The sequence below is a fragment of the Roseovarius sp. BRH_c41 genome (assembly GCF_000961715.1).
Lineage (GTDB): Bacteria > Pseudomonadota > Alphaproteobacteria > Rhodobacterales > Rhodobacteraceae > Roseovarius.
Window position 1 is genome coordinate 1 of the sequence record NZ_LADY01000019.1, and the last position, 115,343, is coordinate 115,343.

Sequence of the window (115,343 nt, forward strand, 5' to 3'; positions counted from 1 at the left end):
GCCGCTGCCGCCGCCCCGGCCCAAGCGCCGCGTGCCCCCGCCCCAGCCGAAGATGTGGCCCGCGAAGAGCGCGTCAAGATGACCCGCCTGCGCCAGACCATCGCCCGCCGCCTGAAGGACAGCCAGAACACCGCCGCCATGCTCACCACCTATAATGAGGTGGACATGACCGAGGTGATGGCGCTGCGCAACCAGTACAAGGACGAGTTCTACAAGAAGCACGGCGTCCGCCTTGGCTTCATGTCCTTCTTTACCAAGGCCTGCGTGCATGCCCTGAAAGAAGTGCCCGAGGTCAATGCCGAGATTGACGGCACCGACATCATCTACAAGAACTTCGTGCATATGGGTGTCGCGGCCGGCACGCCCACCGGCCTTGTCGTGCCGGTGATCCGTGACGTGGATGCCATGGGCTTTGCCGCCATCGAAAAGGCCATCGCCGAAAAAGGCGCGCGCGCCCGTGATAGCAAGCTCAGCATGGCGGAAATGCAGGGCGGCACCTTCACCATCTCGAATGGCGGTGTCTATGGCTCGCTGATGTCCTCGCCCATCCTCAACCCGCCGCAATCGGGTATTCTGGGCATGCACAAAATCCAGGATCGTCCCATGGCGATCAACGGTCAGGTGGTGATCCGCCCGATGATGTATCTGGCGCTCAGCTACGATCACCGGATTGTGGATGGCAAGGGTGCTGTCACATTCCTCGTGCGCGTCAAAGAGGCGCTCGAAGACCCGCGCCGCTTGCTGATGGATCTCTGAACCGGTGCGCCCTGAGGGCGCACCCTACCCCCCGTAGGGTGCGCATTCATTGCGCACCTCATGGCAAGAGGCTCTGAATGACACCCGAACTCACAGCCCTCACTCTCGCCGCGCTCCTGCAAGCGGTGCAATTCGTACTCTACGCCATCCCGGCCAATCTCGAGCTTGGGCCGGGCTATACCATGTCCGCGCGGGACCGCGAATCTTCCCGCCAACTCTCGCCCAAAACCGCCCGGCTTGGCCGTGCGCTTTCCAATCATTTCGAGGGGCTGATCCTCTTTACGATTGCGGTCGTGGTCGTCACGCTCGGTGCGCAATCGAGCCCGCTTACCGCCGCTTGCGCCTATACCTATCTCGCCGCGCGGGTTGCCTATATCCCGGCCTATTATTTTGGCCTGCGCCCCTGGCGCTCACTCATTTGGGCGGTGGGGTTTGGGGCCACACTCCTGATGCTGCTGGCGGGTCTCGTATGATGTTTCATCTGGCTCAAAATACCTCGGGGGAGGCGCGGACAGCGCGACGGGGGCAGCGCCCCCTCTCTGCCCCGCCCGCACCGACGCAATACCGATAGAATACCGACGCGGCCCCGCCGCGAGAAACGAAAGGATCTGACCCATGGCCTCTTACGACGTAATCATCATCGGCGCCGGCCCCGGCGGCTATGTCTGCGCTATCCGCTGCGCGCAACTGGGGCTGAAAACCGCCGTCGTCGAGGGGCGCGCCACCTTGGGCGGCACCTGTCTCAACGTGGGCTGTATCCCCTCCAAGGCGCTCTTGCATGCGAGCCACATGCTGCACGAGGCAGAGCATAATTTTGCCGCCATGGGCCTCAAGGGCAAAAGCCCTTCGGTCGATTGGAAACAGATGCTGGCCTATAAGGATGACGTGATCGGCCAGAACACCAAGGGCATCGAATTCCTGTTCAAAAAGAACAAGGTGGACTGGATCAAGGGCTGGGGCTCGATTCCGCAAGCGGGCCAAGTCAAGGTCGGCGACGACATCCACGAGACCAAGCACATCGTCATCGCCTCCGGCTCTGTGCCCGCGTCCCTGCCCGGTGTCGAGGTGGATGAAAAGATCGTCGTCACCTCCACCGGCGCGCTGGAACTGGGCAAGATCCCCAAATCGCTGGTGGTGATCGGGGCCGGAGTCATTGGCCTTGAGATGGGCTCGGTCTATGGCCGTCTGGGGGCCGAGGTGACGGTGGTCGAATATCTCGACGCCATCACCCCCGGCATGGATGGCGAGGTACAAAAAACCTTCCAGAGAATTCTGAAGAAACAAGGGCTTAACTTCATCATGGGTGCCGCCGTGCAATCCGTCGAGACGCTCAAAACCAAGGCCAAAGTCAACTACAAACTGCGCAAGGACGACAGTGAGCATCAGCTTGATGCCGATACCGTGCTGCTCGCCACCGGGCGCAAACCCTATACCGAGGGCCTAGGTCTGGCTGATTTGGGCGTTGAGATAACCAAGCGCGGGCAGATCGCCACGGACGCCCATTGGCAGACCTCGGTCAAGGGCATTTACGCCATAGGCGACGCCATCGAAGGCCCGATGTTGGCCCACAAGGCCGAGGACGAGGGCATGGCCGTGGCCGAGGTGTTGGCGGGCAAGCATGGGCATGTGAATTACGGCGTCATCCCTGGCGTGATCTACACTCACCCCGAGGTCGCCAATGTCGGCGAAACCGAAGAAAGCCTGAAAGAGCAAGGGCGTGCCTATAAGGTTGGCAAATTCTCCTTTATGGGCAATGGCCGCGCCAAGGCGGTTTTTGCCGGTGATGGTTTTGTGAAAATCCTCGCCGACAAGGAAACAGACCGCATCCTTGGGGCGCATATCATCGGGCCGGCGGCGGGCGATCTCATCCACGAGATTTGCGTGGCGATGGAGTTTGGTGCCTCGGCGCAGGATCTGGCCATGACCTGCCACGCGCATCCCACCTATTCCGAGGCGGTGCGCGAGGCGGCGCTTGCTTGTGGTGACGGGGCAATCCACGCGTAAAGGGCCGAGATACGTTGCGCCGCATGCGCCTCCATTGGCAAGCTGTGGTTCTCCGATGAAGGCGGGCCGTCTCGCGTTTATCGTTATCGCTGGGTTTCTCGCGGGGTTGGGCGGCCATATAGCCGTTGATCGTCTGACCTTTGACCGGGCGGACCGCATCGCCGATGTCTTTCAGGCGCTTTGTCTCGGTGCCAATGACACTGACTCTGGCGCTCTCGGACTGCATCCACGCCTAGGCTATGCTGGGGAGTGGGTGGATACACGGTCGCGTACCTTGATAGTCCACAATGGGAGCGGGTGCTCGGTTAATGCCTTTGACGCGCATAACCTGTCGTCGTCCGAGGTCGGTGCCCTTGTTACGCGCATTGAGCGGGTCGTCGCACGGGACTTTCCCGCGCTGACGCTTGAACCCGACACAAACCCGGATGATGCAACTTTGGAACGGTTTTGGATGAGCGGCGACTTCAGAGCGCCGGATAGATGGGGTATCATACTCTAAGCGTTTCTACCGACCTCACCCGACGGATCAACCATGTTGAGATATGCGCCCCCGCTACGCGATGCCAAGGTAGTGGAATGAAAATGCCATACTCACCCCTCGTATCGGTGATCATCCCGGCCTTTCGGGCGGGCAGCACAATGCCCGCCTCCGTCACGGGTGAGGGACAGGGATATGACGGCCTGCCCGATCCAGGGCTCACCTCAAAGCATGACATGGCCCCAATCCGTTACGACGCGCCACGCGGCCCAAAGTCTCATTCCGCGGGCGATATCGTTCTTTTCGGCTTTTTCGGCTTGCATAGACGCCGGATTACGTTCCGAAACGGTACCAGATAAAGCTTTGCGCAGCTGTTCAATTCCTCTGGATTCATGCCGGCCACCCCGAAGCGCACATCCCGGTTATCCTCAGGCAGTTCATAGGTATTGAAGATCACGTCCCAAACCGGGAACATGAAAGCGAAGTTCTTGTCGATGTGATCCGGATGACAACTGTGATGCACATGGTGGTGCGCCGGAGAGGGAAATACCTTCGACCAGATGCCGGGCCAGCGCAGCCAGATATGCGAGTGCCGCAGGTTGTAACCCATGACGTTGAACAGAAACATCAGAAACGGTACGCCAAGCACCGACGGCATGCTCGGCAGATATCCCAGAAGCTGAGCAGCGGCCCCCATGAAAATGCCGTTCCAGGCCCCTAGACTGACTAGATAGACAAGGTTGTCGATGGGATGCTCACGAAAATTCGACATCGGATGCATCACTTCGGAGCTGTGATGGACCTTGTGAAACTCCCACAGGATCGGACTCTTGTGCTGAAGATAGTGGATCGTATAGGCGATGAGATCGGACAGGACGAAAAACCCGACCATATAGCCAAAAGCAATGATGTAGGCCCCCGGCCCGGATCGGAGATCACCAATGCGCGCCGTCTCGGCAAGGTTCTCCCCGCCGGTCACCAACGCATAGGCCCATGCGGAACTTCCCGCCATGACGCCGAACAGCAGGAAATGACCAATGAGCTTGTGAAAGAAGAAGTACCGCACGTCCAGCCAAGCTGACGGGTGCGACCAGACGCGCTTGGGCACGAGAAAGCTCACGAAAGACGAGACATCCTCCGCGTCATCATGCCTGCGCCAAGCGTGGGCCTTGTAGACGACATAGGCAAAGCCGATCGCAGTCAGGAGATAGAGCGCGAAGAGCCGTTCACCCGGCGACCAGAAGAAAGCCAGAAAATGAAGCAGATAGTTTACGTATAGCGCCAAAAGATCCGTCAGATATCCCATATACCTCAACCCTGCATTCCGATGTCATGAGGGACCGTCGCAGCAGGATGCGCGTTTTATGTGAACAAATTGTGGAAATCTGCGGGCTGCGCTCTGCTCAGACGGCATCCAGATCAAACCCTGCCTCACGCATCAGCGCGTTTGAAGCGCCTTCAATCTCATGCTCGAGCTGTTCCATGAAAACATTTCGGTCCAGGCCCGTTTCGATTGGTGCCAAAAACTCCACGACCGCCAGCCCCGGTTTGCGATAGATCCCCCGCTTGGGCCAGAACACGCCGACATTGGTGGCGGCAGGCACGCAGGGCACCCCCATTTGTTCATAAAGGACACCGGTTCCTATCTTGTAGGGCACCTTGGTTCCGGGGGCGACACGGGTGCCTTGGGCATAGATGATCAACTGCCCGGGGGTTTGCGCGCCGCGCGCCACGTCCTCGACCATTTTCTTGATAGCCGCCCCACGCTTGCCGCGATCAACTGGAACACACCCGATCCGCATTCCATAGAGACCGATCACCGGGGTCCACAAAATTTCGCGCTTCATGATGAAACGCCCGGTCGGCAATTCGCTGAAAATCAGCAGAATATCGAGAAAGGATTGGTGCTTGGCAGCGATCAGAACCTGCCCGTCGGGTGGCGTGCCGCGCACCTCGGTCCGCAGCCCCACCATCCAGCAGGCCGTCCAGCGCACCCAATGGCAATAGGCCTTGCACCCGGCCAGAGCCCCTTTTCGGCTGAAAATCGCGGCGGGCATGTAGAGTAACCCAAAGACAGGCAGCATCAGATACATCTGCGCGATAAAGACAAGAGAGCGCAGCCATTGAACGGCATATCTCATGGTAGTTCCTTCAAGCTGCGGTGTGCTGCAAGGCGCGTTGCCGCGAACGCGACTCCCGCCGCCAGTGGCGGAATGATCAGCGGCCAGATCCAGTGCCATCCTTGGAAACCAAGACCGGTAAGAAAACCGCCTTCAATCTGTGCCCGAGGCAAAAGCAAAATTGCACCGCATCCCAGAACCACTCCGACGCAGGCGCCTCCAAGTGCTCGCAACGTAAATCGTCGCACGAAAGCCCGCGCGATATAGACATCCTGTGCGCCCACCAGCCGCAGCACACTGATCACTTGCGAATTGGCCGCTAATGCGGCGTTTGCGGCTAGGGTGATCATCGCTCCAACGGCCCCGCCAATAAGGATCATCGAGATCCAGCCCAAAAGCCTGAGCCGGCTGGCAGCGCGCACCAGAGGTTGCCGCCAACGCGTATGATCATCCAACATGGCGCCAGGCACTTCTGCGCTGAGGCGTAGACGCAGGCCGTCAGCATCAAATCCGTCCCCAGTCTCGATCACCTCGATCAACCTCGGAATCGGCAAATCCTCAATCGGCAAATCAGGACCAAACCACGGTGCCAACAGAGCCGCTTGTTCTTCGTCAGTCAGGGCGCGAGCCCGCTCCACACCAACGGTCGTCTCGAGCAAACGTAGAGCGGCTGCCGTCTGCGCGTCCATCTGACCTTCAGGAGCAGAGATGCGCACCGTAGCCGTGCGCGCCAATTCATTTCCCCAGCGATCCGCCAAACGGCCTGTCGCCAATGACAACGCCAATGCGAAGACCGCGAGAAATGCCATCACCGCCGCGCTAAAGAGCGTAAGCCAAGCCGTGAACCCGGTGGGCGGCACCACTCTGTCAGATTGACGATCTGTTAGCAGGAATGCGGTCACTTGCGAAAAATCAAGCTTCACAGATCCGCTCCTGCGAGTTGCAACTTGCGCGATGCGATCCGCAGGACCCGTGCCTGCACATGTGTCTTGGCAGCACGGATGAGGGCCAGATCATGGGTCGCAATGAGGATTGTCTTTCCCATCCGGTTCAGTTCGATCAACAGGCGCAAGAGGCGCTGCGACATTTCCCAGTCAACATTGCCCGTAGGCTCGTCTGCCAGTACCACATCCGGTGACATGATCACCGCACGAGCCAAGGCTGCGCGCTGTCGCTCGCCGCCCGAGAGCTCAGGTGGCAGAGCATTCGCCCGCTCCTTGAGACCGACCCAGCCGGTCAACTCGCGCAGATTGGCATCCTCAGCCAAAAGATCGCGCCCCGACACAGCCAAGGGCAAAGCGATGTTTTCTGACACGGTGAGATGATCGAGAAACTGGCAATCCTGATGCACCACGCCGATCCGCCGCCGCACCATGGCGATATCGTCGCGCTCCATCTCGCGACGTTCCTGACCAAACAAACGTACCTGCCCTGCTGTTGGAACCAAGGCCCCATAACATAATTTGAGCAGTGTCGTCTTGCCCGATCCCGACGGCCCCGTCAGGAAATGAAATGATCCGGGGCTGAGCGACAGCGACACGTCCGCCAGCAACTCGCCACCCCCATAGCTATAGGCCACGTTCTCCAGCTCAATCACCGCTGCCCCCTTGTCACTCTCAGCCCCTAAATGCCCCAGAGGCCACACATGTGCAATGATCCTGCACGTGATTCGCTTTGTCCTTTTCCGAAAGCCCAGAACGGCCTATGGTGACGCGCAATGATAGGGGCCGGACAACGGCAGCAAGAAGCAGGTGGCAGAATGAGGCTGATTTGCCCAAATTGCGGAGCACAGTATGAGGTGCCCGACGAGGTGATCCCGACGAGCGGTCGAGATGTGCAATGTTCCAATTGCGGCGACACCTGGTTTCAGCATCATCGGTCGCACACGCCAGTTGCATCCAGTGCTGACGACTTGGGCCCCTCGCCCCTAGAAGAGGATGTGGCTCCGACTGCCCCGCTGTCCGAGAAACTAGATGAAGACGAGCATCCAGACGACTATTATGACGAAGACGATATTTCGCGGGATGAACCAGACTCAGGTGGCGCGCATCCCGTGCGGCGCGGCGTGGATCCTGCGGTCGCCGATATCCTGCGACAGGAGGCCGAGCGCGAGCGACAGGTCAGATCATCGGCAGGTGGGATCGAGACACAGCCTGACCTAGGCTTGTCAGATCCCGAAATTTCCGAAGACGAGCGTACACGACAAGCACGCGCCCGAATGGAACGTTTGCGCGGAGCTTCAGGTGCCTCGCCCTCACCCGAGATCGAGAAACAGGATACACATGCGAGCATTGACCCGTCCTCACGCCGCAATCTGCTGCCAGATATCGAAGAGATAAATTCGTCTCTCACCTCCTCGGGGGACAGATCTGATGCGCCTATGATGCCGATCCCCGACGAGATTGAACTACCAGTCCGAAGCGGTGGGTTTCGTAGCGGCTTTCGCCTTGCGATCATAACATTCGCGCTTGCGGCTTTGGTGTATGTGTTTGCTCCGCGTCTTGCCACCACACTCCCCTCCATGGAGGCCCCTCTTGCGCAATATGTGGATGCGGTGAACATGGCGCGACTGTGGGTGGCATCGGCGGTCAACGCAACGTCCGGTTGGCTCTCCGACATGTCAGCGCCGTCCGGCTAGGACAATCACTTCTCCAGTCGCGACACGCTGGTTCAGGGTCTTGACCTCGACCCTCAGTCGGCGCATGTCCCCTGCATGCACCCCAGAGGAGTTCTGCCATGAGCCTCAATCGTTCGATCAAGATCGCCCCCTCCATCCTCTCGGCGGATTTCGCCAACTTCGGGGCCGAGATCCGCGCCATCGAAGCCGAGGGCTGCGATTGGGTTCATGTCGATGTGATGGACGGGCATTTCGTGCCCAACCTAACCTTTGGCCCGCCGCTCTGCGCCGCCATCCGCCCGCATATCAAGACGGTGATGGACGTGCATCTGATGATCTCCCCGGTCGATCCCTATATCGACGCCTTCGCGCAGGCCGGGGCCGATATCCTGACCGCGCATCTTGAGGCGGGGCCGCATATCCACCGCACCTTGCAGGCCATTCGTGGTGCGGGGTGCAAGGCGGGTCTGGCGCTCAATCCCGGCACAGGGATCGACGCGGTTGACCATCTGCTCGACATGGTGGATCTCATCTGCGTGATGACGGTGAACCCCGGCTTTGGCGGGCAGAAGTTCATTCACAGCCAGATCGACAAGGTCAAGCGGCTGCGCGCTATGATCGGCGACCGGCCCATCCATATTGAAATCGACGGCGGCATCACCACGGAAACCGCCCCGCTGATGGCGGCGGCCGGGGCGGATGTGCTGGTGGCGGGATCTGCGGTCTTCAAGGGCGGCAGTGTCGACAATCCCGCCGTCTACGGCGAGAATATCCGCGCGATCCGTCGCGCAGCAGAGGCGGCAACCGGTGCCATGGCATGAGCCGTGCGGTCGTTTTCGACCTTGACGGCACATTGATCGACAGCGCGCCGGACATCCACGCCGCCGCCAACCGATTGATGGTGCAGAATGGGTTTGATCCCTTCGCACCCGAAGAAACACGAAGCTTCATAGGCAGCGGGGTGCCGCATTTCATCAGCTGCTGCCTGACGGCGCGTGGGCGGGCGGGGGATGGCGCGTTGCGCGCCCGCCTGATCGAGGACTTCATCGCCGATTATGAAACCGCCGTGACCTTGACCACGGTCTATCCGGGTGTGATGGGCGCGCTCGACGGGCTGGCCGGGGCCGATCTGGCGCTTGGTCTCTGCACCAACAAGCCCGAGGGTCCGGCCCATTCGATCCTCGCACATCTGGGGCTGGCCGGGTATTTCCCGGTGATCATCGGCGGCGACAGCCTGACCTTGCGGAAACCTGACCCGGCGCCGCTTCAGGCCACGGCCGCAGCGCTTGGTGCGCGGGATGTGGTTTTTGTCGGCGACAGCGAGGTCGATGCCGAAACGGCGGCGCGGGCGGGCGTGCCCTTTGTTCTCTACACGGAGGGCTATCGCAAGGGACCGATCGAGCAGATCGCCCATGACCGGGCCTTTTCCGATTTCGCCGACCTGCAGGAGCTGATCACTGACCTCTTGTCCTGAGGGGACTTGCACGGGCATACTAGTCCCATGCGAACCCGTTTGACCACGGCCCTAGGCCTGACCCATCCCATTCTCTGCGCGCCGATGGCCTTTGCTGCCGGGGGGCGGCTGGCGGCGGCTGTGACCCATGCGGGGGGGCTGGGCCTGATTGGCGGGGGCTACGGAAATGCCGACTGGCTGGACGGGGCCTTTACCGAGGCCGGGAATGCGCGAGTGGGCTGCGGTTTCATCACCTGGAAAATGGCTGAAAACCCTGCGGTTCTGGATCAGGTTCTGGCGCGCGAACCGGCGGCGCTCTGCCTTTCATTTGGCGATCCGACCCCGTTTGCGCCAAGGATTGCCGACGCCGGCGTGCCGCTCATCTGTCAGGTTCAGACCCTGCGTGATGCGCAGCGCGCTACGGAGTGCGGCGCGCAGATCATCGTGGCGCAGGGGTCCGAGGCGGGTGGCCATGGCGAGCGGCGCGGCACGATCACGCTGGTGCCCGAGGTGGCAGATTGGCTTGCTGGTCGCGCGCCCGAGGTGCTCTTGCTTGCGGCAGGGGGCATTGCTGATGGGCGGGGATTGGCCGCCGCTCTCATGCTGGGGGCTGATGGCGTGCTCATCGGCTCGCGCCTCTGGGCTTCGGCTGAGGCGCAGGTATCCGAGGCCATGACCGAGGCGGCGATTTCGGCGACCGGGGATCAGACGATCCGCTCGACGGTGATGGATGCGGCGCGCAATCTACGTTGGCCCGCGCGGTATACGGCGCGCGTGCTGCGCAATGCGGTGACGGATCGTTGGCATGACGATCCCGATGGTTTGCGCGAGAATATTGCTGCCCGGGCCGATTGGGCAGAGGGCTGGACCACAGGTGACCCCGAGAGCGCCAACACGTTTGTTGGCGAAGCGACGGGGTTGATCCATGACCGCCCGCCGGTCGCCGACATCATCACGCGCATGGTCGAAGAGGCAGAGGCGTTGCTCCGGCGCGCGCCGGGCTGGGCCTGATGGCGTTGGTTGACCGCCTGCACGCTGAAATATTGGCGCGGCGCGACGATCTGATCGCGCTCACGCAGGACCTGATCCGCATTCCCACGCTAAATCCCCCCGGCGAGAATTACCGCGAGATTTGCGACTATCTCGACCGCCGCCTGCGTGCGGCAGGGTTCGCGACAGAGCTGATCCGCGCCCAAGGCGCGCCGGGCGACAGCGGCCGGCATCCGCGCTGGAATATCGTGGCGCGGCGCGAAGGTGCGCGCCCCGGCCCTTGCGTGCATTTCAACAGCCATATCGACGTGGTCGAGGTGGGTCACGGGTGGAGCGTCGACCCCTTTGGCGGGATCGTGATCGACGGCAAAATCTATGGGCGTGGTGCCTGCGACATGAAGGGGGGGCTCGCGGCGAGTATCATCGCGGCAGAGGCGTTCATCGCCACCTGTCCCGATTACGCCGGAGCGATCGAGATCAGCGGCACGGCGGACGAGGAATCAGGCGGCTTTGGCGGCGTGGCCTATCTGGCAGAGCGCGGCTATTTCAGCCCCGGACGGGTGGATCACGTCATCATCCCCGAACCTTTGGGCAAGGATCGCATTTGCCTCGGGCATCGCGGCGTCTGGTGGGCCGAGATCGAGACCCACGGCGAGATTGCGCATGGTTCCATGCCCTTTCTGGGCGATTGCGCGGTGCGTCATATGGGGGCGGTGATCGCGCGGATGGAAGAGCATCTCTTCCCGGCATTAGCCGCGCGGCGCACCGAGATGCCTGTGGTTCCGGAAGGCGCGCGGCACTCCACGCTCAACATCAATTCCATTCATGGCGGCGAGCGAGAACAGGCGGCCGATTATACCGGCCTGCCCTCGCCCTGCGTGCCGGATCGCTGCCGGATGGTGATTGACCGGCGGTTTCTGATCGAAGAAAACATTGATGCGGTCGAGACAGAAATCCGCAACCTGCTGGAAACCCTGCGCACCGGCAGACAGGGGTTCGACTACACGATCCGCGAATTGCACCGCGTCCTGCCCACCATGACCGACCGCGATGCGCCGGTGGTGGGGGCGGTGGCGCGGGCAGTGGCTCAGGTGTTTGGCCATGCCGCGGATTACGTGGTCAGCCCCGGCACCTATGACCAGAAACATATCGACCGGATCGGACGGCTGAAGAATTGCATCGCCTATGGTCCCGGCATCCTCGATCTGGCGCATAAGCCGGATGAATATGTGGGAATCGAGGATATGGATCAGTCCGCGCTGGTGATGGCGCTTGCGCTTGTGGAGCTGCTGGGGCCGTGAATTCAATGTTCTGCAAATACTCAACACGTGCGCAGGCCGCAGGCACAGGAATTTGAGTATTTATGGAATGATGAAGCCGCTCAGCTGCCGATTGCAATATTGTCGATCAGGCGCACCCCCGCGAGCCAAGCGGCGGCGAAGAGCCTGGCGGGGCGTGTGGGGGCCGCTAAGGCCGACAGATCGTCTTGGGCCCGCAGGTCCAGATAATCGACCCCGGTAAAACCCGCTCGGTCCAGCCGCGCTATTGCCTCGGCCTGTAACCCGTCAAACTCCGACCCCGCGCGCAGCCCTTCGACGATCTGCTCCATCACCTCATGCAGCACGGGCGCCGTGGTGCGGGCGCGGTCCGACAAAAGCAGGTTGCGCGAGGCCATGGCCAGACCGTCAATCTCGCGGATCGTCGGGCAGCCATGTACGGTGATTGGAATATCCAGATCCGCCGCCATCCGGCGCACGACCATCAGTTGCTGATAGTCCTTTTCGCCAAAAAAGGCGTCGGTGGCCGCTGTCTGGGTAAAGAGCTTGGTCACGACCGTGGCCATTCCGTCAAAATGTCCGGGGCGATAGACGCCCTCCATCACATCGGTGAGACCGGCCACCGAAACCGTGGTGGCGAAATGCGCCGGATACATCTGATCGCCCGCCGGCACCCAGAGGGCATCCACCGCGAAGCGCTCCAGCTTGCGTGCGTCCTCGGTCTCAGTCCTTGGGTAGTTCTTGAGGTCTTCGGGATTGTTGAACTGCTTGGGATTGACAAAGATGGTCACCAGCACCCGGTCGCAGCGCGCCTTGGCCGCCGCCACCAACGACAGATGCCCGTCATGCAGCGCGCCCATGGTGGGCACCACGCCAATCGTCTCGCCCGCAAGAATCCAAGGCCGGGTGGCCGCACGCAATGCGCCAACGTCGCGCAGAATGGGCGCGCTCATCCGCGAGGAGCCTTGTCGGCAAAGGTATGTTCGGGCGCGGGGAATGTCCGTGCGCGCACCTCGGCGGCATAGGCCGCGATGGCGGCCTCGCCCTCTGCGCCCAAACTTGCATAGCGCTTGACGAATTTCGGTTTGAACGCGGTGAAAAGCCCCAGCATGTCATCGACCACGAGGATTTGCCCGTCACAGCCCACCGAGGCGCCGATGCCGATGGTCGGAATGGGGATTTCGGCGGTGATGCGGTCGGCGAGCGTGGCTGTGACCTTTTCCAGCACCACCGAAAAAGCCCCCGCCGCGCTGACGGCGCGGGCATCGGCCAAGAGCGTCTCGGCGGCATCGCCGCGCCCCTGAACCTTATACCCGCCAAGCGTGTTGATGGATTGCGGCGTGAGGCCAATATGCGCCATCACCGGCACGCCGCGCGCCACGAGAAAGGCGATGGTGTCGGCCATGTGCCGCCCACCCTCAAGCTTGACCGCCGCAGCACCCGTCTCTCGCAGGATACGAGCCGCGTTGCGAAAGGCCTGCTCCGGGCTTTCCTCGTAAGAGCCGAAGGGCATGTCGATCACCAGCATGGCGTGGCTGAGGCCGCGCGCGACCGCCTGACCGTGCAGGATCATTATCTCCATCGTCACACCGAGGGTCGAGGGCAGGCCGTGCACCACCATTCCCACGCTGTCGCCCACCAGCACGAAATCGCAATGGTGGTCCATCATGCGCGCCATTGGCGTCGTATAGGCCGTCAGGCTGACGATTGGCGCGCCGCCTTTCATAGCACGGATGTCATCCGGCAGAGGGGCAGTCTTGTTGGCAGTGGCGCTCATAGGCTTAATTCCGGTCATTTCTGCATTGCGGCGCACGCTACCAATCCTTGTCAGAGAAATCCACACCTCTGTTTTCGTATGCGATCCGGCGCGACGTCGCTTTCGTGCGGCGTTGCGTCGGATGGGCAGCGCGCGGATTGGCAGGATTGATAAACATCCGCGCAACTCAAGTCACCCGAAGGGAGTCGCACGTCATGAAAACCCAGGTCAAAGCCCTCGTCGTCGGCGGTGGGGCCGTTGGCACCTCGATTGCCTATCATCTGGCCAAGGCCGGGTGGGAGGATGTCATGCTGCTGGAGCGCGACGAGCTGACCTCTGGTTCGACGTGGCATGCGGCCGGACTGCTGCCTCTCTTCAACATGTCGTTTGCGACCACGCATATTCACAAGTATTCGGTCGATTTCTACAAGACGCTGGAGGCCGAGACCGGGCTCAATGCTGGCTTTGCCGTCGTGGGCAACCTGCGCATGGCGCAGACAGACGAGCGGATGGATGAGTATAGGCTATATGCTTCAACTGCCGAGACCTGCGGCGTTCCCTACGAATGGCTGACACCTGATGAGATCAAGGCGCGGTGGCCGCTGATCAATACCTCTGACCTCAAGGGCGCGCTCTATCACAACACCGACGGCTATATTAACCCCGCCGATGTGACGCAGGCGATGGCCAAGGGCGCGCGCCAGCGGGGCGTGATGATCGAGCGCAAGTGGCAGGCGGATGCGTTTCATTGGACGGGCAGCGCGTGGGAAGTGACCTGCACCAAGATGGTGGAAAAGGGTGGCAATCTGGTGCCGTCGGACGAGCAGATCGTCATCACGGCCGAGCATGTCGTGACCGCAAGCGGCAACCATGCGCAGACCACCGCCAAGAAGCTGGGCATCAAGATCCCGGCAATCCCCGTTGAGCATCAGTTTGTCGTGATGGATCAGGACCCGGCATTGGTCGAATTCCGCAAGAATGGCGGCAAGGAGCATCCTGTGGTGCGCGATGCCGATGCGCAGAGCTATGTGCGCGAAGAGCGCGGCGGCTGGATTCTTGGTGTTTATGAGAAAAACGCCCCCGCCTGTTTTGAGTATGGCGTGCCGGACAGTTTCCGCGCCGACCTGTTCCCGCTAGCACTGGAGCGGATCGAAGAGCAGTATATGGCGATGATCCACCGCATCCCGTCCTGTGAGGAATCGGGGCTCAAGGATGATTTCAACGGCCCGATCTGCTATACGCCCGATGGTAACCCGCTGGTCGGTCCCGCACCGGGGCTGCGCAACATGTGGCTGGCCGAGGGCTTCAGCTTTGGCATCACCGCCGCAGGCGGCACCGGCTATTACCTCGCGCAGTTGATGGTCAATGGCGAGGCCGAGATCGACATGGCGAGCCTTGATCCCAAGCGCTATTCGTCGAACTGGATGACGACCGAGTTTGCCGCGCGCAAGAACGAAGAGTGCTACGATCACGTCTATATCCTGCACCACCCGGATGAAGAGCGCCCGGCCTGTCGCCCGCTGCGCACCGCGCCCGCTTATGACCGGCAAAAGAAGCGCGGCGCGCAATTCGGTTTCGTCAATGGCTGGGAACGTCCCAACTATTACGGGCCTCTCGATGCGCCCGAAAACTTTGACCACGATGCCCGCAGTTTTCGGCGCGGCGGCTGGTGGCAATATGCGGTGGAAGAGGCGCGCGCGATCCGTGAGGGCGTGGGCCTGATCGACGCCACCGCGTTTTCCAAACATATGGTCAAGGGGCCGGGGGCGACCGCCTTCCTTGATTGGTTCACCTGCAACAAACTGCCCAAGGTGGGCCGCATCAACCTGACCTATGCGCTGACTGAGCATGGCACGACGCGTACGGAATACACCATCGTGCGCCTCAAGGAGCATGAATATTACCTCGTCTCTGCCGGGGCTTGGACGGAATACGATGCCGATTACCTGCGCAAATCCGCCGAGGATATGGCGGCAGAATTCGGCTATGTCGAAATTCAGGACGTCACGACGCAATGGGGGGTCTTTGCCATCGCCGGGCCGAAATCGCGCGCGGTGCTCACTGAGGTGATCAAAGATGCCGATCCGGCAACTGCGCTCAGCAACAAGCGTTTCCCGTGGCTCTCGGCGCAGCGAATCGAATTGGGCATGTGCCCGGTCAATGCCATCCGCGTCGCCTATACCGGCGAGTTGGGTTGGGAATTGCATCACCCGATCGAGATGCAGGCCTACCTCTTCGACCTGCTGGAAAAGGCAGGTGAGAGGCACGGAATGAAGCTGGTGGGGGCCCGCGCGCAGAACTGGCTGCGGCAGGAAAAGAGCTATCGCGCCTTTGGCAACGAACTGGGCCGCGACGCCACCCCGCTCGAGGCCGATCTGCCGCGCTTTGTCGATCTGGACAAGGAGTTCCGTGGCAAGGCCCGGATGGTCGAAACCGGCGTGCGCGTGAAGTGCTGCACGCTTCTGATCGACGGGCCGAGCGATGCCGATCCCTGGGGTCGTGAAGTGCTCTATACGCCCGAGGGCGAGCGCGTGGGTCGCCTGACCTCGGGCGGTTATTCTGTGGCCTTCGGGAAATCCATCGGCATGGGCTATGTCAAACCTGAACAGGCGGTTGAGGGCACCAAACTCAAGGTCAAGATGCTCGATCAGCTCTGGGATGCGGTCGTGACCTGCGACAGCCCCTATGACCCGAAGAACGAGACGATCCGCAAGGACAGCTAAGAAAACAAAGGGGGTGCCATCCGGTGCCCCCTATTTCCAATGAGCGCCAAGCCATCTTTGCCAATCTGCGGCCGTTCCGGCAAAGACGTTGATGTCCACACCGCCCTCGACCCCCGGCACAACTCCGCTTCCCGTATATTGCCAAAAGGTCCAGCGCTTTCCGGGATAAACCTTGTCCGGTGTTTGCGCGACTGAACGCAGCCAGAATTCGACACCCTCGAGCTGTCCGATACCCGTCTCACGGTAGAATTCCGGCGTGGTGTAGATGATCGGGCGCTGTCCGAAATGACGCTCCACGATATCCAGGAATATCCGCGCCTGACGCCGCACCTCTGCCCCCGGTGGGCGCACCACGCAGGTCGGCGAAAACGGGTTCCATTCCATGTCAAGCACGGGGGGCAATGCGCGGCCCCGGCGCGGCACATTCTGGATGAACCACTGCGCCTGCACCTCAGGCGGCGTGCAGAAATAATAAAAATGATAGGCTCCGCGCGGAATGCCCTCACGTGCGGCCAACTGCCAGTTACGGTCGAATTGCGCATCCTTGAGATCGCCGCCCTCGGTAGCCTTGATAAAGGCAAAGGCCACCCCGGCCAGAAATACACGCGGCCAATCAATCTCGTTCTGAAAGCGCGCCACGTCGATGCCATGCACAGGAAACGCGGAGGGGCCGCGCGGGCCGAAATCGACCGGCGCATAATCGCCGAACCGCTCGGTTGCAAACGCTGGCAAGGATAGCAGCATCAACACGACTAACGCACGGAACATCGCAATACCTGTTTCTGGCAGCATTCCGATCAGCCTACCGCAAACGGGCCGCCAAGGGCAGCCCGTTCAATCCCAGATGCCCGGTTTAGCGCATAAATTTCCCAAGGATATCGTCCAAGGGCGAACCATCCCCATCTTCATCAAACATTTTCAACAGGTTGGACATATCCGGGCCGCCCGCCTCGCCCTTGGAGGAACCGCCCAACAAGCCGCCGATCATGCCCATGAGGCCCCCACTGGAGGCTTGCCCGCCGCCCGAAAAGGCCTGCATCAACCCGTCAATCTGACTGTCGGGCATCTGCTTTTGCAAGCCGCCCTGTGCCATCGCAGCGAGTGCCGGAAGAAATTGGCTGACCTTTGTCATGTCCACTCCGGCACGTTGCGCCGCCTCTTGCGCCAAGCCTTCGGCCTCTTGCCGCCCGCCCATCAGCTGTTCGAGAAAGGCCATGCCCTGTGCCTGACCTTGCGGGCTTGCTGCGGCCTCAGCGTCCTCGAACATCGGCGCCTGATCCTCGCCGCGCAGGGCATCAAGGACATTCTCAATGCCGCCTTGCTGCGCGCGCTGCTTGGCGGCTGATCCGATGGCTGGGGCCAACATCTGCGTCAACTGGTTCGCCGTGCTTTGATCAAGACCAAGTTGCGCCGCGAGTTGCCCAAGGCCCTGACCGCCCTGCGCCTGCTGTAGTAGTTTCATGATAGACATCGCTCAAACTCCCTGCACTGACTAAACCTGACATTCAGCCAAACATGATTCCTCATCATGACAAAGGGGAAGATTTGGCCGTCTCACTCTCTCATGGTCAGTTTTCCGCCAGTTCATCGAAACAGGCGAGCGCCTTGGCGGCATACATCATCGCAGGACCACCACCCATCTGGATCGACATGGACAGGACGTCGCCCACCTCTTCGCGGGTGGCACCCGTGCGAATGAGCGCCTCCATATGCAGGGCAATACAGGGTTCGCATTTGGTGGCAACTGCGATGCCGAGGGCCACGAATTCCTTGACCTTGAAGTCAAGCGTGCCGCCTTCCTTGACGGCCTTGCCCAACCCGCCAAAGGCGCGGGCCGTGTCGGGAATGAGCGCATTGAGCGCGCGCAATTCTTGCCGGGTGGTGTCGATCTTGTCTGGCCAACTCATTGGCTTGCCTTCCATGCTGGTTTCTGTCCCGGCAGAGACCATGCCGCATCGCCCGTGGCCTTGATTCAGATCAGGCGGGGCGTTCGGAGATCAAGAGGACATTGTTGGCAGGCATCGCGCGGGTGTCGATCAGGATCAATCCCGCCGTGCGCAGCCAGGTCTGGACATCCTCCAGATCCTTGTAGCCGATGGCGAGGTCCTGCGCGATGAGGCTCGCGTGAAATCGGGCGTCGCCCTCGGATGTGGCCTGTCCAGACCGCAGGAACGGTCCGTAGAGGGCAAACCGCCCGCCAGGCGCAAGGGCAAAAGCCACCTCTTGCACCAGTGTTTGCGCCTCTGGTGTCGTGATGAGATGCAACAAGTTTATGAGCACGATCAGGGCGCGGCCACCCTGCCCCGCGCCCCAACCCGGTTTGATCGCATTGAGCGCGATGGAGGCGCGCAGATTGGGTAAGCCAGCGTCCGTCACCCATGCGTCTATGCTTGCACGCCGCTCTGGATCAACCTCGGTCGGTTGCCAGTCGAGACCGGGCATTGCCTGAGCAAAGCCCACGGCATGCTGCCCCGTTCCGCTGGCAATCTCAAGCGCACGACCTGTCAGAGGGGCTATCTCGGCCAGTGCTTGGGTGATTGCTGCTGCGTTACGTTCTGCCGATGGCGCGTGCAACTTGGCCCCGTCGCCGGGATGCGTAACCGAGGCCGTGGGAGGTAAGGTTCGGCGCTCCATCCGCTTAGGCCTCTTCGGTCCGGTCGGTGGCGGGGGGCGGTGCGGGGCTGAGGGCGGCAATACGCGCATAGAGTGCCGCGTCCATCTCGAAATCGAGGGCGGCCAGCGACGGCGCAATCTGGGCGGCAGAGCGGCCGGAAATGATCGGCACTGGGTGAGCCGGGTGCTGCGCCGCCCAAGCCACCGCGAGGGTCGCGGACTCCGTGCCCAACTCTTGCGCAATCTGGCCAAGGGCAAGGGTCGCCTCTTGCATCCAGCCCTGCCCATAGCGGATGGCGTAGCGTTCATTGCCCGTAAGCCGCCCAGTTTCGCCCCGCGCGTATTTACCGGTCAGCAACCCGCCGGCGAGTGGCGAATAGCCCGCCACCACCATCCCCTCGGAGGCGGCCATCGGCAGGATTTCAACCTCGGCCTGCCGTTTCACGAGACTATACATCGGTTGCAGGATCGAGATCGTGAGGTCGAAGCGCGCGGCGATGCAGGCAGCCTTCATCACCTGCCAAGCTGAGAAATTCGACAGGCCGACATGGTCTATCTGACCACGCGCGCGCAACTCGGCAAAGGTTTCCAGCGTTTCCTCCAGCGGTGTATCGGGATCAAAGCGGTGCAGGTAGAGGATCTCGACCTTGTCCATACCAAGACGTTGGCGGGAGATATCGAACTGCGCGAGGATGTTTTCGCGCCCCGCCCCGCCGGAATAGCCGACCTTGGTGGCGATGATCAGCCGGTCGCGATGCGGTACCGCGAACCGACCCAAGAGAGTTTCCGCGGCCCCATCCGTATAAAGATGGGCAGTATCGAAATGCGTGATGCCTGCGTCAAGGCAAACGTCAAACATGGCCCGCGATGCGGCCTCGTCCGCGGCATCGCCGAATTGCATCGTACCAAAGGCAAAGTGGCTGGCCGGGGTTCCATCGGGGGAGGTGATGTGTGTTTTCATACGGCAGAGATTGCCACGCAGATGCGGCAAAGAAAAGCTGTCACCTTGCATGTTGAAGAGTGGGGCCTTAGGCGGGTAAGGATGACTGATATCGCCGCAAGGAGCGCCACCGCATGAAAATGCATGAAACCTTCATCAAGCCGATGCACCCTGAGGGGCGCAAGTTCGTGGCGATCTTTGCGCTCGTCACTCTCGGGCTTTTCATGATCTGGGATGTTCTGGGCTGGATCGGCGCGGGCCTCACCGTCTGGTGCTACTATTTCTTTCGCGACCCCGAGCGCGTGACTCCAGAACGCCCCGGCTTGATCATCAGCCCAGCCGATGGGATTGTGTCCCTGATTGAACCGGCAGTGCCACCCACCGAGTTGGGACTACCTGCCACTCCTCTGACCCGTGTAAGCGTGTTCATGAGCGTCTTCAACTGCCACATCAACCGCGCGCCCGTCGCTGGCAGGGTCAGCGCTGTCGCGTATCGCCCCGGCAAGTTCTTCAACGCCTCGCTCGACAAGGCGAGCGCGGATAACGAACGCAACGGCGTGGTAATCGAGATGGCGGATGGACGGCTCTTGCCTGTGGTACAAATCGCAGGTCTCGTGGCCCGGCGGATTGTCTGTTTCGTAAAGCCCGGCACGCATCTTGGACGCGGGGAACGCTTCGGTCTGATCCGCTTTGGCTCACGTCTTGATGTCTATCTGCCCGAAGGCGTGTCTCCAAGTGTGCGCGTAGGTCAGACCATGGTCGCCGGCGAAACCGTGATCGCGGAGTTGGACAAATGACCCCAGAGCCGGAGCCGAAGGCACGCAAAGAGGTCACTCTGGCGCAACTCCTGCCGAACATGTTGACCGTTGCTGCGATCTGTGCGGGCGTCACGGCTATCCGGTTAGGTGTGCAGGGCGATTATGTGCGCGCGGTGCAGCTTTTGCTTATCGCTGGTGTGCTTGACGGTCTTGATGGTCGTCTCGCACGGCTCTTGCGGAGTTCGAGCGCCATGGGCGCAGAACTCGATTCGTTGGCGGATTTCGTCAATTTCGGCGTCGCCGCGCCGCTGGTGATTTATTATTGGGGTCTACAGGACACTCGTCAAGCGGGCTGGATTGCAGTGCTCTTCTTTGCAGTCTGCTGCGTGATGCGATTGGCGCGGTTTAACGTAAGCTCTAGGGAAGAGGGTGCCAAAGGCGGCTCCGGAGCCTATTTTCAAGGCTTGCCTTCCCCCGCAGGCGCGCTCCTGGCGATGCTGCCGATGTTTGTGACCTTTGCGGTTCCGGGACTACCACACCCTCCGGCTTTAATCGTTGGAATTTACATGGCCGGGGTCGGCCTCTTGATGATCTCGCCAGTACCGGTGTGGTCATTCAAACGGACCAAGATTTCGCGGGAGAATGTTAAATTCTTCCTTCTTGCCTTTGCTTGCGTGGCTGCCGCTCTCGTAATCTTCACTTGGGCTGCGTTGATCGTAATGTGTCTGGCCTATGTCGCAGTCGTAATCTGGGCGGCATTGGTCTGGTATCCCGGTGAAGGCTCTGACTGAAGAATTTGGAAAGGTTAGCAATGGATCTTGACGCGGTACGAAATTCCTACGCCCGATGGGCACCGGTTTATGACGCGACTTTCGGTCGGATAACCCATGCGGGACGTCGTGCCGCAGTGCGCCACATCAATGACCGTGGCGGTCATGTGCTTGAAGTCGGTGTTGGCACTGGTCTTTCCTTAGAGGCTTATGACCGTGCGGTGCGGGTGACTGGCATAGATTACAGCGAGGAAATGTTGCGCAAGGCGCGTGCGCGGGTGGCACGGCATGACCTTAACCATGTGGGCTCTCTGCATCAAATGGATGCGCGAACTCTGGATTTTGCGGACAACACCTTTGACATGGTGGCAGCGATGCATGTGCTTTCGGTCGTGCCTGAGCCTGAGGCAGTCATGTCAGAGATCGCGCGCGTGTTGCGCCCCGGTGGTCAGGTGATCATAACCAACCATTTCAAGCATGAACGCGGCGTGTGGGCAGGTTTGGCACGGGCGGCAGCGCCGCTCGAAAATCTGCTTGGGTGGCATTCGGATTTCGAGATCGAGAGCGTGTTGCAAGATCCGCGCCTTCGCGTGATCGAGCGCCGAGAGTTGCCACCAATGAGCATGATGACGCTCTTGGTCCTAGAGAAACGTTTAAACTGACGCCATACACAGGAAATAGAAGCCCCGCCTAGGCTGGCGGGGCCATGATGTTTTGGGTTTCAGCCACTCAGTTGGGGATCTCGCCAGTCAGCCCTTCGACGTAGAAATCCATGCCGAGCAGTGTGCCATCATCTGCCACAGCACCCTCTGCCAGCCAGACACTGCCATCTTGCTTGTTGAGCGGGCCGCTGAAGGGGTGATAGCTGCCGTCGGCCATGGCAGCCTTGAGCGCCAGCGCCTCTTCCTTCACCTCAGCGGGCACCGCATCGGAAATCTCACCAATGCCGACCATACCCGGCCCGATGCCGTCCCATGTCTGCGTGCTCTCCCAGGTGCCATCCATCACCGCCTGCGTGCGGGCGATGTAATAGGGCGCCCAGTTGTCGATGATCGACGACACGCGCGGGAACGGGGCGTATTCGCTCATGTCCGAGGCCTGCCCGAAGGTCACGACATTGCCCGCCTTTTCGGCGGCGGCCTGTGGGGCGGTGGAATCGGTGTGTTGCAGGATCACATCGGCGCCCTGCTCGATCAGCGCAGTGGCGGCGTCGGCCTCTTTGGCGGGATCAAACCATGTGTAGGCCCAGATGATCTTGAACTCGACATCCGGGTTGACCTTTTTCGCATGGATATAGGCCGAGTTGATACCGCGAATGACCTCGGGGATGGGGTAAGAGGCGATATAGCCCACGATGTTCGACTTGGTCATCTTGCCCGCGATATGGCCCTGCACCGCGCGCCCCTCGTAGAAACGGGCGGAATAGGTCGAGACATTGGGCAGCGTCTTGTAGCCGGTGGCATGCTCGAATTTCACATCCGGGAATTTCTCGGCCACCGCCAGCGTCGGCTCCATAAAGCCAAAGGAGGTGGTAAAGATCAGGTCCGCGCCCTGCAACGCCATCTGCGTGATCGCACGCTCGGCATCGGCACCCTCGGGCACGCTCTCTTGATAGACAGTTTCGACGGCATCGCCGAAATGCGCCTCGACGGCGAGGCGGCCCTTGTCATGCTCATAGGTCCAGCCGCCATCACCGATGGGGCCCACGTAGATAAAGCCGACTTTGGTCTTGTCCTGCGCCACGGCGGCGCTTGCCAGACCAAGCGCCAAGGCGGCAGAGGTCAGTAGATGCGTGAGTTTCATTCGGGGTCTCCCTGTTGTGATTTTTTGGTGTGATCTTTTGGTGTGATCTTATTGCGAGGCGTGAAAGATGCGGCCCAATGAGGCGGGCGCGCGGGATTTGTCTGCCGACATGATGACCAGCACGAGGATGGTGATCAAGTAGGGCGACATGGAAAGATATTCGACCGGAATGGCAAGGCCCGCAGCCTGCAGATTGAGTTGCAGCACTGAAACCCCGCCAAAAAGCCAGGCCCCCAGTAGAACCCGTCCGGCCTTCCAAGAGGCAAAGACCACCAGCGCCAGTGCGATCCAGCCCGCACCAGAGGTCATGCCTTCAGTCCATTGCGGCACACGAACAAGGCTCAGGTAGGCACCCCCAAGCCCGGCGCAAGCCCCGCCAAACAGGATCGCCAGAATACGGATGCGCACCACCTTGTAGCCAAGCGCGTGGGCGGCCTCATGGTTCTCGCCCACCGCGCGCAGGATCAGCCCGGCGCGCGTGTATTTCAAGAGCGCCCAGACCAGAGCCACAAGGGCCAGGGCAAAATAGACCATCAGGTCATGGGAAAAGAGCACCCTGCCGACCAAGGGCAGATCGCTCAGGATGGGCAGGTCGAGCCGCGCGGTTGGTGGTGGCTTTATCCCGACATAGCCTTGCCCAAGCAGGGACGAGAGGCCAAGGCCAAAGAGTGTCAGCGCAAGGCCACTCGCCACCTGATTGGCCAAAGCAAATTGCGTCAAAAGCGCGAAGAGAAGCGCCAGCACGGCCCCCCCTGCGGCGGCTGCGATAAATCCGACAAGCGGCGAGCCTGTATTCACCGCCATTGCAAAACCGCAGATGGCGCCCGTGATCATCATCCCCTCAACCCCAAGGTTGAGCACGCCTGCCCGCTCGACCACCAACTCACCCAAGGCCGCGAGCAGGATCGGGGTAGAAGCGACCATGAGCGAAGCCAGAAGCAGCACCGGATCAATAGAAGACAAGATCATCATGCCACCTCCGGTCGTGAGAGCCGGACGCGAAAATTGGTCAGCACGTCCACCGCCAACAGGAAAAACAGCAGCATCCCTTGAAAGAGTTGGATGGCGGCGGCGGGCAGGCCCATGTTGGATTGCGCCAACTCGCCGCCGATATAGGTCAAGGCCAACAGGGTGCCGGCCAAGAGAATACCTAAAGGGTGCAACCGACCCAGAAAGGCCACGATGATCGCAGTGAACCCATACCCAACGTTGAAATCAATGCTCACTTGACCAGCAGGTCCAGATACCTCGAACATTCCCGCCAATCCTGCCAAAGCGCCCGACGTGCCCAAACAGAACAGGATCAGCCGTGCAGAGCGCACACCCGCGAAACGGGCCGCCTTGGGAGCCTGACCCGCAAGCCGAATATGATAGCCCAAGATGTGACGACTGAGCAGGACATAGGCCAGTATCACCGCGATCATCGCAGCAACAACCCCCCAATGCATGCCTGTGCCGGTGATCAGTTCTGCATTATGGGCGCTCTCATACTGCCGTAAATTGCGTGACCCGGGGAACCCGCGTCCCTCAGGGTTCTTCATCAACCCGAGCGCCATCGCGGCCAGCAATTGCTCTGCTACATAGACCAGCATCAACGAGACAAGGATTTCATTGGTGCCAAATTTCAGCTTGAGAAGGGCCGGAATTGTCCCCCAAACCCAGCCCCCGATCGCGCCCGCGAGCACCATCAGTGGAAAGATTACCCAACTCTCTGTCGGATAGAACGCCAGCCCAACGCCCGCACCTGCGAGTGCGCCTACGATATATTGCCCCTCGGCTCCGATATTCCAAATGCCCGCGCGAAATCCGAGACTGAGGCCAATGGCGATGAGCACCAACGGAGCGCCTTTGATCAGAAGCTGTGGGCGGTAATAGAATGCAAACTCGCCAAAGAGCGGCTGCCAAAAAATTGTTGAGATTGCTTCAACCGGATCTTGCCCCAAAGCTGCAAAGAGCGCACCACCGGCAAGCATGGTGATCACCACCGCCAATATCGGCGTGACCCAGGTCCAGAGCCGCGAGGGCTGCGGGCGCTTTTCGAGCTTCAGCATGTGATCCCTGCTGTGCGTTCGGGCTCACGCAGGTTGAAGAAAGAGGACAAGTCTTGCCCTTTCATCGTTCTGTATACACTCAAATTTGACGGATCACACATGCGCCACCTCCATGCCATGTGCGCCACCCATCATCAATCCGACCGCCTCGACACTGAGGCCATGCGTGGACTGTATCTCGGACAGTCGTCCTTCATTCAATGCGCCGAACCGGTCAGAGATTTCCATCAGTTCATCAAGGTCCTGACTGATGCAAATCACGGCTGCGCCACCCGCCGCGAGATCCAGCAGCGCCTGACGGATCGCCGCTGCCGCTGCCGCATCAACCCCCCATGTCGGCTGGTTGACGACCAGAACCTCAGGTCGCTGCAAGACTTCTCTGCCGATAACGAACTTTTGCAAGTTTCCCCCGGACAAAGCCCGCGCAGCAGTGCTTGGTCCCGGTGTGCGGACGTCAAACGCCGAAATGATCCGCCGGGTAAAGGCCTCTGCCGCGCCCCATCTGAGAAAGCCGCGATGCATCAGATGCTCACGGGCAGCTGCCGTTAGGATCGCGTTTTCCGTCAGGCTCATATCAGGGGCCGCCGCGTGGCCCAGTCGTTCCTCTGGCGCGGTCAAAAGGCCAAGGACACGGCGCGCCGCCGGCCCCATTTGCCCGATGGGTTCCCCCCACAATCGGACTGCCCCCGCCGCGACCGGCATTTCACCCGAGAGCGCGGCAAGTAATTCATCCTGTCCATTGCCCGCGACACCACCAATTCCAAGTACCTCCCCGGCGCGGACTGCAAAGGTAACAGCTCTGAGGGACGTGCCAAACTGTCCCGTCGCTGCAACCGACAGGTCAGCCACTTCCAACGCGACGGCCCCCATCTCGCGATCGGTTCGAGCCGGAGCCGCAAAGGCTGAACCCACCATCATTTCCGCCATCGCGCGCGCGGGGGTGTCGCGCGGCACACAGGTCCCCACATTGCGCCCCTGACGCAGGATCGTGGCATGATCGCACAGGGCGCGGATCTCTTCCAGTTTATGCGAGATGTAAAGGATGGCCACACCTTCAGCCGTCAGCTTGCGCAGTGTTTGAAACAAGATACCGACCTCTTGCGGAGTGAGAACCGACGTGGGTTCATCCATGATCAACAGGCGCGGACTCTGCAAAAGACAGCGAATAATCTCCACGCGTTGCCGTTCCCCCGCCGAGAGATCCCCCACGATCCGATGTGGATCAAGTGGCAGGCCATAGGTCTCGGATACGTCCCGAATCCTAGCCGCCAGATCGCGAAGGGGCGGAGGGTTTTCCATCCCAAGTGCAACATTCTCGGCAACGTTCATGGCCTCGAAGAGCGAGAAATGCTGGAACACCATGGCCACGCCCGATGTTCGCGCGCGGTGAGGATCAGGCGGCGCATAGGGCGCGCCACGCAAGGTCATCACTCCGCTGTCGGGCTTTACAAGGCCATAGATCATCTTGACCAAGGTCGATTTACCCGCGCCATTTTCGCCCAAGAGCGCATGCACCTCGCCCTCGCGGATGACAAAGGACACGGCGTCATTCGCGACAACCCCCGGATAGGCCTTGGTCAAGCCCGAGACGATCAGCAAATCGCCTGTCACGCGGTTCTCCTTCGGTCTTGGGCCTTGGTATCCGGCTCTTTCAGTAGCGCAGCCGCAACGCCAAGCGCAATGGCCTGTGGATGTTTGCCTAAACGGGGATCACCAATCGGACAGGAAATGCGAGAAATCTGGGCATCCGAGTGCCCGAGCGCTGCCAATCTCTGCTGAAACCGCGCCCATTTGCTCGCCGAGCCAATCAATCCCACGCTCCCAAATGATCGCAACAAAAGACGATGGCAAAGTTCCAGATCAAGCGCATGATCATGGGTTACAACGACATGAGCTGCATCATCGGGGGCAATGGTGATGGCCGCAAACGGATCGGCGCAGGGCGTGATCCGCGCAGACAGATCACAGAGCAGAGAAGGTCGCGATTCAGCCAGCATTATCGCCAAGCTCGGCACCGGGGCCAGAATCCCAGCCAAGGCGCGTCCGATATGCCCTGCGCCATGGATCACCACCGGGCGCATCGGCAACAGGCGCTCGATCGGCCAGCCTGCCCCCTGCACATAACCGCCCTCGGTCTGCCCGATGTCGAGCGCAGGATTGAGCGAGGCGCCGCAATCATGCAGGATGTCGGCGCGCAGGATGCGGTTCTCACCACTCAGCCCGTCCACCACCAACTCGGTCACGGCGGCACCAAAGGCGAAATAGTAGAATGGCCGCCCTTCGCCCTTGATCCGATCCCATGCGAGATCGGGCGTCTTGTAGGACCCGGCCGCGGACAGGCTGATGCGCTGCTCGTAGCAGAACTTGGCGGCGGCGGCGAAACTCATTCGTTGCGTGCCAATCTGCACCATGCCCCCGGCGAACTGCACCGCGTCTGGCGGAACGCCGTGATGCCGTGCCAGACACTCAGCCATCCGCTGCCGGATCGTATCGCACGCCGCCTTGACCGCCATGCCGTTGAGATCGCTGCCGGAACTTGCCGCCTTGGCCGAGGTGTTGGGCACTTGGGCGGTATCCGTCGCGGTGATCTTGATTGCAACCAACGACAGGCCAAAGTCTGCGGCCGCCATCAGTGCCACCTTTTGAAACAACCCCTGCCCCATCTCGGTCCCACCATGGTTGAGATTGACCGAGCCATCCTGATAGACATGCACCAAAACCCCTGCCTGATTAAGATGGCTGAGCGTAAAGGAACTTCCGAACTTGACCGGCGTGAGCGCCAGCCCCTTCTTCAACACCGGGTTGTGGGCGTTCCACGCGGCCACCGCTACCCGCCGCGCGCAATAGGCAGAGGTGTCCACGAGCCGCTCGGTCATCTCGTGCAGGATGAGATCCGCAACCTCCTGCCCATAGGGCGTGACTTGCGGGTTCATCTGACCCGAAATGCCTTCGGGCGCGCGCGCAGCGCGGGGGGCAGCCAGCCCCCCTCCCGCGCTTGCGGCATAGGAGTTGCGTTGCCGCACCGCCAGCGGGTCAAGCCCGAGCGCATGGGCCACATGATCCATCACCCGCTCGATGCCCAGCATGCCCTGTGGCCCGCCAAAGCCGCGAAAGCCGCGAAAGCCGCGAAACGCGGTGGCAGAGGCCGTGTTGGTGCGCAACCGATGGCTTTCGATCCGCACGGCAGGCAGTGATAGGCGTTGTCGGCATGCAGCATGGCCCGGTCGGCCACCGGCAGCGACAGATCCTGCGACCAGCCGCAGCGGGCGTAGTGGACGAATTCCACCCCGGTCAGCCGCCCGAGGGCCTCTGCCACCTTGTGTTGCACCTCGATCACGCCGTCGATCCCGTGAGGGGCCTCCACGATGGCCGCAGTGGCATCCCCTCTTTGCCAGATGCGCGGACCGTCTTCGAAGCGGCTATTGGCGGCCAGTGCGGCGTCGATGGTCAGGATCGGCGTCGCCTCTGCATAGCGGATATTACCCCGGCGCGCGGCCAATTGGCTGGTGGCGACGACCAGAAAGAGCAGCTGGCCGTGATAGTGCACGTCACCAGTGCACAAGAGTGGTTCGTCTTGGGCCGAAGGCGAGCAATCGGCCCCCTGCAGCAGGTCTGTGGCGGTCAACACGACGTTCACCGTGCAGGCGCCGCAATCGCCCTCGTTGCAGCCTTCCTTGGTGCCGGTGAGGCCCCGCGTCTCGCGCAGCAAGTCGAGCAGGGTTGTCGTCGCGGCCACATCCCGCAGCGCCACGGTCTCTCCGTTGAGAAGAAACGTGAGGTTCATGAGCCGGTGCCTGCCGCGTTACCGATCCCTGCCCCATGCTGCCTGACCTTCGATGCGGCGTAGAAGGCGGCGGGCTTGCTATGTCTTTTCTCGATGAAAGCGGGGGGCGGATGGTTTGGCAAGTCTTTTGTTCAACCGCACCCGGCGCTAGGGTGACGACATGAGCACCAGTCCCCGATTCATTCACCTCCGCGTGCATACCGAATACTCCTTGCTCGAAGGGGCGATACGGCTGAAAAAGCTGCCAAGCCTCTGTGCAGCGGCAGGCATGCCCGCCGTTGCCGTCACCGACACCAACAACATGTTTGCCGCACTGGAGTTTTCAGTCAGCGCGCAAGGGGCAGGCGTGCAGCCGATCATGGGCTGTCAGATCGATCTGGACTACATAGCGCTCGCGCCTGGTGAACGCACAAAGCCACCAGCGCCTCTGGTCCTGCTTGGGCAGAACGAGCGCGGCTATGAGAACCTGATGAAGCTCAACTCGTGCCTCTACCTGCGCGGCGACGGCAGTCTGCCGCATGTGACGCTGAGCGAATTGGAGCGCCATGCCGAAGGTGTGATCTGCCTGAGCGGCGGACCAGATGGTCCGGTGGGGCGTCTCTTGCAGGCTGGCCAGCGTCCAGGGGCGGAGGCGCTGATGCAGCGTTTGATGCGGGCGTTCGGCGACCGGCTCTATGTCGAGTTGCAGCGTCACCCCAGCGACGGCGGTGCGCCGGAGGCTGAGCGTTTGACAGAGCGGGGGCACATAGAGATGGCCTATGCGATGGGTCTGCCGCTTGTCGCTACCAACGATGTCTATTTCCCAAAATCGGACATGTATGAGGCGCATGATGCGATGCTTTGCGTGGCTGATGGCGCCTATGTCGATCAAAGCGCGCCGCGCCGTCGCTTGACCCCACAGCACTACTTCAAAAGCCAGGACGAAATGGCCGCCCTCTTTGCCGACCTGCCAGAAGCGTTGGAGAATTCTGTCGAGATTGCCAAGCGCTGCGCCTTTGGTTGCTATAAGCGTGATCCAATTCTGCCAAAGTTCGCCGATGACGAGGTCGAGGAATTGCGTCGGCAGGCGCGCGCCGGACTCCAGTCACGCTTGGCCGTAATCCCCCATGCCGCCCCAGTTGAGGAATATGAGAAACGGCTCGAATTCGAGCTTGGCATCATCGAGGGCATGGGCTTTCCCGGCTATTTCCTGATCGTGGCCGATTTCATCAAATGGGCCAAGGATCACGATATTCCAGTCGGTCCGGGTCGTGGCTCGGGCGCGGGCAGTCTGGTGGCCTATGCGCTGACCATCACCGACCTTGATCCGCTGCGTTACAGCCTGCTCTTTGAGCGGTTCCTGAATCCGGAGCGGGTTAGCATGCCCGACTTTGACATCGACTTTTGCATGGATCGCCGCGAGGAGGTGATCCAATACGTGCAGGAAAAATATGGTCGTGACCGGGTGGGCCAGATCATCACCTTTGGGGCCCTCTTGTCCAAGGCTGCCGTGCGCGACATCGGCCGCGTGTTGCAAATGCCCTATGGGCAGGTGGACCGCCTGTCCAAGATGATCCCGGTCGAAGGCGTCAAACCGGTGAGCATCGAAAAGGCCTTGGCCGACGAGCCGCGTCTGCGCGAAGAGGCCAAGAACGAAGAGGTTGTTGACCGCCTCCTGACCTATGCCCAACAGGTTGAGGGGCTGTTGCGCAATGCCTCAACACATGCCGCAGGTGTTGTGATTGGCGACCGGCCACTCGATGAACTGGTGCCGATCTATCAAGACCCGCGTTCGGACATGCCTGCCACGCAATTCAACATGAAATGGGTGGAGCAGGCGGGGCTGGTCAAATTCGATTTTCTTGGCCTCAAGACCCTGACCGTGATCCAGAACGCGGTCGACATGATCCGCAAGACGGGCCGTCCTCTGAATGTAGCGGCGGATGGAACCGAGTTATACCAGCCTCCCAAGGGGTTTGAATTCGACATCGGTGCAATCCCGCTTGATGACGAAAAATCCTACCGGCTATATGCCAGTGCCAAGACGGTTGCGGTGTTCCAGGTGGAATCCAGCGGCATGATGGATGCGCTCAAGCGCATGAAGCCGACCTGCATCGAGGATATCGTGGCCCTTGTGGCGCTCTACCGCCCCGGTCCGATGGAGAATATCCCGACCTATTGCGAGGTAAAGAATGGCCTCAAAGAGCTCGAATCGATCCACCCGTCGATTGACTATATCCTAGAGGAAACCCAAGGCATCATCGTCTATCAGGAACAGGTGATGCAGATCGCGCAGGTGATGGCGGGCTATTCCCTTGGCGGTGCTGACCTTTTGCGCCGCGCCATGGGCAAGAAGATCGCCGAAGAGATGGCCAAGGAGCGCCCGAAATTCGAAAAGGGCGCGATGGAGAACGGGGTCAACAAGAAAAAGGCCAGTGAAGTCTTTGACTTGCTTGAGAAGTTCGCCAACTACGGGTTCAACAAATCCCACGCGGCGGCCTATGCGGTGGTCAGCTATCAGACTGCCTGGCTCAAGGCCAATCACCCGGTCGAGTTCATGGCCGGTGTGATGAATTGCGATATCCACCTGACCGACAAGCTGGCGGTATATTTTCAAGAGGTGAAAAAGGGGCTGGGTCTGGATTGGGCCGGGCCCTGCGTCAACCACTCCGAGGCCACGTTCGACGTGCGGGATGGCGTGCTGCACTACGCGCTTGGCGCGCTCAAGAATGTGGGTGTTGAGGCGATGAAGCTGATCACGGCAGGACGGAGCGACCGGTCCTTTGCTACGCTCTACGATGTGGCGCAGCGGGTCGATCTCAAGCGGGTGGGCAAGCGCCCGCTCGAAATGCTGGCGCGCGCCGGGGCGTTTGATTCGCTCGACCGCAACCGCCGCCGCGTGTTCGAGAGTATCGAGGCGCTGATGAGCTATTCAGCGGCGATCCACGAGCAGAAGAATTCCAATCAGGTCTCGCTCTTTGGCGAGGCGGGAGATGATCTACCCGAGCCGCGCCTTGCGCCCGTTGACGATTGGCTGCCCGCCGAACGACTGACCGAGGAATTCAAGGCCGTGGGCTTTTACCTCTCGGGGCATCCGCTTGACGACTACATGACTGTGCTGCGGCGGCAGGACGTCAAGACACTGGACGAGGTGACAGCGCAGGCCGAACGCGGTCCGGCACTGGTCAAGATGGCCGGCGTTGTCGCCGGGCGACAAGAGCGGAAATCGGCGCGCGGCAACCGATTTGCCTTTGCGCAGCTCAGCGATACCACCGGCAGCTTCGAGGTGACGATATTCTCGGATACGCTTGAGAAGTGCCGCGAGTTTCTCGAGACGGGCGCACAGGTGGTAATCACCGCCGAGGCCACGATGGAAGCCGATCAGTTGAAACTTCTCTGTCGTGCCGTACAACCGATTGATGGGATGGTGGCAGGGGCTGGCGCGGTGGGCCTGCGGATTTTCGTGGATCAGCCGGGGGCGATTGGTTCGGTCGCTGCGGTGTTGCAGGGGGCCAGCCAATCCGCGCGCGGGGCGCGCCCCGGTCCGATCCATTTCTGCCTGATGGGGGCAGGCCTGCCCGGTGAGGTCGAGATCGACAGCGGCGCGGAATATCCGGTGACGCCGCAGATCAAGGGGGCAATCAAGACCCTGACCGGCGTGGTGATGGTGGAAGAAATCTAATAATGCGGCGGGCGCTCGTCGCCTAGGATCACGCCGCCGTCGCTCTCGCCCTGCCTCGCCGCTTCGCGTGCGAGCAGCATTTCGACCCGCAGGCGCAGGCAGTCAATCTCGCGGTCTTGGCGTGCGATGACATCCGACAGGTCATCGACCGTGCGGATCAGGTGGGCCAGTTTTTCTTCGATATCGGTCATGGCATGGCATTACGCGCGGATGCGCTCACGGTCAATCGCGCAGCCGCCTTGCCCCGGCGCGGCCCTTGGGCTAGACCGCGCCACGACAGATGCCGCAAGGACGCATGCCATGGCCAAGCCCAAAAAAGAGCCCCGCCCCAAGGCCGAAACGCCCAAGGGTTTTCGCGATTATTTCGGCGCCGAGGTCACGACGCGCGCCGCGATGCTGAATGCGATTGCCGGCGTCTATCATCGGTATGGGTTTGATGCCCTGGAATCGAGTGCTGTGGAGACAGTCGAAGCCTTGGGCAAGTTCCTGCCCGATGTGGATCGACCCAATGAGGGGGTCTTTGCCTGGCAGGACGAGGACGAGAAATGGCTGGCGCTGCGCTATGATCTGACCGCGCCATTGGCCCGCGTTTATGCTCAGCACCGCAACGATCTGCCGACGCCTTATCGGCGCTATGCGATGGGGCCGGTCTGGCGCAATGAAAAGCCGGGACCGGGCCGGTTTCGTCAGTTTTATCAATGCGATGCGGATACGGTGGGGACAGCGTCGATGGCGGCGGATGCCGAGATCTGCGCGATGCTGGCCGATGCGCTGGAAGAGGTGGGGATCGAGCGCGGCGACTATGTGGTGCGGGTGAATAACCGCAAAGTGCTGAATGGGGTTCTGGAGGCGACGGGCGTCACTGAACCTGACCAACAGGCCGCCGTCCTGCGCACCATCGACAAGTTCGACAAGGTGGGCGAAAGCGGCGTGCGCGAGTTGTTGGGCAAGGGGCGGCTGGATGCGTCTGGGGCCTATATTGATGGTGTGGGCTTGTCGGATGACCACGCGGCACCCGTGCTGGCTTTTCTGACATCGAAGGGCTGCGATGCCCCTGAAACCTTGTCTAACCTGCGCGCAGCGGTGGGCGGCTCGGAGATTGGCACTCAGGGCGTCAACGAGCTCGAAGAAATCGCCACGCTGCTGGAGGCCCAAGGCTACGGCCCCGACCGGATCGTGATCGACCCCTCTGTCGTGCGCGGCCTTGGCTATTATACCGGCCCGGTGTTCGAGGCGGAGTTAACGTTTGAAATCGTTGATGAAAAAGGTCGTCCCCGCCAGTTTGGCTCAGTCGCCGGTGGCGGGCGGTATGACGATCTCGTCGCGCGCTTTACCGGGCAGCAGGTGCCGGCCGTCGGTGTTTCCATCGGCGTTGACCGTCTGCTTGCCGCGCTGCATGCCAAGGGCAAGATCGGTGGCGCGGAGCGTGGTCCGGTGGTTGTGACCGTGATGGACCGAGACCGGATGGCAGATTATCAGGCCATGGTCGGCGCGTTGCGTCAGGCGGGTATTCGCGCCGAGGTCTACCTCGGCAACCCCAAGAATTTCGGCAATCAGATGAAATATGCTGACCGGCGCGGCGCTCCGGTGGCCGTTATTGCCGGGGGTGATGAATTCGAGAAAGGCGTGGTGCAGATCAAGGACCTGATCCTTGGGGCGCAGATTGCCGAAAATGCGACGGTTGAGGAATGGAAAGAACGGCCCAGCCAATATGAAGTGCCTCGCGCGCAACTCGTTGAAAAGGTGCGTGAAATTCTGGCGGAGCGCGGGTGATGCCGGAGCGTGCCGCGATCCGGGCCGAGGCCGCGCGTCTGCGTGCTCTGTTTGAGGCGGCAGGTGCATTGCCTGTCGAAACCTCTGTCCTGCAACCCGCAGAGGTGCTGTTGGACCTCTACGGCGAGGATATCCGCGCGCGGGCCTATGTGACCTCGGACGCGCTGCGGGGGGAGCAGATGCTGCGCCCCGACTTCACCGTGCCTGTGGTGCAGATGCATATGGAGCATGGGGCGGAACCTGCGCGCTATACCTATTCCGGCGAGGTTTTTCGGCGTCAGGAAGAGGACGCTCAACGGGCCAATGAGTATATCCAAGTCGGCTATGAAATCTTTGAGCGCAATGCGCCAGAAGCGGCGGACACAGAGGTTTTCTCTATGTTTTTCAACATCCTGCGTCCACTTGGTTTGCGCGCGGCGACGGGGGATATCGGGATATTGATGGCTGCTGTAGAAGGGCTGCGCACCACGGATCGGCGCAAGGCGGCCCTGAGGCGGCACATCTGGCGACCACGACGGTTTCGAGCCTTGATGGATCGGTTCTCGGGGCGGGCTGTGGTGCCCGAACCACGCACCGCGCTCTTGGCGGCGGCAGAGCCAATGGCCGGGATCGAACCCCTGATCGGGCTGCGAGGGCCGGATGAAATAGCAAACCGAATCAATGCGTTACGCGAGGATGCGACGGCGGGGCCGATCTCTGCCTCTGAAGTGCAGTTGTTGGATGCCATTCTTGCGGTGCGCGAAACCAGCGACAACGCGCTAGAGCGGCTGCGCGACATTGCGGTGGACATGCCCGCGATCCAAGGGGCTGTAGACCGTCTGGGGCGACGTCTGGAGGCGATGACAGAGCGCGGAATCGACATCACGAAACTGGATTTCGAGGCCAGTTATGGACGCACGCAGATGGAATACTATGACGGCTTTGTCTTTGGTTTCTATGCAGAAAATCGGCCTGACCTGCCCCCTATCGCCACTGGCGGACGCTATGATGCGCTAACCCGGCAGTTGGGTCGGGGCCGCGAGATTCCGGCAGTGGGTGGGGTGATCCGTCCGGGGTTGGTTCTGAACCTTGGGGGTGCGGCATGACCCTGAAACTCGGAGTGCCGTCCAAGGGGCGGTTGATGGAAAAAACCTTTGACTGGTTCGCCAGACACGGCATCACGCTGGGGCGGTCCGGATCGGATCGTGAATATGCGGGATTTGTTCAAGGCATTGATAATGTTGAGTTAATCCTTTTGTCCGCAGGGGAGATTCCACGCGAACTGGCCGCCGGACGTATTCATTTGGGCGTTACGGGAACGGACCTGATCCGGGAAAAGCTGGGACAATGGCAAAATCAGGTGGCGGAACTGGCGGAACTGGGGTTTGGGCAGGCCGATCTGGTGCTTGCTGTGCCGCGGTGTTGGGTGGATGTGAGCCACTTGGACGACCTTGATGCAGCCGCCGCCGCGTTCCGGCTAAAGCACGGATTTCGTTTGAGAATTGCCACGAAATATCATCGTTTGGTGCGGGATTTCCTGCGTGAAAACGGGGTGGCGGATTATCAGCTGGTGGACAGTCAGGGCGCCACCGAGGGCACGGTCAAGAATGAGACCGCCGAGGCGATTGCGGATATCACATCGACCGGTGACACGCTGCGGGCTAACCATTTGAAAATATTGGAAGATGGCCTGATCTTGAAATCACAGGCGACACTCTTCAAGTCTCGGGTGGCCCCGATGGAGGCCACCGACCGGCACACGCTGAAGGCGTTGAAACAGCGGCTCGATCTGGACTGAAGTTTAATGGCAACGTACGTTTGTGCGGTCTCACCGTACGGTCGTGCGGGACGAGAAAGGGCGACCCAATGGGTCGCCCTCTACCTTTGGTGTCGGACCGGGCTCAGAAGCGGAAAGACGCCCGCGCCTGAACAGTGGTCGCATCAACATCTGCACCCGACGTGCCGAAATCGTCGAACTGGTGATAGAGCACCTCACCACCGAGCGAGACGTTTTCGGTGACCATGTGCTCGTAGCCTGCGCCGACGAAATAGCCGTCATCATCACCGAACGTATCGGTGTCCGCCCAAGCGTAGCCGCCGGTCCCGTAGAGCAGACCGTTGCCGATCTTGTAACCGGCGCGCGCCTTGGCACGGAAGACTTCTTCGAGCGACGCTGCGCCGCCGAGGTCGATGTCGGCGAAGTCATAGTCGAGGCCTGCGCCGACCACCCAGTTGTTACCGAAGTCATAATCGTAACCGGCGATCACACCACCAATCAGACCGTCGCCTTCGACGCCGGCTGCGCTGGTGTCAACATCACCGTAGCCAATCTGGCCACCACCGTAGAAACCGGTCCAGTTTGGGCTGGTCGGGGCCGGGGGCGCAACGGGGGTCGCGATTACGGGCTCGGCGACGGGCTCTTGCACGTTGCCAGCGAAGGCCGGGGCAGCCAGCAGGGTGGTTGCGGTCATGAGCGCTGTGGTTGTTTTCAGCATCTTGGTTTCCTTTCGATCAGTTTATGTCGGCCGAGCCGAGGGAGGAGAGGCGGCCCGGAGACAAACGGTTGCTTCCGTCTCGAAACATATCGGTTCTCTTGCCTTGCCGGACAAGGATACCACCGCGTCAACCGGCTCATACGCCTGCAAGTGGCAAGGAAATGCTGATAATAAAGAGTTTTCGGCGGATTTTTGCAGGGCAATGTGTTGAAAACGCAACCCTCTGTTGAATACCTCTACAGCGCCCCTTGAAGGGATGTAGGCGGACGCGCTGGAGGACGCGCCCGCCCGATTGACCGCGCGACCCTGCCGATCAGAAGCGGAAAGTGGCGCGGACCTGTATCGTGGTGGCCTCGACATCGATGCCGGTCGAGTTGAAGTTGTCGAACTCGTGATAGAGCACTTCGCCGCCCACGGAAAACTGACTGGAGACGAGGTATTCGTAGCCCGCACCGATGAACCAGCCATCATCGCGTCCGGCGGTGTCTGTATCGGCGTTGGCCCAACCGGCCGCGCCATAGAGCAGGCCGTTGCCGATCTTGGGACCACCGCGCAGTTTGACGCGAAAGATTTCCTCGATCGAGGTGCCGGGACCCGCGTTGATGTCGGCGAAGTCGTAATCCAGCGCCCCTCCGAGCACCCAACGACCGAAATCATGGTCATAGCCAAAGGTGACACCGCCGATGAAATCCTCGTCGTTGCTGGAGATGTCGCTATCGACAACACCCACGCCAAGCTGACCGCCGATGTAAAAGCCGGTCCAATTGGCGGAACTGCTGAGCGTCGGGCGGCTCTGGGTCGAGAGGCTGGCGGTGGGCGTATCATTTGGGGCGTCAAAGGTGATGAGAACGGGCTGTTGAAACGCCGTTGGCGGGGTTTCGGCCGTGGCGGGCGCAGCAACGGCAAGGGTAGTTGTGGCGAGAAGCGGCAGGAGAGGACGCATCAAACTGATCCTTTCAGACGAGATTCTCTGATGGGTTCAGGATCAACGGTCCGGGGTGCGTCTGCAACGAACGATGCCGTCGCGGGGGATCAAGAGCGGGTGAAAGCGACGTGTGCGGCGATGGCGCGTCGGCTGGGGGCTATCGTCCAACGTCCTGCGCAGCGCGGTTGCGGATTGTTTGGCGCAATCACGCAGCGAAGACGTCTGACACCGTGTTCTGAGATTGCCTTAGACGGGCAGGCTGTTCAACGCGAGAAACACCAGCGCCGAAATCAATGCCGCAGCAGGAACCGTGATCACCCAAGCCGCGATAATCGTCATGAAATGCGATCTGCGCACCAGTTTGCGCCGCCGCCGCTCTTCGGGCGCGATGCGCAACTCGGGTTGAGTCGTGATCTTGTTATTGCGCAAGCGGCGTTCCGCATCCCATTCACGAAAGAAGCCGACGCCGAACACCCCACCGACCGCGATATGGGTCGAAGAGACCGGCAGGCCAAGCCAACTTGCGACAATGACAGTGACTGCGGCCGACAGGGCCACACAATAGGCGCGCATCGGGTTCAGTTTGGTGATCTGCGACCCGACCATGCGAATGAGTTTGGGGCCGAAGAGGAAGAGACCAAAGGAGATTCCGAACGCGCCAACAATCATCACCCAAAGCGGGATCGACACCTTTGCCGAGATGGTGCCAAACTCGGCGGCATGGACAATGGCCGCCAGCGGGCCCACGGCATTCGCGACGTCATTGGCTCCATGCGCAAAGCTCAGAAGAGCTGCTGAAATGACCAATGGCACGCCGAAGAGCCGCTTGAGGGATTTGTTGCGATTTTCCAGCCCCTGTGACTGCCGTTTGATCAACGGGATGGTCACGATCCATGCGATCACACCCAGCACCAGACCGACCGTAGCCGCGGTGCCAAGGTCGATCTTGACGACCCGGCTCAGCCCTTTCAGCGCCAGATAGGTTGAGAATGCCCCGACCATGATCCCGATCAGGATCGGCACCCAGAAACGCGCGGCGGCAATCTTGTCGTCTCGGTAAATGACCCGCGATTTGATCAGCGCAAGGAAAAGCGCCGCAATCACACCGCCAAGCACCGGCGAAATCACCCAAGACGCCGCAATCGCGCTCATCGTGGTCCAGTTCACGGCGGACAATCCGGCGGCGGCAATCCCGGAGCCCATCACCCCACCGACCACGGAATGCGTGGTCGAGACAGGTGCGCCGATCCATGTGGCAAGGTTGATCCAAAGAGCCGCTGAAATCAGCGCCGCCATCATCGCCCAGATAAAGACCTGTGCATCGGCGACGGTCATAGGGTCGATGATGCCACTGGAAATGGTCGAGACCACATCGCCGCCCGCGAGCAGTGCGCCGAGAGTTTCGAAAATCGCCGCAATCGTAATCGCCCCACCAAGGGTCAGCGCGTTGGCACCCACTGCGGGGCCCATATTGTTGGCCACGTCATTGGCCCCGATGTTCAGCGCCATATAGGCCCCGAAGACCGCCGCCGCGATCACCACAAAGTTGATCGGAAACGCGCCAAAGAAGACCGCTGCCGCGAGGCCTGTTACAACGATGAAGGCCAGCGCGATGCCGGGTGCCACCATCGGACGGGCGACATATTGCGTTGCTGTTTCCAGATGCGAGAACCGCTGGAGATCCCGGTCGAGGGTTTCAAGATGGTTGGCGTCGTTTTGCGTCTCGCTCACAGCTTGCCCCTCGGTGAATGGCTCGGAGCGGGCATAGGGAACCTCGCCCTCGGCATCAACCGATTTCGTCACAAAACTGAAACAAAATCGTTACAAATCACGCAGGATTTGCTGCAATTGCGGCTCTTGCACCATCTGTGCGGCTTCGCTGGGGCTGACCCATTTGCGGCGGCGTTCGGCGACTTCGGGATAGTCCTCTTGCATCTGGGTCACCTCGATCGCGAAAACCAGAGTTTCCACAGGCACGGGCAGTCCTGTGGAGAGTTCCTTTTCATAGCAATAGATCCCCACGGCCTCGCTCGTCACGCGGCCGGACCGAACGCCCGCCTCTTCCCATGCCTCTTGCAAGGCCGCACCGGGCGCATCCTTACCGTCGATTGGCCATCCTTTGGGGATAATCCAGCGGCCCGTGCCGCGCGATGTGATCAGCAACACCTCTTTGTGCCCATCGTGCTCACGATAGCAGAGTGCCGCGACCTGAAGCCGACGCGGCCGCCTGAACAGGGGTCGAACGAAGTCGATCAATGCTCTATGCATCGGTCTTGTCATGGAGACACTCTCTAACCCTGCCCGGATATTCTTGTTTATTCAGTTAGTTATACAGACTTTTTGAGTGAATTGCAAATGACACGTGTCAGCGCCGCCTGCGTTGAGCCCGGTTGAGACGGGGGTGCGAAACGGTGCGCTGATCATCCGGAGCATTTGCTGTGGCCACAACTGCCACAGGTCATGCAACCTTCAATCATGCGCATGTCGTATTGGCCGCAGGCGGGGCAAGCGGGGCCTTTGCGGGCTCCGTCGATGCCAACGATCTGCGCCTGAGGGTCTTGTTTCAGGCCCATGCCTTCGCCCTCAAGGAATCCGATCTGCACCAAATGTTGCTCCAGCACACCACCGATGGCGGCCAGAATGCTGGGCACGTATTTGCCCTGCATCCATGCGCCACCACGGGGATCGAACACAGCCTTCAGTTCCTCCACCACAAAGGACACATCGCCGCCGCGCCGGAATACCGCTGAGATCATCCGTGTCAGCGCAACGGTCCAGGCGTAATGCTCCATGTTCTTCGAGTTGATGAAGACCTCGAAGGGTCGCCGATGACCGTTCAGCACGATGTCATTGACGGTGACGTAGATCGCATGGTTGCTGTCGGGCCATTTCAATTTGTAAGTGGCCCCTTCCAATTCCTTGGGCCGGTCGAGCGGTTCGGACATATAGACCACCTCGCCGCCGGTGACGGGGATATCGCCGCGCGTCTCGCCGGGCACCTTGTCGGACGTCTCTGATACGCTCAGCACCGATCCTGTCACATCGTTGGGCCGGTAGGTGGTACAGCCCTTGCAGCCCAGATCCCAAGCCTGAAGATACACATTCTTGAACGCCTCAAAGGAAATATCCTCGGGGCAGTTGATGGTTTTGGAGATGCTGCTGTCCACCCATTTCTGCGCCGCCGCCTGCATCTTGACGTGATCCTCGGGCGGCAGGGTCTGGGCGTTGACAAAATAGCTGGGCAAAGGGGCATGGCCCATCCGGTCGCGCCACATCTGCACGGCGTAATCGACCACCTCTTCCTCGGTGCGGCTGCCATCCTTTTGCAGCACCTTGCGGGTGTAGCTATAGGCAAAGACCGGCTCGATCCCGGAACTGACATTGCCGGCATAGAGGCTGATGGTCCCGGTGGGCGCGATGCTGGTCAGCAAAGCGTTGCGAATGCCGTGCGCGGCCACGGCGGCGCGCACATCCTCGTCCATTGCCTGCATTGTGCCGGAGGCCAGATAGGCGTCGCGGTCAAAAAGCGGAAACGCGCCTTTTTCGCGGGCCAGATCGACGGAGGCCAGATAGGCCGCCCGCGCGATGGCATGGAGCCACGCCTCGGTCTGCTGCACAGCCTCGTCCGATCCATAGCGCAGCCCGACCATCAGGAGCGCATCGGCAAGGCCAGTCACGCCCAACCCAATTCGCCGCTTGGCCTGCGCCTCGGCGGCCTGCGCGGGCAAGGGAAAGCCGCTGACATCCACGACATTATCCATCATGCGCACGGCCACGCGCACGAGATCGTCCAACGCCGCCGCATCCACCCGCGCGCCAGTTGCAAACGGTTCGACCACCAGCCGCGCAAGATTGATCGAGCCCAAGAGGCACGCGCCATAGGGCGGCAGGGGCTGTTCGCCGCAATTGTGAACATAGACCCCATTGGCGTCGAAGGCATTGACGCCCGGCACCTGCACATCAAACACTTCGGCCATGCCGTCATCCACGACATCCGCGACCACGGCGCTGAACCTCTCGCGATTCAGCGCCCGTTTGTAGCCGCTCAGGGCCACGGCCAGCCGCCGCGCCTTGGCCACATCCGTAAAGCCGATGCGCTCCTGATAGGTGGCCAGGTTTTCGCCGCTGATCACCAGCTCATGCTGCGCCTTCGTCTCAAAATGCGCTTGCCCGCCCTTGCCATCCGGCAAAAACGCCCGACCCGCTTCGCGACGGTTTTCATAGATCACCGCGTTCATGCCCAGCCGGGCCAGCATCCGTTGCGCGGCCTGCAGCAAGGCCAGATCGCTTTGCGCCAGACGGACCGACACGCCCTTTTCCTGCGCCCCCTGAACCGAGCCATCGGCATCGAACAAACCGCGCAGCACGGCAGCCCCAAAACCGGCAGTCTCCGCGCCTTCAATCTCGGGGGTGATTGTCTTGCGCCCGCGCGTCAGCCCGTATTCCGCCGCCAGTGCGGTCAGCGCCGCCGTACCGATCCGGTACTCGCCGCGCCCTTCAACCTTTTGCCAACCGGCAAAGTCGGCGCGGTGCGGCAAATCCCGAAGCAGCGCCTCGACCCTGTCCATGACCGAATGGCCAAGCGGTTGCGCGCCGATACATTCCTCCTGCGGCCAGACCGAGATCAGCGTTTTATCATCGCGGATCACCCCGTCTCCGATCAGCAGGCCCAGCAGATAGCCGCGTTCATCCTCGGGGCGGGTCTGCATCATGGCGGTGCGGTGATCGTGCAACACGACCTCGTCGCCCGGGCGCAGATCACCGGCAGGCACCCATTCCACCTCCTGCCGCCAGCGGGTTTTCCCAACCACTTTGCGCACAAGATGGTCAGCCGTGAGCCGCAGGTGACGCCCGCAAGCCGTGCTCAGCCGCTTGACCGGCTTTAGTCCAGTGCAGAAGAACCCATGTTCGCCGCTGTCATAGGCTATGCCATTCACCACAGCCCGGAACGGTCGGTCAAGCAATGCACTGACTTGCCGCGCGCCTTCATCGGTCATGACCCAAGTCTCGGCGGTCACGCACGGATTGGTCGCCGCGATGGTCTCGCAATAGCTCAGGTTGTTGGCGGCGTTGATGCGGTCGATGAAGATCACGCCCGGTTCGGCATAATCATAGGTAGCCTGCATGATCCGGTTCCAGAGATCACGCGCCTGCACGGTGTGATAGACGCGGCCCCCGAAGACCAGATCCCATGGGCCATCCGCCTTGACCGCCTCCATGAAGGCATCGGTGATCAAGACCGACAGGTTGAACATCCGCAGGCGCGCCGGATCGGATTTCGCGGCGATAAAGGCCTCGATGTCGGGATGGTCACAGCGCATCGTGGCCATCATCGCGCCCCGGCGGCTGCCTGCCGACATGATCGTGCGACACATTGCGTCCCACACATCCATAAAGCTGAGCGGCCCGCTTGCATCCGCCGACACGCCCTTGACCTCGGCCCCTTTGGGCCGGATCGTGCTGAAATCATAGCCGATGCCGCCGCCCTGCTGCATGGTGAGTGCCGCTTCGCGCAGGTTGTCGAAAATGCCGCCCATGTCGTCGGGGACCGTGCCCATGACGAAACAGTTGAACAACGTCACTTTGCGCGCGGTTCCGGCACCGGCGGTGATCCGACCTGCGGGCAGGAATTTGAAATCTTCGAGAGCGTGGAAGAACCGATCTTCCCAGACCTGCGGCTCTGCCTCGAGCACGGCCAGCGCGCGGGCAATCCGTCGCCAGCTGTCCTCGACACTGGCATCGCCACCGTCTTCGGTCTTGAAACGATATTTCATGTTCCAGATCTGTTCGGCAATCGGGGCGGCAAATCGGCTCACGGGTCTCTCCAAATTCAGGCAGAGAACCACAATAGCTTGAAGCTGCCTGCATTTCCACTACCCTATCTGCTCGAAATGGAGATTCTTTGCCATGGCCCTGCATCTGATCAAACTGAGCGTTGGCACCACCTCGGTCGAGGATCTGGAGGACTGGCACAAAGATCCCCGCGCCAAGGGGCCGGATGGCCTGCCACGCCATGTCACCCGCATGTGGCCGAAGCGCGAGGCTGAATTGCTGAGCGGCGGCTCGATCTACTGGGTCATTCAGGGGCTGGTGCAATGCCGTCAGCCGATCCTGCGGCTGGATGAGGTGACGGGCAGCGACGGAATCCGCCGCTGCGCCATCGTGCTCGAACCGGCGCTCATCCGCACCGCCACCGCGCAGAAACGCCCCTTTCAGGGCTGGCGCTATCTGCCGGGACCGGATGCGCCGCCCGATCTTGGAACCGCGCGGGCCACGGATGACAAACTGCCCCCTGCCCTCTCTGCCGCGCTGGCGGATATCGGTGTGTTGTGACGGCCGCGAGTCCGCGGCCAACCATTGCCGCAAGGCGCGCGGTCGGGGGGGATGGTGACGCTGCAATCCGTCCCGAAACGAGTGATCCGCGCAACATTCCGCCAAAGAAGACCATCAGAGAAATCGCACGTCCACACGCCCGAGTCCCGTTCGGCAACGTCGTCTGAGCCGAGACATTGAAGGGTGTCATTGCATCAAGCCAGATCAGGACCGCCAAGCGGCACCTCGACGATCTGGCGTCGCCCTTGCTGTTTGACGAGATTGAGCGTCCCGAGTGCCCCGACGATCTTGATCCGGCGTTCTGCTGCTCTTGCGTGGCCGGGCGCACATGAGAGACATGGGTGTTTTGTCTAGGGGGCGTGACGCGCGACCTGCGCGCGGGCATAGAGATCGTTTCGAACACTGGCGAAACCCTCTACGGGTTCGCCGCCTCTGGCAGCGCTCTCGTCAACCTGCGGCGATTTCTGGTCGAAGACGGGCTTGGGTCCGGGCAAGTTGAACACGTCCCGCCGGATTGGACCCTGCCGCCACTCGAACCTATGCGCAACGATCCCCCCTGTGAGATGGTGCCGCCTTCACCGATTTTCGACGGCTACGGTCGCGAGTGGAAGGGCTTTGATTTTCATATCAAACGCAAGAGTTGACCTCTGAGACAGACGATCCCTGTTGGGTCGGGATTGGAGGGTCATGTCTTTTCAGGAAAGAGCCATCCCGTGACCGGCACCACGGCGCGGTTCACGATTGGGATCAGCACCAATCCGGTTGCCAGACCGACAACACCGTCGAGCCCAGCGGTCACAGCCCAGGTCACGAATCCTTGGGCAGAGCCAATAGCCTCAGAAGCGGCCATTGCGATGTGCTTGATCTGCTCATAGGGCAGATGCCAGCCTAGGTCATGCACCCCGTGGACGATGATACTGCCACCGACCCAGAGCATCGCAACCGTGCCGATTGTCGCGATCACCACCATCACCGCGGGCATTGATTTGACAATTCCGCGCCCCAAGGACCGAGTCAGGGCAAACCGGCCTTTGGCCGTGAGCAGAATGCCAAGATCATCGGCCTTGACCAGTAAGGCCACCGCCCCATAGACCAGTGCCGTGATCCCGATGGCCACCGCCGCCAATGCGGCGGCCTGTATCCACAATGTGTCGATCTCGATCTGAGACAACGAGATTGTCATAATTTCGGCTGACAGGATGAAATCGGTCTTGATGGCCCCTTTGACCCGCTGCTCTTCCAAATGTGCGGCCTCAAGTGTCGTTGCTTCTTGGGGACCGTGATCCTTGTGCGGGACGATCAGATGCCAAACCTTTTCCGCCCCCTCAAAACAGAGATAGGCACCGCCGATCATCAAGAGCGGTGTCAAAAGCCACGGCAGGAAGGCGTCCAAGAGCAAGGCCACGGGCAGCAGGATCACCAATTTGTTGAAAAAGGACGCCCGCGCGATCTTCCACACGATGGGCAGTTCGCGCGCGGCGGGTAGCCCTGTCACATATTTCGGCGTTACGGCCGCGTCATCAATAACGACGCCTGCGGCCTTTGTTCCGGCTTTGCTGGCTTGCGCGGCGACATCATCAAGCTGCGACGCCGCAAGCTTTGCGATGGCCGCAACGTCGTCGAACAGGGCCAGTAATCCGCTCATGCCAGTTCCTGCCCTTTTCCGCCGCAAAGATAGCCAATATTTTCCGAGGAAAATGACTGCAATTCAAGGGTGTCAAAGTTTTCCGACCAGATCAAGCCGTTTGGAAGATCAAAGCTGGTCGCGCTGTGCGGCGGCGGCCAAGCTCATGGGTTTCGTTCAAGTTCCGGGTTGAGCAGATCCTTGAGTTTGACCCGCTGGATCTTGCCGGAGGGCCCTTTGGGCAACTCGTCGAGAAAATAGATGCGGTCCGGGCATTTGAACGCACCAAGTCTGTCCTTGCACAGTTGCATCAGATCATCCGATGTCAGGGCAGATCCGGGAGTGACCGCAACCGCCGCCTCGACCCGTTCACCGTACTGCGGACAGGGGCGGGAGAAGGCCGCGGCCTCGACCACGTCAGGGTGGGCGTAGAGCACCTCGTCAATCTCGCGGGGGGCGATGTTTTCGCCGCCCTTGATGATCAGCTCCTTGAGCCGGCCGGTGACATAGAAATACCCCTCGGCGTCCTTGCACCCGAGATCACCGGTGCGCAGCCAGCCATCAGGGGTGAAGCTGTCGCGCGTGGCCTCGGGATTGCGCAGGTATTCCAGCATCACATTCGGGCCTTTGACGATAATCTCACCCTCTTGGCCCGGAGGCAATGGGCGCATGTCTGGCCCCGCCACTTGGGCCTGATTGCCATAGGCGATCCCCGGCGAGCCGATCTTGCGGGCGGCGGGCGGCAAGGGGTTTGAGAGGATTTGCGCCGATGTCTCGGTCAGGCCCATGGTTTCGATGATGGGCACATCGAACCGCGCCTCAAAGGCCGTGTGCACCTCGACCGGCAAAGGCGATGAGGCGGAGCGGCCAAACCGCAGGCGCGCGCGGGTCTCGGGATCGGGCGCGGTGTCGCCATGCAAGAGGTGCGAGATGATGGTGGGCACGACCGAGAACCACGTTGCGCGCGTCTCGGCGGCCTGAGCCCAGAACCGGCTGGCAGAAAACCGCCCACACATCGCCAGTTGCCCCCCTGATACGAGCGATCCCATGACGGACACACAAAGCCCGTTGATATGATAGACCGGCAGAACGCAGAGCCCGGTATCCTTGGCCGAGAGGTCGTGGGCGATGGTCGTGGTCCATCCCCCGGCCAAGAGGCTTGATTGCGTATGCACAACCCCCTTGGGTCGCCCCGTGGTGCCCGAGGTATACATCAGGAGCGCATGGTCACCGGGTGCGACCGGATGCAGGCCGTTGCAGGGCATCTGTTCGGTCATGTCGAGTGCGGTGATGGTGTCGCGGGACGTGACCCGTTGGAACATCGCGTGCTGCGCGGGATGCACCAAAGCCACCCGCGCGCCGGAATGCTCGAGCGCATAGCCAATCGCCTCGGCTCCGGCGACAAGGTTGATCATGGTGGCGCGAAATCCGCCGTAGAGGGCACCGTAGAGCGCCTCGATCGCCGCCTGCCCGTTGGGTTGCAGGATCGCCACGCTCTCGCCATGTAGGGCGCCTTTGGCGGTCAACAGCGCCGCAATCGACTGGGCGCGGGCGCGCAATTCGGGCCAGTCGATTGCCGTGCTCTCATCGGGAAAGGACATGGCCGGGCCACCGGCCTCGGCGCGGGCGTCGATCCAGTCGCGCAGCGTGCCCTCGGGCGGCGTGTCGCGCCGCAGCCTCATTGTCCGGCCACCTGCCAGTAGTCGCCGAAAATCTCGTCGAGCGTCGGCTCTCTGGGCGAGATTTCCCGCACGATCTTGGTGGTTTGCAGGAAATGCCGCCAGTTGAGGTTGTCGTCGATGGAATTGCCGCCCCAGCTGCCGCACCCCATCGACAGCGAAAAGGGCAAGCCGTTGTTGAACGCGCCCCCCGTGGCAAAGCAATGCGCCTGATTGACGATCACCCGGCAGGTTGGCAAGGCGGCACCCAGATGGCGGGCGCGGGCATCTTGGGTGCTGTGCAGACCAACGGAATGACCGGCCCCTTGATGGGTGAGGATGCGCGCAACAATATGGGTTGCCTCCGCGAAATCAGAGGCCCGATAGAGGGCCAGCACGAGGCTCAGTTTTTCGCCTGAGAGCGGATGCTCTGGACCGATGCCACGCGTTTCCACCGCGACAAAGCGCGTGCCTTGCGACACGCGTCCCGTGAGGCCAAGGGCGTTGATCATGCGGTCGGCATCCTGGGCGATCACCGCGCGGCTGAGATGGCCGTCGGGCCAAAGACGCGCCACGATGTCCGCCGAGTCCGCCTCGGGAACCAGTGCGCCGCCCTCGCGGGCCAGTGCCGCGACAAAGGCGTCATAAATCGCATCCACCACCACGACGGCATTCTCAGATGAGCAAGAGGTCGCGTTATCGAAGGTCTTGGACGCCGCGATCTTGGCTGCGGTGGCGGTCAGATCGGCGGTTTCATCGACGATCACGGTGACATTGCCTGCGCCCACGCCAATCGCGGGGGTGCCGCAGGTATAGGCGCGGCGCACATTGTCCTGACTGCCAGTGACGACGACCAGATCGGACAATTCCAGCATGCGTTGAGTCTTGGCCTTGGACCCGGGCGCGGGCACCATCTGGACCAGATCGGGATCAGCGCCGATTTTGGCGAATTCGGAATGGATATGTTCGAGCAAGCGCGCGCAGGTCGGCACCCCTTTGGGTGAGGGTGAGAGCACGATGGCATTGCCGCATTTGAGGGCGTTGATGATGTTGTTCGCAGGTGTCGCGCCGGGGTTGGTCGAGGGCACCACAGCGCCAATCACCCCGATGGGGCGCGCGATTTCGGTGATGCCGGTGGCAGGATCATCGCGGATCACGCCAAAGGTTCTGGCCCCAGCAATATCGCGCATGAGGCCAAGGGTCTTGCGGTGGTTCTTGGTGATCTTGTCTGGCACATTGCCAATGCCGGTCGTAGCCACCGACAGTTCCGCCAAGGCGCGGTTGCGTGCAGGTTCCATGATCGCCCAAGCCACGGCCTGCGCCGCCCGGTCATAGCGCTCTTGCGACCCGCCTGCCTCATAGGCGCGTTGAGCAGCCTTCGCGCGGGCCATGATCTGTTCGACAGCGGCGAGTTCGTCGGATGCAGTCATCATCTGTTCCTCTGGAGTTTATGCAGGGCGGGCGGGCCGCCCTGCATGGTGGATCCGCGTATTGGGATCAAAGGCCAGACAAGAGTTTATCGAGGGTTTCTTGGCGAGCGGCCCACATCTCGATCACCTCGTCACGGGTCATGATCTTCATCGGCGACCCGCCTGCCTCCATCTGCTTGGCTACGCCGGGATCGGCGAACATGGTCGGCACAACCTGGGCCAGCTTGTCGATGACCTCTTGCGGCGTGCCTTTGGGCACCATGATGCCGCGATAGTTCACGCTCGAATTGTCGATGTCATAGCCCGCCTCTTGCAAGGTGGGAACATCGGGCAGGAAGGTGCTGCGCTCGGTGTCGAAGACGCCAAGGATCTTGACGTTGCCTGCGTTGGCCGCGCGATACGCGTCCGAGAGATTGTTGACACCGCCCATCACCTCGCCGGCTATGACGGCCTTCATGGCACCCGCACCACCGGAATTATTGGGGATATAGGCCAGTTTGACCTCGGCGGCTGCTTCGAGTTGCAGGGCTGCGATGTGGTGGCCTACGAAGAGGCCAGCCCCGGAGAAGGTCAGCTTGCCGGGGTTCTCCTTGGCCCAAGCCACCACATCCTGCATCGAGTTGAAGTCGCTGTCCGCGCCCACGATGAAAACTGCCGGGTCCGCCCCCCAATTGGCAATCGGTTCAAAACTGTCCGCGCCATAATCGACGCCGCCCTCAATCGACTGGGCAATGAAATGCGGGATGTTATAGACGCCAAGGGCATAACCATCCGCCTCGGCCTGTGTTGCCAGCCAGTTCCAGCCGACACGCCCGCCTGCGCCGGGCTTGTTGATGATGGCAATGGGCTGACCAAGCATATCCTCATTGCCTGCAGTCATGGTGACGATCCGAGCCTGAAAATCAGTGGCGCCGCCTGCGCCATAGCTGACCATCATCATCACGGGGCGGTCCGGGTAATCTTGTGCCACAGCGGGGGCTGCCGCGAGCATAAGGGCCGTTGCCAGCCCTCTGAGTATTTTGGTCATGGTCTTCTCCTCCCTTGGTTCTTGATTATCCGGATCGCTCCGGCGGACTTAGAAAAACAGGCCGCGTGGCGTGAACACGCTGAGCAGCTTGGCAAAGAGCAGATACATCACGAGGATGAATCCGACCGTGATCATGATCCGGCGAAGCCAGCTTTTGGCCGCGTCATGGGGGGCCGGGTCATAGAGGCTGAGCAGCGCGAAAAAGGCGAGTGCGCTGCCGCTATAGAACCCGAGCACCTCTGCCGCCCAAAAGATGTAGATCACCGCCACGATCAGCCCCGGCAGGATGTTGAGAAACATCGTGCGGCCAATTCCGGTTCCGGCCCGCGACAGGCCCAGGAGCGCCCGGCCAAAGGTCCAGAGCGCCAGCACGACAAAGACGCTGGAAATCAGCCTTGGAAACAGGAAGGCCTGTGCCGGTTGCTGCGTAAAGCTGACATAGCAGACCCAGAGGCCAAGTGCGGCGATGGCCCCGGACGGGATGACATGCTGCCATTGTCTCATGCCTGTGCCTCCTCGGCCTGATCGGCGCGGTCCTGACGCCGCTGGCGGATTTCCATCCAGGCCGAATAGGCGACCGAGGCGATCACGATCCCGATCAGCGCGATGTTCAGCGTGCCGCCAAAGAAATAGCTGAACCGGCCATCGGTGGCGTCGGCGATCATCGCGCCTTGGGTAAAATTGGCCTCGGCAATCGGTCCGAGGATGAGACCGAGCACGAGCGGTGCGGCGGTAAAACCGAACCGTTCCAGAAAGAACATGCCGATGCCCAAGGTGGCCATCACATAGACATCGCCCATCGAGTTCTGAACCGAGTAAGAGCCGAAGACCGCCAGCCCCAGCACCACCGCCGCCATGACAGATTGCGGCACCTGCGCCACCCGCGCGGCCAGACCCGCCACATAGAGGCCAAAGATGCACATCAAAATCTGTCCGATCAGCATCGAGTTGATGAAGGTCCAGGCCACGTCCGGGTGATTGTCAAAAAGATCGGTGCCCGGAAATATTCCGTGGATCAGCAAGCCGCCCAAGAGCACTGCGGCGGTCGGGCTGCCGGGCACAGAGAGGGTCAGGAGCGGCACCAGAGAGGGGCCGACCATGGCGTTGTTGGCGCTTTCGGCGGCGATCACGCCCTCGGAATGGCCCGTGCCGAATTTCTGACGCTCGGGGCTGAATTTCTTGGCCTGATCATAGGCGACCAGCCCGGCAATCTGTCCCCCGATGCCCGGAATGAGCCCGATGATGGAGCCGATGGCCGTGCCTATACTGAGCGCGCGCCAGCGGCGGATCATCTCGCGCATGGCCCGGCCGATGGGGTGTTTTTGCACCGCGATCACATCGCTGCCCACCGGTTGACGCCCACGCGCGAACATCGCCAGCACTTGCGGGATGGCAAAAAGGCCGATCAGCGCGGGTACGATGCTGATGCCGCCGGTCAGTGAGGGGTGCACGATAAAGCGCTGCGCGCCCATGATATCGTCAAAGCCGATGGTCGCCAGCCACATGCCCATGCAGCCGGACAAGAGACCCTTGACCACCGAATTGGTATCCAGTGTGCCGATCACCGTCACGCCCAGAATGGCCAGCCAGAAGAGATGCGACGGACCAAAGGCGAGCGCCCATTTGGCGAGCATCGGCGTGAGGAAGATCAGTAGAAGAACACCAAAAACACCCCCCGCAGCCGAGGATAGGAACGACAGTTGCAGCGCCTCAGCGCCACGCCCCTGCATCGCCATTGCATGGCCATCCAGCGTGGTTGCGATATTGGCGGGCGCGCCGGGGATCTTGAGCAGGATGGCGCTGACCGCACCGCCAGCGACCGTCGAGGTATAGGCCGCCCCGAGGAGGATCAGGCCATGCGCCGGTTCAAGCCGAAAGGTGAACGGAATGAGCAGGGCCACCGCCATGGTTGGCGAGAGGCCGGGGGTTGCGCCAAGGATCAGCCCGCCGATCGTGCCGCCCACAAGCAGCATCAAGGCCATCGGCGTGAAGACTTCTCCGAAGTAGTAGATGAATTCCAACGCGCACCTCCCGTTGCGGTCCCGACGCAGAACGTCGGTTGATCTTTTACGGTAAGTGATGAAAATAGTAATGCAAATGTTTTCATAAAATCTCTGAAATGGCGCATTATATGTCTGATAAGGTTAACGAAAAAGTGGATATCGTTGCTGTGGCAAAGGCCGCGCGCGTCTCAGCTTCGACCGTGTCGCGCAGTTTCAATCATCCCGGACTGGTTAGTCCCGCCACCCGCAAACGCATCACCCGTGCGGTTGAGAAACTCGGGTATATTCGCAATCGCGCGGCCCAGTCGATGCATGGGAGGCGCAACGCCACCATCGGTTTGATCGTGCCGACCATCGACCATGCGATCTTTGCCGAAGTGATCCAGTCCTTTTCCGATTCCATCGACCGGGCCGGTTTTACCCTGCTCATCGCGTCGCATTCCTATGACCTCGACCGCGAATATGCGATGATGCGCAAGCTGATGGAGCATCGGGTGGACGGTATTGCGCTGGTTGGGCTGGAACACTCTGACGCCAGTCTGCGGCTGTTGCAGCAGCAGGCGACACCGGCGATGGCGCTGTGGAATTACGCGCCCGATTCCGTGCTGCCCTGTGTCGGGGCGGACAATCACGAAGCGGGGCGCATCGCCGCCGATCATCTGCTTGGCCTTGGGCATCGCGACATCGGGCTGGTCTTTCCGCGTCCCGATGGCAATGACCGGGCCAGTGCCCGCCTCTCGGGCGCGCGCGCGCGGTTGCTGGCCGAAGGTGTGCCGCTGGTCGACGACTGGCAATGGGAGGCGCCCTATAGCATTGCGCAGGCCAAGCAGGTGGCGCAGGAGCTCTTGCAACGCAGGCACCGCCCGACCGCGCTCTTGTGTGGCAATGATGTGATTGCCCAAGGGGTGATCTATGGCGCGCAAAGCTGCGGGCTGCGTGTTCCTGAGGATATTTCGGTGATCGGTATCGGCGATTTCAAAGGGTCGAATGAGATGGAGCCGGGTCTGACCACGATCCGCATCCCCGCCCGCAGCATCGGCGAGATTGCAGGCGCACGGTTCACCGATCTGATCACCGGGGTCAACGCGGACCATTTCCGGATCAACTGTCCGCTGGAGTGCATTCTGCGCGGCACGGCGCGCGCCCTATGACCAAGGATGCCTTGCATCGCGCCGGGGCGGCATCGTTTTTGACCCTGTTCGACGAGGATGCCAGAGATTATGGAAGACGTGACCTGCACCGCGTGACACGCACCACAAGCTGATGCCGAACACAGGCGCGTTGGGCCGACCCGAGTTTAAACGGCACCCTGTCGCCTCCAAGGATATGAAGACCATTATGAGACTCCAGACCACCATCCCGGACGCCACCTTTCACACGCGCATTCGCAACGACGCGCTTGAGGGGCCAAACCCATTCGAATGGAAAGTGCTGACCAGCGCCGATATTTTTCCGGGGCAGCGCATCGTGTTGTTCGCTCTGCCCGGAGCCTTTACGCCCGCATGTTCGGACAGTCATCTGCCCGGCTACGAGCAGCACTATGAAGCCTTTCGCAGGGCGGGCATTGACCGTGTGATCTGCCTGTCTGTGAACGACGCTTTTGTCATGCATCAGTGGGCCACGTCGCGCGACATCAACAATGTTTTCATGCTGCCTGATGGCAATGGCGAATTCACCCGCAAGATGGGAATGCTGGTCGACCGGAGCAGCAACGGTATGGGCCTGCGCAGTTGGCGATACTCGATGCTCGTCGAAGATGGCGTGATCAAAAACCTCTTTGCCGAGCCAGGTTTTCGCGACAATCCAGACGGCGTGCCGGTCAAGGTCTCGGGCGCTGACACGATGCTCGCGTATCTCAGCCAGAGCTGAGCCGCGATCACCCCGCTATGGCGGCGCGGTAGAGGGTGGCCGCGTCGATGCCTGACAGATCGACATCGTCGAGCATCACCACCGCCCCCGCCGCGATGTCGCGCGTCAAGCGCACCCCATGGGCAAGACCGATGGGCAGGGCCGCGCCCGCCCGGCTAAGCGGCAGCGCCTTGCCCCAGACGGTATAGCCGCCCTCGCCATCCAGCACCTCGCCCGCCGTGAGCGGGCGCTTGGCGACCGAGGCCACGGTGCCGCGCAGCTCGCGCGCTTGGCCGGTGGGCTCATGGCGCAGCGCGGCGCTCAGGACGGAAATCGACAATTCCAGCCCGATCAGATGAAAGGGTTTATACATCGACGCAAAACGCCCGGTGGAATCCGTGGGCAGGCCGTATTGTTTGAAACAGGCGGCGGCATAGTCATTGGGGGCCTCGAGCACGACATAGACGCCCCAGCGCAGATCACGGAACACAGGCCGCCCGTCGCGTTCGAGCGAGGACACGGTTTCGACCATGCCGCGCCGGTCCAACTGCCCGCCCACCGCACGCGGGCGCAGCACATGCGCCAGATCGTCCACCCCACATGGGGGGAAGCTGAGGCCGTTGTCGGGGATATCGAGACCGCAGGCATTGGCAATCGCCACCATTTCGATGGCGCTCTTGGTGCCGTCGAGAAACGAGTTGAACATTTGCGGATTCATCCCCGCTGCTGCCGCCTCTTGCGCGGTCAGGCCATAATGCGACCAGACGTCATCGGGGGTCACGGCGTGATAGGCGGGCAGGTATTTGGTGCCCTTGCCCGCTGCTGTCACGTGAAAGCCGGTGGCACGCGCCCAATCGACCATTTCCGACACGAGTGCCGGTTGATCGCCGTAAGCCATGGAATAGACCACGCCTGCGGCGCGCGCCTCGGCGGCGAGGGTGGGACCGGCCAGCACGTCCGCCTCGACATTCACCATCACCACGTGCTTGCCGTTTGCGATGGCGGCGCGCGCATGGGTGATACCGGCGCGGGGATTGCCGGTGGCCTCGATGACCACATCGACATCGTCACGGGCGGCAAGGGCCGCGCCATCGTCGATATAGGCGGTGCTGGCGATGCGGCTGTCGTCCCAACCGACGGCGGCGCAGGCGGTCCGGGCGCGGGCGGGATCGAGATCGGCAATCGCCGTCACTTTGAGCCCGGCGATGGTCGGCACCTGGCTGAGAAACATCGAGCCGAACTTGCCCGCCCCAATCAGCCCGGCTCGGACTGGTCGTCCGCGATCAGCAGCCTCTGACGCCAGTCTTGCAAGGTTCATTTCAGTCTCCATTTCCAAGCGCAACGTATCCGGCTCAAGTCCGTAGTCAGGGCGTCAGTTGATCATATCTTTCTGACCCTCGACAAGCTGATTCCAGACGGGCGTCGCCCCTTGGAGCCAAGGCAAAGGCAGAGCGTTGGGGGGTGTCAGATCGTCGCCGCTTCCAGCAAGATACGCTCTACGGTGATTCCGAAATGCTGATAGAGCGTTTCGGATTTGTCGGACGCGCCAAACCCTGACATGCCGATGAACCGATCGTCTGGTCGCAGCCATCGTTCCCAACCAAAGTCCATGGCCGCCTCAATCCCGATGCGAGGTGCGGTGCCCAGCACGGCATCGCGATAGGCCTTGTCCTGCGCATTGAACAATTCCCAGCACGGCATAGACACCACGGCCGCGTTGATGCCGCGCGCGCGGAGCGCCGTGCAGGCCTCGACCGCAAGCCCGACCTCGGTTCCAGTCGCCAGAAGGGTGAGATCACGGGGGCCTTGCGGCTCAATCAGAACATAGGCACCGCGTACGGTCAGGTTTTCATCCGTATGGCTGCGCACCTGTCGGGCGGGTTGTTTCGAGAGCGCGAAGAGGCTTGGACCATCGGTGGCGCGCATCGCGATATCCCAGGCCTCGGTGGTTTCCACCGCATCGGCGGGGCGAAAGACCCGCATATTCGGCATGGCACGGAAGCTGGCCAGCACCTCGACCGGCTGATGCGTCGGGCCGTTGCTGCCCACGCCGATGCTGTCATGGCTGAAGACGAAGAGCGCGGGCAAGCCCATCAGCGCGGCCATGCGCATCGCGGGGCGTTCGTAATCGGCAAAGGCCAGATAGGTCACGTTGACCGGGCGCAAACCGCCATGGGCAGCGATGCCGTCGCACATCGCCCCCATGAGATGTTCGCGCACGCCGCAATGCACATAGCTGCCGGTCGGGTCACTGGCGCTGAAGGCCGCGCGCCCGCGTTTGTGATTGGTCGGCGACTCCAGATCGGCGCAGAGCACGGTGAGGTCTGGCAAGGGGCCGCTCAGCGCGGCGCAGACTTCGCCAGAGGTGGTGATGGTCGGGCGCGGTGTCGTATCGGCGGCCTGATCCTGTTTGATCCGGTTCAGGGTCTGGTCCCAATCCGGCGGCAAGGCACCGGAGGTCCAGCGATGAAACGCGATAGCGTCTGGATGCTGCGCGAGGCGGGTGGTCCAGTCCGCGTGGGCCACAGCGCCGCGCCTCATGGCCGTGGCCCAATCAGCGCGGATGGTGTCGGGGATCTCAAAGGGCGCATGCGGCCAGCCTATTGCCGCGCGGGCCTCGGTGGAATCGGTCGGGGTCAAGGGCGCGCTATGCCCGCCGCGCTGCCCCTGAAGGCGCGGAATACCGCGCGCGATGATGGTGCGGCAGGCAATCAGCGACGGGCTCGGATCGGATTTGGCCGCGTCCATCGCCTCCGAGATCGCCTCGATGTCATGCCCATCCACCTCTGTCACATGCCAGTTCGCGGCGCGAAAGCGGGCGGGCACGTCCTCGGAAATCGACAGCGCGGTATCGCCATCATCGGTGATGTGGTTGTCGTCCCAGAGAAAGGTGAGTTTGCCCAAGCGCAGGTGACCCGCCAGCGAGATCGCCTCTTGGCCGACACCCTCTTGCAGGCAGCCATCCCCGACAAAAGCCCATGTGCGGTGATCCACCAGACCGCTGCCAAAGCGCCCCGCCAGACGTGCCTCGGCCACGGCCATGCCGACGGCGCAGGCGATGCCCTGCCCCAAGAGGCCGGTGGTGATCTCGATCCCCGCCTCCTGTTCGATTTCGGGATGACCGGCGCAAACCGAGCCCAAACGGCGAAAGGATTTGAGCGCATCGGTGGTGACATGCGCATAACCCGCAAGGTGCAGCAGCGCATAGAGCAGCATGGAACCATGACCATTGGACAGAATCACGCGGTCGCGGTCGGGCCAGAGCGGGGTCTTGGGGTCAACCTTGAGGTGACGCGCATAGAGCGTGGCTGCGATTTCCGCCATGCCAAGCGGCACGCCCTGATGCCCCTCACCGGCGTTCAGAATCGCGTCAAGAGCGGTAAAGCGGATGGCGTTGGCCATGGATTGAATATCGGTCATGCGGTCGGCCCATTATCAGAGTCAAATCTGTCCTACCCGATGTCGGGCTTGAAAGTTGTTTAGTTTTCCTAACAAGGTTTTGCATTTTTCGCACAATCTATCGACCTGCATCGGTGATAGCGTTTGGCGAGGTCAGCAGACCGGGAGGACCGAATGACTATTCAGAACCGAGTTGGCGCACTCTCCAACATCTCGTTGGAGATGCGGGCCTGGAACATCCGCCGCAAGGCGCTGCGTATGGGTGAAGTGCAGGGACAGGGCTATATCGGACAGGCGTTCGGCGTCGCCGATGTGCTGGCCACCTCGTATTTCCATGCGCTGGAATATCGCCCGGAAGATCCCGAATGGGAAGGGCGGGACCGGTTTCTCTTGTCCATCGGTCACTATGCCATCGCGCTCTATGCCGCGCTGATGGAGGCAGGCATTCTACCCGAGGATGAGATTGACACCTATGGCATGGATGACAGCCGCATGCCGATGTCGGGCATGGCGTCCTATACGCCGGGGATGGAGATCACGGGCGGCTCGCTGGGTCAGGGGCTTGGGATTGCCGTGGGTATGGCGCTGGGCCTCAAGCGCAAGAAGACCCCGGCCTATGTCTATAACCTGATGTCGGATGGGGAATTGGGCGAAGGCTCGACCTGGGAGGCGGTGATGTCCGCCACGCAATGGAAGCTCGACAATCTGATCTGCATCGTCGATTTCAACAATCAACAGGCCGACGGGCCGTCGCGCGATGCCTTGGCCGTGGGGGCCGAGGCGCCGAAATGGCAGGCCTTCGGCTGGCATGCGCAAGAGGTGGATGGCAATGATCTGAGTGCGCTGACCGCGGCGTTCGACGTTGCCCGCAGCCTCAGCGACGCCAAACCGCGCGTCATCATCTGTCATACCAAAATGTGCAAGGGCGTCGATTTTCTCGAGGCGCGGGAAAGCAATCACTTTATCCGCGTCGAGACGGATGAATGGGCCAAGGCGCTGGCCGTGCTGGAAGAAGGAAAGCCGCTATGACCCTCGCCTCCATGGCCCGCAAGTATGAGCCGCGTCAGGTGCCGGAAACCAAGGTCGCGACCACGGCGATGATCGCCTCACTCGCGGCGGAGGGCTATGATACGGTCAATGCGCCCTTTGGACATGCTTTGGTCGAACACGCCAAGAAAGATCCCCGCATTGTCGGGCTGTCGGCGGATCTGTCGAAATACACCGATCTGCATATCTTTGCCGGTGCGATGCCCGAGCGGTTCTATCAGATGGGCATGGCGGAGCAGTTGCTGTTTTCTGCTGCCGCCGGTCTGGCGCGCGAGGGGTTCATTCCCTTTGCCACCACTTACGCCGTCTTTGCCAGCCGCCGCGCCTATGATTTCATCGCCATGGCGATTGCCGAGGAAAACCTGCCGGTCAAGATCGTCTGCGCGCTGCCGGGGCTGACCACGGGCTATGGCCCCAGCCATCAGGCGACCGAGGATCTGGCAATTTTTCGCGGGTTGCCCAATATGGTGATCATCGACCCCTGCGATGCGGATGATGTGGCCGGCATGGTGCCCGCGATGCTGGCGCATGACGGGCCGGTTTATGCACGTCTTTTGCGGGGCAAGGTGCCGACGGTCCTGACGCGGCACAAGCCGGATTACAAATTTCAACTGGGCCGCGCGCAGATGATCCGTGAGGGGCGCGATGTGCTGGTGATCTCTTCGGGCATCATGACGATGCGTGCGCTCGATGCCGCCGAAAAGCTGGCAGCGGACAAGGTTGATGTGGCGGTGCTGCATGTGCCGACGATCAAGCCGCTGGATGTGGCAACGATCCGTGCCAAGGCCGCAAAGCCTGGCCGCCTTGTCGTGACGGCCGAGAACCACACCGTGAACGGTGGGCTGGGCGAGGCGGTTGCGGGCTGTTTGATGAGCGCAGGGATTGCGCCAAAATTCCGCATGATCGGCCTGCCTGATGACTTCCTTGAAGCGGGGGCGCTGCCCACGCTGCATGACATGTATGGCCTGTCGGTGGACAAGGTCGCGGAGCAGATCAAAGCCTGGCTCTGAGCCGGATCACCAGATAATCGGAGGAGGATGGGCAATGGGCCTGTTGGACGGAAAAATTGCAATCGTGACCGGGGCTGCCAGCCCACGCGGTCTGGGCAAGGCGACGGCGCGGCTCTTTGCCGAACAGGGCGCGACGGTGGTGATCACCGATCTCGATCTGGCGCAGGCCGAGGCGGCGGCGGCGGACCTGCCGGGCACCGGGCATCTCGGGCTGGTGGGCAATGTCGTGGACCGCGAGGCCTGTCTGGCGGTGGCAAAGCGGGTGATCGAAACCTATGGGCGGATTGATATTCTGGTCAATAATGCCGGGATTACCCAGCCGCTCAAGCTGATGGATATTGGTCCTGACAATTACGATGCCGTTCTGGACGTGAACCTGCGCGGCACGCTCTACATGTCTCAGGCCGTTATCCCGGCGATGCGGGCGCAGAAATCTGGGAGCATTGTCAATATGTCCTCGGTGTCGGCGCAACGCGGCGGCGGTATCTTTGGCGGGCCGCATTATTCAGCGGCCAAGGCCGGAATTCTGGGCCTGACCAAGGCGATGGCGCGAGAGTTGGCACCCGACAATGTGCGCTCCAACGCGATCTGCCCCGGCTTTATCGCCACGGACATCACCGCCGGGAAACTCAGCGATGAGATGCGTGCGCAGGTGCTGGCAGGCATTCCGATGGGACGCGCCGGCACAGCCGAGGATGTGGCGGGCTGCGCGCTCTTTCTGGCCTCTGATCTTGCGGCCTATTGCACCGGAACCGAGGTCGATGTGAACGGCGGATCGCTCATTCACTGACCCTGGCCCGTTGAGGAGCGGGACCAAATACATCAGTCTTCGAAAAGGGAGGAAACCACCATGAAGACCAATCTGCTGGCCATTCTGGCCACAACCACAGCCCTTGCGGGCACCACGGCCAGCGCCGAGGTCATCTTTGCCCATGGCTCAAACCCCGGCAATCCGCGCTATGACGCCGCCGAGAAATGGGCGGAACTCTATGCCGCCTGCACCGGCGATACCGTCAATCATGCGCCCTCGGCCACGATGGGCAATGATGTGGAAATGCTCACCTCTGCCAGTGCGGGGATCATTCAGGTCAGCGCCAACAGCCAAGGGGCCATGAGCCAGATCGTGCCGGAAATCGGTCTCTTGGGTCTGCCGTTCCTGTTCAAGGACCTGCCGACCGCTTGGGCCGTGATGGATGGTGACGTGGGCAACATGCTCGACACCCGCGCGCAGGACGCCGGGCTGAAAATCCTCGGGTTCTGGGACAATGGCATCCGCAACGTGACGCATCTGACCAAGCACGTCTCAGAGCCTGCCGATCTCAAGGGTATGAAAATCCGCACGCCCCCCGATCAGATGACGGTGGATATTTTCGAGGCGCTGGGTGCCGCCCCGGCCCCGCTGGCGTGGTCGGAATTGCCCACCGCGCTGCAATCGGGGGTGTTTGACGGGCAGGAAAACCCGCTGACCAATATCTACAGCGCCAAGCTGCATGAAATCACACCGTTCGTGACCATGACCGGCCATAAATACGAATCCACCCCGGTGGTTGCGGGTCTGGCGTGGTGGTCGGGCCTTGATGAGGCGACGCAAACCTGCGCCCTGAGCGCCACCGCAGAGGCGGGCAAACTGCAACGGCAACTGTCGCTTGAGGGCGACGAGACCCTGAAGCCCAAGATGGAGGCCGAAGGCGCTACCTTTGCCGACGCCAACCGCGACGCCTATATCGCCGCGACCGCATCGGTCTATGACAAATACGCGGCCGATTTCCCGGACCTGGTGGCCGCGCTCAAATCGGCGGTCGGTCAGTAATGTCGGGCGCGGGCGATCCCACCCCGCGCTTGGCGGACAGAGGGCGCACGCGCCTTCTGTCCCGATACCTGCGGACCCCGGTCACGGTGCTGGAATGGAGCGGCAAAATCATTGCCGCCACCACGCTGGTGTTCATGTTCGGGGCTCTCTTTGTGAATGTCGTGCTGCGCTATACGACGGGCTCGGGCATCCCTTGGGCCTATGAAATTCACGCCGTTCTGCTGCCTTGGATGGTGGCTGGGGGCATCGTGATCGCGGCTGCGCGGGGGCAAAACATCTCGATCAGCCTTCTGCCCGACATGACCGGGCCCGAGGCACGGCGCATGATCATGGTCGTGGTCAACCTCACAATTCTGCTGATCGCCTTCAGCGTGCTCTGGTCCAGCCAACCGATCCTCAAGGCGTCACAGTTTCAACGTCTCTCGACGCTGGGGATCAAACAGATCTGGGGCTATGCCAGTCTGGTCTATGCCTTTGCCGCGATGGCGGTGATTGCCGCGCTCGACGTGGCGCAGGGGCTGGTTGGTCCCGCGCCAGAGGCCCAAGACCCCACGAAAACAAGCCTGAGCTGAGGAGCGTCCGCAATGTCCGCGACGATGATCTGGATTTTCTTTGCCTGTCTCGCCCTCTCGGTGCCGGTGGCGCATGCGATGCTGGGCGGGGTTGCGGCCGCGCTCTGGCTCGATGGCAAGCCGATGGCGGTGATTGCACAACGGCTCTATTCGCCGACGCAGAGCTTTCCGATGTTGGCCATTCCGTTCTTTATCCTCGCGGGCAATCTGATGATGTCGGGGCGCTTTGGCGTCTACCTCGTGAATATCGCCCGTCTTGCGGTGGGGCATATGAAGGGCGGGCTGGGGCAGGTGTCGATCATCGGCTCGGTGATGTTCGGCGGTGTGTCCGGCTCTGCTGTGGCGGATGCTTCGGCGCTGGGCAATGCGCTCATTCCGGTTCAGCAGAAAGAGGGCTATCCCGGCGGGTTCGCGGCGGCGATCAATTCGGCCTCGTCCACCGTGTCGGTGCTGATCCCGCCCTCCATTCCGCTCATCCTCTATGGGCTCGTGTCCAACACCTCGATTGTCGATCTTTTCGTGGCGGGCATCCTGCCCGGTGTGCTGCTGGCGCTGGGCATGTTCATCGCCGTCTGGTGGGTGGCGCGGCGTCGCGATCTGCCGCGGTCGCCGTTGGCGGGGGGCTTTGCCGCGTTCAAGGGACAGATCATCGCCGCTATTCCCGCGCTCTTGATGCCCCTCTTTGTCATCGGCACGCTGCGGTTTGGCGTGGCCACACCGACCGAGGTCAGCGTGATGGCGGTGGCCTATGCGCTGATTGTCAGTGGCGGCATTTACCGTGATATGACGATCCCGTCGCTCTGGACCGCGCTGGTCGATACGGCGATGATGACCGGGGCGGTGATGTTCATCATCATGGCGTCTTCGACGATCCAATGGGTGCTGACCGCCGAGCGGGTGCCACAAGAGCTGGCGCTCTGGGTGGCCGAGACCATCCGCGAGCCGTGGATGATCATTCTGGCGCTCAATGTCGTGATGCTGGTGGTCGGGGCGTTTCTCGACTTGCCTGCGGCGGTTCTCTTGCTGGGGCCGCTCTTTGTGACCATCGGACAGGCGATTGGCCTTGATCCGGTGCAACTGGGGCTGATGATGGTAGTGAACCTGTCGATCGGGCTCTATACGCCGCCCGTCGGCACCACGCTCTTTATCTCGGCGGCGATCGCGCGGGTGGGTTTGTTCGAGGTCGTGCGTGCGCTGGTGCCGTTCTATCTGGTGGCCTTGGCGGTTCTGATGGCGATTTCCTATATCCCGGCGCTGACGATTTACTGACGGGCCAGAGCAATTTCAGAAAAAGTTGGTAGACTTTTTCGGTTCGAAATTGCGATAAATCAGATCGTTACAACGACCAGGGGGTTACTTCCTTCATCTCCGACACTTCGCCGGGGCGAAACTGACACCCCGCCGCCTCGAGCAAGGTGCGGGTGCGCGCCTCGGTCTGGCGGGCCTCTTGCATCACCCAATCGGAAAACCGCTTGACGATCCGCCGGTTGAGATGCCGGGGCGGGCAGACGATCCAATAGGCATCGAAAGCGATCACCGGAAAGGCGGGGGCGAGTGGCACCAACTCGCCACGCTCCAACTCGCCCAGACAGAGCACGGCGCTGTCGAGCGCGACACCGCCGCCCTGTTTGGCCATTTCGACCGACATGGACGAGCGGTCAAAGCGGAAGGGATAGGACAGATCCGGAAGGTCGATCCGGTTCGCGGCCAGCCAGATATCCCAGCGATAGATCGTTTTGACGCTGTCGATCAGCCGCGCATGGCGCAATTGCTCTGCCGGATCGGGGCTTATGGCGGCGAGTTTGCTCAGGTAATCCGGGCTGCACATCGGCAGGGCCATGTCATTGAGGATCGGCTCAACCGTGAGCCCAGCCCAGCCCCCCAGCCCATAGCGCAGGTCGAGATCGACCGCCTCGGTCTCGAAGGCGGTGAAATCCGGTGTCGCATCGACGCGGATGTTCCAGTCGGGATTAGCCGCTGCAAAGGTGGCAATGCGCGGCCCCAGCCACCGCACACCGAAACTGGGGCTGACGCGGATCGTCAGGCTGCGCATGTCGCGCTGACGGCCAATCGCGCTTCGGGCGTTGCGCAGCGCGCCAAAGGCCTGCGTCGTGGTCTGAAACAGGCGGTCGCCGTCGAGCGTGAGGATGAGGCGGCGTTTCTCGCGGCGAAAGAGTTTGACGCCGAATTGCGTTTCAAGCGCGCTGAGTTGCTGGCTCACGGCAGAGGGCGAAACACCAAGTTCATGCGCTGCCTTGGTGACCGTTCCCAAACGGGCCACGGCCTCGAAGTATTCAGTCGCCTTGAGATTGATGTCACGCATGGATCAAGAGTAGTGGGATTTTCGGCATGGCGCCACGGTATTCACCGCGTGATGCGGAGCAGTCACGCGCGGGTTTGGGGCGTGCGGCAAGGAAACACCGGGATGCCTTTCAGCTCTGGTGTGCACGCTCAGGATGGCGCGCGCCCCGGCGTGCGGCCTGCGTCGGCACCAGCGCACGAACCAGTTTTTGCATGTTGAGAAAGCCGACATGTCTGCCGTCTAGCTGCACGTCATATGTGAGCGCGGTATCACCGCCGGACAGGGCTATGACCGACTCGAGCGTGGCGTCGGCATCGACCGTCCCCGCCGTCTGAGATGCGGTGGCGGTCCGGGTATCCATGACGGATCGCACCCGCAGGACGCGCGCGCGGTTGATATCGCTGATGAAGTCCACGATATAAGGATCATTGGGATGAAGCAGAATTTCCTGCGGCTCGCCTTGTTGAACGATGACCCCGTCTTTCAGGATCACAAGATGATCCGCAAGTTTCAGGGCCTCATCCAGATCGTGGCTGATGAAGACGATGGTCTTGTGCAACTCTTGCTGCAATTCCAGCAGCAGATCCTGCATGTCGGTGCGGATCAGCGGATCGAGTGCTGAGAATGCCTCGTCCATCAGCATGATCGGTGCGTTCGAGGTCAGCGAGCGGGCTATCCCCACACGTTGCTGCATCCCCCCTGAGAGCTGATGCGGATACTGCCCCTCTTGCCCGCCAAGCCCCACGCGCCCCAGCCAGCCCCGCGCATCCTGATCATAGGCCTCTTTCGGTTCACCGCGAATTGCGCGGGCCATACCGGCATTGTCGAGAACGGTCTTGTGAGGCAGGAGCGCAAAATGCTGAAACACCATCGACATTTGCTTGCGGCGCATGTCGCGCAGGCGGGTTTCGCCGAAGGTCATGATATTCTCGCCGTTGACCAGAATTTCGCCAGCGGTCGGCTCGATAAGGCGGTTGATGTGACGGATCAACGTGGATTTTCCAGATCCTGACAGACCCATGATGACGGTGATCTCACCTGCGCGCATTTCAACATTGATGTCACTCAGCCCCAGAACATGGTGTTGCGTGTCCATGAGATCCGTCTTGCTCATACCCGCCTGGACCTGCTCCAACGCTTTTCGGGGCTGGCGGCCAAAGATCTTGTAAAGATTGCGGATGGAGATGTTTGCGCTCTGATCCATGCTGCCCCCGATCAATGACGCGGCACGCTGGCGGCGGCGTTTACCCGCGCCAGTGCCGCTTTGGTGACCCGGTCCAGAATGATGGCCAGCAGGACGATCCCAAGCCCTGCCATCAGCCCCACACCCAATTCCAGATTTCGAATGCCGCGCAGAACCAACACGCCCAACCCCGGCGCCGACACCAGTGAGGCGATGACCACCATTGCCAAGCTCATCATGATGGTCTGATTGACCCCCGCCATGATATTGGGCAGGGCAAGCGGAATTTGAACGCGCAGTAGTTTCTGATGGCGCGTCATGCCGAACGCCTCGGCGGCCTCGATGACATCCTTGTCCACGAGCCGGATGCCCAGGTCCGTGAGGCGGATGACAGGGACGATTGCATAGAGGATAATGGCAATTCCATACAGCTTTGGCTCTGTCACCGAGAAGAGAAAGATCAGAGGGATCAGATAGACAAAGGTCGGCAGCGTCTGCAGCATATCCAGAACCGGGATCGAAAGTCGCTGCATGGTGTCGCTGCGCGACATGGCAATCCCGATTGGAACGCCAAACAAGACGCAAAGAAAGGCACAGACAAAGATGATGGACATGGTCTGCATCGCGACTGTGTAGTGGTCGATGAACAGCAGGAACAACAGCGCGCCCACGACGAAAGACATGAGCGCCCAGGACCGTGATGCCACCCAGACCAGTGCCATCAAAAGCGGAAGTACGATCCACCAAGGTGTGACCGTAAAGACATGAAGCGCCCATTCCAATATCCAGCTCAACGGCTGCGTCATGGGATCAAGCACGATCTTGAGGGAGTCCTTTACGTTGAGAAAGCTCTGCTCGACGGCTCTTGTCAAATCTCGTGTGCGGGCAATCGCCGGACAAGCCTGGTTGAGTTCGTCAAGTGATGGAAATGGCAGGTCCCACAGGGATTGCAACCATGTTTTCTCGGCCTGACCACCCGCACCCTGCGCGAGCAAATCCGCCATGCTCATTGGACCGGGGACGGACTCTTTCTCACACCAGTCGCGCAGACCAAGCCCGTCAAATACGAAATCATAGGTCGCCATAGTCCATCACTCTTTGCACAGGCGGTCATTCGGGAAAGACCGGGGTGGCGTTAGAAGACAGGTGCCGCGCGGACACGGCACCCACCCGGTTGTTTTGCAATTACTGGAGGATTGCGCTCAACTTCTCGGCTGCGGCCTCGTTGATCCAACCGCGCCAGGTTTCCTGACTGGTGGTCAGGAAGTGGACGGCAGCCTCTTCCGCAGATGCGCTGTTGTCGGCCTGCCACGCCAAGAGATTGCTCAGCTCCTGCGTGCCAAAGGAGATATTGCTGACCAAGGCGAAGATGTCCGGATTTCGGTCTGCGAAATCGGCCGTCACCACCGTCAGCACGGGGGCAGCAGGATAAGAGGAGATGCCCGGTGTTGCGCAATCCTGGGTCTGGTTGCAAGCGTGGATTTCGGGATCATGTGGTCCCATATCCACCGCGACCATGTTGTAACGGCCCAGAACAGCCGTCGGCCCCCAGTAATACCCAAACCACGGTTCGCGGTTGTCATAGGCTGCGGCCATGGATGCAGGCAGGGTATCGCCGGAGCCGTGGTTGAACACCTCGACTCCATGTCCGGCAAAGTCGAACGCCTTGATCAGGTTATCATTGGCGATCCGGCATCCCCACCCATCCGGGCAGTTATGAAAGCGGCCCCCCACAAGGTCCGGATTGGCCAGCACGCCGTCGATCGTCGCCAACTCTGGATGCGCCTCGACCAGATAATCAGGCACCCACCAGTTTTCGCTGCCGCCCTCGGCAAAGACATCCGCAGCCTTGACCACGCGACCTTCGGACTCGAGACGGAAATAGGCCGGGGCCGAATTGACCCAGAGTTCCGGGACGATGTCGGGCTCGTTGTTCTCGGCCAGCGAGGTGATGGCGGTTGTGGTTGCAGATGGCACGACCGTTACGTCGCATCCGTAGCCCTGTGTCATGAGGAATTCGGATATCCGAGTGATGATTTGCCCCGAGGCCCAATTCATTTCCGCGATCGAGACGCGCCCGCAATCGGCAAGTGCTGCGGTTGGCAAGGCAAGCCCTAGCCCTGCAAAGGCGGTTGCGATGAGTGTTGTTTTCATTGGTCAGTCTCCCTGTTGAGTTGATTGGTCGAAGTGTCCTGCGAGCGGATGTCAGTCATTGTCGTCCCCCTGTGCGCCCGCCCCGGCCAGCGAGGCGGCCGAGGACGGCACCGTGACGTGCAGCATCAAGGTCGTCAGACGGGCGTAGGGCCCGGCACCCGGCGCGCCGAAATGATCCTTTGGCCATGCGCCGGACGCGGCGGCGGTTGGGGATACGAAGGCTGGGGCGATGGACACATGCAGCGGGCCGGCGGCATGGATGTTCCCGGTCAGAACCGGGGCGGCATCCGGCGCAAGGCGTGCGGATGCCCCGTTCCAATCCAGTTGCATACCCTGTCGTGATCGCGCCGCGACCTGTGCGGTGAATGGCAACAGAAACAGCGGGTGATAGATATCCGACAGCAATTGCGCGGACTGTGCCGCGCCATTGGGCAGGTCGGCAAAATCAGATAGCGCCATGCCTGCGCGCAAGGGACACCCTGCGCTATCGGCGGGTAGGGACAGAATGCCTGTCAGCGCATGCGCCCAATCCAAGCCGGCCCGCGCCAACCACTTGGCGGCTTCGGCTCCGTCTTCGGCCTCGCCCCATGTTCGGCCTGCGCCCCGGATGGCGCGCCATGAGAGGGCAGCAATCTCGGATAACGACAAGTACAGGTCTTGCTCTGCATCTGCGTGATCTCGGGCGTGACAGTCAGGCATGCGCCATGCCCTCCTCGATCTCGTCGGGATAGGGCGCGCCCTGAAACAGACTGATCCGCACCCAACGATCCGAGCGGGGATCGAACCGCGTGGCACCGAAGAACGCGAGTTTGCAGCGTAAAAGGTCAATTGGCAGCATGTCCGCCGCAATCAGATTGTCGCGAATTTCAGCGAAGGGATGGCGCGCGGTGATCTGGGCGCGGCGCAAGGCGGGGCGGTGTTCAGGATAAGCGCGCAATACCTGCGCGACGGGCGTATGATCTGGAAAGTCTGTCAGCGTCTGCCATAGCCCTGCAGCCTGACGCCAAATGTCCAGCGGCAGTTCGCGCTCTGCCCCCGGATCCTCATTGCGGTCCCCCAAACGGGGCTCCAGCTTGTCTTGGGAGACGTACCAGAACCGGCCAGCATGTTCGCGTGCGGTGTAATCCACCCCAAGCGCCCAAGCATAGTCCCGTTGCAGCACGGCGCGCAAATCGGCGACAGGCATGCTGCCGTCGATTGCAAAATACGCATCCTCATTGGCATCCATGCAATCGCCCAAGCCATCAATGAGGTTTCCATGCGGCTCCAGCATGGCGGCGAGCAGTGCCTCTTGGCCTTCAATTGGCAACGTGGCCTCGCCCCAGCGCCAGAGCGCATCCCAGGGATAAGGCACGCTGCGATCCCAGACCCGCGCCACATGCGTTTCGATCTGGTCGAGGCTGTGCCGCAAATCGGCCAGTTTCGCCTGTTGGATCGGATGCCCACTCTCCCATAGCGCTGCATTCGTTGCGGCATCGTGCAGCGCCATTTGCAATCCGCGCAGATCCTTCTGGCCAACACTGTGTTGGGCGCGCACACGCGCGAGAGCCTCCTCGCGCGCAAGCATCCAATTGTTTAGAAGCACCGGATGACGGATCAGGAACGGTGCCATACCAAGGCCTGTGGAATTGCCAACGCCGAGACCGCGCCTTAGGTCGCGGGCAAGACGCACAGCCCGGTCACCGCCACGCGCCTGAGCCAGATGGTCGACCAGATCGACGGTAAAGGCGCGCGTCAACCAGACAGAGAGCATCTCGGCCTGGAATGGCGCGCTGAGTTCGGGGCGCGTCGCAATCGTCTCGCGATCCGCCGCGCCAAACTTGCCAGATCCGTAAACGGCCGTCGTGCGCATCAAATAGCCGGTTTCCAAGAGCATGGAGGGCTCGGGCTGCTGCCCATTGGACAGCCGCGCAACGACGTGATCAAACAGTCTGACGGACCGGTTGGCGCGGCTCAGGCTGAGTTCGCGCGGACTGATCCGGCCTGCTTCCTGGACCGGTACATTTGCGGCAAGCCGGTCAAGATCATCGGGTGTCGGCGTCCCATCGAACAGGGCGAATGTCGCGTCCCAGGCTGTGGCAATCACGCGGTCCGATCTTGCTTCGGGTGGTAGGTCATGCGCAAAGACAACCAGACTGTAAGTCCGCAAAGGACCAATGGCGCGATAGAGCGCGCGGCCAACACCCTGAGCATCAATATCCCAGACGGGCCTGTCAAACCGCCATGCTTCGGTTTCAAACCGGCGTAACAACTGACGCAGGAACGACAGGCGTGTGGGATGTGTGCAGCCCATACGGGCGAGGCGCATGACCTCTTGAGGACTGCGGCGAAAGCCTGCCGCCTCGGGTATGGAGGTCAGCCCTGCGCAACTCATTGTGCGGCCTCTTGTCGATGCGTTTGCGCAGGACCAAAGCTCTCTGCGAAAAAGCGATGCCAATTGCCACCCATAACCGCCGCGACATCGCCCGGTGACATACCAAGATCGCGCAAGCCCTCGGCAATCCGTTCAAAATCGCAATTGTTCTGAAACCACTCGGGCATAGGGGGAAAGCCCGGGTTTTCTTTGCTGCCTTCCCCATAGTCACGCGCCTTGGTCCAACGACCTGACCGCATCCAGTCCACCACGCTATCGGGTTGATCCTGACACAGATCCGTGCCGATGCCGATATGCTCCACCCCCATCAGATCCGCGGCTCGTGCGACCATTTCGCAGAAATCGCGCAAGCTGCACTCACTTCCGCCGCGCAGATGGTGTGGATAGACCGAAAAGCCCAGCATTCCGCCGCTCTCTGCCAGGAGACGCAGCACCTGATCGGATTTGTTGCGCCGCGCGGGATGCCACGCCGCCGGATTGGCATGGGTTATGGCAATGGGGCGCGAGGACTGTGTGATGGCGTCCAAGGTTGAGCGCTCTCCGGAATGGCTCATGTCAATCACCAGCCCGACACGGTTCATTTCCGCCACAACCTCGCGGCCCATCCGGGTCAGGCCGGTGTCTTCGGCCTCGTAGCAGCCCGTGGCCAGAAGCGACTGATTGTTATAGGTCAGTTGCATGAAGCGCAGACCCAAACGGTGCAGCACTTCGACGAGGCCTATGTCATCCTCCATGCAGGACGGATTTTGCGAGCCGAAGAAGATCGCGGTGCGCCCAGTCTGGCGCGCCAGTTCAATGTCAGCCGCGGTGAACCCCTGAAAAATCAGGTCAGGAAAGCGTCCAAACCAACGGTTCCAAGCCTCAATATTCAGCACCGTTTCGCGAAAGTTCTCATGGTAGGCTATCGTGACATGCACCGCATCGACACCCCCGGCGCGCATCTGGCGGAAGATCTTTTCGGACCACTTGGCATATTGCAAGGCGTCAATGCGTGGCGTCATGCCGGAACCCCAGAGTGTATGTAAGATGTCTTGACCGTGGTGTAGAATTCTTCGGCGAAGCGACCTTGCTCGCGCGGGCCATAGCTCGACGCGCCGCGCCCGCCGAAAGGCACGTGATAGTCGGTGCCAGCCGTGGGCAAGTTGACCATGACACAGCCTGCGCGCGCATTGCGTCGAAAATGGGTGGCGCGGGCGAGATCGCGGGTCATGATGCCAGCGGTCAGGCCAAAGTCTGTATCATTGGCAATGTGCAGAGCTTGGTCATAGTCACCAACTTTTATCACGCAGGTGATTGGAGCGAACATTTCCTCGCGATTGATCCGCATGGTATTTTGTGTGGCACCAAACACAGCCGGCGCCATGAAATATCCCTCGGTCGCGCGGTCGAGCGCTGTGCCGCCACAGAGCAGTTCGGCCCCCTCTTGTTTGCCGCATTCGATGTAATCGAGATTTGCGGAAAGCTGTTCGGCGCTGACGACGGGTCCGATCTGGGTGTCCTTGTCCAGCGCATGACCGACCTGCAAAGCCTGTGCCGCCACCATCAGCTTGTCGACAAAGGCATCATGAATGCGCTCATGCACGATCAAGCGGCTGGCTGCGGTGCATTTCTGGCCAGTGCCGCCGAATGCTGCGTTCGTGGCATGCACGACCGCCAGATCAAGATCGCAATCCTCGAGGATCACCATCGGATTCTTGGACCCCATCTCCAGCTGCAGCTTGGTCATGTTGGGGATCGCGCTCGCCGCAATTCCGCGCCCCACAGGCACCGATCCGGTAAAGCTGATCGCGTCTACATCGGCACTTTGCGCAAGTGCCTGCCCTACGGTTCGGCCCGCGCCCATAACCAGATTGAACAGGCCTTTGGGCAGGTCTTGATTGGCGATGATCTGGGCCAGCGCCACGGCACTGGCAGGCGTCTGATTGGCGGGTTTCCAGATCACGGCATTGCCAAAGGCCAAGGCCGGAGCAATCTTCCATGCGGGTGTCGCGACGGGGAAGTTCCATGGGCTGATGATCGCAACCACGCCGACAGGTTCGCGGCGCACGTCGATTTCGATACCGGGGCGCACGCTATCGGCGGTTTGGCCCAACTGGCGCAGGGCTTCGGCGGCGAAATAGGTAAAGAACTGCCCAGCGCGATAGACCTCTCCCTTGCCTTCGGCGACGGGTTTGCCTTCTTCTCTGGCGATGAGCCTGCCAATCTCTTCGGCCCGTGTCATCATCTCTGTGCCAATGGCCATCAAGACATCATGACGCTTTTGCGGGCCGGTTGCCCCCCAGTCGGCCTGAGCGTGGCGCGCGGCTTGTACTGCTACTTCAAGCTGGGCGGCATCCGCCTGCGCAAAATGACCGATCCTGTCGGAAAGATCTGATGGATTGCGATTCACGACCGTGGTCGCGCCCTCTTGCCAGAGACCTGCAATGAAGTTTCGGGTTTCCAGTGTCATGTCATTCCTTTCCGCCTCAGGCGGAGTCAATCCTGTTCATCAGTGCCGCATCGACCGACACACCGTCTTGTTCTGTCCGGGCGCGATTTGCGGCGCGACGTGAGCCGGGCAAACGCGCGTCTGCCTGTTGGGTAATTGCCTCGGTGAGCCGTGTCATGGAGGCATCAAACCTATCGCCCGAGAAGGCATAGGGATCGAAGCCGATAAAGAACTGCCCCGTTCCAGGCGGGCCACCTTTGGGGCCGGCAAACGGGCTCGCCTCCAAGCCAAGATTACCCCCCGCTAGGGAGGCTGCGAAGATCTCGACCATCAAACCGATACCAAAACCCTTTTGCCCACCGGCTGGAAGCATGGACCCCATCAACGCCGTTTCGGCGTCTTGGGTCGGGTTGCCATCCGCATCCAAAGCCCAGCCCGGCTCTATCGCTTCTCCCTTGCGGGCCCGCAGGATGATTTCGGATTTGGCTATGGCACTGGCCGACTGATCAATGACAAGCCGGGCACCGCCCTCGCCGTCTGGGACAGCAAGTGCAAATGGGTTTGTCCCGATCACGGGCTGGGTGCCCCCGATGGGTGCCATGGATGCCGGTGCATTGGTAAAGCACAGCCCCACCAAACCGGTTGCGGCCAACCGCTCGGCATGATGCCCCAAAACGCCGCAATTATAGGACCTGTTCACGGCCATCGCGGCGATACCCTGCCTGCGCACAGCGGCACCAAACTCGGTCCAGCCAGCGTCTATGGCGGTGTGGGCGAAGCCATGCGCGGCATCGACACGAATTGCCCCGGCGCGCGGGCAATCGACCTTTGGCACAGCCGTCCCGATAACCTTGGCGCAGCGCAGATGTTCGGCATAGATTGGAATATACATCAGCCCGTGGCTACGGATGCCGTCGCGTTCGGCCAAACGGGTCGAACGGGCGACGGAGGCGGCCTGTTGCGGTGATGCACCCGCGCGGACGAGCGTCTGAAGAGCAAGATCCTGAACCTGATCCAGCGTTAGTATCACATCACTCATTTGGCACCCCCGGCCTAAACTTTAAGCGGGATAGTATTTTCAGATCAATCGAATTAATATTGATATTAATTCAGAAAAATTGAAGTGAGGCACCATGATCCGGACCCAAGCCCTGCGTGTCTTTGTTGCAGTCGCTGACTGCGGGAACATCAGTGACGCAGCCGAAATCCTTGGGCGGACGGCCTCGGCCGTTTCGATGACGCTCAAACAGCTCGAGCTTCATCTGGGCGCTCCTTTGTTCGAGACTGATCGCAAACATACGTTGACGGTGCTCGGGCATGAGGTTCGGACCCTTGCCCGAGAGCTGTTGCGAGACCATGATCATGCGATTGAACGCATGACAGCAATGGCCGCTGGACGCGAAGGCGCATTGCGCATTGCAGCGGTGCCCTCTGTCGCGGCGCAACTTCTCCCTCCAATCCTGACAGCGATGCTCGCTGATCACTCTGGCATTCAGATCGAGCTTCTCGATACAGACAGCGCCAGCGTGCATATGCTGATCGCAACCGGCGAAGTGGAGCTAGGCATAGGCGGAGCCCCGGAACCGGGCGCGGGCCTGCAGTTTGTCCCTCTGTTCAATGACCCGTTTCGATTGGTCTGCCGCAAGGATCACCCGCTTGCTCAGGCAAGGTCCCCTCTCAGACGACAGGATTTGCGCGGGCACAGGTTGATCAGCAACAAATCAACAGCCGGCTTTTCCGGTCTTGAAGATGGCGGGCTCGATGTTGGGTCCACGCTCAGCGCGCGAAATGTCATCTCGTTGTTGGCATTGGTGCGCGCCGGAGCAGGGGCAACGATCCTGCCGGCCCTCGCAACGCTTTCGATTGACGACACTTTATGCTCGCTTGCATTGGATGATGCCACAGCGCTGCGCACCGTTGGTTTCATCCTGCGGCAGACCGGCAGCCCAAGCCCGATCTGTGTGGCCTTTCAAACTCGTTTCCTTGCCATGATCAGAGCCGACGGTGTCAGCTCCTCAACAGAGGCCGCAGCGCCGGGGTATCTGTCGCTGCAGCTTTGACGGATGGAATTTGAACGCCTAGCAAAGCGACCTGCAAATGAACCTCCATCGGGCAAGACATATGTCTCGTTTTCTGGTCCATTGCCTCTGATGCTTGGGGGCGCTCCAGACCGCGTGCAGCCCACGGACCAAGGGCGTTGACTCTCTGCGCATTCGAACAGTGCGTGGACCTGCGCGTGTCGATCCGTGAAAATGGACTGGCATTTGATGCTAGAGTGGAGCTTGTTCCGAACCGCTTTATCAGCAACCTGAACCCCGATGACATCTGGAGGCTGACATGCGGATTGCGCGGCTAGAGACTTTTTGTAACGAATTTGTGGGTTTCGTCCGCGTGACGACAGACAGCGGGGAACAGGGCTGGGGGCAGGTTTCGACATATAACGCCGATATCACCTGCACCATCTTTCACCGTCAGATCGCGCCGCATGCGCTTGGCACTGATGCGCTCGATTTTGCCGATACCCTCAATCTGATCTATGAACGCGAGTTGAAATATCCCGGAAGCTACCTGCGCCGCGCCATGACCGGGCTTGATACCGCGCTGTGGGACATGCGCGGCAAGCTTGAGGGCAAGCCGGTCGCAACCCTGCTTGGCGGGTCTCCGGGGCGGGTGCGCGCCTATGCCAGTTCGATGCGCCGCGACATCACCCCCGACGACGAGGCCGCCCGCTTTTGCCGCCTGCGCGACGACAAGGGATTTACGGCCTTCAAATGGCGCGTTGGGGCCGAGGCGGGGCGTGATCACGACGAATGGCCGGGCCGCACCGAGGCGGTGGTGCCGACCGTGTCGCGTGCCCTTGGCGACGGCATCGACAAACTGGTAGATGGCAATTCCTGCTATTCCCCCGCCCGCGCCATCGAGGTGGGCAAACTGCTTCAGGACAACGGCATCGGCCATTTCGAGGAGCCCTGCCCCTATTGGGACTATGACCAGACCGCCGCCGTGCGCGCCGCGCTCTTGCTCGATGTTGCGGGCGGCGAACAGGATTGCGAATATTCCAGTTGGCAGTTGATGCTTGACCGGGGCGCGGTGGATATCGTGCAGCCCGATGTGATGTACATGGGCGGCATGCACCGGACCTTGCATGTCTGCCAGATGGCTGCGCGCGCAGGCCTGCTTGTCACGCCCCATGCCGCCAACCTGTCCTTGGTGACGATGTGTACAATGCACCTCTTGCGCGCCATTCCCAATGCGGGAAAATACCTCGAATTCTCGATCGAGGGGCCGGAGTATTATCCATGGCAGGAGGGACTATTCCTAGGGGATCCCTACCGGATCGACGACGGCCACGCCATCGTCACCGACGCCCCCGGCTGGGGTGTCGAAATATCTCCAGCATGGCTCGAGGCCGCGACATATCAGGTCTCTGAGAGGTAGCCACGCCCTGAGAGCGCCAGGATTATCGGGCCTGTGCCACCCTCTGCGCATGGCAATTGGCTTGCCTGACTCAGTAATTCATGTACTCTTCTCAGACCAATTGCGTCGGAGTTCCGCATGAAACAGGCTGCCGGGGCGCTTTTGTCCTCTATCCATCTCGACCGATCGTCGCGCAAGGGCATGAGCGTGCAACTCTATATGGCCCTGCGCGACATCATCCTGTCGGGGAGTTTACGGGCGGGAGAACGGCTTCCTGCGACGCGCACTCTGGCACGCGAAACCGGCGTGTCGCGCACCACTGTGATTGATGCGGTGGATCGGTTGGTGGCAGAGGGCATGCTGGTGTCGCAAGTCGGCTCTGGAACCTTTGTGAGCGACACCTTGGACCATCAGCGCCCCGCCCCGGTTCTGGCCGCGTCCTCGGATGCCATGGGTCAGCAACCACGCGTGTCTTATACAATCAGCCATGCCGAAAAGGATTATGCCCAGCGCAACTGGCTGCCCCATGAGGCGCGCGCCTTTGTGACGGCGCTGCCTGCGCTGGATGCTTTTCCGCTGGCGCACTGGTCGCGGCTCTCGGCGCGGCACCTGCGGGGTGCGCGCGGGGCGGTGATGGGGTACGGCCAGCCCAAGGGATACGAACCCCTGCGGCGCGCAATCACCACACATCTGAGTGTCCTCAAGGGAATCCAGTGTCATCACGATCAGATATTCATTACCTCGGGCGCACAACACGCCTTTGCCCTGATCGGTCGGCTCTTGCTCAATCCCGGTGATCGGGTCTGGATGGAGAACCCAGGTGCCTCAGGCGCGCGCAATGCGCTCTTGTCGGAAGGGGCGGAACTGGTCCCGGTGGACGTGGATCAGGACGGGTTGATCGTAGCCGATGGCTTGGCCAAGGCTCCGCATTTCCGCATGGCCTTTGTCACCCCGTCGCACCAGCAGCCCTTGGGTCATGTCATGTCGCTGGGGCGTCGGTTCGAGCTGTTGCAGGCCGCCGACGAGGCGCAGGCGGTGATCGTCGAGGATGATTACGACGGAGAATTCTACTATGGGAACGCCCCCCAACCGGCGCTGCGCAGCACGGATAAATCGGGGCGCGTGATCTATGTCGGCACCTTCTCGAAATCGCTCTTTCCGTCGCTTCGGCTGGGTTTTGTGCTCGTACCCGAGCGCATGACCGACGCCTTTGATCGCATGTTTCGGTTCTGGGCCAGCGGTCCGCCCACGGCAACGCAGGCGATCGTTGCCGATTTCATGGATGAGGGCCATTTTGCCACGCATATCCGGCTGATGCGGCGGCTCTACAAGGCGCGGTATGAGGCGCTGATGGAGGAAAGCCGCATCCTGCCCGACTGTATCGCCATTCAGGAAACCGCCAGCGGGTTTCATACCCCGGCCGATCTTGCGCCGGGGATCGACGCGCAAGCGGTCGTCAAGCAGGCGGCGGAGCGCGGCGTGGTTCTGGCCCCGCTCTCGAAATACTGCCTCAGTCCGATTGACCGATCTGGATTGGTCTTTGGATTTGGCAGTGCGGCCCCTGAGGACATCCGGCGCGGCATGGAAATCCTCCGAACGCTACCGGCCTTGCGCTGAAATTGGTCTGATTTTTTTGTCAAATTGGATATGAAAGAAAGTCCAATGTTGCCCTAGCGTTAGGGCTTGTATCTGCAGGATGCCAATTTGGTTTGCCCTGCGAACGGAGTAACGCGATGGACTGCACAGCCCCCGGACCCACTCTGCACCATCCTTATTGGCACGATCAGGTTGGGCCGATGCCCGTGCTGCCTGTCGATCCGCCACAGGAGGCGGATGTGGTGATCGTGGGGTCAGGCTACACCGGATTGAGTGCGGCCATCGCCACGGCACGCGGTGGGCGAAAGACGGTTGTGATCGACGCCGAAGCGGCAGGCTTTGGATGCAGCACGCGCAATGGCGGCCAGATCAGCACCAGCGTGAAACCGTCGCTTGAAAAGCTGACGGCCAAGTATGGACCACAACAGGCGCGCGCGCTCCGGGGTGAGGGCGCACAGGCGCTCGAGTGGATTGGAGAGTTCATCGCTGCCGAGGGAATCGAGTGCGATTTCAGGCGCGTGGGCCGCTTTCATGCGGCCCATACCCCCGCCCATTATGAAACGCTGGTGCGCGACGCCGAACACATGCACAGGGGCGAAGGCATCGACAGCTTTGCCGTGCCCCGCGCAGAGCAGCATCGCGAGTTGGGCACGGATTTCTATCATGGCGGGGTGGTGTTTACCAAACACTGCTCCCTGCATCCCGCCAAGTATCATCGCGGGTTGTTGATGACCGCATTGAGGGCCGGTGTCGAGGTCGTGGCGCATTGCCCCGTGGGCAAGATCGAGAACACGGGCACCGGTTTTCGCGTGCAGACGGCCAATGGCGAGGTGCGCGCGCGGGACGTGATCGTTGCCACCAATGGCTATACCGGGGCGTTGACCCCTTGGCTGCAACGCCGGGTGATCCCGATTGGCAGCTATATCATTGCCACCGAAGAATTGCCCGAGATGCTGATCGACGAGTTGTTCCCGACCGACCGGATCGCCAGCGACACCTGCAAAGTGCTCTATTACTACCGCGCCTCGCCAGACCGGCGGCGCGTCCTGTTTGGCGGGCGCGTCTCTGCTGCCGAGACCGACACATCGGTCAGCGCGCCGCTGCTCTTCGAGAGCATGACCCGCATTTTTCCGCAGTTGAAGGCCTACGCAATCTCGCATTCCTGGCATGGCACGGTTGCCTATAGTTTCGACGAAATGGCGCATACCGGCATTCATGACGGGGTGCATTACGCCATGGGCTATTGCGGCTCTGGTGTCTCGATGGCGGGGTATCTGGGCATGCGCACCGGCCAAAAGGTACTGGGACTCGCCGAAGGCAAGACCGCCTTTGACGATCTGCCACATCCGACCCGACCGCTCTACACGGGCAAGCCGTGGTTCCTACCTGCGACGGTCGCTTGGTATCGCTGGATGGACAAGAGACAGACCCAGCGGGCCATGGTCTCGGACCCGTCCCGACCTTGAATTTTCGCTGAATTACGCCGAGCCAGCGAAACATGACAACAATCGGCACGCACCGCCATTTTGCGGCATTCCAACAGGAGAAAGACAAGATGAGAAAGACATTTTCACTCACCGTCGCCGCCACGCTGCTCGCCAGCGCTGCTGTTGCCCAAGGCACGGAAATCACCATCGCATCCTGGGGTGGCTCTTATCAGGATGCACAGAGCAAAGCCTTGTTCGAGCCCGCGTCTGCGGCGACCGGCGTTACGGTCAAGCAGGAAACCTATGGCGGGATGGCCGATGTGCGCCTGCAAGTTTCGACCGGGCAGGTGACATTCGACATCGTGGCCAGCGGGTCCGGCTCTGCGGCACGGGCCGGGGCCGAGGGGCTATTGGAGGCGCTGGATTACAACGTGATCGACGTGTCCAACTTTTACCCGAACCTCTATTCCGAATTCTGCGTCGGAGGTGATGTGTTCTCGACGGTCTATGCCTGGAACACGGATACCTATGGCGAGAACGGGCCGCAGAGCTGGGCGGATTTCTTTGACGCCGAAAAATTCCCCGGCTCGCGGGCCTATCGCGGCTCTGTTGCGGGTGCACTTGAGCCGGCGCTGATGGCGGATGGCGTGCCGATGGATCAGGTTTACGAGGTGTTGAGTTCGGAAGAGGGGATCGAGCGCGCGCTCAACAAGATCCGTGAGTTGCGCCCCAATATCTCGGTCTTCTGGTCCTCTGGCGCGCAGCACGCCCAATTGATGAAGGATGGCGAGGTCGACATGACCACGGGCTGGAATGGCCGCTTTGATACCGCCGCCGCGGATGGGGCCAAGGTGGATTACAGCTTCAATCAGGCCCTGCTCGACTACGACTGTTTCGCGGTCCCGAAAGGTGCGCCGAACAGGGATGCCGCGATGCAGTTCCTGGCCGAAATCTCTAAACCCGAGTATCAGGACGATCTGCCCAAATACATCACCTATGGCCCAACCAACAAATCCGCTTATGACACCGGTGAGATCAGCGCAGAGGTGGCTGCCAGCCTGCCCTCGTCGCCCGAGAATGCAGCCATGCAACTGCCGATCTCGCTTGAATGGTATGCGGAATGGGAAACAATTGCGGCCGAGATGTATCAGGAGATGATGACAGAGTAACATAGTCCAAACGCAAGACGAGACGGGCGCTGCGGCGCCCGTCTGCGCCAAGGGACCATTGGAGGGCAGCAAGTTGACAATTAAAGCCGCGGAGGCGCTGCCGATTTCGGTTCGGAACGTCACCAAGACCTACGGGGCGGTTCATGCGCTCGACGATGTGTCGCTCGAGGTCAAGAGCGGTGAGTTTCTCACGCTTCTGGGGCCCTCGGGGTCTGGCAAAACCACGCTGCTGATGGTGCTTGCGGGCTTTACCCGGCCTGACTGCGGCAGTCTCACGTTTGGCGATCGCGAGGTCATTCGCACCCCGCCGCATCTGCGCGACGTCGGCATGACGTTTCAGAGCTATGCGCTCTTTCCGCATATGACCGTGGCGGGCAATGTGGGCTATCCCTTGCGTCTGCGCAAACGCCCCAAGGCAGAGATCGCGGAACGGGTCGAGCGGGCGTTGGAAACGGTGCAGCTTGGCGGCTATGGTGATCGGCGTGTCGACCAGCTTTCGGGCGGGCAAAAGCAGCGCGTCGCGGTGGCGCGCGCCATCGTATTCGAGCCGCGCATCCTCTTGATGGATGAACCGCTGTCGGCGCTCGACAAGAAACTGCGCGACCAGATGCAGATCGAGTTGCGGCATCTTCACGAGCAACTGGGCATGACCACGGTCTATGTCACCCATGACCAGCGCGAGGCGCTGACCATGTCCGACCGGATCGCCGTGGTAAACCATGGGCGCATTATGCAATTGTCGACGCCCCGCGATCTCTATGAGCATCCGGCCAATCGGTTTGTGGCGGATTTCATCGGCGATTCCACATTTCTGACGGTCAGCCGCGTGGGCAGTGACGTGGTCTTTGGGGGCGTGCCGCTGATCCATGCGGGACCCTTGCCCGACACACCCGACCTTCAACTGATGATCCGCCCCGAACGCATCGTGCTCTCACCCGATGGGCCGCGGGACGGGGCCAACAATTTTGCCGCCACCGCGACCGATGTGGTCTATCAAGGCGACAGCTATTTGCTGCACGCGCGGCTGGATACGGGCGAAATGGTGGCTTTGCGCGGTGCGGTGCGGGGTAGCAATGCCGCGTCCCTGCCCCGTTTGGGCGACCGCGTGACCCTAACGCTTGCCCCCGAAGACACAGTGCTGATTGACGGAAGCCAAACATGAGCATGCAGACGGCACCGAGCAATGCCGCCGGGCTACGCCGCGACGAGCGGTTAGAGCGGCTGACGCTCTTTGGTCTGAGTTCACCGGCAATCCTGCTCATTCTCGTGGTTCTGGTCATTCCCGTGGGCTGGTTGTTCTATGTCTCGTTCATCGGGGCAAACGGGCAATTCTCGCTTGAGAATTACGAGCGCATGATCAGCCGCCGCTCTTATCTGCGCATTTTTGTCACGACCTTTCAGGTCAGCCTTTTGACCACCGGGCTGTGCATCCTGATCGGCTATCCCTTTGCCTATTTCATGTCGCAACTGCCAAGCCGCCTTGCAAATCTGTGCCTGATTACCGTGCTCTTGCCGTTCTGGACCTCGCTCTTGGTGCGGACCTATGCGTGGCTAGTGCTGTTGCAGAAACAGGGGTTGATCAACAACTGGGCGATTTCGCTCGGGCTGTGGGATGAGCCGCTCAAGATCGTCCACAACATGACCGGCACCTTGATTGGCATGGTGCATATCATGCTGCCGTTTCTCATCCTGCCGGTGTATGGCGCGATGAAGGCGATTGATCGCGATTACCTCAAGGCGGCGGCCAACCTTGGGGCTAGTCCACGGGTCGCCTTTTGGACGGTGTTCTTTCCGCTTACGACACCGGGGCTCTTTGCCGGGGCGCTGATGGTGTTCATCCTCTGCCTTGGCTTCTTTGTCACCCCGGCGGTGCTGGGCGGGGGCAAGGTGATCATGGTATCGATGCAGATCGTGTCAAACATCGAGCTTTTCGTGAATTGGGGCGCGGCCAGCGCCTTGGGCGTGGTGCTGCTTGTCCTGACCGTGGCGATCCTCTGGGTCGCGTCCCGGTTTCTCAATCTCGACCGGATGACCGGAGGTGGGCACTGATGCTGAACTGGCTCAAATCTCCGGCCACGGACACGCAAGTCACCCATGGCCAACGCCTATGGCTCTATGTCTTTGCCGTGATCGTGATGATCCTGCTGGTCACGCCCACATTGATCGTGATCCCGATGTCCTTCTCGGACAGCCAGTATTTGGAGTTTCCACCAGAGGTCTGGTCGACCCGGTGGTATGATAATTTCTTTGGCTCCAGCGAATGGATGCAGGCGGCGCGGACCTCTTTTCAGACGGCATTTCTGACCATGCTGGTGGCCACACCGATTGGTGTGCTGGCGGCCTATGGGCTGCACAGTTCACGGTTTGCCTTTGTCAGACTCGCCTTTGTCCTGATGATCACGCCGATGATGGTGCCGCTGGTGCTGGTGGCGATTGGTGCGTTCTACGCCTATGTGAAACTCAGCCTTCTCTATACCATAACCGGATTGGTTCTGGCCCATACCGTGCTGGCGCTGCCGCTGGTGGTCATCGTGACCGGCTCTGCCCTCAAGGGTTATGACATGAGCCAGGAACAGGCCGCCCGCAGCCTTGGCGCGCCACGATGGAAAGCGTTTTTGACCGTGACCCTGCCGCAGATCCGCTTTGCGGTCGTGACCAGTGCCCTTTTGGCCTTTCTCACCTCGTTTGACGAGGTGGTGGTGGCGATGTTCATTTCGGGCGGTGACAACCCGACGTTGACGCGCAACATGTTCAACGCGCTGCGCGATCAGATCGACCCGACCATCGCGGCCATTTCGACGATCATGATCCTAGTGACCACTGTTATGATGGTGCTGGCGCAAATTTTTGGCCAAGACAAGAAACCAGAAGCGTGATGCGCCTTGTTACCTAATCCGTTCAATGCGCTTTACAGATACAAGATTCGGAGCCCCAGATGATCGACCTCAAGACTTATCAGAGCCTCGCAACGCAGCCGCTTGGCGACTTTGCCGCCAAACCGACAAGCCTGACACCGGGGCAGGAAGAGGCCGCGGTGCAACTCTGGGCCTCTGCCGATGGCCGCACCAAGATTGGCGTCTGGGAATGCACGCCGGGGCATTTTACCGCTGACCGCACCGCGATGGGCGAATATTGCCACATCATCTCGGGTCGCGCCTCGGTTACGAATGCCGACGGACAGGGGACGCGCGACATCGGTCCGGGAGATCTCTTGGTGCTGCCCCAAGGCTGGACCGGAGAATGGGTGATCCACGAACACATGCGCAAACTCTACATCTTGAGCGCCGAGCCAACCTCCTGAGGTGGGTCCATCGGGATGAGGCGTTCGGGTGCGGGCGGGCGTGATGCCCCGGATGGGGCGGTGGTTGCTGTACGTCGAGAGCCATTGCGGAGCTTGGTCCTGAGCTACGTCGATGCTTTGACTGATGTAAGCGGGGTCGTAGCACGTCGGGAAGCAGGGGTGCCGGTAGGATATCGCCTCCTGCGCAGACGATCGGCGGCGGCGACGTGACTTAATTTCACTGGGCGGTTCTTTCTCTACTATGCGTATCGAGAGCGGATCGCCGCGTGAGTGTGCCGTCGGATGATGCGTTTTTTGGCACGGTTCCACACCGTGAACCGGTCGAAGGCTGCGCATCATCTGGTCTGGCAACAGAGAGCACCAAACGCGCTTATAGCGGAGTCATTTGGATCTCGCGTGGAAAAATTCCCAATATTTTCAATGGCCTCATTGTGGCATTGAGCGGATTTCCGCTTGAAACCCAGTCCTGCCACTCCCACGTCATAAGGAGAATAAATCAAAACGGAGGTAAAAAATGCAATCGCCGGAGTGGACAAAACCAGCAATCTGGAGCGCCATCGGGGGGGCGCTGGCAATTACGATCATTGGACTCAACTTCAATTGGGTCATGCTGACAGGCTCGGCGCACAAACTGGCGGACGAGCAGTCAGAGGCGGCTGTCCTGTCCGCGCTGACCCCGATCTGTGTGGCGCAGTTTCAAGCAGAGCCGGCAGAGATGCGGAGCACGCAGATTGCAGCCATGGAAAAGCTAAGCTCTTGGGAACAGGGCGATATTGTCGCAAAGCAAGGATGGGCCACGTTGCCCGGTTCCGAGGCCCCCAATGTGGATCTCGCAGAAAAATGTTCCGAGCGGCTCCTGTCACTGGCCGAGACGGCATGAGCCGCGAGGCTCGCGGACGGTCAGGCGCATAGCACGCTGTCGCGTCGTGGTGCGGTCATCTCAACAGAACTCTCGTCACGGTTTGCTGGAAAATGGCTGTCGCGATGGTGTCCGGCAGGGTCGCGCAGAGTTTGCCACTCTTCTAGACACGGCAAAGGGGGAAAGCCTGTTGATTGGCTTTCCCCTTACGTGCCGCGTCGGCGCCGCTTGGATGCGCCGACGCGGTTCATTTTCAGGCGTTCGGATTGGCCAAGGTGCCAATCGTCACGGTGATGGTCTTTTCCGCACCCTTGTGCAGCACGGTGACCGGCACGGTGGCCTCGGGATCGGTCGCGGCCACGGCGCGGGTCAGATCGCGCAACTCGGTAATCGCGGTCTCGTTGAAGCTGAGGATGATGTCGCCTTGCTTGAGCCCGGCCTTGGCGGCGGGGCTGTCAGGCGTCACATTTTCGATCACAGCGCCCCTAGGGGTGTCATATCCGAGCACTTGCGCGATATCCTCGGGCATCGGCTTGATCTGCACGCCAAGCCAGCCACGGGTGATCGTGCCATCATCCGAGAGGTCCGCCACGATGTGCTGCACCAGGTCCGACGGCACCGCGAAGCCGATGCCGACCGACCCACCATCGGGCGAAAAGATCGCGGTGTTCATGCCGATCACCTCACCGTCGTTGTTGAACAGCGGACCCCCGGAATTGCCCCGGTTGATGGCGGCATCGGTCTGGATGTAGTCATCATAGGGACCGGAATTGATGTTGCGCGACAGGGCCGAGACGATGCCGGAGGTCACCGTGCCGCCCAGACCGTAGGGATTGCCAACAGCGACAACCTCATCCCCGGCCCGCATCACATCCGAGTCGCCGAAGTGGACGAAGGGCAGCTTTTCCGCCGACTCAAGCTGAAGCAGGGCCACATCGGTCAGCGGGTCGCTGCCGATCACGGCGGCATCAAATTCGCGACTATCCGCGAGTTTGACGGTCACGGTCTCGGCGCCTTCGACAACGTGGTTATTGGTGACGATCTTGCCGTCTTCGGAAATGATAAAGCCTGATCCAAGGCCCTGGCGCGCCGGCATTTCGCCCGTGGGCGGCATCATCCGCTCGAACTGACGGCGCAGCTCTTCGGGCAGGTCTTCGGGCAATTGGCCGGACATGTTGGTTGGCTGCGCTTTGGTGGTGACTTCGATATAGACCACGGCGGGCGAGACCGCCGCGACGAGATCGCCATATCCGCCCGCAGGGACAGCCAGCGCTGGGCTTGCGGTGCTCAGTGAAACGCCTGTTGCGCCCAGAACGGCGACAAGGGCTGCGGACCCTGCAAGGCGACGGGAGAGAAGAATGGATGACATCGTTGAAAGCTCCGTTGTGTTGCGTCCGATGCTGCCCATATGATGCGCAGGGCTCACAGCCGGATGTGTCCAACTATACAAATAGTTTAGGAACTGCAGGCGCGGCCAAAAGCGGGTGCAAAGCGGTTCAAACGGGGATAGCTGGTGCGCAGGCCAAGGATATCACGAGGAAGACATGAAGCTGCTTGTGGTCGAAGACGATCCAACGACGGGGGCCTATATCGCGCGGGGTCTGCGTGAGGAAGGGCAGAGCGTCGATCTGGTCAGCAACGGGCGGGATGCGTTGATCCAAGCGACGAGCGGTCCCTACGACGTTCTGATCATCGACCGGATGCTGCCGGAAATCGACGGGCTGACGCTGGTCAAGACCCTGCGCGGCGCAGGCAACCACACGCCGGTTCTCTTCCTGACCTCGCTCGGCAGCGTCGACGAGCGGGTCAGCGGCTTGAACGCGGGGGCGGATGATTACCTGGTCAAGCCCTTTGCCTTTGGTGAGTTGTCGGCACGGGTTGCGGCGCTGGCCCGGCGTCCACATGCGCTGGACCAAGAGACGATGTTGCGCGCCGGACCTCTGGAAATGGATTTGATCGCCCGCAAAGTAACGCGGGAGGGGCACGAGATCGACCTTTTGCCGCGTGAATTCGCGATCCTCGAACACCTGATGCGCCGCAAGGGGCGCGTGCAGACGCGCACGATGCTGCTCGAGGCGATCTGGGACATCTCGTTCGATCCGATGACCAATGTGGTTGAAACCCATATCAGCCGGTTGCGCGCCAAGGTAGACAGACCCTTTGCGACGGACCTCATCAAGACGGTGCGCGGTGCCGGCTACCGGATCGACGCATGACCTTGAGCCGCGCCTTTCTGTTGCGCTCGATGCCGATACGGCTGGCGGCGGGGCTTGTGCTCTTGTTTTCGTTGGTGTCGCTGCTGGGGCTTCTGGCGAGTTACATCTACACGCAGGCCTCATTCGAGCAGACCCTTCGCGCCGACCTCACGCAGGATATGGCGGGGTTTCGCGCGGCCCCTTCTGCAGCCGCACTCGCCTCGTTGGTCGAGGCCGAAGCGCGCAGCACCGATCCGGAGCGTGTCGTTCTGAGCTATTTCGCCCCGAATGGCCGGCACTATGGCAATGCGCTGGTGGCGCGGGATGCGGATGGCTACCGGATTCTGTCCTATCTTCCGGGAAATCCCGAGATCGAGGGGCGATTTCTGGCGCTGACCACATCGCTGCATGGTGGCCAGCTTACCGTGGCGCGCAGCCTTGCGCATATCGACGCGCTGCGGGATGCGTTCCTGAATATTCTGGGCATATCGCTGCTGCCGACGGTTTTAGTGGCGCTGTCGGGCGGGCTGATTCTGGCGCGGCGGGGCGCGCGGCATGTGGCCGTGATCAGCGAAACCCTCGATCAGGTGACATCGGGAAACCTGCAGGCGCGGGTGGGGGATGTTGCAGGCTGGTCAGACGATCTGGCCCGGATCGGTGCCAAGGTCGATCAGATGGCCCGCTCGCAAGAGGATGCGGTCGAGAGCCTGCGGCAGGTGTCGTCCGACATTGCCCATGACCTCAAGACCCCGATCCAGCGCGCTGCGGTGCATCTGGACGATCTGAGCCAGAACCCTGACCTGAGCCAAGACGCCCGCGCGCAGTTGGAAAAGGCGCAGGTGGAGATCAACGGGATCGTGTCGATCTTTCACGCCCTGTTGCAACTGGCGCAGATCGAAAGCGGCTCGCCTCGGGCGCGGTTTGCAGCGGTGGACCTGTCGGAGCTGTGTCAGACGCTCTGTGATGTTTACGAGCCTGCGATCGCCGAGAATGGGCAAACGCTCATCTGCGCCCTGCCGGATGCACCCATGCGCCCGGTCATGGGGGATCGCATGCTCTTGGGGCAGGTTCTGGCCAATCTCATCGAGAATGCCCTGCATCACACCCCGCACGGCACCACGATCTCCATTGCCCTGTCTCAGTCAGAGACCCATGTGGATCTGTCAGTGACGGATAACGGCCCCGGTATTCCTGAGGCGGAACGGGATCTGGTGCTGCGTCGTCTCTACCGGCTGGATCGCAGCCGCTTGACACCGGGCAACGGTCTTGGGCTGAGCCTTGTGGCGGGGATTGCTCTGGTCCATGACGCAACGCTGACGCTCGAAGACGCAGCGCCGGGGCTGCGGGTCAGACTCCGTTTTTCGGCCTAAAGTGTCTGCGGCACTCAGCGCGGTGTGAGGTCTCTCAGGTGGGCGACCAGCCGCGCTTCGATCTCGGGGGTCCAGCCCGCAGGGTCCAGCGTTTCGGCCCAAGCCGGGATGTAGTGGCGCGCGGCGTAGTCATGGCCATAGCCCAGCGTTCCGACCGCAACAGCCATGTCAAAACCGACCTGCAACATCGTGACGAGCGGAAGCCACCGCATGTCCGGCCCCAGATCTGGCGCGCGGTTCGCTCTCAGCCAGTCGGGACGCCGCCAAGCAAGGGAATAGTCGAAAAAGACGATAGGATCACTGCCATATTGTAGGAAAACAAGGCGGATCGGCCCCCATGAGGCATCGAACCGCTCCAGCCCGCCAAATTGGTTGGCCGTGCGGATAAGAGAGCCGTTGCCGAATTTCGGACGCCATGCCGGGCTATCGGGATCACGGCGGTCCTGCACCATGCGCCACATGTCGCTGAGGAATGGAGAGCCCGTCCACAGAGCGCCCTGAAACGGGTCGCCAAACACATTCAAAAGCGGGACAGTTTCCTGAGACAGGAACGCGCCAAGGCTGAGGCCATGCAGATAGAGGCGCGGCCGCTCTGCTGGGGGGAGTGCGGTCCAGTGTCGATAGATCAGATCAAAGAGGGCGCGGGATTCGGCAATCCCGTTCTCAGGGTCGACGATCACCGACATCGGGCTGGACAGGTAGGAATACTGGATCGCGACTGTGGCCACGTCACCCCGCGTCATGTACTCCAGCGTATCCATCGCACCGGGGTCAAGCCAGCCGGAACCGGTTGGCGTGGCGATGACGAGGTATTTCCGCTCGAATCCGCCCACCCGCGTCAGTTCATCAAAGGCCAGCTTTGCGCGGTCTTCGGCGCTGCCCGAGGCGGTCAGGCCGACATAGACCCGGATCGGCTGGCGCGCCGCTGCGTTCCAGAAGGCCGCAATATCGGCGCGGTCGGGTCCGGAGATTACATAGCCGCGCCCCCATCGGCCCAGATCCTCCCATGCGATCAGCGATGCCGAGCTTCCCGGCGTTGCCGCATCGGTTGGCGGTGCCAGATCAGGCGGGATCACCAGATCGGCGATCCGCGACGTGGTGTCGATCGTCCTGAGCGCAAGGCGAAAGGCGATACCGTCGATCACAGCCCAGAAGATCACCAGCGCCAGCAATAGACCGACCCCGCGAGCGACCCGAGGCGGCAGAAAACGCGCTGAGCGCAGATGCCATTTGGCCGCGAGCAATTCAAAGAGCCGCCCCGCGAAAAGCAGAAGTGCCGCAACGGCCAGGGCGAGTACGACGACAGAGGACGTGGCAAATCCGTCAAGTTCGGGCAGACCCCATGCCTTGCGGATCGAATTCTGCCAGTCCGCCCCCATCCAGAGACCGAAACCACAGATCACGAGCGCAAGCGCATAGGTCGCATGCAAGAGCGCCAGGGATGGCCGAAAGATCGGCCTGAGCCCCAACCAGCGCAAGCCCGAGCGCGCAAGATACGAGGTCATATAGCCAATCGCAAAGACAAGGCCGCCGAGTGCCCCCTGTATCTCGGGGCCGCGCGGCACCATCGAGGGAGTCAGCGACATGGCAAAGAGCACCGCTCCAAGCAGGACGCCCGTGGGAGAGAGCGCCCCGAAGAGTCTCGGCAACACTTGGATCATGCCATCGGGGCGACTTTCCTTGTCGAGCATCTTGGGACCTCGGACTGACGGTTCTCGCTCATAGATGGCACCAACGTCGTCTGACAATCCAGAGCTAATGATCCGCTTGCGCCGCGTAAACGGGATCGGCTGGCCTCATCGACAGCGTGCCTCAATCCGGCGCGGTCATTCCTTGTGATGATCACCGGCGCGGGTGCCATCCGTGCAACGGAAGCTCTAGATGCTGGCTTGCAGGATTCAACAGGGAAGGCTGAGGCCGTCGCCCAATTCGGCGACCATGATGGGCTTGTCCAAGTTTTAAGATGTCGTTACCGGGCTCCGCCGCAGGTCACACAGGCGCATTGCAACCGGGTCCGTTGGTCGCGCAAAGAGCGATATTCGGAGAGGGAGCGTTTCGGTATCTCCGTTGCACACGATCAACGCCCCGCTTTGAACTTCGCTATAAACGAGGCTCATCGGTAGCCACGCCTGCGCAAATCCCATCAAGGCCATTTCCTTGAGTCCAACGGTGAATGCGCTCTCGGCGAAGGTGGTGCCCGTGTGATTTGAATATGAGGTGCTTGCGCCAGCGAGCATCTCCGCAAAAAAGCTTCCCTTGGGATACCGGATCATCGGCGTGTCTGAGGGTGGGATGCCCTTGGGACTCAGTGCGAAGCGCAGGGGGCCGCCGACCACGGGGACAAGCCGGTCCCGCCCCCAAGTCGCACGGATAATACTGTCATCGAAAGGCATTGGGTCTCCTCCTTCGCGCTCGTAGCACATCAGAAGAGAGGCTTCACCGCTCAGGAAAAGCGAGATGCAGTCATTGTGATTTGCGGCTCTGAGACGAAAATCGACACCTTGGTGCTCCTCGCGCGCACCGGCCGCGAAATCCGGAAAGATCGAAACGATCAGCGAGTGCTGTGCCGCGACTGTTACGGTCGATCTGCCGGGTTCGTATCTGGCAATCCGCTGACGAAAAGCCTGAATATGGCCTGCCAGCGCCTGAAGCTCGGCCGTGTTTTCTAACAACGCCGGTTCGATTTCCACGCGGTTGGCGGTACGTTTGACGATGGGGCGGCCAAGCCAGATCTCGAAACTCTGGATGCGTCGGGAAAAGGCCGGTTGCGTGATGTTCCGGCGAAGGGCTGCGCGGCTCATGTTGCCTTCCTCCAGAAGCACGAGAACGTCGTCGAAGATATTCAGGTCCATTCATCCTCCATTACTCATACTTTTGGTATGGGCAGCCTAAGAAAATAGCATTTTCCTTGCGCGTTAAACAGGGGTTAGCCTGCTTCTAATATTGGGTGAGGGCCATTGATGCACGAGGCGGATGTTTCGGCGACGAGTCAGCAAACCCGGCAGAGCGCTTGGCCTTCTGCCGCGCGCAGGAAGGATTTGGCGAGCGCGCTCGCGGCCTTTCCCAGAGTGCGACTTGGACATTTTCCAACGCCGCTGGAGCCCATGAACCGGCTGACCGAGCATCTGGGAGGTCCACGTTTGTGGGTGAAGCGTGACGATTGCACAGGCCTGTCGTCGGGCGGAAACAAGACACGCAAGCTCGAATTCCTGATGGCCGATGCTTTGGCGCAGGGCGTGGATACGATCATCACCCAAGGTGCCACCCAATCCAACCACGCGCGCCAGACTGCGGCGGCGGCTGCGCGGTTCGGAATGGCCTGCCATATCCTCCTTGAGGATCGGACGGGGTCTGACGATCCGCAGTATACGCTGAACGGAAACGTTCTTCTTGACCGGCTGCATGGTGCGACCGTGGCCAAGCGTCGGGGCGGCTCCGATATGGCGTCCGAGATGGAGGCATTGGCAGACAAGCTGCGCGCAGACGGGCGCAGACCCTACATCATTCCCGGCGGTGGCTCGAACAGCACGGGCGCGCTTGGTTATGTGAACTGCGCCTTGGAGATTGCTGAGCAGTCGGCAACCATGGGGCTAAAGATTGATGCGCTGGTGCATGCAACGGGCAGCTCCGGCACACAGGCGGGGTTGGTGGCGGGTCTCGCGGCGCTTGAAAGTGAGATCTATCTTCTCGGCATTGGCGTGCGCGCGCCTCAGGAGAATCAGGAAAGCATGGTCTTTGACCTCGCACAGCGCACGAGCGCGCGCATGGGATTTGACGAGGCTATTCGTCGAGAGGATGTCCGGGCGAACTGCGACTACGTGGGCGCGGGCTACGGCATTCCGACGCAAGGCATGATCGAGAGCGTCCGGCTTTTGGCAGAGATCGAGGGGCTGCTGTTCGACCCGGTCTATTCCGGCAAAGGGCTAGACGGTCTGATTGATCTGACACGCAAGGGGGCCTTTGATGGCATGGAGAATGTCGTCTTTCTGCATACTGGCGGTTCAGCCGCGCTCTTCGCATATCCCGACGTGTTTGATCTGCCGGGCTACCAGATAAACTGACCATTAACAAAAACAGGGAGAACTTGACCATGGACTTCAAACTTGCGCGCCGCATGCTCGCCATTGCGGCTTTGACAACAGGGCTGGCGCCTGCCGCACTCTGGGGCCAGGACCTAACGGGCACACTCGCCAAGATCAATGACAGCGGAGAAATCGTGCTCGGTCACCGCGAAAGCTCGGTGCCATTTTCCTATCTGAATGATCAGCAGCAACCCGAGGGCTATTCGATCGACCTGTGCATGAAGGTGGTCGAAGAGGTTGAGAAGACTCTCGGCAAGGATATCGAAGTCCGCTACGTGCCCGTCAATCCCAAGACCCGCATCGCGCTCATGGCGAATGGCACCATAGATCTGGAATGCGGGTCCACCACCAACAACCTGACGCGCCAGCAGCAGGTTGAATATCTGCCGGTGACCTTTGTGACAGGCACCAAGATCCTGACCCGCAAGGAGTCCGGGATCACGTCGGTTGCCGATCTTGACGGCAAATCCATCGCATTGGCACAGGGCACCACCAATGAACGGGCCATCAAGGCGGTGGTCGAAGCTCAGGGGCTCGACGTGAAAATCCTGCCGGTGCGCGATCATGCCGAAGGCATGCTCTCGCTCGAGACCGACCGGGTTGACGCCTATTCCACCGATCACATCCTGCTGCACGGTCTGATTGCCAAGTCGAAGACACCGGATGCATTTGCCGTGGTTGGTGATTTCCTGTCCTTCGATCCCTACGCGCTGATGGTCCGTCGCGACGACAGTGCCTTTGAGCTTGTGGGTAAAACCGCGTTGGCCAACGTGTTCCGCTCGGGTGAAATCAACGAGATCTATTCAAAGTGGTTCGACCCGATGGGTGTCCCCGCCGACCCGCTCCTGCAGGCGGCGTTCCAGCTTGGTGCCCTGCCTGAATAACAGGCCTGCGGCCCGCGCGTGACAGGGCGGGCCGCGCAAGATCGGGGGACCGGGCAAGATGAACTACAACTGGAACTGGAGCGTTCTGTGGGAGCCGGAATACTTTGGCTGGCTTCTGAGTGGCCTGGGCTGGACCGTGTCCGTAGCGCTCTGCGCCTGGGTGATCGCGATGGTCGTGGGATCGTTGGTGGGCGTAGGCCGAACCCTGCCCAACAAACTGGTGAGCACAGTCTGCACCGCCTATGTCGAGCTGTTTCGGAACGTGCCGCTGCTGGTGCAGATGTTCATATGGTATTTCGCCGTCCCCGAAATGCTGCCTGAGGACGCGGGGCGCTGGATGAAGCGCGAGATGCCTCAGCCGGAGTTCGTCACCGCCGTTGTGGCCTTGGGCCTCTATACAGCCAGCCGCGTGGCAGAACAGGTGCGTGCCGGGATCGAGGCGGTGCCGACAGGACTCAAGTCAGCGGCCACCGCACAGGGCATGCGCGTGTCACAGGTTTATCGCTATGTCCTCCTGCCGATTTCTTTCCGGCTGATCGTGCCGCCGATGACTTCGGAATTCCTGACCGTCTTCAAGAACTCGTCGCTCGCGCTCACCATCGGGCTTCTGGAACTGACGGCACAAAGCCAGCAGATCGCGGAATACACCTTTCAGAGCTTTGAGGCCTATACCGCCGCCACCATCATCTACGTTTTGATTGCGCTCTGCGCCACGATCGTCATGACAGTTCTCGAACGCTACACGCGCATACCCGGCTACGTTGGCAAAGGGGGCTGAGATGGGCGATTTTGACTTTGGCGTCATCCTGAACAACCTGCCGTTCCTCTGGCAGGGTTTGCAGCTCAGTCTGTGGCTCACCTTTCTTGCCGTCTTGGGCGGGGTCGTTTTGGGCACATTGCTCGCGTTGGCGCGGCTCTCGGGGATCAAGCCGCTGGCGCTTTTCGCTGCGGCCTATGTCAACCTGATCCGCTCGGTGCCCCTGATCCTCGTGATCTTCTGGTTCTACTTTCTTGTGCCGCTGGCCGTCGGTCGACCCATCGGCGGTTTCTATTCGGCCCTCATCGCCTTTGTCATGTTCGAGGCCGCCTATTACTCCGAGATCATGCGGGCCGGTATCCAGAGCGTAAAAACAGGTCAGGTTCACGCGGGGCAGGCCACGGGCCTTGGCTACTGGCAGGTCCAGCGATACATCGTCTTGCCGCAAGCGTTCCGCAACATGATCCCTATTCTGGTGACGCAGGGCATCATCCTGTTTCAGGATACCTCCTTGGTCTTTGTCGTATCGCTGCGCGACCTGATGACCGCCTCTTCCATCGTGGCCCGGACCGAGGGCCGCCTCGTTGAAATGTATCTCTTTGCCGCGCTCGTTTACTTCGTGATCTGCTTTGCGGGTTCGCTGTTCGTGCGTCGGCTTCAAGCGCGGATGACGACATGATCGAAATGAAAAATGTGAGCAAGTGGTACGGGGACTTCAAGGTTCTCACCGATTGCACGACCAAGGTTGCCAAGGGAGAGGTTGTGGTGGTCTGCGGGCCGTCGGGCTCGGGCAAGTCCACGCTCATCAAATGCGTGAACGGGCTGGAACCGGTGCAGGAGGGGCGGATCGTCGTGGATGGCGCTGAGGTGACAGGCGGTGGCGCAAAGCTGACCAAGCTGCGCGCCAAGATCGGCATGGTGTTTCAGCATTTCGAACTTTATCCTCATATGAGCGTGCGCGACAATCTGTGTCTCGCACAGGAAAAGGTGCTGGGCCGGAGCCGCAAGGAAGCCGAGGCCAGAACCGAGACGCTGTTGACGCGCGTGGGAATGATTGACCACATCGCCAAGTATCCCGGTCAGCTGTCCGGCGGTCAGCAACAGCGCGTGGCCATTGCACGTGCCCTTGCGATGGACCCGATCGCGATGCTGTTCGATGAACCGACCTCGGCGCTTGATCCCGAGATGATCAAGGAGGTACTCGACGTCATGGTGGGACTGGCCCGTGACGACGGCATGACCATGATGGTGGTGACGCATGAGATGGGCTTTGCTCGAAAGGTCGCGGACCGTGTCGTCTTCATGGATGCCGGTGCCATCGTCGAGGACCGTCCAACGCAAGAGTTCTTTGATGCGCCGGAAAGTGAGCGCGCGAAGGATTTCCTGTCCAAGATTCTTCAACACTAAGACCTCAACCCCCGAGGGCCCCACAGCCGTCCCAAGCAAAACTTGATCTCTCACCACTGGCCCATGCGGCGAATTGGGCATAGTTTGAGGTGCAACTGGGTCATCAAGAGAGCTTGGCGGCTACAGCCACGACCGTCTTGCAAGTCCATAAGCAGATCAAGATCACCGGCATCCTCGCCGGACACTACGCCCCAAAGCGGTGATCATGACAGTCCGATCCCTGGAAGGTTCTCCTCTCGAAGCAGTCCCCGCATGCACGAAATACAAGGTCAACGATCTCTGATTTGCCACGCCCGCATCCAAGGCACAGTCATCAAGGCTGACAAATTTCATGATCCGGGTCTCAAGCATTGACTGCTTTTGTTCCAAGACTGAGACGCAACAGCGTGGTTTGGCGCTCCTTCGTCAAGTCTGATGGATATATGTCCCCGGTGCTGTTTCCAGACCGGGATAGTCTGGGTGTTTGCCGGGCCGGCGCGCGGGCACCGCGCCGTTGCCTTGGCTGTCCAGCCATCTGGTCCATTCCGGCCACCAAGATCCCGACTGCGGATCATGTGCCGCCAGCCATGTGTCGGGATCTCGGTAGAGCGCCCCGGCGGGCCGGTGGCCGATCCGGTAATGCCGCCCTCTATGCGCCGGCTCGGATAGGATACCGCTATTATGGCCACCTTTGGTCAACAGAAAATGCAGATCGCAATCGGTGAAGAGGGCTGTCTTGTAGACGGAACGCCAAGGCGCGATGTGGTCGGTCTCGGTGCCAATGACAAAGAGCGACACCGAGATATCCTTGAGCGCAATGACATCGCCGTCTACTGCAAACCGACCTGCGGAGATGCGGTTCTCCAGAAAGATCCCACGCAGATACTCTGAATGCATCCGGGCCGGCATTCGCGTCGTGTCATTCACCCAGACGGTGACATCGGTGGGCAGGTCCGGCTCTCCCAGAAAATAGCGCCGCACCGCACGCGACCAGATCAGATCCTCGGACCGGATCGCGGCAAAGGCTCCTGACATCTGCGGCCGGTCCAGATAGCCCTGCGACCACATCAGATCCTCCAGAAAGGCGACCTGACTTTCGTCGAGAAAGAGCAGCAATTCGCCAGCTTCGGCAAAATCCACCTGTGCCGCCATCAGCGTGACCGAGGCGAGCCTGTCGTCACCGTCGCGCGCCATCGCCGCCGCCGCGATGGCCAGAAGCGTGCCCCCGAGGCAATAGCCATTCGCATGCACCTTTTGCCCCGGCACGATGGTGTTGATCACCCTCAGAGCCTGCATGATGCCCTGATTGCGATAATCCTCAAGGGACAGGTCTGCATGCTCTGCCCCCGGATTGCGCCACGAGATGCAAAACACCGTGTAACCCTGCGCTACCAGCCAGCGAATAAAGGAATTCTCGGGCGACAGATCGAGGATGTAGTATTTCATGATCCATGCGGGCACGATGAGCACCGGTTCGGCCTGCACCTCTGACGTGGTGGGCGAATACTGGATCAGTTCCATCAAGTCATTGCGATAGACAACCACGCCCGGCGTGCAGGCCAGAACCTTGCCGAGTGCAAACTCCGTCGGCACGGGCCGATGTTCCTGTGCCAGAATGTGACGGGAGTCGTCGGCGTAATGTGCGACCCCGTCGATCAGGTTGCGCCCACCTGTCGCCTGAGTCTTTTCCAGAATCTCCGGATTGACGTGCGGGAAATTTGACGGCGATACTGTATCGAGAAGCTGCCGCATCATGAACCCGGTCCGATCCGCGTTCTGACGGCGCAATCCGCGCAGCTCCGATGTCGCGGCATGCCACCAGTCCTGCGTCGCCAGAAACCCCTGCTGCCAAAGGGAAAAGGGCGCCCTGCCCCACCCCACATGCGACCAGCGGGTGTCATTGGGCCCCGGCTTGAAAGGTTTTTCAGAAGGCTGGCCGAATATCTGAGCGGATGTGTAATGCGCAAGCCTCAACGCATTCGCCTGTGCCCGCTCCATCAGTTCCAATTGCCGCCCCGGCGCGCGACCCAGATGCATCGCCCAGTCGCTCCAGGCATCGATCATCGCGTGGGGCGACAGCCCGCCGGTAAACCGGGCGAGACTGGCCATGGCACTTCGGTCGAGCGCGGCGTGGGGATGCGGTTCGCGCTTGTCGGGAGATGGCTTTGGGGCAGGTGTTTGAACCAGCGGAACCACAACAGAATGCGGCTTTGGACCCTCCTTCTTGGGCAAGTGGATCTGGCTGCGAGTGGGTTTTCGGGCCATGCTGCGATGCCCTCCTTGGATCTGAGGTGTGCAAAAATTTCGGCGAGCGTGATCGTCATATCCTCGCCCGTTACAATCCAGCGCGAAGCTGCTCGCACGGCTCGCAAGGCACCGGTGGCACGCGAGCGCATGCCGCCCAACGGTCAGGGCGAAGAACGCTCTTGGTCAAAGTATTCTCCAGATCCTCGGAAAAGCACCTGACATGGATCAAATATGCATTCGAATTCGTGAATTACGGTGGAAGATGTTGTCCCAAGCCCAATCGTTCGACATCCTCAAACAGTGTAAACAGCGCCGCCTGTGACTGAGACAAAAGGCGAGGCAATCCGCGATGACCGATGGTTCACGTCCTCGGGTCCGTGACGCCCGGTACGTCGACGGTGCCAAAGACCCGTCCCGATGGTTGGCCTGTGGGCGACCCTCCCGGCGGCTCTTCGGAAATGCCCAAGGTCAGGGTGCCCCGCACCGCCGCAATCTCGATCGGCAGCGGCAGCGTCACGCTCTCGCCATCAGGCCAGATCCCCACGGATTGCGCAGGCTCGCCCGGCCCATGTGCCCAGACCTGCAAGATGCGCCCTGCTGGCGCCGCCCCGGCAGTGCGGGTCAGCAGGATCTCATTCGTGGTCTTGTCAACCAGCGCGATGACACGAAAATCTCTCGCGTCTGACGTGATCTCGGCCGCGTAGAGCGGGCCAAGCGACGGCGGCACCGCCGGACCCAGATCGACAACCGCAAGCGCGACGGCGACGGCCAGCGCGCCCCCCGTAAGGGCCTGCCAGAGCCCAAGACGTTTCCAGAGCGGCACGGGAGCTGTTTCCGGAAACAGGCGCTGTAAGAGCGCATCTCGTGCCCCCGAAGGCGGTGCCACGGGGTCGAGATCGGCCATTTGCGAAAGTTGAACCTCCCACCCCACGACACGCGCGGCAAAGGCGGGGTCCGTTGCCACGCGGGAGCGCGCGGCGACGTGCGCCTCGCCCGACAGCAACCCCATCGCATATTCCGCCGCCAGCATGTCATCTTCATCAAAGATGTCGGTCATCGGGTCATGCACTCCCGCAAGGCTGTGAGCCCTCGTCTGAGCCAGGTTCGCATCGTGTTGAGGGGTATGCCCGCGCGCGCGGCCAACTCAACATAGCTGAGCCCGTCGAGATAGGCCCCCGTGATGGCGGCGCGCCGGTCCTGCTCCAGTTCTTCGAGACAGCGCTGGATGCGCCCCGCCTCAGAGCGCGCCAGAGCGATATGTTCCGGGTTGCCCCCCGGCGCGGCAAGACCCTCGTGATAGTCCTCAATGTCGCGATGCATCCGCCGCGCCCGGAGCCGGTCAATCGCCGTGTTGCGCGCAATCGTGATGAGCCAGGTCATCGGCGAATGGCCGGTGACGCGGTAGCGCCCTGCATGGGCCCATATCTTGACGTAGGCGTCCTGCATGGCGTCCTCGGCGGCATGATCCTGATCCAAAACACGAGCGCAGACCGCATATAGTTTCGCGCTTGTGGCATCATAAAGTGCAGCAAAGGCGGCACGATCCCCGAGCGCACAGCGAGAAATGAGGTGCTCGAGATCCTCGGCAGAGCGCGCCCCTCCGGTGATCGAGTGGGCATCAGCATCGCCTGTCGCTGACCTGAGGGGTCTGGTCTCGGGATCGGTTTTGATCGTTCTTACCCAGTCAAATAAAATGTCCCACGCCCGGACATCTACGGTTCTGTCGAGTCGCGGCGCTCGCGAATTGGCTCGCATTGGACGCTTCAATGCAAGCAAAAAGGACTCCTCCATCCCGTTCAAGACAAATTTTACCCTGACCGCGCGCGATGGCCGATGGGGCGCTGCATCCCGGCATGAGTCCAAATCGAGATGCGAAATAGGGTTCGTGCATCTGAAAATCTTTCAAAGTTCTTGCACCCGATTTTGAAACTTTGCGTCGCCTTCTTCCGTGACTGTCAGGCGACGTTTGCAAATGCGAGGAGAAATCATGGCACATCTAGCGAATAACTATGCATCTTTTGAAACCTTTCTAAGGAGCGCTGAGTCGACCTATACGGTTGATTTCATTGCGCTCAATGGCTCAGGCGTCAGTGGGTCGGCGATCCTCGCAATTGGCGCACCGGAAGCGACTGGCGAACAGTATCTGAATGTGTCGATCACTGTTGAGGGGATGGAGCCGAACCAGCCGGTGCCGCAGCACATCCATGGTCTTTTTGATGCTGACGGCGATCCTGTGAACTCTCAGACGCCCGACATCAACAGTGACGCAGACCGCGACGGGTTGGTAGAAGTGCTGGAAGGTGTGGGTCAATACGGTGACGTGCTTTTGACATTGAGCGGAGAAGGCGCCACGCCCACGACCAATGCGGATGGCTCGTTCACATATATTCGGGCTTTCGACCTTAATGATGCGTCCAACTTCTTTAGTCCTGTAACGATGAACGACTACGTCGGCGCCGATATTCTGCCGTTGACCTTGCGTGAAATCGTTCTGCACGGCGTTTCCGTGCCAGCGGGTATTGGTGCTGGAACTACGGGTGAAGTTGATGGCACTCAAGACGGGTTCGTACCTATTCTGCCCGCCGCTGCAGGCGAGATTGAACAGATCAGCCTTGCCGAGGCTTTGTCCTTGCTGGACGATCAACGCGCCATGGGCGGCGCAACTGTCGTGCTGGCCGACACCGGTGAAACGGCAACTGGCACTGAAGGCGACGACAGTATCGATGGCGGCGCGGGTGATGATGTCATCATCGGTCTTGGCGGCATGGACACTCTGACGGGCAATGAAGGCAGTGACGATATTGACGGTGGGCTTGGTGACGACGTGATCATGGCGGGGAGCGATACCAATATCGTCAACGCCTCTGACGCGGGTGCCTCGGGGGCATTGTCCCGCGCTGAATATGACAACGGTTATGCCGGTGGTGCCGGGGATGACTTGATCATCGGCGGCGCAGGTGACGATATCATCACTGGTGACGATGAGAGCCGGGTCTCGACCGTAACCGGAGAGACGTTCAATCCTGATGCTGACGGGTCGGACACGATCTTTGGTGGTGCCGGAAACGACGAGATTCATACCGGGTCCTGGGCCGATAGCGATGATGGATTTGACAATAGTCAAACCGGCACGGCGTCTGATGAGGCGCATGGCGGGGACGGCGACGACATCCTGCGCGGCGCAGGGGGTGATGACATCCTGAATGGCGATGCAGGCAACGATAATGTTGGCGGCGGTGGCGGCGCGGACAGCATGACGGGCGGCGCAGGCGATGATGTGCTCTTTGGCAATGCCGGTGCGGACGTGATCGACGGCGGCACCGGAAATGACACGCTTCAGGCTGGTGCGGGCGATGATGACGACGCCTTCAATGCCGCCAGCTTTGGCGCTTCGGGCGCTTTGCCGCTGTCGGAATATGACAACGGCTATGCGGGCGGGGCCGGCGATGATCTGATCGAAGGCGGTGCTGGAGATGACATCATCACAGGCGATGACGACAGCCGTGTCTCGACGGCCACGGGTGGCCTATTCGATGCAGATGCCGATGGATCGGATACGATTTTTGGCGGTGCAGGCAATGACGAGATCCACACTGGAAGCTGGTCCGATGGGGATGACGGGTTGAGCAACATCTCAACGGGTCTGATGGGCGACATGGCCTTTGGCGGGGATGGCGACGACATTCTGCGTGGCGCAGGCGGCAACGACTTTCTTGCCGGAGAGGCTGGTGACGATGACATTGGCGGCGGCGGCGGCGTGGACAGCATCGTCGGCGGAGCCGGCAATGACGTTCTCGCAGGCAATGGCGGCGATGACATTATATCGTCCGGCGATGGTGACGATGTGGCCATGGGCGGCGATGGCGATGACATGATCGGCGGGGGCCTCGGCAATGACATGGTTTCAGGCGGCGCTGGCAACGATGTGATCGGTGCTGGTCGTGGCGACGATACTGTAGACGGGGGCGATGGTGACGATATCGCCAACGGCGGCGCTGGCGACGACGTTCTGATAGGTGGAGCCGGGGACGACAGGCTCGGTGGCAGCGACGACGCAGACGCGGTGAGTGGCGGCGACGGTGACGACCTGATGGGCGGCGGCGCCGGGATGGACGTGATGAGCGGCGGCACGGGTAACGATCAAATGGGCGGTGGCCTTGGCGACGATCTTGTGAACGGCGAAGACGGCGACGACTTTGTCGCTGGTGGAAATGGTCGCGACACGCTGTCCGGAGGTCTTGGCGACGACACCTTGAACGGTGGTGATGGCGACGACGAAATGCACGGGGGAGAGGGGCTAGATGTCTTTGTCTTCAACAGCTTCAATGCCGGAGAGGTCGATGTGATCTCAGATTTCGACAGTGAAGGTGATCTGCTCGACCTGCGCGGCGTCACCGAGGGCTTTGATGGTCTGAGCATTTCATCGACATCCTTTGACGGATCCACCGCCACGCAGATCAGCTACGAGGATCACATGATCGTTCTTCTTGATGTAGATGCCACAACGCTGGATGGGAGCGATTTCCTCTTTAGCTAGAAAATCTATGACCAGGGGCCTTCACAGCCTGTGATGGCCCCTCGTCCCAATGCGTAAAGTCGAGATAACAGGTCCTGTGAAGAGCTCGCAGGCGACGTTCCGGAAAGTTTGGGCATCGCATCATTGGGCACGGGAGGTCCATTGGCTGTTTGATCGCCCATATAAGTCCCTTTCAGTGCCAGAATTGCAAGATAACGCCGCACGACAGTGTCTTTTTGACCATGCGCCACGGCGATGTCGGCAAGCGAAGTGAATTGATGCGGTGGATGCCCCCACCGCATCAATTCAACAAGGGGTCATTCCACAGCTTTATATCCCTGCTCCTTCAACCGCTGGAGGACATCCATCACATGCTTGGCCTGGAAGTCGGACGGTTCCCGAGCTCAAAGACTGGAAGCTCTGCCGATACCCAAAAAGTCGTTTTATCGCGACGTAATCGCTCTCGATGCGGTGCGCTGGTGAAAAAGTTTCTTTCCAGCCGTTTGGAACATTCGCGTATAGTGGTTGCAGTTAATCCATCAAGGCACGCGCGTGAGATTGAAAAAAAACTTGGGGGAAGTTCCTCTTTTAATGCTTACCACGTCTCCAGCTAGCCGGGGTCAATGGCGACTTGCCGTTGTCGTTCTGGTCATACTCTTTGCTGCGATGCTCATAACGGCGCCGTTCGCTCAGCTCCGTCTTGAGAACACAGAGGCGTTGCTTCTGGTCTACGCAACCGCAGTTTTCATCATCGATTTGATGACCGCCGCCTTGCTGCTCACGCTTGTTTCGGTTCAGCGTTCGCTTGCCGTGCTTGCCTTGTCGATCTGCTATCTCTTCTCCGGCGTGATGGTCCTGCCTTGGGCCGTTTCGTTTCCCGGCGTTCCAGCGTTGCTGAACTTGCCCGATGTCGGACTTCAAACCACTGCCGCGATTGCCGCGCTGCGTCGCCTCGGTTTTCCACTCTTCGTACTCGCCTACGCGCTGATGAAAGAGGCCGGCCCGAACGCGCGAAGCCCGAAGGGTTGGGAAAAGAACATCATCTTTGTAAGCGTCAGTGGCGTGGTCGTGATTGCCTGCAGCCTGACCTGGCTCATCCTCACCAACAATCACGCTCTGCCAAATTTCATGCGAGACACACAGAACGTCTCCGCGCTTTGGGAGTACGTTCCAGCCACGGCAGCGGGTCTGTGCGTGGCTGGTCTCGTCACATTGTGGATCAGACAGCGCTCGGTGCTCGATCTGTGGTTGATGGTCGTCCTTTGCACTTTTCTCATCGAGATCATTCTAATCGCCTATCTAAGTTCCGGTCGCCTCAGTGTCGGCTGGTGGGCCGGGCGCGTTTACGGCCTGATTTCTGCGAGCATTGTGCTTTTGGCTTTCCTTTCGGAGACAATGACACTTTACAGCCGCCTCGCGCACTCGGTTTCGGCCGAACGTCGCGCGCGTGAGGCTCGGCTCACGGCCATGGCGGCCTTGTCGGCATCCATCGCGCACGAGATAAACCAGCCATTGGCCAGCATGGTGACCAACGCCGATGCCGGGTTGCGTTGGCTCGGCAGGTCCGATCCCGATCTTCAAGAGGCACGCGCCGCACTGGAACGCATCGTCAATGATGGTCATCGCGGCGCCGAGGTGATCAAAGGCATCAGGGCGATGTTCAAAAATGGCACCCCGGAGAGGGTCGTCGTGGACGCCAACCGGCTCATCAATGACGTCCTGAAGCGCAGCCTCGGCGAGTTGAAACTTGTGCGTGTCTCCATTTACACCGAGTTCGACAAGACATTGCCACCGGTCACGGGATGTCCCATCCAGCTTGAGCAGGTGATTTCCAATCTGGTTGCGAACGCAATGGATGCCATGAGGACCGTCACCGATCGGGAACGTGTGCTGCGCATCAGGTCCGCGCTTGATGGTCCCGACGGAATCCTGGTTTCGGTGGAAGATTCAGGGATCGGAATGGATCCGAACTCCAAAGAGCGGATCTTTGAGCCGTTCTATTCCACGAAACCAGATGGTATGGGCATGGGCCTCATGTTCTGCCGATCGGTCATCGAGGCCCATGGCGGACGGCTGTGGGTGATGGACAACAAACCGTATGGCACCGTCTTTCAGTTTACGATACCGAGCACCAAAGCGCCCACCACAATTCATGGAAAGCGAGACCATGAGTACGGACCAGTCCCTCGTTTTCATCGTAGATGACGACCCTTCAATGCGCGAATCCATTGAAAGCCTGCTGCGCTCCGTGGGCCATTCTGTGCGGTCGTTCGCGTCGGCACAGGATTTCATGCGCGCCGACCGGCGCGATGCGCCCGGCTGTCTGATTCTCGACATCCGGTTGCCCGGGCGAAGCGGACTCGAGTTTCAGCGCGAACTGGCCAATTCGGATGTCCACCTACCCATCGTCTTCATTACGGGTCATGGCGATGTTCCCATGTCCGTGGCCGCCATGAAGGCGGGAGCAATAGAGTTTCTCAACAAGCCGTTCCGCGATCAGGATCTGCTCGACGCGGTCCATCGGGGACTCGAGCTGGATCGCGACCGCAGGTCGGAGGCGGCGATGCTGGCCGAGCTTTCGCAACGTTTTGAGTCTCTTACGCCACGCGAACGCGAAGTCATGGCGCTTGTCGCCGCGGGTCGGTTGAACAAGCAAATCGCCTCGGACCTCGCTCTCAGTGAGGTCACCATCAAGGTTCATCGTGCGCAAGTCATGCGCAAGATGGAGGCGAAATCCCTGCCGGACCTGGTGCGTTTCGCAGACAGGTTGGCGCACGATACCACAAAGTCGTAGACGGCCCACACTTCCGCACAATTGTTTCGACCACCTATTTCGTCCACCCTTTCGTGGAGCGAGTGATTGCGGCTTCGAGTGACAAGGTGCCGACAAGATTTCAGGGCCTCAACACTTTGCTGTCTGAGCTAACGGAAACCACGACGATGTCGAAAAAGTTCATGATCTCTATTGTCGACGATGATGAACCGGCTCGTGAGGCGGTCTCTGGCCTGGTCAGGTCGCTTGGGTTTGTTACGGCCGTGTTCGGAAGTGCTGCCGATTTCCTGAAAGCCGCACAGCTGTCGCGTACTGCCTGCCTGATTGCAGACATCCAGATGCCAAGGATGACCGGGCTCGAGTTGTACGAATATCTGGTGGCATCAGGCACTCCGATTCCAACGATTCTCATTACCTCCTGTGCCAACGAGACGGCGCAGGCGCGCGCGCTGAAGTTGGGAATTCAATGCTACCTCACAAAGCCCCTGAACCCCGAAGATCTTCTCGTTTGCATTCATGCTTCGATCGGCGATGGGCCCTCGAGGTTCGATTGATCAATATCTGTGCGCTGACCCGAGGGGGCCCCAAGGATGAACATCGCAAGCCTAGCTTACCGTGTTGCAAATAGCTGATGGAGACTACCATGCCGACCGCCCCCATCTCCAACCCGCCGTTCAGTCGCTGCAAATCGGTGCTCTCCGGCTCGACCTTTGAAGCGAGCTATGGCTATGCGCTCCTCCAATTGCTCAGAATGCTGCTGCGAGTGATCGCGGTCGCTTGGCTGGAGATCCGAACGCCGACCGCAGCGGCAGTTAACGAAGGCCCACGCGCCAATCAGTTCCCATTGAGCCACACGCGCGGCAACGCTGTTATGAGATATTTTTGCACAATGGTCTTTGCCATCTTGAGTACAGGCCCTGCAGCCGCCGACCCAATGATCTTCAAGGGGAGGGTGGAGGCGTCGGAGCATGCCGTGCTGTCAAGCCGTTTAAATGGCGTTGTTACCGAGATCCTATTCGAAGGTGGCGATTTGGTCACTGCGGGGCAACCGCTAATCCGTCTTGACCCGACCGATGCAGAGATTGCGCTCGAGATCGCCGCGGCACGGCTTGCCGAGGCAAGGGCCCTGCTCGAAGGTGCCACCCGCCGGACGGCCCGCCAAGAGGCGCTGCACGTCCGCGGAATCGCCGCAGATGCTTCGCTCGGTCCTGCGCGCACTGAAAAGGCAATGGCCAAGGCAGCTGTTGCTCTTGCGATGGCTGAGCGGCGAAGGGCCGCCCTTGATCTTGAGCGCGCGATCATCAGGGCTCCGATCTCTGGCCTTATTTCTCCGCCTGCAGTCGCAGTTGGAGCGTTCCTCGAGGCTGAAGCCGGACCGCCGCTTGGCAGGATCGTAGCGTTCGACCCGGCGGTTGTTGCCTACCGCACCCCATATTCCGAGCGGCTTGCGGCGCTGGAGGCAACAAGCGCTGCAACGGCTGCACAGTTGTTGCAACCCGTCAAAGTGCGCCTGCAACTGCCCGGAGGTAGGGTCTATCCCGGAGAGGCGATTCCACATGCGGAGAGCGCCGAAGTTGATGCGGAGACCGACACCGTCACCGTATGGGCACGTTTCCCGAACCCCGACGCACTGCTGAGACCGGGCATGTCGGTCACGGTCCTTTCGACCGTGGGCTCCACGGAGGCGGACGAATGAGCTTGGACACCCGAAGCGGGACGGGAATTTTCGAGGGAGCCCACAGCACAAAGTTTCAGTCGATCCCTCACAATCCGCTGCTGAAAACTTCGCAATGAGAGATATCACATGACGATGCCCGCCTATTCATCTTTTGCCCAATGGTACAAGCAAGGCCCTCGCGCACCCGATGTGCAAGTGATGAAATCCTCTGGCGGAATCCTCAACATGATTGAGGCAACGCAACCGGCCAAGAAAATGTATGACCCGGCTGTCCCCGATCTCGTCCTGCATCAGGATTTGTTCGGCGGCAGCCATATCAGTGCCAACCTCGGAGGTGGGCATTTCGATGTGACGACCAAAAGGGGCGGCTTTGTTCTCGCTGCACCGAACTTCGCCAATTATTCCAGGGTCGATACCAGTCATCACATTCGCAGCTTTGCATTCCCCTTGGCGCAATGGCAAAGCGTGCTCGATGAAGTTGCTGATGGCAAGTTCTCGTTCGGCGGCCTGGATATATACAGCAAAGCGTACACCACACCGGCCATCCAGTCTGCACTACGGAACCTTTGGTCAATTTGTGAAGAAGAAGGCCCTCCGTCGCGTCTGTTGGCGCGCGCTGCGGGCTGCGAGATCCTCGCTGAGCTGTGCCGACTCGGCGGAGCATCAATTGCGCCGACAAAGGGCGGTCTCGCACCTTGGGCGAAGCGGCGTTGTATCGAGCTCATGCATATGCGGCTCTCGGAAGACATCAGTCTGGATGAGTTGGCTGCCGAGGTGCAACTCTCACCCTTTCATTTTGCCCGAATGTTCAAGCAGAGCCTCGGTGTGCCGCCACGGGTCTACCTGACGCAACTGAGAATGGAAAAAACTTGCGAACTCCTCGAACAAACAGACCTGTCCGTCACAGAGATCGCTCTGGAGGTCGGATATTCGTCCAACCAAGTGCTAGCTCGGGTCTTTCTCAAAAAGCGGCATATGAGCCCGTCCGAGTATCGACGGTCTGTTCGCGCGCCGGTGCGGTCCTTCGGGCTAGTGTCTGACGTCAGCACGTTTGGAACAGATCAATGACAACGGACAGGCAGAGCCAGCCGTCATGGGTCTTGATGCAGGTGATTCTGTCATCCAAACCATGTCGGGCGCAGCGACTTCGAACTGTCGGACCAGCGCGTTGTCAGCGACCACAGCAGGCTTGCCGCCGTATCGCCCCGGTCGGCGCTTGTCGCCAATCTGCGCGGCAATTCCAGCCAGGCAGGCCAAACGCGCAACACGGTTCTCTGAACAGGTCTCGCCGTGATCGCGCAGATCATCGGTCAGCTTGCGATAGAGTTTGCCGCTGTCGGCCTAGGCCTGTCGGATCAAATCGGCGGTATTATGGAGCAAACTCACCAAGCAAAGCATCTACAAATCCAGGGGCATTTCACTTAGACCGCCAACGGTGTGCCCGCGGCGGTCTATCCTTTTTGGAACGACTTGACCGGTATCAGACGATCAGATCGCCATGGTCGATCGATACGGCCTGATCAATTATCACTAGGTCTGAAATCGTGCCAGCAAACGCATTGCTGATCGTGTCGCCGCCGTTCGAACTGGTCCACCCGAGCCCGCCAACTTGCAAGTTCTGATGATTGAGGCTTAAATCGACCTCAAACGCCTTGGATCCGATCAGTTCGCCATTCACAGCCAGGCCGACTTCACCGTCTCCAAACCATGTTTGAACGTCGTAGTCTTGGCCTGCCTTGATGCCGGGGGCTCGAAAGGCCATGTCGCTGTCTTCATCCTGAAAGACAAGATACAGCGAATCTCCCTTAAGCATAACCGATAGATGGTTTCCGCCGCCAGCGTAGTGGAAGGCATCTTTGGAAAACAATCCCTGCGTGCCGCGCAGGTCGTCGGCATTGAAGGTGAAAGAGATCGTGCCTTCCGGCACCTCATAGGCGGCATCGTGCTCGAGATTCACGATACTGGCTGTTTTGCCAGTGAACGTCTGTTGTGCAGCCTGTTCATAAACGACATTGGCAATGATGTCGGTCGGTGGCGATTCCGGTGTCGGGGTGCCCCCCACAGTTCCTGAGTCAGCCAATGCGTCGGACAGCAGGTTCTGGAACTGCGCAGGGGTCAGGTTGCCCTCTGCTACGATGATATCAGAAATCGTTCCGTCGAAAACATTCGAGAACCCAGCCTCACCGGATTCACTGGACCAGCCGCGGGCGCCGAACTGTAGATATTCCACATTGTTGGTCCAGCTCGTCGAGAAATCGGCGGAGTGCACTTGCGCTCCATTTAGCCAGACTGACGTATTGCCATCGCCAAAGGAGACCTGCAGATCATAGTCGGTATCGGCCTTGATACCACCGATCCGGGCGAAGTCGTCATTTGCGCCATCTTGAAAGCGTACGATCAAATTACCGTTTTCGATGTAACTGACCAGATGATTGCCGCCGCCAGTGTAATAGCTGGCGTCCTTGGAGAACAACCCATGCGTGCCTGACACGGTGTCAGCGTTGAAACTGAACGAGACCGTCGCCGCGTCCAACGCCAGATTGCTGTTATGTGCGACCTCAATCACGTCCGAAGCGCTAGTGAATTCGTGAGCGCCCATCGCCGCATATGCTACGCCGTTCAGAGAGGAGTCGATTTGCCCCTGATCCGTGCCGCCCGTATTGTCCTCGGGAGTTGGTGCCGGTTGTTCAGGTGTCGGCTCGGGGGTTGGTGCCGGTTGTTCAGGCGTCGGCTCGGGGGTTGGTGCCGGTTGTTCAGGCGTCGGAGGGGTGCTGCCACTACTTGATGTGCCATTCAACAGGTCGGTAAGCCTGTCGCTGGCACCCAGACCTGTGGACAGATCAATTGGACTACCGCCGACTGGCACGAAATCCTGCCATTGGTTTCCATCGCCGCTGAAAAGTTTGCTCAAATCGGCATTGCTACCATAAAAATAGTTACCGCTCACATTTGGCACATTCGTTTGGTTCAGGATGGATTTTGCAATGTTGTCTTGGACAGTAGTTCCTTCATTAGTCCACCCTCTTGCATCGGTAAGCCGAATGATCGCGCCGCCGCCATCGGGCCAAGGGATAAGGGTGTTGTGTTGGATCACAACATTCACTTGGCCGCCATGAATTGCGATAGAGTTTGGAGAACCAACATTGATCAGGTTATTCTCGATCAAAATGTTCTTGTAGCCGCCGTTATTCGGGTCCCCAAAAAAGAAGCCTTGGGCATAGACGCTGCCTGTCGTCGGATCGTCGTAGAGGTGATTGCCGCGGAAGGTGATATCGGTAGGAATGCCAGTGGATGTACCGAACATCTGCACTAGATCTGGATGAACGAGCGGTGCTGCGGCTACATCATACACGGTGTTGTTCTCGAACAAACCGTACTTCGATGCACCGGTAATACGCACGACATCGGCTGTGGCGTGATGGATATAGTTCTCAGTGATCCGAAAGTTCGTAACGTCATTCAATATGAGCGTGCTTTGCCCGCCACTGATATCATTGTTATCAATCACAATATTATCGGCGTCACGGATGTAGAGAGCATTTTTGAGGATGCTGTTCGAGATGGTTACATGATGAGCATTCTGATCAATGCGGGGTTGAGATTCGATGATCAGCCCATCCAGATGGATGTTCGATCCGCCCGGGACATCAATGTCGCTGAAAGTCACTTTGTGAGGGTTGATTGCCTCAATCGTAACTTTTGAAGTGAAGTCCTTGGAAAGTGTGATGGATCCGTAGTAACCGTCTAACAGTTTTATTATTTCTCCGCCCTTGGCAGCTGCCAGAGCACTTTCCAGGCTGGAAAGACTTGACACGGTGATTTCAGTCGCCATGGTAATACTCCTGTTCGAGCGTAACAAAGTGAATTGCTACGCGTGTCCATTCGGTTGTGATTGGCCGGGACAAACACTGTCCTAACTGTTGAAGATCTGCCTCTGAGGTGGCCTGTGGGCCTTGAGTGACTATTACGGTGCAAGGTTCGTGCCATCAAGTTGTCGGATTTGCGTCGGCAAGTTTCCCGCATTTTTCGTCCTTAAACCGTCCAAACTTCGAGAATGATGATGGTTTCTAAATCTCAACGTGGGCGTTTCTGAGGCCGAAAGCTGTCATAAAAACAAACAAATAGGACCAAAATGAGGATCTTGTCCGGGCGACATCCCGGTTACGGCAAGAATCCGCCTTTTATGGTTTTCAACCGACGTCTTGAGGCAAGGGACAGGCGCAACCCAGATCGCAAGCCAGACCTTTGCGTTGGACTCAGACGCGTACTGCTTGCGTTTCGAGATCTCAGTGCCGCGCGACACCCAGCTGGCGGCGGTCTCAAAGGCATCGTCCCGATAGACCAAAGGCCGACCATGCACGAACATTCATATCGGACCACTCGATGGGGGCAGGCCAGGGGCGGCTCTTGGTGGCACCACACACGATAAGGCGCAAAAATAAGAAGTTTCACGCCGATGAAGGCGCAATCGTGCAAAGTGTCTGGACTTAGCACCGCCAGCATAGGAAGCAGGCTAGGGAGTTTTAATTTTCTGGGAAGACAATGGATGACTTAGAAACCAAACTTCGGCAGGCTGGCGATGAACTGCGTTCGATCCGGTGCCTTCTGGACACATTGAAATCAATCCCAGTGCCGCAGAGAGAGGAAGAAGCCGGGGCTTTAACCTTTCGATCGGTACGTGAAAAAGGAACCTTTCATTCGGTACGTGAAGAAGCCCAGAGCACCAAGCATCCGAAACTGGACACGCTCAACACTCAATTTACCAAACTTGCGGACCTGGATCATTTCGTATTTTTCCACTAGGTCTACGCCTCTTCTTTAGAAGCCAGGTAATCAACCTTGTTCTGCCCCCAGCCCTAGGTGTTTGGTCCCGGGATGTGCTGGTGCGATTTTTTCCCAAGCATGGAAAGAAGCGCTATGGGCAGATACGTCACGAAGGCTCCAAGACGACGCACGCAGTCAGAACAGCAAGACAGTGACCACAGGACCGGGTCGACAATTCCCTGTTCAACAGTCTCAAGCAATGATGAGGAAGCAATCACTGGCGCCATTTTTTTGACAAGTTCCTAGGTATAAATAAGAGCAGACCTAAAGTGGGCGACCAGGATGTACGACAAAAACTCAATATTACCAGAGTTGAATTGTGCTTTGGCGACACGTGTGCCTGATCATCTTATGGGTACGCGCGCGGCACTTTTTCATATGTTAATCAAACGATCCGATGACAACATCTCGATGGCCAATACAGTAGTGCCGCGTAGCACTCCGGCTTATCCCAAGCCGACCGAGAAGAGATTTGATTGGCGTAATATGTTGCCCGAGGATAATTTCGTGTTTCGTTCAGCCTAACGCAAGCAGTGCTTCACTTGCCAAAATTCCACGGCAGTAGCTCCGCCATTAACGCCAAGGCCACTTGGAAAGCTTAGCTGTATCGACCCACGGTTCCTGCCAGCGCGAAAGTTCAGGATTTGCCAAGTCTTTCGCAGGGCAGTGCTCTATTGCAAGAGCGGCTTTTGTATTTGTCAGACAGTCGCATTGCTCGCAGATTTTAGCATCTTTTCCAACCACCACTTTTGCCCCGCGATAGATCAATGTGTCGGGGGCCTCTGTCTGGAACTCGCAGCGGCTGCAGGCCGCAAGACGGCGCTCTATGACCCAAGGTTCGGCATGTTTTAAACCTTCTGCCCCCCATTTGAGAGTTGCCGCCGCCGCCTTGGCCATGATCTGGAGGTTGGAGGCTGGTGGCGGCTTTCGTTCTATCCCGGCCAGTGGCGCAATATTTACCGTTTCTGGTGCGACCAATAGTTGCCAGAGGACAGCAGGCATTTTCCGCGCTGTCAGCAATGCTCGCGCGTAAAGAGGGTTGTCTAGCGCGCGTTGAGTGGCATCTAACGGTGCGGGTTTCTGAAGGCCGAGGATCTGCCCAAGGCGGTCCGCAGCAATCTCAAGCGATGGGGCTTGGGAAACGTCTTCGGGGAGTTTTATCATAATAGAGCCTATTCTTGTTTGAGTCTGATCCAGCCCCTGTTTCATCGGACATCTAAGCGGTTTCGGTTTCGGTCTTGATCAACTCGCGGGGCGAGCGTCATTTAAGGCCGCTGTGTGGGTGGCTTTCGTTATAATCCTCGATCCAGTCTCCTATCAATCTCAGAACGGTTTTGGCATCGGGCAGCGGGTTGACGCGGACGCGGTCGCGCGAGAGCGTTTCCACGAATGCATCCAACATGCCGTTGGATTGCGGGCTGGTCATGCGCGTGTCGACCGGCATCTGTATTTGCTGAAAGCCTGGGCCGGGGATGAGACGCGCCGGGCAAAGACCCATGTTTCCGAGGCGGTCTGCTTCGCCACCAAGCCCACGATGGCGCGAGGGATGATTGCCGGCCGTCTCGATGAGGGCACTCCTTGCCGCTGTGTTCTGGCTGACGCCGTGTATGGATCGGACCGCTGGATGCTGGCGCGCAGGAGCCGCCACGATCCGGGGGCATTGCCTGCTACTCCGCCTTCGCGCCAGCAGAGACCTCGCTTGATGAACTCGCGGCAGCTGTCGGTTTGCGTTGGACAATCGATAAATGCTTCCTGCGGGCAAAGGGCAAGTCCGGCCTCGATCATTGCGAGGCCCGCTCCGGGCATGGCCGGCACTGGCAAACAGGTCTGGTGATGGCCGTCGCTGCTTTCCTTTCCGGCTCAACCGCAGCTCAACGCGACAGCGCCTTCGGGAAACCGAACAAAACGAGTCGGGTGCTTCACGAAAATGCCGCATGACTTTGTCCGAGCCGCGCTCTACGTGACGTCCGTATATCTCACGACAGCTGAAGCCCTGCGACTGGTCGCACACCTCGTCCTTGCCCGTGCGACGCCAACCGAATGCGTTATCACCTGATGAACTGGCCCCCATTTCGACCGAACACCTTGGCCTGACCGAGAAGGCTTAAGGATAGCCTTAAGCATGTGCCGATGTCTGAGATTGAGATCATCGCCGATGGCGGTTCCGTCGGCGCTGGTGTGCGGCGCAAACGTTGATGGAACGCTTCGAAACAGAAACAGCCCCCGAAGGGGCTGTTTTGTACACACTCATGGATTTGCCGTTGTTTTAGGATTTACGACGGCGCCGCGCGGTGAACCCAAGGCCTCCGAGCGCTGTGATCAAAAGGATACCACCAGCGGGAAGCGGTACCGCAGCTAGCTCTTTTCCAAAGAACGTGACGTGAGAGATATCATCTACGTCATTCCCCTGCGGAGCGAACCACCCCGAAACCATTTGCTGTAGACCGCCAGCGGTAGGAGCTATGTCAAGTTCCCAAAGGTTATACATATTTCCACCTTTTACTGAGAACGCGAACACGGCTGCCAAGGACCCATTCGGATTGTAAGTCCATTTCAGGTTCCCACCATCCACCTCGAAGGTGAATACGCCAGCCCCCAGAATAGATCCTGCTGACACAATAGGGGTTGTCGCAAACGGGCTATCAACCTTTGCAATCTGATTAAGCGTCCCGTAATTATTGGTTGTGTAGCTTGTGGCCACGCCAGCGTCATCCGCACCGGGTCCGTCGAAATAGTAGTTATCCTCACTTACGTAAACGCAGTTTGGAGACGTTCCAAAATCCCCGCTACAGTCGTTCACGCCCGGCGGACTCGGGCCATCACTCTGAAATTTCACAGTCGCTGCCATAGCTTCGCTGGCTAATAGAAGCGAAGCCACAGCAACCAAGGTTGTTATGATTTTTGATCCAGACATTCACATTACCTCGCTTAAAATGACAAGCAATATTGCCTCGCAACTGCGTTGATCTGGTAGGGCACTCGAAAGCCCTAGAAAACAATTCAGTTCCGCCACACTATCGCCCTAATTCCCTCTTGAGTCAAAGCAATCGAGCGTCGCACAACCCTGAGGTGAAATTCGGGCAGACTCTCTGCACAGGACACACGCCTGCGCTGAATCTGTTGCGTTAGGGGAAACAATTGTTCCCGTTTCAGGAATGAATGCTGGAACGAAGCCGTGTCGATGATTCGATCTTACAGGCAGGGAGGCTTGTCATCCGCGCTGCGGTGGAGCAAGGGCATGAGATGAGGTGATTGTCTGGTCGTCAGACCCTGCACGCAAGGCCACGACCGCAGCCCCTACCAGCACGCTCAGCGCACCCACTGCGGAATACATCAGGAGTGCCATCCAGACCGAATGCCCTAGGATCAAAGTTGTCAGGCCAAACATGGCCCCGACAATGCTTCCGGCAAATATCAGTCCGATGATCATGCGATGCCCTTCCTGAGCTTACAACCTATAGTTGATCCTATTTTCTTAACTCGCCTCTGTAAAGATAATACAGCTTTGAGGCCAAAGCTAAGCACGATTGAGTCAATTTTGTGTTACCAAATCGTTACTATTTCGCTGATCCTGCGCAATTTTCATCATTTTGAGTCCAATGCGCAACACAACCACCAAGAGGTGGATCTGACTCTGCGCCTCTCCTCTCAAGTCTGTTCGCGTACCCAGCCCCAAAAACCCTTGTCCGGGCAGCGCAGGCGCGGGCATCCCGTAGCCGCCCCCTAGGTGCGCCGGTCGGCCTCAAGCGCGTAGGCAAACATGTCTGACGTCAGCACGTTTGGAACGGATTAGAGGATTTGAGCAACGGAGGATTTCTGGTTCATGATATTGATTAGGAGATCGAGATGATGAAGAAAGCTGAAACCTCGAAGGGCGCCACAGACAAGCTGGTCAAAAACATCCGCCGCAAGACCTGCCAGACCTATTCAGCGGAAGAGAAGATCCGCATTGTTTTGGCGGGATTGCGCGGGGAGGAAAGCATCTCTGTACTTTGTCAACGCGCGGGCATTGCCGAGAGCTTGCGTGATGACAGGGTTTCCGGTCAGGATGTTTACAGCAGCCTTCGGGTCGCAATTTCTGCTGCTGGATATTGCTACTGTCATGCCCTTTAACTTCTCTCGCCGCAAACTGCTTCGATGTCTGGCTGGGCTGGGGCTTATGCCCGGGGCCGCGTTGTCTCAGATCAAAGGACTGCCCGGCGTCGATCCGGTACTGGCAAAAGATGGCAGGGTGCTCGTGCGGCTGTCGGAGCTCTTGCGCTTTGGACCCGGAGGGCGGCTTCTGGCGCGGGTAAGCTTGCCTGAGACCAGCGCCCCGGTGCTCGGGGCCGCCGGACGTGACGCGGGCCATCGTCTACTCTGGCAGTTGGACTTTGAGGGAAGGGCAGCTGGCAATCACGGTGATCTTTATGAAAACCGTGATCGTGGCCATTCGCGATTGCCGGCTGAGGCGCATCCACAGTTGACGCATGTGGCCTATGACGATGAGGCACGCAAACTGGGGTTCGATTACGGGCTGGCTGGGCCAGTGACGTTTGCGGTTCCGCTCATTGGGAATTCCTCCACTGCGCTCAAGCATGGGCCGCTCTGGCGGTCCTTGCCGCGGATGGCGCTCACCCACGACAACGGCCCGTTGTTCCTATACCAGAATTATCTGGCGGGGCAGATGCATGTCTACCCAGAGCACCAAGATCATGACCCGGACCATGGCGACCTGATCCCGGCCAATACGCCTTATTTCCTGATTTCGCAGGGCTCATCCGGCTCTGACCAGCCGCATCTTGAGGCGCTGGCCATGATCTTCGCGGCGTTTCAACCCGAGACCAAGGCGTTTCTGCACCAAAATCAGCTTCTGGCCCCGACCGTGCAGATGGTCTTTCGTCGTAGTCTCACGTCGGTGCGCAGCCGGGCGGCTTATCTGACGGGGCTGGCGC

Annotated in this window: 103 protein-coding genes and 5 pseudogenes (1 of these 108 running past the window's edge); 54 read left to right on the forward strand and 54 right to left on the reverse strand. The window is 60.3% G+C overall.

What is annotated here, in order from left to right; translation table 11 throughout:
• From odhB to lpdA, 3 genes are all read left to right on the forward strand, one after another.
• Positions 1–756 (forward strand): 2-oxoglutarate dehydrogenase complex dihydrolipoyllysine-residue succinyltransferase (gene odhB / locus VR71_RS04920; protein WP_045681745.1); only part of this gene is annotated, 756 nt, incomplete at its 5' end.
• A 77-nt stretch (positions 757–833) separates the two neighbouring features.
• Positions 834–1,229 (forward strand): MAPEG family protein, encoded by a 396-nt coding sequence (locus VR71_RS04925; RefSeq protein WP_045681747.1) that lies wholly within the window; start codon positions 834–836, stop codon positions 1,227–1,229.
• A gap of 142 nt (positions 1,230–1,371) precedes the next feature.
• Positions 1,372–2,760 carry a dihydrolipoyl dehydrogenase gene (gene lpdA, locus VR71_RS04930; protein ID WP_045681749.1) on the forward strand — a complete coding sequence of 463 codons (1,389 nt, stop codon included), beginning with the start codon at positions 1,372–1,374 and terminating at the stop codon, positions 2,758–2,760.
• Positions 2,761–3,515: 755 nt separating this feature from the next.
• On the opposite strand, the gene VR71_RS24650 is transcribed toward lpdA, so the two are convergent.
• The 4 genes from VR71_RS24650 to VR71_RS04955 form a co-directional block, all read right to left on the reverse strand.
• Positions 3,516–4,544 (reverse strand): sterol desaturase family protein, encoded by a 1,029-nt coding sequence (locus VR71_RS24650; RefSeq protein WP_009816300.1) that lies wholly within the window; start codon positions 4,542–4,544, stop codon positions 3,516–3,518.
• 97 nt (positions 4,545–4,641) lie between these two features.
• A complete protein-coding gene (locus VR71_RS04945) occupies positions 4,642–5,379 on the reverse strand; it encodes a 1-acyl-sn-glycerol-3-phosphate acyltransferase (RefSeq protein WP_009816299.1) in 738 nt (245 codons plus the stop codon).
• Positions 5,376–6,281, reverse strand: a complete 906-nt coding sequence (locus VR71_RS04950) for an ABC transporter permease (RefSeq protein WP_045681757.1) — start codon at positions 6,279–6,281, stop codon at positions 5,376–5,378. The genes VR71_RS04945 and VR71_RS04950 overlap by 4 nt, the downstream gene beginning before the upstream one ends.
• Positions 6,278–6,955 (reverse strand): cell division ATP-binding protein FtsE, encoded by a 678-nt coding sequence (locus VR71_RS04955; protein ID WP_040651058.1) that lies wholly within the window; start codon positions 6,953–6,955, stop codon positions 6,278–6,280. Before VR71_RS04955 ends, VR71_RS04950 begins: the two co-directional genes overlap by 4 nt.
• 162 nt (positions 6,956–7,117) lie before the next feature.
• Between VR71_RS04955 and VR71_RS04960 the strand changes: the two genes are divergently transcribed.
• The 5 genes from VR71_RS04960 (at position 7,118) to VR71_RS04980 (ending at position 11,719) form a co-directional block, all read left to right on the forward strand.
• Complete coding sequence (locus VR71_RS04960) at positions 7,118–7,996, forward strand: zinc-ribbon domain-containing protein (RefSeq protein ID WP_045681758.1); 879 nt, start codon at positions 7,118–7,120, stop codon at positions 7,994–7,996.
• 98 nt (positions 7,997–8,094) lie between these two features.
• Entirely contained in the window at positions 8,095–8,796 is a 702-nt protein-coding gene (gene rpe, locus VR71_RS04965; RefSeq protein ID WP_009816295.1) for a ribulose-phosphate 3-epimerase, read from the forward strand.
• Positions 8,793–9,449, forward strand: a complete 657-nt coding sequence (gene gph, locus VR71_RS04970; RefSeq protein WP_009816294.1) for a phosphoglycolate phosphatase — start codon at positions 8,793–8,795, stop codon at positions 9,447–9,449. The genes rpe and gph overlap by 4 nt, the downstream gene beginning before the upstream one ends.
• 27 nt (positions 9,450–9,476) lie before the next feature.
• The gene (locus VR71_RS04975; RefSeq protein ID WP_045681760.1) at positions 9,477–10,439 is read left to right on the forward strand and encodes a nitronate monooxygenase; all 963 of its coding nucleotides are present in this window, start codon (positions 9,477–9,479) and stop codon (positions 10,437–10,439) included.
• Positions 10,439–11,719 carry an acetylornithine deacetylase/succinyl-diaminopimelate desuccinylase family protein gene (locus VR71_RS04980; RefSeq protein ID WP_045681762.1) on the forward strand — a complete coding sequence of 427 codons (1,281 nt, stop codon included), beginning with the start codon at positions 10,439–10,441 and terminating at the stop codon, positions 11,717–11,719. The genes VR71_RS04975 and VR71_RS04980 overlap by 1 nt, the downstream gene beginning before the upstream one ends.
• 80 nt (positions 11,720–11,799) lie before the next feature.
• Here the strand turns inward: VR71_RS04980 and panC are convergent, their stop codons facing one another.
• On the reverse strand, positions 11,800–12,648 hold the full coding sequence (panC, locus tag VR71_RS04985) for a pantoate--beta-alanine ligase (RefSeq protein WP_045681764.1): 849 nt from the start codon (positions 12,646–12,648) through the stop codon (positions 11,800–11,802).
• The gene (panB, locus tag VR71_RS04990; RefSeq protein ID WP_045681766.1) at positions 12,645–13,472 is read right to left on the reverse strand and encodes a 3-methyl-2-oxobutanoate hydroxymethyltransferase; all 828 of its coding nucleotides are present in this window, start codon (positions 13,470–13,472) and stop codon (positions 12,645–12,647) included. The genes panC and panB overlap by 4 nt, the downstream gene beginning before the upstream one ends.
• Positions 13,473–13,666: 194 nt before the next feature.
• Here panB and VR71_RS04995 point away from each other — a divergent pair, with 194 nt between their 5' ends.
• A complete protein-coding gene (locus VR71_RS04995; RefSeq protein WP_045681767.1) occupies positions 13,667–16,174 on the forward strand; it encodes an FAD-dependent oxidoreductase in 2,508 nt (835 codons plus the stop codon).
• Between the two features lie 30 nt (positions 16,175–16,204).
• Here the strand turns inward: VR71_RS04995 and VR71_RS05000 are convergent, their stop codons facing one another.
• The 5 genes from VR71_RS05000 to VR71_RS05020 form a co-directional block, all read right to left on the reverse strand.
• Positions 16,205–16,966, reverse strand: coding sequence for a GH25 family lysozyme (locus VR71_RS05000; RefSeq protein WP_296429881.1), 762 nt, complete (start codon positions 16,964–16,966; stop codon positions 16,205–16,207).
• A 61-nt stretch (positions 16,967–17,027) separates the two neighbouring features.
• Positions 17,028–17,636: a DUF937 domain-containing protein gene (locus tag VR71_RS05005; RefSeq protein WP_045681928.1), complete on the reverse strand. Its 609-nt coding sequence runs from the start codon at positions 17,634–17,636 to the stop codon at positions 17,028–17,030.
• Positions 17,637–17,742: 106 nt separating this feature from the next.
• Complete coding sequence (locus VR71_RS05010; RefSeq protein WP_040651054.1) at positions 17,743–18,081, reverse strand: carboxymuconolactone decarboxylase family protein; 339 nt, start codon at positions 18,079–18,081, stop codon at positions 17,743–17,745.
• Between the two features lie 70 nt (positions 18,082–18,151).
• On the reverse strand, positions 18,152–18,808 hold the full coding sequence (locus tag VR71_RS05015; protein ID WP_045681769.1) for a DUF938 domain-containing protein: 657 nt from the start codon (positions 18,806–18,808) through the stop codon (positions 18,152–18,154).
• Between the two features lie 4 nt (positions 18,809–18,812).
• Positions 18,813–19,748 (reverse strand): aldo/keto reductase, encoded by a 936-nt coding sequence (locus VR71_RS05020; protein ID WP_045681930.1) that lies wholly within the window; start codon positions 19,746–19,748, stop codon positions 18,813–18,815.
• A 113-nt stretch (positions 19,749–19,861) separates the two neighbouring features.
• On the opposite strand from VR71_RS05020, the gene VR71_RS05025 reads away from it, so the two are divergent.
• From VR71_RS05025 to VR71_RS05035, 3 genes are read left to right on the forward strand one after another with little or no spacing between them, the layout of a single operon-like run.
• Positions 19,862–20,524, forward strand: coding sequence for a phosphatidylserine decarboxylase (locus tag VR71_RS05025; RefSeq protein ID WP_009816282.1), 663 nt, complete (start codon positions 19,862–19,864; stop codon positions 20,522–20,524).
• On the forward strand, positions 20,521–21,276 hold the full coding sequence (locus tag VR71_RS05030; RefSeq protein WP_009816281.1) for a phosphatidylcholine/phosphatidylserine synthase: 756 nt from the start codon (positions 20,521–20,523) through the stop codon (positions 21,274–21,276). Before VR71_RS05025 ends, VR71_RS05030 begins: the two co-directional genes overlap by 4 nt.
• 20 nt (positions 21,277–21,296) lie before the next feature.
• Positions 21,297–21,917 (forward strand): class I SAM-dependent methyltransferase, encoded by a 621-nt coding sequence (locus VR71_RS05035; protein WP_045681771.1) that lies wholly within the window; start codon positions 21,297–21,299, stop codon positions 21,915–21,917.
• A gap of 67 nt (positions 21,918–21,984) precedes the next feature.
• Here the strand turns inward: VR71_RS05035 and VR71_RS05040 are convergent, their stop codons facing one another.
• The 7 genes and pseudogenes from VR71_RS05040 to VR71_RS24660 all read right to left on the reverse strand — a co-directional run.
• Positions 21,985–23,058, reverse strand: a complete 1,074-nt coding sequence (locus VR71_RS05040; protein WP_009816279.1) for a BMP family ABC transporter substrate-binding protein — start codon at positions 23,056–23,058, stop codon at positions 21,985–21,987.
• Between the two features lie 48 nt (positions 23,059–23,106).
• Positions 23,107–24,027, reverse strand: a complete 921-nt coding sequence (locus VR71_RS05045; RefSeq protein ID WP_040651049.1) for an ABC transporter permease — start codon at positions 24,025–24,027, stop codon at positions 23,107–23,109.
• Positions 24,027–25,109 carry an ABC transporter permease gene (locus VR71_RS05050; RefSeq protein WP_045681772.1) on the reverse strand — a complete coding sequence of 361 codons (1,083 nt, stop codon included), beginning with the start codon at positions 25,107–25,109 and terminating at the stop codon, positions 24,027–24,029. Before VR71_RS05050 ends, VR71_RS05045 begins: the two co-directional genes overlap by 1 nt.
• Positions 25,110–25,202: 93 nt before the next feature.
• Positions 25,203–26,720 carry an ABC transporter ATP-binding protein gene (locus VR71_RS05055; RefSeq protein WP_045681774.1) on the reverse strand — a complete coding sequence of 506 codons (1,518 nt, stop codon included), beginning with the start codon at positions 26,718–26,720 and terminating at the stop codon, positions 25,203–25,205.
• Positions 26,717–27,190: an XdhC family protein gene (locus VR71_RS24655; RefSeq protein WP_296429933.1), complete on the reverse strand. Its 474-nt coding sequence runs from the start codon at positions 27,188–27,190 to the stop codon at positions 26,717–26,719. The genes VR71_RS05055 and VR71_RS24655 overlap by 4 nt, the downstream gene beginning before the upstream one ends.
• Before the next feature lie 21 nt (positions 27,191–27,211).
• Positions 27,212–28,746 (reverse strand): annotated as a pseudogene (locus VR71_RS05060) (molybdopterin cofactor-binding domain-containing protein); the annotation flags it as partial.
• Positions 28,738–28,893 (reverse strand): annotated as a pseudogene (locus VR71_RS24660) (2Fe-2S iron-sulfur cluster-binding protein); the annotation flags it as partial. The pseudogenes VR71_RS05060 and VR71_RS24660, both read right to left, overlap by 9 nt.
• Before the next feature lie 160 nt (positions 28,894–29,053).
• Here VR71_RS24660 and dnaE point away from each other — a divergent pair.
• Positions 29,054–32,554 carry a DNA polymerase III subunit alpha gene (dnaE, locus tag VR71_RS05065; RefSeq protein ID WP_045681776.1) on the forward strand — a complete coding sequence of 1,167 codons (3,501 nt, stop codon included), beginning with the start codon at positions 29,054–29,056 and terminating at the stop codon, positions 32,552–32,554.
• Here the strand turns inward: dnaE and VR71_RS05070 are convergent.
• Positions 32,551–32,745 (reverse strand): SlyX family protein, encoded by a 195-nt coding sequence (locus VR71_RS05070; protein WP_045681777.1) that lies wholly within the window; start codon positions 32,743–32,745, stop codon positions 32,551–32,553. The two genes, dnaE and VR71_RS05070, sit on opposite strands and share 4 nt — an antisense overlap.
• Before the next feature lie 109 nt (positions 32,746–32,854).
• Between VR71_RS05070 and hisS the strand changes: the two genes are divergently transcribed.
• Genes hisS through hisG form a run of 3 tightly spaced genes read left to right on the forward strand, consistent with a single transcriptional unit; the run spans position 32,855 to position 36,104 of the window.
• Positions 32,855–34,327, forward strand: a complete 1,473-nt coding sequence (gene hisS, locus VR71_RS05075) for a histidine--tRNA ligase (protein ID WP_045681779.1) — start codon at positions 32,855–32,857, stop codon at positions 34,325–34,327.
• Complete coding sequence (locus tag VR71_RS05080; RefSeq protein WP_045681781.1) at positions 34,327–35,412, forward strand: ATP phosphoribosyltransferase regulatory subunit; 1,086 nt, start codon at positions 34,327–34,329, stop codon at positions 35,410–35,412. The genes hisS and VR71_RS05080 overlap by 1 nt, the downstream gene beginning before the upstream one ends.
• Positions 35,409–36,104, forward strand: a complete 696-nt coding sequence (gene hisG / locus VR71_RS05085) for an ATP phosphoribosyltransferase (RefSeq protein WP_045681787.1) — start codon at positions 35,409–35,411, stop codon at positions 36,102–36,104. Before VR71_RS05080 ends, hisG begins: the two co-directional genes overlap by 4 nt.
• Positions 36,105–36,207: 103 nt before the next feature.
• Here hisG and VR71_RS05090 read toward each other — a convergent pair whose 3' ends face one another.
• The 5 genes from VR71_RS05090 to VR71_RS05110 form a co-directional block, all read right to left on the reverse strand.
• Complete coding sequence (locus tag VR71_RS05090) at positions 36,208–36,801, reverse strand: outer membrane beta-barrel protein (protein WP_045681789.1); 594 nt, start codon at positions 36,799–36,801, stop codon at positions 36,208–36,210.
• Between the two features lie 313 nt (positions 36,802–37,114).
• Entirely contained in the window at positions 37,115–37,744 is a 630-nt protein-coding gene (locus VR71_RS05095) for a porin family protein (RefSeq protein ID WP_009816267.1), read from the reverse strand.
• A 228-nt stretch (positions 37,745–37,972) separates the two neighbouring features.
• On the reverse strand, positions 37,973–39,529 hold the full coding sequence (locus VR71_RS05100; protein ID WP_296429882.1) for an inorganic phosphate transporter: 1,557 nt from the start codon (positions 39,527–39,529) through the stop codon (positions 37,973–37,975).
• Positions 39,530–39,547: 18 nt separating this feature from the next.
• The gene (locus tag VR71_RS05105) at positions 39,548–40,006 is read right to left on the reverse strand and encodes an NUDIX hydrolase (RefSeq protein ID WP_045681791.1); all 459 of its coding nucleotides are present in this window, start codon (positions 40,004–40,006) and stop codon (positions 39,548–39,550) included.
• 140 nt (positions 40,007–40,146) lie between these two features.
• Complete coding sequence (locus VR71_RS05110) at positions 40,147–43,542, reverse strand: LAGLIDADG family homing endonuclease (RefSeq protein ID WP_045681793.1); 3,396 nt, start codon at positions 43,540–43,542, stop codon at positions 40,147–40,149.
• A gap of 91 nt (positions 43,543–43,633) precedes the next feature.
• Here VR71_RS05110 and VR71_RS05115 point away from each other — a divergent pair, with 91 nt between their 5' ends.
• Positions 43,634–44,059 (forward strand): DUF1489 domain-containing protein, encoded by a 426-nt coding sequence (locus VR71_RS05115; protein ID WP_045681795.1) that lies wholly within the window; start codon positions 43,634–43,636, stop codon positions 44,057–44,059.
• Between the two features lie 43 nt (positions 44,060–44,102).
• Here VR71_RS05115 and VR71_RS25530 read toward each other — a convergent pair.
• A pseudogene (locus VR71_RS25530) lies at positions 44,103–44,249 on the reverse strand (hypothetical protein); the annotation flags it as partial.
• On the opposite strand from VR71_RS25530, the gene VR71_RS24665 reads away from it, so the two are divergent.
• The gene (locus tag VR71_RS24665; RefSeq protein ID WP_198134928.1) at positions 44,236–44,391 is read left to right on the forward strand and encodes a hypothetical protein; all 156 of its coding nucleotides are present in this window, start codon (positions 44,236–44,238) and stop codon (positions 44,389–44,391) included. The pseudogene VR71_RS25530 and the gene VR71_RS24665 overlap by 14 nt on opposite strands.
• A gap of 9 nt (positions 44,392–44,400) precedes the next feature.
• Positions 44,401–44,703, forward strand: a complete 303-nt coding sequence (locus tag VR71_RS05120) for a hypothetical protein (protein WP_296429883.1) — start codon at positions 44,401–44,403, stop codon at positions 44,701–44,703.
• A 41-nt stretch (positions 44,704–44,744) separates the two neighbouring features.
• On the opposite strand, the gene VR71_RS05125 is transcribed toward VR71_RS05120, so the two are convergent.
• The 6 genes from VR71_RS05125 to VR71_RS05150 form a co-directional block, all read right to left on the reverse strand.
• A complete protein-coding gene (locus VR71_RS05125) occupies positions 44,745–45,704 on the reverse strand; it encodes a DUF808 domain-containing protein (RefSeq protein ID WP_045681801.1) in 960 nt (319 codons plus the stop codon).
• 143 nt (positions 45,705–45,847) lie between these two features.
• Entirely contained in the window at positions 45,848–47,365 is a 1,518-nt protein-coding gene (locus tag VR71_RS05130) for an AMP-binding protein (protein ID WP_045681803.1), read from the reverse strand.
• Positions 47,362–48,771, reverse strand: coding sequence for an aldehyde dehydrogenase family protein (locus tag VR71_RS05135; RefSeq protein WP_045681934.1), 1,410 nt, complete (start codon positions 48,769–48,771; stop codon positions 47,362–47,364). Before VR71_RS05135 ends, VR71_RS05130 begins: the two co-directional genes overlap by 4 nt.
• A 67-nt stretch (positions 48,772–48,838) precedes the next feature.
• On the reverse strand, positions 48,839–49,798 hold the full coding sequence (locus VR71_RS05140) for a tripartite tricarboxylate transporter substrate binding protein (RefSeq protein ID WP_040650331.1): 960 nt from the start codon (positions 49,796–49,798) through the stop codon (positions 48,839–48,841).
• Between the two features lie 48 nt (positions 49,799–49,846).
• Positions 49,847–50,302 (reverse strand): tripartite tricarboxylate transporter TctB family protein, encoded by a 456-nt coding sequence (locus VR71_RS05145; RefSeq protein ID WP_045681807.1) that lies wholly within the window; start codon positions 50,300–50,302, stop codon positions 49,847–49,849.
• Positions 50,299–51,819, reverse strand: a complete 1,521-nt coding sequence (locus VR71_RS05150) for a tripartite tricarboxylate transporter permease (protein ID WP_045681808.1) — start codon at positions 51,817–51,819, stop codon at positions 50,299–50,301. Before VR71_RS05150 ends, VR71_RS05145 begins: the two co-directional genes overlap by 4 nt.
• A 110-nt stretch (positions 51,820–51,929) precedes the next feature.
• On the opposite strand from VR71_RS05150, the gene VR71_RS05155 reads away from it, so the two are divergent.
• Together VR71_RS05155 and VR71_RS05160 are read left to right on the forward strand one after the other, a co-directional pair.
• Positions 51,930–52,952, forward strand: coding sequence for a LacI family DNA-binding transcriptional regulator (locus VR71_RS05155; protein ID WP_045681936.1), 1,023 nt, complete (start codon positions 51,930–51,932; stop codon positions 52,950–52,952).
• A gap of 187 nt (positions 52,953–53,139) precedes the next feature.
• Complete coding sequence (locus tag VR71_RS05160) at positions 53,140–53,670, forward strand: peroxiredoxin (RefSeq protein WP_296429885.1); 531 nt, start codon at positions 53,140–53,142, stop codon at positions 53,668–53,670.
• Positions 53,671–53,677: 7 nt separating this feature from the next.
• Here VR71_RS05160 and VR71_RS05165 read toward each other — a convergent pair whose 3' ends face one another.
• Together VR71_RS05165 and tkt are read right to left on the reverse strand one after the other, a co-directional pair.
• The gene (locus VR71_RS05165; RefSeq protein ID WP_045681809.1) at positions 53,678–54,967 is read right to left on the reverse strand and encodes a Gfo/Idh/MocA family oxidoreductase; all 1,290 of its coding nucleotides are present in this window, start codon (positions 54,965–54,967) and stop codon (positions 53,678–53,680) included.
• Between the two features lie 146 nt (positions 54,968–55,113).
• Positions 55,114–57,069, reverse strand: a complete 1,956-nt coding sequence (gene tkt, locus VR71_RS05170; protein WP_045681812.1) for a transketolase — start codon at positions 57,067–57,069, stop codon at positions 55,114–55,116.
• 153 nt (positions 57,070–57,222) lie between these two features.
• On the opposite strand from tkt, the gene VR71_RS05175 reads away from it, so the two are divergent.
• From VR71_RS05175 to VR71_RS05200, 6 genes are read left to right on the forward strand one after another with little or no spacing between them, the layout of a single operon-like run.
• A complete protein-coding gene (locus tag VR71_RS05175) occupies positions 57,223–58,077 on the forward strand; it encodes a transketolase (protein ID WP_045681813.1) in 855 nt (284 codons plus the stop codon).
• Positions 58,074–59,105, forward strand: coding sequence for a transketolase C-terminal domain-containing protein (locus VR71_RS05180; RefSeq protein WP_045681816.1), 1,032 nt, complete (start codon positions 58,074–58,076; stop codon positions 59,103–59,105). The genes VR71_RS05175 and VR71_RS05180 overlap by 4 nt, the downstream gene beginning before the upstream one ends.
• A 34-nt stretch (positions 59,106–59,139) precedes the next feature.
• Positions 59,140–59,895 (forward strand): glucose 1-dehydrogenase, encoded by a 756-nt coding sequence (locus tag VR71_RS05185; protein WP_045681818.1) that lies wholly within the window; start codon positions 59,140–59,142, stop codon positions 59,893–59,895.
• A gap of 60 nt (positions 59,896–59,955) precedes the next feature.
• Positions 59,956–60,915 (forward strand): TRAP transporter substrate-binding protein, encoded by a 960-nt coding sequence (locus tag VR71_RS05190; protein ID WP_045681820.1) that lies wholly within the window; start codon positions 59,956–59,958, stop codon positions 60,913–60,915.
• The gene (locus VR71_RS05195; RefSeq protein ID WP_296429887.1) at positions 60,915–61,487 is read left to right on the forward strand and encodes a TRAP transporter small permease; all 573 of its coding nucleotides are present in this window, start codon (positions 60,915–60,917) and stop codon (positions 61,485–61,487) included. Before VR71_RS05190 ends, VR71_RS05195 begins: the two co-directional genes overlap by 1 nt.
• Positions 61,488–61,499: 12 nt before the next feature.
• On the forward strand, positions 61,500–62,756 hold the full coding sequence (locus VR71_RS05200) for a TRAP transporter large permease subunit (protein WP_045681822.1): 1,257 nt from the start codon (positions 61,500–61,502) through the stop codon (positions 62,754–62,756).
• Between the two features lie 67 nt (positions 62,757–62,823).
• Here VR71_RS05200 and VR71_RS05205 read toward each other — a convergent pair whose 3' ends face one another.
• From VR71_RS05205 to VR71_RS05245, 9 genes are all read right to left on the reverse strand, one after another.
• Positions 62,824–63,810 (reverse strand): LysR substrate-binding domain-containing protein, encoded by a 987-nt coding sequence (locus VR71_RS05205; protein WP_045681824.1) that lies wholly within the window; start codon positions 63,808–63,810, stop codon positions 62,824–62,826.
• A 109-nt stretch (positions 63,811–63,919) separates the two neighbouring features.
• A complete protein-coding gene (locus VR71_RS05210; protein ID WP_045681826.1) occupies positions 63,920–64,993 on the reverse strand; it encodes a glycine betaine/L-proline ABC transporter ATP-binding protein in 1,074 nt (357 codons plus the stop codon).
• Positions 64,994–65,004: 11 nt separating this feature from the next.
• Complete coding sequence (locus VR71_RS05215; protein WP_045681828.1) at positions 65,005–66,057, reverse strand: proline/glycine betaine ABC transporter permease; 1,053 nt, start codon at positions 66,055–66,057, stop codon at positions 65,005–65,007.
• A gap of 100 nt (positions 66,058–66,157) precedes the next feature.
• Complete coding sequence (locus VR71_RS05220; protein ID WP_045681830.1) at positions 66,158–67,126, reverse strand: ABC transporter substrate-binding protein; 969 nt, start codon at positions 67,124–67,126, stop codon at positions 66,158–66,160.
• 51 nt (positions 67,127–67,177) lie between these two features.
• A complete protein-coding gene (locus VR71_RS24670) occupies positions 67,178–67,825 on the reverse strand; it encodes a DUF3726 domain-containing protein (RefSeq protein ID WP_296429888.1) in 648 nt (215 codons plus the stop codon).
• Complete coding sequence (locus tag VR71_RS05230) at positions 67,818–69,500, reverse strand: hypothetical protein (protein WP_045681832.1); 1,683 nt, start codon at positions 69,498–69,500, stop codon at positions 67,818–67,820. Before VR71_RS05230 ends, VR71_RS24670 begins: the two co-directional genes overlap by 8 nt.
• Complete coding sequence (locus VR71_RS05235; protein WP_045681834.1) at positions 69,497–70,501, reverse strand: membrane dipeptidase; 1,005 nt, start codon at positions 70,499–70,501, stop codon at positions 69,497–69,499. Before VR71_RS05235 ends, VR71_RS05230 begins: the two co-directional genes overlap by 4 nt.
• Positions 70,498–71,949 carry an aldehyde dehydrogenase family protein gene (locus VR71_RS05240; protein WP_045681836.1) on the reverse strand — a complete coding sequence of 484 codons (1,452 nt, stop codon included), beginning with the start codon at positions 71,947–71,949 and terminating at the stop codon, positions 70,498–70,500. Before VR71_RS05240 ends, VR71_RS05235 begins: the two co-directional genes overlap by 4 nt.
• Positions 71,950–71,965: 16 nt before the next feature.
• Positions 71,966–72,967 carry an Ldh family oxidoreductase gene (locus VR71_RS05245; protein ID WP_045681845.1) on the reverse strand — a complete coding sequence of 334 codons (1,002 nt, stop codon included), beginning with the start codon at positions 72,965–72,967 and terminating at the stop codon, positions 71,966–71,968.
• Between the two features lie 94 nt (positions 72,968–73,061).
• Between VR71_RS05245 and VR71_RS05250 the strand changes: the two genes are divergently transcribed.
• The 10 genes from VR71_RS05250 (at position 73,062) to VR71_RS05295 (ending at position 83,718) form a co-directional block, all read left to right on the forward strand.
• Positions 73,062–73,988, forward strand: a complete 927-nt coding sequence (locus VR71_RS05250; protein WP_296429890.1) for a LysR family transcriptional regulator — start codon at positions 73,062–73,064, stop codon at positions 73,986–73,988.
• Positions 73,989–74,265: 277 nt separating this feature from the next.
• Entirely contained in the window at positions 74,266–75,366 is a 1,101-nt protein-coding gene (locus VR71_RS05255) for a mandelate racemase/muconate lactonizing enzyme family protein (protein WP_045681847.1), read from the forward strand.
• A 117-nt stretch (positions 75,367–75,483) separates the two neighbouring features.
• The gene (locus tag VR71_RS05260) at positions 75,484–76,962 is read left to right on the forward strand and encodes a PLP-dependent aminotransferase family protein (RefSeq protein WP_009816232.1); all 1,479 of its coding nucleotides are present in this window, start codon (positions 75,484–75,486) and stop codon (positions 76,960–76,962) included.
• 179 nt (positions 76,963–77,141) lie between these two features.
• Entirely contained in the window at positions 77,142–78,407 is a 1,266-nt protein-coding gene (locus VR71_RS05265) for an FAD-binding oxidoreductase (protein ID WP_045681850.1), read from the forward strand.
• Between the two features lie 89 nt (positions 78,408–78,496).
• The gene (locus VR71_RS05270; RefSeq protein ID WP_045681946.1) at positions 78,497–79,537 is read left to right on the forward strand and encodes a polyamine ABC transporter substrate-binding protein; all 1,041 of its coding nucleotides are present in this window, start codon (positions 78,497–78,499) and stop codon (positions 79,535–79,537) included.
• Between the two features lie 73 nt (positions 79,538–79,610).
• Positions 79,611–80,699 (forward strand): ABC transporter ATP-binding protein, encoded by a 1,089-nt coding sequence (locus VR71_RS05275; RefSeq protein ID WP_296429892.1) that lies wholly within the window; start codon positions 79,611–79,613, stop codon positions 80,697–80,699.
• Entirely contained in the window at positions 80,696–81,586 is an 891-nt protein-coding gene (locus tag VR71_RS05280) for an ABC transporter permease (RefSeq protein ID WP_045681858.1), read from the forward strand. The genes VR71_RS05275 and VR71_RS05280 overlap by 4 nt, the downstream gene beginning before the upstream one ends.
• Positions 81,586–82,413, forward strand: coding sequence for an ABC transporter permease (locus tag VR71_RS05285; RefSeq protein ID WP_009816227.1), 828 nt, complete (start codon positions 81,586–81,588; stop codon positions 82,411–82,413). The genes VR71_RS05280 and VR71_RS05285 overlap by 1 nt, the downstream gene beginning before the upstream one ends.
• A 59-nt stretch (positions 82,414–82,472) precedes the next feature.
• Positions 82,473–82,838 carry a cupin domain-containing protein gene (locus VR71_RS05290; RefSeq protein ID WP_009816226.1) on the forward strand — a complete coding sequence of 122 codons (366 nt, stop codon included), beginning with the start codon at positions 82,473–82,475 and terminating at the stop codon, positions 82,836–82,838.
• A gap of 514 nt (positions 82,839–83,352) precedes the next feature.
• Positions 83,353–83,718 carry a hypothetical protein gene (locus tag VR71_RS05295; RefSeq protein WP_045681859.1) on the forward strand — a complete coding sequence of 122 codons (366 nt, stop codon included), beginning with the start codon at positions 83,353–83,355 and terminating at the stop codon, positions 83,716–83,718.
• A 232-nt stretch (positions 83,719–83,950) separates the two neighbouring features.
• On the opposite strand, the gene VR71_RS05300 is transcribed toward VR71_RS05295, so the two are convergent.
• The gene (locus tag VR71_RS05300) at positions 83,951–85,105 is read right to left on the reverse strand and encodes a Do family serine endopeptidase (RefSeq protein ID WP_296429935.1); all 1,155 of its coding nucleotides are present in this window, start codon (positions 85,103–85,105) and stop codon (positions 83,951–83,953) included.
• A gap of 136 nt (positions 85,106–85,241) precedes the next feature.
• On the opposite strand from VR71_RS05300, the gene VR71_RS05305 reads away from it, so the two are divergent.
• Both VR71_RS05305 and VR71_RS05310 read left to right on the forward strand, forming a co-directional pair.
• The gene (locus VR71_RS05305) at positions 85,242–85,913 is read left to right on the forward strand and encodes a response regulator transcription factor (protein ID WP_045681860.1); all 672 of its coding nucleotides are present in this window, start codon (positions 85,242–85,244) and stop codon (positions 85,911–85,913) included.
• Positions 85,910–87,262 (forward strand): HAMP domain-containing sensor histidine kinase, encoded by a 1,353-nt coding sequence (locus tag VR71_RS05310; RefSeq protein ID WP_045681861.1) that lies wholly within the window; start codon positions 85,910–85,912, stop codon positions 87,260–87,262. The genes VR71_RS05305 and VR71_RS05310 overlap by 4 nt, the downstream gene beginning before the upstream one ends.
• A gap of 14 nt (positions 87,263–87,276) precedes the next feature.
• Here VR71_RS05310 and VR71_RS05315 read toward each other — a convergent pair whose 3' ends face one another.
• Together VR71_RS05315 and VR71_RS05320 are read right to left on the reverse strand one after the other, a co-directional pair.
• The gene (locus tag VR71_RS05315; protein ID WP_296429894.1) at positions 87,277–88,953 is read right to left on the reverse strand and encodes an alpha/beta-hydrolase family protein; all 1,677 of its coding nucleotides are present in this window, start codon (positions 88,951–88,953) and stop codon (positions 87,277–87,279) included.
• 267 nt (positions 88,954–89,220) lie between these two features.
• On the reverse strand, positions 89,221–90,114 hold the full coding sequence (locus VR71_RS05320) for a LysR substrate-binding domain-containing protein (RefSeq protein ID WP_045681863.1): 894 nt from the start codon (positions 90,112–90,114) through the stop codon (positions 89,221–89,223).
• Positions 90,115–90,222: 108 nt separating this feature from the next.
• Between VR71_RS05320 and VR71_RS05325 the strand changes: the two genes are divergently transcribed.
• The 5 genes from VR71_RS05325 to VR71_RS05345 are packed head-to-tail and all read left to right on the forward strand — an operon-like array spanning position 90,223 to position 94,392.
• A complete protein-coding gene (locus tag VR71_RS05325; protein WP_296429895.1) occupies positions 90,223–91,323 on the forward strand; it encodes a D-cysteine desulfhydrase in 1,101 nt (366 codons plus the stop codon).
• A gap of 29 nt (positions 91,324–91,352) precedes the next feature.
• Positions 91,353–92,228: an amino acid ABC transporter substrate-binding protein gene (locus VR71_RS05330; RefSeq protein WP_045681864.1), complete on the forward strand. Its 876-nt coding sequence runs from the start codon at positions 91,353–91,355 to the stop codon at positions 92,226–92,228.
• A 58-nt stretch (positions 92,229–92,286) separates the two neighbouring features.
• A complete protein-coding gene (locus VR71_RS05335) occupies positions 92,287–93,006 on the forward strand; it encodes an amino acid ABC transporter permease (protein ID WP_045681865.1) in 720 nt (239 codons plus the stop codon).
• 1 nt (position 93,007) lies between these two features.
• The gene (locus tag VR71_RS05340) at positions 93,008–93,664 is read left to right on the forward strand and encodes an amino acid ABC transporter permease (RefSeq protein ID WP_045681866.1); all 657 of its coding nucleotides are present in this window, start codon (positions 93,008–93,010) and stop codon (positions 93,662–93,664) included.
• Complete coding sequence (locus VR71_RS05345) at positions 93,661–94,392, forward strand: amino acid ABC transporter ATP-binding protein (protein ID WP_009816215.1); 732 nt, start codon at positions 93,661–93,663, stop codon at positions 94,390–94,392. Before VR71_RS05340 ends, VR71_RS05345 begins: the two co-directional genes overlap by 4 nt.
• Before the next feature lie 405 nt (positions 94,393–94,797).
• On the opposite strand, the gene VR71_RS05350 is transcribed toward VR71_RS05345, so the two are convergent.
• The 3 genes from VR71_RS05350 to VR71_RS05360 form a co-directional block, all read right to left on the reverse strand.
• Entirely contained in the window at positions 94,798–96,636 is a 1,839-nt protein-coding gene (locus VR71_RS05350) for an alpha/beta fold hydrolase (RefSeq protein ID WP_045681867.1), read from the reverse strand.
• 343 nt (positions 96,637–96,979) lie between these two features.
• Positions 96,980–97,675, reverse strand: coding sequence for an anti-sigma factor (locus tag VR71_RS05355; protein ID WP_045681869.1), 696 nt, complete (start codon positions 97,673–97,675; stop codon positions 96,980–96,982).
• Positions 97,672–98,373, reverse strand: a complete 702-nt coding sequence (locus VR71_RS05360) for a sigma-70 family RNA polymerase sigma factor (RefSeq protein WP_363301045.1) — start codon at positions 98,371–98,373, stop codon at positions 97,672–97,674. Before VR71_RS05360 ends, VR71_RS05355 begins: the two co-directional genes overlap by 4 nt.
• Positions 98,374–98,605: 232 nt before the next feature.
• On the opposite strand from VR71_RS05360, the gene VR71_RS05365 reads away from it, so the two are divergent.
• The 6 genes from VR71_RS05365 (at position 98,606) to VR71_RS05390 (ending at position 106,653) form a co-directional block, all read left to right on the forward strand.
• Entirely contained in the window at positions 98,606–101,155 is a 2,550-nt protein-coding gene (locus VR71_RS05365; RefSeq protein ID WP_296429897.1) for a calcium-binding protein, read from the forward strand.
• A gap of 531 nt (positions 101,156–101,686) precedes the next feature.
• Positions 101,687–103,339: an ATP-binding protein gene (locus tag VR71_RS05370; RefSeq protein WP_296429899.1), complete on the forward strand. Its 1,653-nt coding sequence runs from the start codon at positions 101,687–101,689 to the stop codon at positions 103,337–103,339.
• A gap of 10 nt (positions 103,340–103,349) precedes the next feature.
• Positions 103,350–103,928 (forward strand): response regulator, encoded by a 579-nt coding sequence (locus tag VR71_RS05375; RefSeq protein WP_296429901.1) that lies wholly within the window; start codon positions 103,350–103,352, stop codon positions 103,926–103,928.
• 146 nt (positions 103,929–104,074) lie between these two features.
• The gene (locus tag VR71_RS05380; RefSeq protein WP_045681877.1) at positions 104,075–104,461 is read left to right on the forward strand and encodes a response regulator; all 387 of its coding nucleotides are present in this window, start codon (positions 104,075–104,077) and stop codon (positions 104,459–104,461) included.
• A gap of 89 nt (positions 104,462–104,550) precedes the next feature.
• Positions 104,551–105,603 (forward strand): efflux RND transporter periplasmic adaptor subunit, encoded by a 1,053-nt coding sequence (locus VR71_RS05385; RefSeq protein ID WP_296429903.1) that lies wholly within the window; start codon positions 104,551–104,553, stop codon positions 105,601–105,603.
• A gap of 108 nt (positions 105,604–105,711) precedes the next feature.
• Positions 105,712–106,653: an AraC family transcriptional regulator gene (locus VR71_RS05390; protein WP_045681881.1), complete on the forward strand. Its 942-nt coding sequence runs from the start codon at positions 105,712–105,714 to the stop codon at positions 106,651–106,653.
• Here VR71_RS05390 and VR71_RS24675 read toward each other — a convergent pair.
• Both VR71_RS24675 and VR71_RS05395 read right to left on the reverse strand, forming a co-directional pair.
• Positions 106,640–106,944 (reverse strand): annotated as a pseudogene (locus VR71_RS24675) (IS3 family transposase); the annotation flags it as partial. The gene VR71_RS05390 and the pseudogene VR71_RS24675 overlap by 14 nt on opposite strands.
• 121 nt (positions 106,945–107,065) lie before the next feature.
• Positions 107,066–109,417, reverse strand: a complete 2,352-nt coding sequence (locus VR71_RS05395; protein WP_296429905.1) for a right-handed parallel beta-helix repeat-containing protein — start codon at positions 109,415–109,417, stop codon at positions 107,066–107,068.
• 710 nt (positions 109,418–110,127) lie between these two features.
• On the opposite strand from VR71_RS05395, the gene VR71_RS24680 reads away from it, so the two are divergent.
• Positions 110,128–110,388: a hypothetical protein gene (locus VR71_RS24680; protein WP_009816201.1), complete on the forward strand. Its 261-nt coding sequence runs from the start codon at positions 110,128–110,130 to the stop codon at positions 110,386–110,388.
• 594 nt (positions 110,389–110,982) lie between these two features.
• Here VR71_RS24680 and VR71_RS05405 read toward each other — a convergent pair.
• Together VR71_RS05405 and VR71_RS05410 are read right to left on the reverse strand one after the other, a co-directional pair.
• Complete coding sequence (locus tag VR71_RS05405; protein ID WP_009816200.1) at positions 110,983–111,618, reverse strand: hypothetical protein; 636 nt, start codon at positions 111,616–111,618, stop codon at positions 110,983–110,985.
• Positions 111,619–111,670: 52 nt separating this feature from the next.
• Positions 111,671–111,835: pseudogene (locus VR71_RS05410) on the reverse strand (integrase core domain-containing protein); the annotation flags it as partial.
• Positions 111,836–111,859: 24 nt separating this feature from the next.
• On the opposite strand from VR71_RS05410, the gene VR71_RS25535 reads away from it, so the two are divergent.
• Positions 111,860–112,243 (forward strand): transposase, encoded by a 384-nt coding sequence (locus VR71_RS25535; RefSeq protein ID WP_367118642.1) that lies wholly within the window; start codon positions 111,860–111,862, stop codon positions 112,241–112,243.
• Between the two features lie 432 nt (positions 112,244–112,675).
• Here VR71_RS25535 and VR71_RS05415 read toward each other — a convergent pair whose 3' ends face one another.
• Both VR71_RS05415 and VR71_RS05420 read right to left on the reverse strand, forming a co-directional pair.
• On the reverse strand, positions 112,676–113,323 hold the full coding sequence (locus VR71_RS05415) for a VPLPA-CTERM sorting domain-containing protein (protein WP_296429906.1): 648 nt from the start codon (positions 113,321–113,323) through the stop codon (positions 112,676–112,678).
• Between the two features lie 297 nt (positions 113,324–113,620).
• The gene (locus VR71_RS05420) at positions 113,621–113,839 is read right to left on the reverse strand and encodes a hypothetical protein (protein WP_045681887.1); all 219 of its coding nucleotides are present in this window, start codon (positions 113,837–113,839) and stop codon (positions 113,621–113,623) included.
• Between the two features lie 416 nt (positions 113,840–114,255).
• Here VR71_RS05420 and VR71_RS05425 point away from each other — a divergent pair, with 416 nt between their 5' ends.
• Both VR71_RS05425 and VR71_RS05430 read left to right on the forward strand, forming a co-directional pair.
• Complete coding sequence (locus VR71_RS05425) at positions 114,256–114,522, forward strand: transposase (protein ID WP_296429907.1); 267 nt, start codon at positions 114,256–114,258, stop codon at positions 114,520–114,522.
• A gap of 61 nt (positions 114,523–114,583) precedes the next feature.
• A protein-coding gene (locus tag VR71_RS05430; RefSeq protein ID WP_296429908.1) for a hypothetical protein crosses the window boundary here: on the forward strand, positions 114,584–115,343 show its 5' end (the start). Its footprint extends 809 nt past the window's final position; only the first 760 of its 1,569 coding nucleotides appear in the window; it begins with the start codon at positions 114,584–114,586; the stop codon falls past the right edge of the window.

Bases quoted from the DNA above. Each gene is read 5' to 3' on its own strand.
- VR71_RS04925 (WP_045681747.1), top strand. From the start codon at position 834: ATGACACCCGAACTCACAGCCCTCACTCTCGCCGCGCTCCTGCAAGCG.
- lpdA (WP_045681749.1), top strand. From the start codon at position 1,372: ATGGCCTCTTACGACGTAATCATCATCGGCGCCGGCCCCGGCGGCTAT.
- VR71_RS24650 (WP_009816300.1), bottom strand. From the start codon at position 4,544: ATGGGATATCTGACGGATCTTTTGGCGCTATACGTAAACTATCTGCTT.
- VR71_RS04945 (WP_009816299.1), bottom strand. From the start codon at position 5,379: ATGAGATATGCCGTTCAATGGCTGCGCTCTCTTGTCTTTATCGCGCAG.
- VR71_RS04960 (WP_045681758.1), top strand. From the start codon at position 7,118: ATGAGGCTGATTTGCCCAAATTGCGGAGCACAGTATGAGGTGCCCGAC.
- rpe (WP_009816295.1), top strand. From the start codon at position 8,095: ATGAGCCTCAATCGTTCGATCAAGATCGCCCCCTCCATCCTCTCGGCG.
- gph (WP_009816294.1), top strand. From the start codon at position 8,793: ATGAGCCGTGCGGTCGTTTTCGACCTTGACGGCACATTGATCGACAGC.
- VR71_RS04975 (WP_045681760.1), top strand. From the start codon at position 9,477: ATGCGAACCCGTTTGACCACGGCCCTAGGCCTGACCCATCCCATTCTC.
- VR71_RS04980 (WP_045681762.1), top strand. From the start codon at position 10,439: ATGGCGTTGGTTGACCGCCTGCACGCTGAAATATTGGCGCGGCGCGAC.
- panC (WP_045681764.1), bottom strand. From the start codon at position 12,648: ATGAGCGCGCCCATTCTGCGCGACGTTGGCGCATTGCGTGCGGCCACC.
- panB (WP_045681766.1), bottom strand. From the start codon at position 13,472: ATGAGCGCCACTGCCAACAAGACTGCCCCTCTGCCGGATGACATCCGT.
- VR71_RS04995 (WP_045681767.1), top strand. From the start codon at position 13,667: ATGAAAACCCAGGTCAAAGCCCTCGTCGTCGGCGGTGGGGCCGTTGGC.
- VR71_RS05000 (WP_296429881.1), bottom strand. From the start codon at position 16,966: ATGCTGCCAGAAACAGGTATTGCGATGTTCCGTGCGTTAGTCGTGTTG.
- VR71_RS05005 (WP_045681928.1), bottom strand. From the start codon at position 17,636: ATGAAACTACTACAGCAGGCGCAGGGCGGTCAGGGCCTTGGGCAACTC.
- VR71_RS05010 (WP_040651054.1), bottom strand. From the start codon at position 18,081: ATGAGTTGGCCAGACAAGATCGACACCACCCGGCAAGAATTGCGCGCG.
- VR71_RS05015 (WP_045681769.1), bottom strand. From the start codon at position 18,808: ATGGAGCGCCGAACCTTACCTCCCACGGCCTCGGTTACGCATCCCGGC.
- VR71_RS05020 (WP_045681930.1), bottom strand. From the start codon at position 19,748: ATGAAAACACACATCACCTCCCCCGATGGAACCCCGGCCAGCCACTTT.
- VR71_RS05025 (WP_009816282.1), top strand. From the start codon at position 19,862: ATGAAAATGCATGAAACCTTCATCAAGCCGATGCACCCTGAGGGGCGC.
- VR71_RS05030 (WP_009816281.1), top strand. From the start codon at position 20,521: ATGACCCCAGAGCCGGAGCCGAAGGCACGCAAAGAGGTCACTCTGGCG.
- VR71_RS05035 (WP_045681771.1), top strand. From the start codon at position 21,297: ATGGATCTTGACGCGGTACGAAATTCCTACGCCCGATGGGCACCGGTT.
- VR71_RS05040 (WP_009816279.1), bottom strand. From the start codon at position 23,058: ATGAAACTCACGCATCTACTGACCTCTGCCGCCTTGGCGCTTGGTCTG.
- VR71_RS05045 (WP_040651049.1), bottom strand. From the start codon at position 24,027: ATGATCTTGTCTTCTATTGATCCGGTGCTGCTTCTGGCTTCGCTCATG.
- VR71_RS05050 (WP_045681772.1), bottom strand. From the start codon at position 25,109: ATGCTGAAGCTCGAAAAGCGCCCGCAGCCCTCGCGGCTCTGGACCTGG.
- VR71_RS24655 (WP_296429933.1), bottom strand. From the start codon at position 27,190: ATGCGCCCGGTGGTGATCCATGGCGCAGGGCATATCGGACGCGCCTTG.
- dnaE (WP_045681776.1), top strand. From the start codon at position 29,054: ATGAGCACCAGTCCCCGATTCATTCACCTCCGCGTGCATACCGAATAC.
- VR71_RS05070 (WP_045681777.1), bottom strand. From the start codon at position 32,745: ATGACCGATATCGAAGAAAAACTGGCCCACCTGATCCGCACGGTCGAT.
- hisS (WP_045681779.1), top strand. From the start codon at position 32,855: ATGGCCAAGCCCAAAAAAGAGCCCCGCCCCAAGGCCGAAACGCCCAAG.
- VR71_RS05080 (WP_045681781.1), top strand. From the start codon at position 34,327: ATGCCGGAGCGTGCCGCGATCCGGGCCGAGGCCGCGCGTCTGCGTGCT.
- hisG (WP_045681787.1), top strand. From the start codon at position 35,409: ATGACCCTGAAACTCGGAGTGCCGTCCAAGGGGCGGTTGATGGAAAAA.
- VR71_RS05090 (WP_045681789.1), bottom strand. From the start codon at position 36,801: ATGCTGAAAACAACCACAGCGCTCATGACCGCAACCACCCTGCTGGCT.
- VR71_RS05095 (WP_009816267.1), bottom strand. From the start codon at position 37,744: ATGCGTCCTCTCCTGCCGCTTCTCGCCACAACTACCCTTGCCGTTGCT.
- VR71_RS05105 (WP_045681791.1), bottom strand. From the start codon at position 40,006: ATGACAAGACCGATGCATAGAGCATTGATCGACTTCGTTCGACCCCTG.
- VR71_RS05115 (WP_045681795.1), top strand. From the start codon at position 43,634: ATGGCCCTGCATCTGATCAAACTGAGCGTTGGCACCACCTCGGTCGAG.
- VR71_RS05125 (WP_045681801.1), bottom strand. From the start codon at position 45,704: ATGAGCGGATTACTGGCCCTGTTCGACGACGTTGCGGCCATCGCAAAG.
- VR71_RS05130 (WP_045681803.1), bottom strand. From the start codon at position 47,365: ATGAGGCTGCGGCGCGACACGCCGCCCGAGGGCACGCTGCGCGACTGG.
- VR71_RS05135 (WP_045681934.1), bottom strand. From the start codon at position 48,771: ATGACTGCATCCGACGAACTCGCCGCTGTCGAACAGATCATGGCCCGC.
- VR71_RS05140 (WP_040650331.1), bottom strand. From the start codon at position 49,798: ATGACCAAAATACTCAGAGGGCTGGCAACGGCCCTTATGCTCGCGGCA.
- VR71_RS05145 (WP_045681807.1), bottom strand. From the start codon at position 50,302: ATGAGACAATGGCAGCATGTCATCCCGTCCGGGGCCATCGCCGCACTT.
- VR71_RS05155 (WP_045681936.1), top strand. From the start codon at position 51,930: ATGTCTGATAAGGTTAACGAAAAAGTGGATATCGTTGCTGTGGCAAAG.
- VR71_RS05160 (WP_296429885.1), top strand. From the start codon at position 53,140: ATGAGACTCCAGACCACCATCCCGGACGCCACCTTTCACACGCGCATT.
- VR71_RS05165 (WP_045681809.1), bottom strand. From the start codon at position 54,967: ATGAACCTTGCAAGACTGGCGTCAGAGGCTGCTGATCGCGGACGACCA.
- tkt (WP_045681812.1), bottom strand. From the start codon at position 57,069: ATGACCGATATTCAATCCATGGCCAACGCCATCCGCTTTACCGCTCTT.
- VR71_RS05175 (WP_045681813.1), top strand. From the start codon at position 57,223: ATGACTATTCAGAACCGAGTTGGCGCACTCTCCAACATCTCGTTGGAG.
- VR71_RS05180 (WP_045681816.1), top strand. From the start codon at position 58,074: ATGACCCTCGCCTCCATGGCCCGCAAGTATGAGCCGCGTCAGGTGCCG.
- VR71_RS05185 (WP_045681818.1), top strand. From the start codon at position 59,140: ATGGGCCTGTTGGACGGAAAAATTGCAATCGTGACCGGGGCTGCCAGC.
- VR71_RS05190 (WP_045681820.1), top strand. From the start codon at position 59,956: ATGAAGACCAATCTGCTGGCCATTCTGGCCACAACCACAGCCCTTGCG.
- VR71_RS05195 (WP_296429887.1), top strand. From the start codon at position 60,915: ATGTCGGGCGCGGGCGATCCCACCCCGCGCTTGGCGGACAGAGGGCGC.
- VR71_RS05200 (WP_045681822.1), top strand. From the start codon at position 61,500: ATGTCCGCGACGATGATCTGGATTTTCTTTGCCTGTCTCGCCCTCTCG.
- VR71_RS05205 (WP_045681824.1), bottom strand. From the start codon at position 63,810: ATGCGTGACATCAATCTCAAGGCGACTGAATACTTCGAGGCCGTGGCC.
- VR71_RS05210 (WP_045681826.1), bottom strand. From the start codon at position 64,993: ATGGATCAGAGCGCAAACATCTCCATCCGCAATCTTTACAAGATCTTT.
- VR71_RS05215 (WP_045681828.1), bottom strand. From the start codon at position 66,057: ATGGCGACCTATGATTTCGTATTTGACGGGCTTGGTCTGCGCGACTGG.
- VR71_RS05220 (WP_045681830.1), bottom strand. From the start codon at position 67,126: ATGAAAACAACACTCATCGCAACCGCCTTTGCAGGGCTAGGGCTTGCC.
- VR71_RS24670 (WP_296429888.1), bottom strand. From the start codon at position 67,825: ATGCCTGACTGTCACGCCCGAGATCACGCAGATGCAGAGCAAGACCTG.
- VR71_RS05230 (WP_045681832.1), bottom strand. From the start codon at position 69,500: ATGAGTTGCGCAGGGCTGACCTCCATACCCGAGGCGGCAGGCTTTCGC.
- VR71_RS05235 (WP_045681834.1), bottom strand. From the start codon at position 70,501: ATGACGCCACGCATTGACGCCTTGCAATATGCCAAGTGGTCCGAAAAG.
- VR71_RS05240 (WP_045681836.1), bottom strand. From the start codon at position 71,949: ATGACACTGGAAACCCGAAACTTCATTGCAGGTCTCTGGCAAGAGGGC.
- VR71_RS05245 (WP_045681845.1), bottom strand. From the start codon at position 72,967: ATGAGTGATGTGATACTAACGCTGGATCAGGTTCAGGATCTTGCTCTT.
- VR71_RS05250 (WP_296429890.1), top strand. From the start codon at position 73,062: ATGATCCGGACCCAAGCCCTGCGTGTCTTTGTTGCAGTCGCTGACTGC.
- VR71_RS05255 (WP_045681847.1), top strand. From the start codon at position 74,266: ATGCGGATTGCGCGGCTAGAGACTTTTTGTAACGAATTTGTGGGTTTC.
- VR71_RS05260 (WP_009816232.1), top strand. From the start codon at position 75,484: ATGAAACAGGCTGCCGGGGCGCTTTTGTCCTCTATCCATCTCGACCGA.
- VR71_RS05265 (WP_045681850.1), top strand. From the start codon at position 77,142: ATGCCCGTGCTGCCTGTCGATCCGCCACAGGAGGCGGATGTGGTGATC.
- VR71_RS05270 (WP_045681946.1), top strand. From the start codon at position 78,497: ATGAGAAAGACATTTTCACTCACCGTCGCCGCCACGCTGCTCGCCAGC.
- VR71_RS05280 (WP_045681858.1), top strand. From the start codon at position 80,696: ATGAGCATGCAGACGGCACCGAGCAATGCCGCCGGGCTACGCCGCGAC.
- VR71_RS05285 (WP_009816227.1), top strand. From the start codon at position 81,586: ATGCTGAACTGGCTCAAATCTCCGGCCACGGACACGCAAGTCACCCAT.
- VR71_RS05290 (WP_009816226.1), top strand. From the start codon at position 82,473: ATGATCGACCTCAAGACTTATCAGAGCCTCGCAACGCAGCCGCTTGGC.
- VR71_RS05295 (WP_045681859.1), top strand. From the start codon at position 83,353: ATGCAATCGCCGGAGTGGACAAAACCAGCAATCTGGAGCGCCATCGGG.
- VR71_RS05300 (WP_296429935.1), bottom strand. From the start codon at position 85,105: ATGGGCAGCATCGGACGCAACACAACGGAGCTTTCAACGATGTCATCC.
- VR71_RS05305 (WP_045681860.1), top strand. From the start codon at position 85,242: ATGAAGCTGCTTGTGGTCGAAGACGATCCAACGACGGGGGCCTATATC.
- VR71_RS05310 (WP_045681861.1), top strand. From the start codon at position 85,910: ATGACCTTGAGCCGCGCCTTTCTGTTGCGCTCGATGCCGATACGGCTG.
- VR71_RS05315 (WP_296429894.1), bottom strand. From the start codon at position 88,953: ATGCTCGACAAGGAAAGTCGCCCCGATGGCATGATCCAAGTGTTGCCG.
- VR71_RS05320 (WP_045681863.1), bottom strand. From the start codon at position 90,114: ATGGACCTGAATATCTTCGACGACGTTCTCGTGCTTCTGGAGGAAGGC.
- VR71_RS05325 (WP_296429895.1), top strand. From the start codon at position 90,223: ATGCACGAGGCGGATGTTTCGGCGACGAGTCAGCAAACCCGGCAGAGC.
- VR71_RS05330 (WP_045681864.1), top strand. From the start codon at position 91,353: ATGGACTTCAAACTTGCGCGCCGCATGCTCGCCATTGCGGCTTTGACA.
- VR71_RS05335 (WP_045681865.1), top strand. From the start codon at position 92,287: ATGAACTACAACTGGAACTGGAGCGTTCTGTGGGAGCCGGAATACTTT.
- VR71_RS05340 (WP_045681866.1), top strand. From the start codon at position 93,008: ATGGGCGATTTTGACTTTGGCGTCATCCTGAACAACCTGCCGTTCCTC.
- VR71_RS05345 (WP_009816215.1), top strand. From the start codon at position 93,661: ATGATCGAAATGAAAAATGTGAGCAAGTGGTACGGGGACTTCAAGGTT.
- VR71_RS05350 (WP_045681867.1), bottom strand. From the start codon at position 96,636: ATGGCCCGAAAACCCACTCGCAGCCAGATCCACTTGCCCAAGAAGGAG.
- VR71_RS05355 (WP_045681869.1), bottom strand. From the start codon at position 97,675: ATGACCGACATCTTTGATGAAGATGACATGCTGGCGGCGGAATATGCG.
- VR71_RS05360 (WP_363301045.1), bottom strand. From the start codon at position 98,373: ATGCGAGCCAATTCGCGAGCGCCGCGACTCGACAGAACCGTAGATGTC.
- VR71_RS05365 (WP_296429897.1), top strand. From the start codon at position 98,606: ATGGCACATCTAGCGAATAACTATGCATCTTTTGAAACCTTTCTAAGG.
- VR71_RS05375 (WP_296429901.1), top strand. From the start codon at position 103,350: ATGCGCGAATCCATTGAAAGCCTGCTGCGCTCCGTGGGCCATTCTGTG.
- VR71_RS05380 (WP_045681877.1), top strand. From the start codon at position 104,075: ATGTCGAAAAAGTTCATGATCTCTATTGTCGACGATGATGAACCGGCT.
- VR71_RS05385 (WP_296429903.1), top strand. From the start codon at position 104,551: ATGCCGACCGCCCCCATCTCCAACCCGCCGTTCAGTCGCTGCAAATCG.
- VR71_RS05390 (WP_045681881.1), top strand. From the start codon at position 105,712: ATGACGATGCCCGCCTATTCATCTTTTGCCCAATGGTACAAGCAAGGC.
- VR71_RS05395 (WP_296429905.1), bottom strand. From the start codon at position 109,417: ATGGCGACTGAAATCACCGTGTCAAGTCTTTCCAGCCTGGAAAGTGCT.
- VR71_RS24680 (WP_009816201.1), top strand. From the start codon at position 110,128: ATGGATGACTTAGAAACCAAACTTCGGCAGGCTGGCGATGAACTGCGT.
- VR71_RS05405 (WP_009816200.1), bottom strand. From the start codon at position 111,618: ATGAAACAGGGGCTGGATCAGACTCAAACAAGAATAGGCTCTATTATG.
- VR71_RS05415 (WP_296429906.1), bottom strand. From the start codon at position 113,323: ATGTCTGGATCAAAAATCATAACAACCTTGGTTGCTGTGGCTTCGCTT.
- VR71_RS05420 (WP_045681887.1), bottom strand. From the start codon at position 113,839: ATGATCATCGGACTGATATTTGCCGGAAGCATTGTCGGGGCCATGTTT.
- VR71_RS05425 (WP_296429907.1), top strand. From the start codon at position 114,256: ATGATGAAGAAAGCTGAAACCTCGAAGGGCGCCACAGACAAGCTGGTC.